This window comes from Paenibacillus sp. UNC217MF (assembly GCF_000686865.1).
Classification (GTDB): domain Bacteria; phylum Bacillota; class Bacilli; order Paenibacillales; family Paenibacillaceae; genus Paenibacillus_B; species Paenibacillus_B suaedae.
The window spans coordinates 230,687-346,029 of sequence record NZ_JMLT01000008.1 but is presented as its reverse complement, the minus strand read 5'-3'; the positions used below and the strand labels follow the sequence as shown (position 1 = coordinate 346,029).

Below are 115,343 nucleotides of genomic sequence, written 5' to 3'. Positions count from 1 at the left end.
TGCAGGTGGGAAGACGATGGAACGCTTGATTGAATCCCACTATTTCGATGGTGTTCTGGATTTGACAACAACAGAATGGTGCGACGAACTGGTCGGCGGAGTGCTGAATGCTGGGCCGCATCGGCTGGAGGCCGCAGTTCGGGCTCAAGTGCCTCAGGTTGTATCGACGGGGGCGCTGGATATGGTGAACTTCGGGCCATTCGACTCCGTGCCGGAGCAGTTCCAAAATCGTAATTTCTATAAGCATAATCCGACCGTAACGCTGATGCGAACCACGGTTGAAGAGAATATAGAGCTCGGTAAGATCATTGCCGATAAGCTGAATCAAGCAACTTCACCGACAGTGCTGATGCTGCCGTTGAACGGGGTATCCGCACTGGATGTAGAAGGACAGCCATTCTACGGGATGGAAGAGGATAAGGCTTTATTCGATACACTTCGTACGCGGATCAATAGGGAAGCTGTGGAGCTTATTGAAATGAATGCAGACATCAATGACGAACAGTTCGCAATCGCAGCAGCGCAGAAGCTCATCGAGCTGATGAAGCACAGCAGCAGCGAAACTTACATCAAGGAGGAAGTACAATGAAACAATCACGCCAAGATATCATCAATAAATTGAAGCAACAAGTTGCCAATGGTGAAATGATACTCGGAGCTGGGGCAGGTACGGGGATTTCCGCGAAGAGTGGAGAAGCGGGCGGCGTTGACTTAATCATCATTTATAACTCAGGCAGATATAGAATGGCGGGACGCGGCTCACTTGCAGGACTGCTCCCTTATGGCGATGCTAACCAAATCGTAGTCGATATGGGCGCTGAGGTGCTCCCTGTTGTGAAGAATACGCCGGTACTTGCGGGTGTGTGTGGGACGGATCCGTTTCGCATCATGGAAGTGTTCCTGAAGCAATTGAAGGAACAGGGCTTCGCGGGTGTGCAGAACTTCCCGACAGTTGGACTGATTGACGGGGTATTTAGATCGAACTTAGAGGAAACAGGCATGGGCTATGACCTAGAGGTGGATATGATTCGTCAAGCACATGAGCTCGGCATGCTGACGACGCCATACGTATTCGATGAAGAACAGGCGATTAAGATGGCGAAGGCAGGGGCTGATATTCTGGTTGCGCATATGGGCCTGACTACCAAGGGTACCATCGGAGCGAAGACAGCATTGACGCTTGATGATTGCGCGAAGAGAGTGCAGGCAATTGCCGACGCAGGTCGAACGGTTAATCCAGATATACTCGTTATCTGCCACGGAGGCCCGATCGCTGATCCGGAGGATGCGCAATATATCTTCGAACATACAACAGGCATCGATGGATTCTTCGGGGCGTCGAGTATCGAGCGTTTTGCTGCAGAAGTCGGAATCAGACAGCAAGCCGAAGCATTCAAGAATGTGAAGTTGAAGCAGCAATAGAACATTAGCATAGCGGGGGAGTGAGTGCTCTCATGCATCGTTCGTTGTAGTTTGCAGATTTCATTTTCGCATGAAGATGTTTGAATTTGAATATACAGCACATGTGCATCATTTTGCATATGCAAAGGGGCTTGCTGCGCTTATGCGGCAAGCCCCTTCGTTATGTGTTGGTATCTATCTTAGGCTTTGCGGCTTCCCAATACGCGGAATGTAATGACCGCTAGAATAGCGCCAACGAATGGTGCTGTTACGAACACCCACAGTTGGGACCATGCTTCGCCGCCGAGCAATACAGCAGGCCCGAAGCTGCGGGCAGGGTTAACGGATGTTCCTGTCAATCCAATACCAAGAATGTGAACGAACGCCAGTGTAAGACCAATCACGATTCCAGCTACACTGCCCTTGCTTTCATCCGAAGTTACACCGAGAATGGCGTAAATGAACACGAACGTCAATACGATTTCGACAACGAATGCCATGATTGGAGTAATGCCGATGCCGTAACCAGCCCCGAATCCGTTCTGGCCAAGGTTCGTTACCGCAGTGCCCGTGGAATCAATGATTGCATACAGCAATCCAGCACCTGCAACAGCCCCGATTGTTTGAGCGACAACATACCCGATGAAGTCTGTAACAGACATTTTTTTATTGAACAGCATGGCAAGTGAGACAGCTGGGTTGACGTGACATCCGCTGATTGGCCCGATCACATAGGCCAGCGCAACGATCGACAAGCCGAAGGCAAAGGCGATGCCGAGATTTCCGAGCTGTGCTCCTGCAGTTGCTGCGCTTCCGCAACCGAACAGAACGAGTACAAATGTACCGATAAGTTCGGAAAGATATTTTTTGATTGGTGAGTGCATGTAGTTCCTCCTTGTAATACTTACGAATTGTCAATGACAAATACCATATACACCTTTGAAAACCATAAAGAAACATCCAATATTTTCTGAAAAGTCATTAAAAATGTCCTTTCTCTGTTAAGACTATGCGTCATTCCAGCAAAAATATGTTGAATCCGATTCAGAAAAAGGGCATTTGTCTTAGCTTTGATGATATAACGCGAATAAAAGAGGAAAACGTAGGCTGATGGAGAAATTTATATCAGATCGAGGGGTGGGTAAGAATTCCAATTGGTAGGTAGCGAAATAGGAGAAAAGTTCCTTGAAAATGAAAGCGTCAGGACTTCAATTTCACTCAAGCAATATTATGGAACATGCACAATTACAAGAGGAGATTCAGTTAGAATTTAGAATTGCATTTCCATATACACGAAGAGAACCCGCTACTATCGACTATAAGATGATGAAGCGGGTTTTTATTTACCCATGGCACTTCATGTTGAAAAATTCATCTGAACAATCATGGGTTCACTTTATACAGAATAAAGGACATGACCGAAGGAGGTGATCCCTTTTAGCTAAATCCGAATCTAACCCAAAAGTTTGATCCGAAAGGAGAGATCAGGATGAAAAAAATGATGTTTGCGCTTTGCTTGATGCTGCTCATATTGATGTCTTTCAACTTTAGCAGCATGGACGCCAAGGCGGCAGAGGGGGCACAGATTACTCTTAGTAACCCTTCAAGCAGCGTACATGTTGGTGACACGTTCAAGTTGCAAGTGAGCGGTGAAAATTTCAATGATCTATTTGGTGTCGAGGTTTCGCTAACCTACGACATCAAGGCTTTGCAGGTGCTGGAGGTAAAGGCCGGTGACGGGTATGATGCTTTTGGCGCTTACAAGGATGATGCCAATGAAGGGAAGCTTTATATCCCCGTGATGAGAAAACAGCTGCAGGGAATTCCGCAGGCATCTGTTCGCCTAGCAGAAATTACGTTTAAGGCGCTGCAGGGAAAACAGGCCGTTGTCGAGATTCAGCATGTGAAAGCCGTAAGCAGCGAAAGAGTTGTTAATGAGCAAGGATACAAAGATTTGAAAGTGCTTACATTTGGTGTGGGTGAAGCAATAACATTTACAATTTCGAAGAAGGACGACCGAGATCCTTCTCCAGGATCGGGGTCAGGTTCAGGCTCAGGCACCACGAGCGGACAGTCGGGTTCAAGCAAGGAGCCGGTTTGGAATATGGATGCCATATTGAAGGAAAAGGATCCGGTACGTGCTGCGGAAATGCTGCAAACCTTACTGAACGGGCTGAAATTGGAACCGGCTTCAGTAGTCAAGGAGGTAATTCAGAAAGCTGCGTTATCCATCCTGGAGAAACTATCTTCCATTTCTATGAATAAAGAGGGCGTGGATACCTATGTGATTGCCCCAGAGGATCTGAGCAAGCGAAAAACACTTTTGGAGAACATGAAATTATCTCTGTCTCAATGGAAGATGAATACTGCGGAAATCAATAAAATCGAGCTCAATGCATTGTTGGAATATACGCTGGGCGGACGTGATGTCAATAAACTGGGCGTTTATCGTTATAACACGGCTACGGCTGCTTGGGAATATATCAGGGAAGCCCTCCATCAAGAGCAGGCTAGTAAATTCGGGCTGGTTGTAAAGCAGGCCGGGACATACCGTGTGATGGAATATACCAAGTCGTTTGAAGATATCTCCGGCATTTATCCGGAAGCCCGATATGCAATTGAGGCTCTGACTGCGAAGCATATCGTGCAAGGGACATCGGAGACGTTATTTTCGCCTAGAAAAGCAGTGACCCGCGCTGAGTTTTCTTCCATGATCGTGAAAGCGCTCTCCTTGGATCGGCTTATAACGGATCGTAAAGAAGAAGCCGCATATTCGGATGTTAGGAAAGGCGATTGGTATTACGAAGACGTGAAAATAATGCATCAGCTTCAAATAACCAAAGGTTACGACGATGGCACATTCAAGCCGAATGAACCGGTGACCCGTGAGCAGATGGTCGTCATGATGATGAATGCATTACAAATCCTCGGTCAGGTTCAGGGCGGCAATGCGCAGGCTTCAGGCAAGGTGTTTGCTGATCAAAATGCAATTAGTTCTTGGGCCCAATCGTCGGTAAATAAGGCAAAAGAAATGAAGATCATTTCAGGTACAGGGCAGAACCTATTTATGCCGAAGCAGTCTTCAAATCGTGCCGATACGGCCGTGTTGATTTGGAAAATGCATCAGCATGCGAAATAAGGGAGGGGAGTCGGTTATGTTGAACTCCGGATTGAAAAAAGTTTGGAGAATGGGGAGAATTGCCGCGTTGGTTTTTCTAATCGCCTTGCAGCCGTTAATGCTTGTTCCCGGAACCGCCGAGGCTTCTGGGGCACGTAAAGATGCGATATCAACGGAACAGGGCGGTGATCCAGTCGATCAGCCGATTGGTGAACCCGCTGATGGTGGGCCGACTGACGGATCTGGCATGGATAATGGTGAGCCTGGCGATGGTTCAGTTGATGTGCCATCCGATGGCAAAGATGGTGATCCGGCGGACGGTAAGGTTAAACAACCGCAGGAAGATCCGGTGGATGACTCCTTGATCCCGGAAGGAGAAGAGAAGGATCCGCTGCTTGAGCCTGTAGGGGCGGGCGAACTGGCTTCTCAAGAAATTCATGAAGTGAAACCACTCTTCAATAACGGGTTTGAAGAGGCGTTGAATGCGGATGGAACCATCCCAGGCTGGAGCATGTTTTTTGCTCCGAATGAGGGAACTTCCTATGAAATAACGCAGGATATGCGGTATTACGGCACTTCCAGCCTGAAGCTGGTAGATAAATCGAATACACTGCCGATTTATGTGCAGAGCGATCCGCGCCATGTAACGCCGGGCTATACGTATAACGGGTCGGCCATGATGTATATTGCCCCGAATGCAGGAAATGCGCCCGGAGCGAGCCTGGTGCTTCGTTTCTATGATGCAGCCGGGAAACAGGTCAATACGGATAAGGATGGCGAGAACATCGTTCATTTACGAACCGTCGGGTCGTGGACGCGGGTTACGGTAACGGGTATTGCTCCTTCCAATGCCGTAAATGCGAGATTAGCAGCTTCTATTTCTAACTACTTTACTGCGGAGTCAGGTGCTTTTTATGATGACTTCACTTTAACCTCACCGCAAGAAGAGAAAGCGCCAGGAACCTTGCATCTGCAAATGCCTACAGGCATTTCAGGCAGCCAGCAGCTTGAAGCCAAAATTATGCTGAGCCGAGGTCAGGACGTGCAGAAGGCATTTGGCAGCTTGCGTTATGATCCGACGGTGCTGGAGGTTGTGTATGCAGCCGTCGCAAGTGATTTTCATACAGGTGGGGAAGCAAAGCTGAATTGGAGTCATGAAGCGGGGGTTCTGAAATTCGAGGTATCCAAAACAGCGGGTTCTAGCGTCAGCGATGATAAACAGATCATAAATGTCACCTTTAAAGTTTTGGGTGAGCCAGATCGTGTTGATGTTACGCTTCTTACGGGCTCCGGGGTACAGGATTCAGAAGGTATCCAGAACAACAAGATTTATATCGGTACATCTGATGAACGAGCCAGCACCCAGATCCGAAGAGCAACTCTGGATGTGAACGGCGACGGGATGATTGATCTGTTTGATGTGATGGCTGTAGCCAAAATGGTCGGGCAAATGGCGACGGGGGACAACTGGAAATATGATATCAACAATGACGGCAGAATTGATCATGCGGATGTCGAGGCGCTGACCAACGCGATCCTGTCGAAGCTGCTGAATTTGGATGAAGGAGGACATGCTCTATGATACCACGCGGTATGAGAACCCGTTCAATTACTATGGCGCTTATCTTGGCACTGGGGCTAAGTACGCTATTGCCGATGGGGGCGCAGGCAGCCTCGGAGAAGGAGAGTAAATTGTCGAAATTAAAGTTTGGAACGCCCATAAATCTCGGTTATCCGATCCGTACCGTATCGATCAACGATGGCGTGATGGGAAAAGAAAATGGAAGGGATGTGCTGTACACAACAGCATCAACCACTCCTGCCGTATTTAACGTGATAGATGTCAAAAATAACGCGCTAATCCGTACTTTTGAGCTTGAAGGAGTCGCCCAATCGTGGAGACATGTCATTGCTCCCGACGGTACCGTTTATATTGGCACCAATACCGCATCAGGTACGGGGGAGCTGTGGAGCTACTCGCCGGCTACCAAGTCCGTTCAGAAGCTGAAGGTCATCGGGGGCGAGAAATCAGTATGGTCCATGACAACCGATCCAGAAGGAAATGTCTATATCGGCACCTATGATCATGGCAAGCTGTTCCGATATAATCCGAAGACCAAAGAATTAAAGGATTACGGGAGTTTACTTGCTAACCACAACTATATACGCTCCATGGCTTACGTTGATGGTTACCTTTATGCCGGCATGGCGCTTCCATTCGAAGTCGTGAAAGTGAACGTGAAGACGGGAGCTTCGGAAGTCATCTCCGACGCAGTACCGGGCATTCTTGGTGTAGAACATGAAAAACTGGAATTTGCCTATGATATGGCCGTAGTGGATAAATATCTGTTTGTCAAAGCAAGTGGAGAAGCAGGTTTAATGATGGTCTACTACAATCTGCAGGAACAGAAGTGGGAAGATAAATATATAGGTGTTGATCCAGTAAACGGTAAGGGAGTGATGAGCTATAACCAGATCCCTGTCGCGGAAGGCAAGGCTTATGTGCCAGCCCACGGAGGCATCTTGGAGGTTGATTTGTCGACGCTTGCGACGAGAAATACGGGAATTAGCTTTGCTACTTCCTTACGTGGGGCGGCATGGATCGATATGGGGGATCCTGAGCTAACCCCTGACCGCACGATCGTGACGATCCAGGCCAACGGCAAATTATCGGCGCTGGACGTGAAGAAAGGACTGCGCAAAGATCTGCCGGGCGTTGCCGCCAAAGGCGGACCGATTCCGATTCATAATATGGAGCGGGGAACGGATGGACGCCTGTATATGACCGCTTATCCCGGCGGGGTCGGAGGTGCGTTTGATCCGGTAACCCGTGAATCATCCAACTTCTTGATCGGACAAGCGGAAGGGATCGTATCTGCCGGAAATAAGGTATATTACGGGATATATCCTGGCGGGTACATTTATGAGACGGATATTTCCAATGGCAAAATGAGCGAGCCCAAGCAGCTGTTCCAGGTTGGATCAGGTCAAGATAGACCCTATAAGATGGAGTATGCGGACGGAAAGTTGCTGATCGGTACGATTCCGGACTATGGGCAATTGGGCGGAGCATTAACGATTTACGATTTGGCAAGCGGGGAAAAGCAGGTGTATCGCAATATCATCCAGGATCACAGCATTGTAGGTCTTGCCTATAAGGACGGTAAAATTTATGGTTCAACTACCAAATCTGGAGGATTAAACACAACGATGCCTGCGAATAACCCGGAAGTGTTTGTTTGGGATATCGCGAAAAAGGAAATAACGATGCATACACAGCTTACATCGTTGACTGGGCTTGGCAATCATCGGATGATCAGCGGGCTTACTATTGGACCGGACGGTTTGCTGTGGGGCGGCGTTGACGGCGTACTTTTTGCATTGAATCCGGACGATCTTTCGGTCGTTAAGCAAAAAAACATATATCCCGATGTGAAGGATTACGGAATGTGGCGTCCGTATTATTCCCGCTGGGGTGAGGATGGTCTTCTGTATATCAGTCTGGCGAACAGGATGACGGTTGTGGATCCGGCCACGATGGAGTATCGTTCGTTAACTCCAAGCAACTTTGAGATGAGCTTCATGACACTTGCTAAGGACGCGGACGGACATGAACAAATCTATTACACGGATAAAACGAAATTAATGATGATCCCGATTTCCGAATCTGACAGCGTAAAGACGGTTGTGAGGAACGGCTGTTTCGGGGAACCGCTAAATGCGGATGGAACCATCCCAGGCTGGAGCAGCGCGGAAGCAGGAACGGAAGTTGAGTATAGCCTTTCGCAGGAACAGAGCTTTTGTGGAGAACAAGGGCAAAGCTTGAAGATTATTGACAAGTCACAAAGCAATAAAGGAATCGGCAGCTATCTTAGCGATCCGATTCCAGTCGTCCGCGGCGGCGAATATACGGCTTCGGCGAAACTCTATATCGAGCAGGGACTGATTGAAGGCTTGAGAACGGATGACTCCGGCATCGTTTTATATTTCTATGATAAATCCGGTGCCCGGATCAGTACGGTAGCAGGCACGATAATTAAAGGCATGCCACAAAAAGAATGGATCGACATTTCAGCGACCGGCACTGCTCCAGAACAAGCGGTTTTCGCACGAATATCCCTATATTCTTCAGCGTGGAACATGATGGTCGGATATTATGACCAAGTGACCTTTGAAGGACAGTCTCCGGGCGGGCTGCAATTGAAGGCTGTGGGCGAAGTGTCCGTCGGAGATACGTTTGATGTGATCTTGCAGGCCAAGGACGTTACCGACCTGTATGCGGTGCAGGCAGCATTGGCATTTGACCCCGCCCTGTTCGAAGTGGTGGATGTTCGGATGGCAGACGGGTTCGGTTCCACATCTACCGCTTATCTGGGTTGGAACCAAGACGGTGCGAAGGGCAAAGTCAACATCATTGCTACTCAGTTAGGAGATCGAGCACTAGGCGGCAACGTGGATATTGCGCATATAACCATAAAGGCGAAGCAATTTGGCGATCCGGCGGAAGTGGTGCTTACCAAACAGTCGTTCTTTACCGACAAAAATGGAGATGTGACCAAACTGTCTTATATGCTCTCGGAAGATGAGAAGCTTGGCATCCGATTCGCTTACGATGTAGAAGATTTCAACAAAGACCATAGAGTAGACGCTCAGGATATCGCGCTCATTGCCAAGCAATTGGGCAAGAAGCTTGACGACAGCAACCGAATGATGGACTTGAACGGAGATGGAATCATTGATATCAGCGATATTGCACTGGTCGTATTGAAATCGCTAGAGTCCGTGAACTAGGGTTCTGCCATCTGAGCAGCCCTTTCTAAACAAGGCGCCCCTTCTTTCGGTTGAATGCCGGAAAAGGGGCGCTGTCTCATCTATGAGTACATCAATGAGATGTTTATAGTACGTTGTTACGACTAGTTTTGGGCGGGCGATAGATAAAAAGACCAAACGAACGAAATCATACGCTTGGCCCTTTTATTTTAATAGACTTGATTCAAACTAACCATCCCAAGACTACCGTAAGAACCTTCCCCTTTAAGGACATAAGATCCTGCACTAAGGTATCCAACTGAAATCTCGACAGGACTTGGGGAAGTGGGGCCAATATTCACGGTAAACTTGCCAGTCTAATACTCTATTTTTTCCACAGATTAGCAACATAATGAATACACTGTTACATACGAATCAAAATTTTTCAAAATTATGTTGGATAATATTTATAGACAAAAGATCTGGGTAACATCGAATAATTAATAGATCAATTGGAACGAAGTGGGATATGGATTTATAATTATGAAGGGGGGCAATCATTAACAGGATACTGATCTGACGCGATTGTCACTAATATCTGCCCTGTAGAGTGTGATCTTTCAGGAAGCTGGTTCGAAAAAATGCTTTTGAAGTTTTGACAGGATGAGGTGCCAATATGGAACAGGTCATTATTGATTCATATAACCCTGAATGGATAAGAAGGTATGAAGAAGAACGAAAAAAGATAATGGAAGCCGTCGCGGACATAGGTTTGGCGGTTGAGCATATCGGAAGCACGTCGGTGCCGGGGCTCAGTGCCAAGCCAGTCATTGATATGATGCTTGGTGTACGGGAATTAGAAGATATGAAGGCGAAGCACATCGAACGATTGCTGGAGATTGGTTATGAATATGTGCATAAGCCAGATTTCCCTGAACGATTGTTTTTTCGCAGGGGACAGTGGAGAGCGGGCACAGAACATCTGCATGTCTATCTGTATAATGGGGAGAATTGGAAGGACAATATCCGATTCCGCAATTATTTACAGATGCGCCGGGATGCAAGGGAGCAGTATATGCAGCTTAAGCATGCTTTAGCTGTACAATTTCCGCATGATCGCGTTCAATACACAGCGGGGAAGTCTGATTTCATACAAGGCATCATTAACATGGCGCGTAGGGAAAATGTGAATCTGGATTAAGGTTGGGTAAAGTTTTATTTATATTGTTCTTTCACAAGCAATCTCCCACTTTAAGCGGTATATTGAAGGTATATCGATGGACGGTAAATGGATGTGATTCTATTTGGCTTAACGAAGGAAGAATTTGTGCAGAATGAGCGGGAGTGTAATAGAAAGGAAAAATCAAAAAACAGGAATTGTTGCGTAGGGAAGAAAAGGTTATTCCTTTGTAAAATATCGTATAAAACCAATAGGGAGTAGGATATGTAGTGACCATTCGTTTAGCTGAAAAGTTGGAGTTACCACACATCATGAAGCTCTTCTCACAGTGCACAGCACATATGATTGCTCAAGGAATCGATCAATGGGATGAACATTATCCCAACGTGGAAGTGGTAGAACAAAGCATAGCCAGTGGGTCAATGTATGCCTATTTTAAGGATGATTTGATTTGTGGAGTCATTACCTTGCACAGCAGTCAGCCTACCGAGTATGAGACGATTCAATGGCAGTCTGGTCAGGATGCGAAGTGTCTTGTTGTTTATCGCCTTGGGGTTGATCCGGAATTGCAGGGACTAGGGATAGCAACGAAATTAATGGGCTTTGCAGAGTGGTATGCAGGCAACCATTCTCTATCTAGCATCCGATTAGATTGCTATTCCAAAAATGAAAGGGCTTTATCGTTCTATCAACATTTACAATATGAAATAAGAGGAACGGTTATTTTTCCACATTCGGATGTCCCGTTTTACTGCTTAGAGAAGAGAATTCGTTAACATCCCTATCAATAAAAACGAAAAGAGGGGGATACATACATATGATAATTGAACTTGAGCGCGAGCAATTTTATACATGTACGGATTTAGTGAATTGCACTACGATGCTGGAACCGAAGGCAATCGTTGCAGGCAACAACCCCGGCAGAATATTTGCCGATCACCCGGAATCGCCGCGATCCGCAATGGTGTGGCAGGGCAATTTAGACGGTTTTTTATTTGTTGGTGACGCTACTAATGCATCCTTCAATAGGGACATAAGAGTCTATATGGATGAAGTGTTACGTGAAGAAGCGCTGGGATTAGGATTGGAGTGGGCAGAATGCATCGGCACTCATCCAAGTTGGAATCAAGCGATTGAGCACATATTTGCCGATCGAGAGTTGTCCTCATGGACATCTTATGTATATTCGCTAATGTTGCCGGATTACAAGCAAGATGCAATCCAATTGCCTGACGGTGATTATACGGTGGTTCAAGTTACCGAGGAACTGCTGCAAAATAAGAGTATTCGGAATCATTCTTTTCTCGAATCAAGGGTTCTGGACTTTTGGGAATCGACGGAGCGGTTTCTAGAAGAAGGCGGTGGTTTTTGTGTGATGCACAATGAGACCGTCGCAAGCTTGTGCATGACCGGATTCCGATACCGTCATATTCATGCGCTAGGAATTGACACGATAGAGCAATTTCGTGGACGCAAGCTTGCACAGATTGCAGTTCGTGCTTATGTGGAGCATTTATTTTCTCAAGGCCAATCGATGTGTTGGGACTGTACAGCGTCGAATAAGCCGTCGAGTGCAATTGCAGAGCGAATAGGGTTCCAGAGAGAAATGAGCTACAAGGGATATCAATATAAGCTGCAGTAGGGAACGTACTTTCTATTATGTAAACCAGGAGGCTGATGATGAATGACGAAACAATTATCACATCGATTGCAACGTGAGATTACGAAGCAGGTACATATCAATTATCTATTATATTTGCCTGACAAGTATGGAAAGGATCCTACGGCGAAATGGCCATTGTTGCTCTTCCTGCATGGGGCTGGCGAGAGAGGGAACGACATCGAATTAGTGAAGCGGCATGGTCCGCCGAAGTTGGCTGAGAAGGGAGAGAAACTCCCTTTTGTTATCGTCTCTCCACAATGCCCGGAAGAATCATTATGGGAAATCGAACGCGATGCGCTTATTGCTTTGCTGGATGACGTATGCGAAACCTATCGTATTGATGAAAGAAAGATCTATGTAACTGGTCTGAGTATGGGGGGAGTTGGAACATGGTTCTTGGCCGCAAATTACCCCAATAAGTTCGCAGCGATTGCGCCGATCTGTGGCGGGGGAAACCCAAAACAGGCAGTACAGCTCACGCATACACCAATCTGGGCATTCCATGGTGCGAAAGATGCTATCATACCTGCTGAAAAATCGAACGAAATGGTGGATGCGGCGAACGCAGCAGGGGGCAATGCCAAGTTAACCATCTATCCGAATGCCAATCATGATGCATGGACGGAAACCTATCAAAATCCAGAGTTATATCAATGGCTCCTAAGCCATTCCAAGCCTGCTTCATCAAGCGAAGCGAATGAGAAATAAGTTATGTCGATGAACGAGCATCCATGATCTTTTCCGGCTGCCTATCCGGTTTATTCCAATAGATTATCTTCATTAGGAGGAACGAAGACATGTCAAAGGAAGTAAATCTGCATGACCTTGAACAGCGCATAACGGAGGTAGAGAAGCAGCTTGAGAGAAATCAGAGGTTTATTCGAGGGTTCAAGTATGTAATCATTGCAGTCATCGTTATTTTCCTTGTTACATTCGGAATCGGAGTCATTCAGTTCATTGGTGCAGGCTCTGCATAGATGAATGAATCATTTATTCACACAGTAGATCGTTAGAACAAGAATGATAGATATAGAAAATTACACGACAGAGAAGGTTGTTGAATCGAACATGGAATCATTATCTACATGGATTATCGAAGCAGATATATCAAGTATGCAGGCGGCAATGAATGCGGGAGAACTGACCGCGGAAGAGCTGGTTAACGTCTATTTGGAAAACGTATCCGTAAGGTTGATTCGGAGCTTCGTTCCATTTTAGAAGTAAATCCGGATGCGATTGCAATTGCACGTGAACTTGACAAGGAACGGCAAGAACGGGGATGTCGTGGGATGCTTCATGGCATCCCCATTGTACTGAAGGATAATATCGATACAAATGACAGGCTGCACACAAGTGCAGGTTCGATTGCATTGGCGGAATGGATCGCACCAGAAGATTCTTACATGGCAGCACGTCTGCGTGAGGCGGGCGCGATCATTCTTGGGAAGGCAAATATGACCGAATGGGCAAATTTTATGTCAAGCACAATGTGGGCGGGCTATAGTTCACGAGGTGGGCTAACGCTTAATCCATACGGGCCAGGCGAATTATTTGTTGGCGGGTCGAGCTCGGGTTCGGCTGTTGCGGTAGCGGCGAATTTAACAGCTGCTGCAATTGGAACGGAAACGTCAGGTTCGATTATTTCTCCATCCAGTCAAAATGGTATCGTGGGAATTAAGCCGACATTAGGTCTCATCAGCCGCAGCGGAATTATCCCGATTACAGTGAGTCAGGATACGGCTGGACCGATGGGGCGAACCGTAAGAGATGCAGCCATAGTGCTGGGTGCGATAACGGGGGTCGACGAGACAGATGCATGGACGCAGACGAGTAAGTCTCGATCATATCGCGACTATACACCATTTTTAGATGAGAGCTTCATCGGGCAGGCGCGAATAGGGATTCCAAGATTTTATTATCAGGACTTGGATGAAGCGAGGCTAGCAATTATGGAATCTGCCATCGAGGTGCTGAGAAGCAAGGGTGCAACCATCATTGATCCGGTGGAGCTGCCTTGTCAGCATGTGAAATGGGATTCCAATGTACTTCGATTTGAATTCAAAAAAGCGCTGAATGACTATCTAGCTCGATTGGACATTACGATGCCTGTCCATTCTCTTGCAGAGGTCATTGCGTACAATGAAGCGCACGCTGACATTGCCTTGAAATACGGTCAGAATGTGCTCCTATGGGCGGAAGAGACAAGTGGTACGCTAACGGAGCCAGAATATCATGCTAGTCTCACTCGCAATCAGGAGATGGCTCGCAAAGGCATCGACGAAGTCTTGAGTAAGCATGAATTGGATGCACTGTTCTTCCTAGGCAATGAGCATGGAGCTGATCTGGCTGCTCGAGCCGGGTATCCATCCATCACCATCCCGGCGGGATATGCCGAGTCTGGGATTATAGCACCTGGGGGCTATACGACGAAAGGCCCGCAAGGAGTTACCTTTGTCGGAAGGGCCTATGCGGAACCGACTTTGCTGAGACTGGCCTATGGTTATGAACAGGCGACGAAGCATCGGGTTGCTCCTCAGTTAGAATCATAATGGGGGTATCCCTTCTGTAGAGGACAGGGTGTTGTATATTTATTCATTGAAGGCGATAGAGAGTGATACGAATTGTATCCATGCGCCATGTATAATGAGCAATATAGCTGGAATATTGATCCTGCTCTACAGTCTCGAAACGGTGTGAATAGTATTACGATATACCTACTAGAGTTAGAGGTGGATTGGAAATGGAAGGCGGCATCGCATCCGAAGAGCTAATCAATGAGATCGAACAATCCGAAATCAATTACATGTGGGATCGCATGCTTGCGATTCAGCAGAAACCGGGCAATCCCGAGGATGTAGAACTGGAGCGAATTGGGGAAGCTGCGTGCTATTTTAGTGCTGGAATGCATTGGCCGACCTTCAACACGATAAAAGGATGCAGAGGAGCGGATATAGACCGAATCGAAGATATGATGAAGTTCTTCACGGATCGTGGAGGGAAGCCGCAGTTCGAAATTGTGCCCGGGATGGTGGACGCTCCATTTCTGAAGCGGTTGTCGGAGCGCGGTATGTATCCCTCTGGTTATCATACATCCATGTATTTCGGGATAGAGCAGAAAGCGTACGAAGAAGAGTGGGTGGATGATCAGCGCATTCGCGTAGTTGAGCTGCAAGAAGACGATTTCGAAATGTATGCCACGATTCATTGCAAGGGAACTGGATTACCGGACAGCGGAATCCCGCATGTCGCGATGAATAATCGAATTTTATATCATCGACCGGGCTGGAAGTTCTATGTCGCTTATGTTGATCAGCAGCCTGCCGCTGCAGGGGTCATGCATATGCAAAACAGGATTGCCTCCTTGACATTTGCGGCGACCTTACCGGAATATCGTAGGCTCGGATTGCAGAGCCGGCTGTTGAAACATAGAATCGCAGAAGCAGCAAAGCGTGGCTGCCGGTTGGCCGTTAGCCAGTGCGCATTTCTATCACCAAGCCATCGTAATATGGAGCGGGTAGGAATGAAGATGGGTTACGTACGAACAACATGGACGAGCAAATAGAAAGTAACTCAAATAAGGTGGGATTCGAAATGGAAGTCATGAGCGGGGAACTATTTACGATTGACACATTAACGAAAGATTTTGAGGCTCTGGGCGTGCAGTCGGGGATGAACCTTATTCTGCACTCCTCTATGAAATCATTAGGCAGCTGGGTTGCGGGCGGCGCATCAGCTGTCATACTGGCGCTCGAAGAGCAGCTAAGTGAGCAGGGAACTCTGGTCATGCCAACGCATACCGTGGATTTATCAGATCCATCGACATGGCAATGCCCTCCTGTTCCGGAATCGTGGTGGGAACAGATTCGGGAGCAGATGCCAGCATTTGATATTGCATTTACACCGTGCTTGGAAATGGGGATTATTCCAGAGCTTTTCCGTAAGCAGAGCGGGGTTGTGCGAAGCTATCACCCTCAGGTTTCCTTTGCTGCGTGGGGAGCGAACAAGGATCGGATCATTGCGAATCACAGTCTCGATTACAGTCAGGGTGAACAGTCTCCGATAGCGAAACTGTACGAGTTAAACGGTTGGATCTTGCTGCTGGGCGTTGGGCATAGCAATAATACGACTATACATTTGGCTGAGTATCGTGCTGAATATGCGAGCAAGCAGATGATGGTGTTGAAGTCTCCTATGATTGTAGACGGTGTAAAATCATGGGTAGCCTATCAAGATGTAGACTTCGATACCGATGACTTTGAGAAGCTGGGGGCTGACTTTGCCCGTGATACTGGTTATGTGCGCAGCGGGAAAATAGCAAATGCAGACGCATTGCTAATGCCTGTCCGAGAGCTTGTTGATTATGCTGTTCAGTGGATGGAGAGAAATCGACGCTGAACGCACGCAGCACCTCATTGTACCTATCGATGATGATAATGACGCAAGATGAATCTAGCTATAGAACGATACAGCAGCAAGGAAGCTGAATATCATGTGAATGGCGATATCTCTCATCGTCAAGCCCCTTCTTTCTTTGTCTATTTACCGAAGAAATAGATAAGATGCACTTGCAATGCCGGAGCCAAGCGCGCTAGCGGTAAACAACGCTTCGATTGCCACGATCATGCCAGAAATATAATGTCTGGCCATCATATCGCGAATCGCGTTCGTGATAGCGATGCCCGGTACGAGCGGAGCTACTGCCCCCATCATGATGAGATCAAGATGCACCCCTCTATAAGTAAAACCTATGTAGCCTGCCACGCCGCCAAGCAAGGCGGCGCCGTATTCAGGCAGGAAGGGCGCATGTAATGCTCGTGTCAGCCATGAATGCATGAAATAGGCAACGAGGCCTGCGAATATGGCTGCTGGCACATCCACGAATGATCCTCCAAATAGGAGAATGATGCTCCCACTCAAGCAGGCTGTGCATATGAACTTGTGCCACAGCTTCAGCTTGCACACATCCTTATCAATTACGAATAGACGATGCCGCATGTCTTGAAGACTAACGCGGCCAGCAGCAAAATCCCGAGATATCTGATTGATGCCGAATATTTTATTCAAGTCATACTGCCGCTTATCGATTCTCTGAAATTGAGAGCCGCCCGAATTCAGCTTCACGAAAATGCCATTGACGGTTACGTAGGTGTAATCGCTAGCTGGACGGGAATCTCCGATGGCGTGGTGAATCATCCGCTCCATCGTATCCTCAACCCGGCTTGTTTCCGCTCCGTTCTCCAGAAGCAACTTTCCTGCAAAGAGCACTGCCTCCAATAGGTAATCCTTATCACGCGCCAACGTGCCGATATTCATGTATGGGGAGCCACCTTTCTTTATAGATCGCTACTGAATGAAAAGAGCAGTTGCAAAACTATTTATGGATAATTATAATCCATAATAGATAAAAAAAGTAGATGAATAAATCGAAATTTTTATTACATCATGCGGAAGGGTGGTATCGGTATGTTGAAGCAGGAGTTGGAAACGCGTATTGCCAAATTGAAAGCAAAGATGGAAGTGAAGGGCTATGATGCATATGTCGTATCGTCACAGGAGGATATTTGGTACTACACGAATATTACGTACAGTCCCGAAGAACGGCCATTTTTTATTGTCATTTCACTTGATAGCAAGCCAACCTTGGTCGTGCCCAAATTGGAAGAGGCACATGTCCAAAAAGGGATATTGGACACAGATACTGTGTCTTATTGGGATTATCCATCACCTGCCGGTGAGAATTGGTTTGAACGGCTAAGCAGTGTATTACATAAATTCCAGCACATTGGTGTAGAGGCAAACATTCCGGCTGAGCATTATGTCCGCATTCAAGGGAGCCATGTAGAGCTATGTCACTTCGTCGCAGCCGCACGGCAGATCAAGAGCGATTACGAAATGGAGCGCATTCGCTTTTGTGCAAATATAGCGGATCGTACGATGCTCGACATTTTCAAGAAGGCGTCGAGAGAAACGATGGTACTGGAAATGTCCGCCCTGGCACAAATTCCGCAGGTAGAGTTGATTAAAACAAAACAATTGGATCCGCTTAACACGAACCTGTTAGCCGTCGTGTGGCCTGCTCCTGAAAGTGCCATGCCGCACGGGGTTCCAGACATATACAAAAAGGTTGGGGATGGCCCGAATGTGGCGATGACCTATTACCGAATTAATGGGTATGCCTCGGAATGCGAGCGCACCTTCTTCTTAGGAAATCCGACGAAAGAAGAAACGGAGTTGTTCCAACATATGATGAATGCCCGCAAAGCGGCGCTGAGCGTATTGAAGTCAGGCGTAAACGCGAAGGAAGTTGATTTGGCGGCGCGGAATTACTTGGCGCAATATGGACTTATCGGCAATTTGCTGCATCGAACGGGGCATGGAATTGGGTTAAGTAATCATGAGGCGCCATTTGTGGCGGAAGGCAGCGATGAGGTGCTTACAGAAAATATGGTGATTTCGATTGAACCGGGGATCTATGTGGAAGGCGTTGGAGGCTTCCGGCATTCTGATACGGTTCTCATAACGAAGGATGGTTATGAATTGCTGACGCGGGCTCCGATCGAATTGGATGAACTTATATTCTAAAATTGATAATTTCGGATAGAGGAATGCAAAGCATGGGTACACAGCAGGTATCCATGCTCTTTTTTATTTGTGTCGGATTGGAAAATATCTATAATGGAAGTAGAGACGCACATGGCTGGTGCAATTATATTTCGGAAACAGCAAGTAGAAGGAGATAAGGATGCAAATAAAAAGTGGGGTAGAGCAGGCGATTTGCATTTTGGTGATGCTGGCTACTCAGCATCATGGAGATGCAGTCACGAGCGATACGATCAGCGATCGACTGGATGTGTCGCCGTCTTTTTTGAAAAAGATTATGAGAATGCTGGTCGTGAAAAAACTGATTACATCGACCTCGGGAAAGAACGGTGGGTTTCAACTCGCGAAGGATGCGGATGACATTCGGCTGCTCGATGTGTTTGAGGCGATAGAGGGCACCAAGCCATTTTTGAAAACGACGAATTTGGTTCATCAGATCTTTTCGGACCAGCGTGCAGTTGCGATCGGTGAGACAATAATGACCCAAGCCTTCACCAATGCGGAACAGCGTTATCGAGAGGAATTAGGCCATTATTCGCTGGGCGTACTGCTAAGAGAAACGTTCCAAGTAGAAGACTTGCAGCAATTCGATTGGAATGCATATCGTAGGGCATAGCGTGGTTATCGGATAATACTCGATTTTGTAACTTCTAATATTGAAATTCGTATGTATAATAATGGAACAGCATTTACTCGTGATAAGCCCGATCCAGGATCATCCGTATCTCAGATCGGGTTGTGTTGTATGTGCAGAAATGATTTCGAACGAGTAACGGCTCGCGAATAGGAGTGATACGATGAGCAAGAAGACGACATTATATATTGTCCGCCACGGCCAAACCGAATGGAATGTGGAGCGGCGCATGCAGGGGCATATGGACTCCCCGTTGACGGCGCTTGGGGTTAGGCAGGCACAATGGTTGGGTGAAGCGATGAAGGATACAGCGATTGATTGCATCTATGCCAGCAGCAGCGGCAGAACGGATATGACGGCACGGCTCATTCGCGGGGAGCGTGATATCCCGATTATTAGTACGGATGCGTTGAAGGAAATTCATATGGGAGACTGGGAAGGACAGCTTGCAGATGAATTGCAGCGAGCCTATCCAGATCAGTTCGAGGCATTTTGGTATGAGCCGACCGAATATAAGGGCGTGAACGGAGAGACATTCGAAGAGCTTCGTCATCGAGTGCTGCCGTATGTACAGTCTATGATTGCGGACAACGAAGGCAAGTCGATTCTGATCGTGACACATACGGTTGTCGTGAAGACGCTGATGGCTTACTTTGAGCACAGACTTCCAGATCAACTCTGGGAGCCGCCAAACATTCAGCCAACTAGTCTCAGTCAGGTAGAGATTATTGCTGGTGAACCACAAGCTGTAATTGTTCAGCATGGAGATACAAGTCACTATCAGGCTTCTTTCCAAGAGTAAGGTCGAAATGAAGGCAAATAAGTGAAGCGGAGGACGTGCTGCTTATGACTGTTTTCCTCGCTGTTGTTATTATTGCAGGAGCTGTCAGCTTCTTCTTTCCTAAGTTCGGATGGGAGATGAAGCATGGGTGGGCCGTAGATGAAGACTCCGGGCCCAGTGATGACTACATCATGCTTACCAAGATCGGCGGGGCTATCATTATGGCCGTAGGCCTAGGATTATTTATCTACAGGATGATTGTCTGAGTGGCGCTTTCGAAGCTGGAAATGGGGGCGGAGATAGGTGCAAGTGAATGATGGACAGTTAGATGAGTTTCTGTTGATATCCAAACATCGACTGGTTTCCCACTATCAAGTAAAGCTGTTGTCATGTCTTCAATGCATTTCACCTGAAATGCTGTGGGATCAGGAGTCAGAGGGAGAAAATTGTATCATTCTGGGCAAGTCATAGACCGTGTACAGCGGAGAATAGGCACTGGTTTCAATTTGTGCAGCAAGGGCTGAATGAAAAGGCGCTGCGGCAAAGGGTCGAAAATGAACTGGAAGTTCGAAAAGCAAAGAACACGGCTACATTACTATTTTTCTTTTCCAAATATACTGAAGAGGGTGACGTAAAATGAGCAATTCACGCAAAGGGATAGCAGGAAAAAGAATATACTTACGTCCATTTACTGGTGACGACATAGATTGGTACTATGAGGCATTACTCCAACAGGAGTCTAACCGATTGACGGGTACGAAAAAGTTGTTTTCCAGAGAAGTACTTCGAAACTATTTGGATACAATTGCATCTGACCGTGAACGGGCACAGTTCGTTATCGCGCTGCAGGAGGATGAGCGGCCGATTGGAGAAATTGCGATTATGGATATGGATCCATCGAATCGGAGCGGTCATATTCGTATCGCGATATTCGCTGAAGAGGACTGCGGGCAAGGGTACGGTCCGGAAGCAATGATTCTTATGTTGGATTACGGCTTCGGTATGCTGAACCTCAATCGAATTGAATTGGTTGTATTTTCATACAATGCAAGGGCAGTCCGAGCCTACGAGAAGATTGGGTTTGTACAAGAGGGGATTCAGAGAGAAGCACTTTACTACAATCATGAATACCACGACTCTATTATGATGAGTATACTAGCGCGAGAATTTCGGGAGAGACATGGCGTTTCAGCAGGAGCGTCATCATCTGTCTGAAGTATCGTGATATAATTTACGAGAACAGTTATTTTGGCTATCGTAGGAGATGATAAGTTGGATACGAAGTGGGAATATCGTACGATCAAATATAAGACAGGAGGATTTCTGGGCGGCAAGGTCGATGAAGATGGCTTCGAGCAAATGCTGAATGAAGCCGGCTACGAAGGATGGGAGTTAGTGTCCTGCTTCGACACGAGCACCACCCATGGTCAGTCCAGAGATATCATTGCTGTATTCAAGCGCAAAGTCTATTTGTAAGGTACATATAAGGAATTTGATGAAAGTTGGCCCAGTCCTGGATTCTCATAAAACCGCGACTGGGCTTAGGGGCATCTCGCAACTATATTCTCATCGTACAGAACAATGCGCCTGCCTTGCATCTCTATCAGAAGCTTCAGTACAAAGAGGCATATCGCTATTGGTACCGTTTGCGTGGAACGCACTGATTGCAAGGGGGAGCTCTATGAAATGGTTAGCTAAACGAGAGTTCAACATTCCTCATACTGGCATCAATAAGATTGAGAAGGTTCAGATCGGTGGAATCGAACAATACATATTGGTCCAATCGATAAGAGAAGGTCTTCCTATCCTGCTTATGCTTCATGGTGGTCCTGGTCTGCCGTTGCCAGGTGTATCTTGTCGTGGCAGACATGATGTTCATGTGCATGGGCAGTTTGTAGAAACGTTTTGCGCGAAGTTGGAGGCCCCTGCTGGCAAACGGTTGATCTGGATGGATAAATCCGCTCATATGTTCCATCTTGATGATGCTCGTCGTATTGAACAGGAACTGATCGAAATCGCAATAAGGGCGTAGGTTCGTTATTGTATCCTAATGAAGCATTAAGGTGAGGCAGAGATGATACTAGAAACAGAGCGGCTGCAATTGCGGCAGATGAACCAGGCAGATTATCCAGATTTATGCGAGATTCTGCAGGATGAAGAGGTCATGTATGCCTATGATCGCAAGTTTGAGGATGCTGATGTACAAGCATGGTTGGATCGGCAGAACGCGCGCTATCAAGAGTATGGCTTTGGATTATGGGATCTAGGGATGGCTGTTATAAAAGAATTCGTCAAGCCATATCAGATCGGAGATATGCATCTTTATCTGTATGCCGTGGAGAAATAGCGATCTTTATCATAATAAATCTCAGTTGAAGATGAGGTGTTTGGTTGAACAAGTGCTCTTACCGTATACAGTCTGAACGGCTTGTGATTAGACCGCTTGAGGGAGAAGACTACTTCGCATGGCTAGCTGGATATGAAAATAGGATGCCTGCACAGCACAAATATGATGAAGGCACCGTTGAGATGAGCAGATACACCGAAGAATGGTTTCAACTGGAGATTGACAATCATCATAGATTGGCTGTCGAAGATAGACTATATTTTTGCGGCATCTTTCGAAAAGAAGACAACGCCCATGTAGGGGCCATCGACTTTTCTACGCTATTGCGGGATGATTTTCAATGGGCCAGATTAGGTTATATGATTCATAATCAATATTGGAGAAGGGGTTATGGAAAAGAGGCTGTAGCTGCAGCAATTACTTTTGCGTTTGATAAACTTAATTATCATCGCATTGAGGCGCATATTAACCTTGATAATACTCCTTCAATCAAATGTGCAGAAGGGGTTGGAATGAAGTTTGAGTGTATTCGAAAAGGATTTATATATGAAAATGACGCGTGGACAGATCATCTCATCTACTACATAAATGCAAAGTAGACCAGAACAGCCAGCTTATCTTAACGAAGGAAGCATGGCTTTTTTTTGTATGTACATCGGTTCTTGTTTTTAGGATAATGATTATGCCTAATTTTGGGATTAATATTCATATTCAGCATTCTGCCTAACAACACAGCGTTCATAAAGGAGATATGAAAGACATGGGATATATATCGGAATTGCGTAAAGTTGTAGGTACGAAGCCATTGCTTTTAGTAGGCGCCTGTGTACTCGTATTTAATGAAGCAGGCCACTTATTGCTTCAAAAGCGGGCGGATACTCTGGATTGGGGAACGATAGGCGGCGCAATGGAATTAGGGGAATCGATGGAGGAAGCGGCGCATCGCGAGCTTTATGAGGAAACGGGACTTCGTGCAGGAGGAATGAAATTTGTTACACTGTTGTCTGGATCGGATATGTACTTCCAATACCCGCACGGTGATGAAGTCTATAATGTAATTGCTGTGTATGAAGCTTTGGATGTAACGGGAACACCTGTCGTGAATGATCATGAGGGTTTGGAAGTGAAGTATTTCGCTCTTGATGAACCGATTCCAGAGTTGAATCCATTCAATGAGAAGTATTTGCGCAAGGCGGGATATATTCAGAAGTGGTAATTGAAGATGACAATCGAAAGCAAGGAGGTTGAGCATGATGCGTCATTCTAAAGCAGCATGGGGGATAGCGCTTATCTTGCTTATTACAAACTTGATCACGATAGGATGCCTTATGACAGAGAAAGAGAAAGAGAAAGAGAAAGAGAAAGGAAATGAGACAGTTGTGCAGCTTGCGTTGGATGTGTTCGAGTTAAGAGGGCAGTCAGAGCACTGGAAGCTTCGTCATTATCAGGTGATGCGAACATCGAATTCGATACGAAGAGGATCTGCATCATTGACTTACCTGGGTGACACCAAGGATATTAAGGATTCCTCATCGTTCTATATTGAATATTACGAGAAGCATGGGGAACGCGAAGAGGGAGTCCTTACGAGTGGAATGCTAGCTACGAACGGCAGTGTGCAACTATTATCGGAATTGGATCACTTGGGCTCCACTCAAAGCGAGCCTACGGAGTTCGAGCGGACCATGACGAAGGATGACTTCGCTGGCAGTTATGTCAAATTGCGTTGGTCAGATAGTTATGGTGAGGAGCATGTTGAACTAATCGAGTTGGAAGTGAACAATCATACCACATTCTCATGAGTGAGTGATAGTTGTTGTTTACAATGAAAGGTATACTGGTCGGGAGGTGTCGGTGTGAAGGCTGTTATCTTCGATTTGGATGGTACGCTATTGGATCGAGAGAGCTCATTGCTATCTTTTCTTGAGGATCAATATGTGAGATTCAGAGGCTTGCAGAAGATCGATAAGCAGGCCTTCGTGAATCGATTTGTCGAGCTGGATTGCCGGGGTTATGTATGGAAGGATGCAGTTTACCAGCAGATGATTCAGGAATGTGGGTTGGACATGTCGTGGGAGGAATTACTTGAGGATTATATCACGAATTTCCACCGACACTGCATAGGCTTTCCGAATTTGCTGGAGGTACTGGACCTCATCAAGCAGCAAGGCTTGAAGCTTGGGTTGCTATCGAATGGATATGGTCAATTTCAGTATGCGAATGTGCAGGGTCTTGGCATTGAAGCCTATTTTGACTGTATCTTGATTTCCGAGTGGGAAGGGCTACGCAAGCCAGATCCAGCTATCTTCCATCGTGCATTGTATAAACTGTCTGTTCGAGCAGAAGAAGCGATTTACGTCGGCGATCATCCGGACAATGACGTGAGGGCAAGCCGTGCAATTGGAATGACTGCAATCTGGAAGGAAGACAAGTATTATGAGATACCTGCAGAGGCGAATGCGATGATTCAAGATCTGTTGGATCTCAAATTATATTTATAGATTTATATTCATACGAAGACAACAAGAATATGTGAAGGAGATCAGCGATGCTATACCATTTTAGTGAAGATTCAACCATTTCCACATTTATACCGCGTCCAGCAAAACAATCGCATATTCCGCCGGCAGTATGGGCGATAAATGAGGAGAATGCGGTTCACTATTATTTGCCCCGAGATTGTCCAAGGGTCATTTATGCAAAATCGGACATGATGAGTACGGAAGATGAAGCGAGATTCTTTGGTCACACAGTGGCAAACAAAATAATAGTGGTTGAGAATGACTGGCTCGAGCAGATAAGCAATACAACGATCTATAAATATACATTTGAAGATTCTACTTTTCAGTTACTAGATGCGAATGCTGGATACTATATTTCGGAACAAACGGTGAAGCCCATTCAGATCGAGCCGATGACCGATCTCATTCAGCACATCGTACAAGCCGGTGTAGAATTGCGATTTACTCCGAACCTGCACCCTATTTGCGACGCAGTGCTCGGATCTACGATTGATGCTTTTTCGATTATTCGATTTCATCATGCCAAGCCATTAGCAGCTGAATAAAGTGCAGGATGTGGCACTGAGACATCAGTCATTTCAAGTAGGGAGAACTCGATCATCAACCTCTTGGACGGGATGTCTCAGAGGAGAGGGTTATTTACTAACGGGCGTACTGCTATCCTTTATCGCATGCCACTGTCGCTAATTAGCTTTATATTTGATACGATAACTGAAGTCATTATGAAACATCAGGAGAGACATCATATGCTAATCTACAATATCTGTTATATTCAACGCGGGAACGAGGTTCTGCTGCTTAATCGGGAGAAACCGAGCTGGATGGGGTGCTGGAATGGCATCGGCGGCAAGCTGGAAGCAGGGGAGTCTCCTCGTGAATCGATGGAACGTGAATTGAAAGAAGAAACGGGAATAACGCCCACGGATTTGACATTCAAGGGCATCGTCAGTTGGATGGTGGACGGGACGAGGTTTGGCGGCATGTATTTGTACGCAGCAAGTGTGGAGAAGAGCTTTACATACAATACGCCGATTAAGACAGACGAAGGAATTTTGGATTGGAAACGAGTAGACTGGATTATGGATATTCATAATCAAGGAGTCGCCTCTAATATGCCCCAAGTTCTTCAAGGCATGAGAAGCGATATGTACTGCTACGATTATCACTGCATATTTGAAAAAGGGAAGCTTTTGAGTATAACAGAAAAACGTATCGATATTGCGATTGAGTGGGATGCAGAGTTGAGGAAAGAATATTTTGAGAAGGTATTGATGAATAGAATCTAGTTAATATTTCTCACGTTGAAATTAATGATAAAAATTTTGTTTTACTGTGTATTTCTCGTGAAATGCTGAGTAATGGTCTACTTCATATTTTTTACTTATTAGTAGGACAGGAGAACTAGTTTTATTGTCGAATAAATAATATTAGAACTACAAAAAAGTGTATTCTGACTAAACATAATTTAAGTATAGGAGTGGAAATATGGATACTGGTAAAGCTAAGATAATTTCTTTTATTAACTTAAAAGGAGGTGTCGGAAAGACCTCAACTGCTATAAATATTGCAAATGCCTTCTCTAAAGATGGACACAAAGTATTAGTAATAGATATGGATCCTCAATTTAACGCTACACAAGCATTACTTAATCATCAATTTCGGCACCATAAAAAAGAAATTGAATCCAGCTTACTTGCTGATGCCCTTTCGGAATTTAATGAAAAATATGGAGAAAATATTTCTGCAGGAGATAACTCTGAAGAATACGATCAGAGTGATGATTACAGTCAAGATGAAAACTATAAGAAAGAAATATCTTCTCAGTTGATATATAATAGATTAAAATCAAGAGGAACAACAGTGCGGACGTTATTTACTCAAGAAGGAGTAGTAAATCACTTAGAAAACCCATCATTAGTATATAACATAAAGGAAAATTTAGATTTAATTCCTGGTGATTTAGATTTATTTGAATCTTTGTATGGAGACACGAGTGGAAAACATAACGTTTTAGAAGATCATTTTGAAGCATTTGAGTTCAGAAATACCTACGATTATATTTTTATTGATTGTCCTCCAAATTGGACGATTCTGACTCAGGCTGGTTTATTTGCTTCAGATTATTACATAATCCCAAGTAAAGTGGACTTATTCTCAAGTGTGGGAATTGGATTGCTAGAGAGCTTAGTGAAATCAACATTCTATGAGAATAAGTCAGGTATTTTAAAAATGTATTCCATGTATAGGAGAGAATTAAGACGTCAAAACATTAGATCACTGGGAGTTTTATTTACTTTAACACACGATATGCCTATCGCTAGTAAGTTGAAAGAAAGACTGCAAAGAACTATACAACAGTCATTTTTTGAGACAGAGGTTCCATATCATTCATCTGTACCATTAAAATTCTCACTATATGATGAAAGTGGAGCTAGGCATGAGGCTTTAAAAAACTCCATTAGCCGAGTTGTTACAGAAATAAATGGTAGGATTCAATCATTGGAGGAGAATTATGAAAAAAGATGCGAATAAAAGGGATTTTATTAGTGAGTTGAGTGTAATAAACAAAAATAAGTTTTCTATTCAACAAACTAAAAATTTATATATGGGAATTCTATATGAATTGATACTGAACAGAGTAATATTTGTTAGAAACAATGATCTAAATGATTTTTTAAAAAAGGTTTTCGAGAAGGAGTATAATGATTATTTGTTTAAATCTAGACCATACCTTGCTTCGAGATTACTAAAATATGTATCTGAAGAGTATGATTCTTTGAAGATATCTGCATCCATAAAACTTATAATTTCATTTTTACATGAAAATGATTTACAGAGTGGTTCAGATAATAGAGAAAAGAAGCCAACTAATAAAATTGAGGAAGATGTTATAGGATGGTATAACTCTGTTAGTAAAGGAAGTAATGGAGATTGATAAGAATAAATGAGAGCTTTCAAAATGAATTTAATAAATTAAAAAAATTAGAAGGAATTAAACAAGAATTTTTTGAGATTAATGAAAGTTCAATCAAAAAGATATTTGGATATATATTCCTGTTGAACTACTTTAAAAATAAGGCGGAAACTAAAAGATACTTTAGTACAAATTTTAATATGACTTTTTCATTGCTTCTCGAATCAAATTATGCACTTATTACTGGACAATGTAGGGCTTCTCTGCTCTTACTAAGGTCAGCACAAGAAGCGAATTATAAATTTGTACTGGAAAGAGAAAGACAATTTATGTTAGAAAATGATAATTCATTGTCGTTTTCTCCTTTAGATTACCGGTTTATTGAAACTAAAAACAAGTTTATCAATGATTTGAAAAATTGCTTAGATATAAATGAATATAAGGAATACTATGATTCAGTAGAACGTAATCTAACTTTGTATAAAAAATTGAGTGGAATAGTTCACTCAGGTTCTAACTCTTTGCCTGTATTAAGTGTTGATTATTTTTCTCGTTTATATGAAAATACAATTATTGATACCGATAAATTCTTTGATTTGATTAATGCAGTTTTAAATGAAATATTTATTCTAAATTACTTTTTAATACGAGAGAGTTTATTCAATTGGGATTACTATGTGCTTTATGATATATTACGATTACTATATGGAGATAAGCGAACAAAGACACTAATTAAAATTGTTAAAAGGGCTAATTAAAAAACTCATGCTTTAGCATGAGTTTTTTTCGTAGTGACGGGTTGTCAAGCCAAGTACGATTGTTTATTCATAAATGACTCGAAAGCAATTTTCAGCCTAGACATTTCCTTGGTCGGATATTATTAAGTTGTTAGCGTATGAAAGCTCTTCCTTTGAAACGGTAGCATAATCATGACTTTTGGGAAACTTACGTAGAGGGCCATTCACATTTTTCGTTTGTACCACGTTGCCAAGAAGAGTAAGGGGCAGAAAAATTAGCTTGAATGCCATCAAGCTACACATGGCAAGAATATTTATTTCTCTGTTTGCAGTAGTTTGGAAAGTTGCCTTTGGATAGACTTTAACTACTGTTGGCTGAATGCTGCTTTCATGTATCCAGATGTACGGTTACCACTGCGGTTAGTGTGTCGTTGGCTTTATTTGTTTTCTTTAGCATCGATGTTACGAACTTGATTTCCACGCAGTCAGGTTTCCATGATCAATATCGCTAAGAAAGGCAAGCAGTTCTTTCCAAAACATCTCGGATGCACTCGCATCTGCAACGGTGTTGCCCCCATAAGCAATGTTCTTGCTTTGCCGGGCCATTGTAGGGAAGAAAGGCGGCATAATATGGTGCCCTGCTTCTGGCAAGAGCACATGGCGATACGGATATTGGAACCCATAGTTCTGCAAGCGCTGCGTGATTTGCTCATTCATGTAAGTGGCTGGCCACACTGCAACATCGGTACCTGAAGTCAGCAAGATAGGGCCGCGAATCTTCTCAACGGGAATGATGGCCGGGTGATCGGGCTTTATGCGGTGTAGCGACTTCTCATATATTGAGAGGAAAGAAGGAAGCTGTCCTGTATGCTTCGGCTTCAGCAGCAACCACCATGATTTTGGATGTGAAAAAGAAAAGGGTGTGAAGGGAACCGGTATTCTATGCTCCATGAAGATGTCGGACGCCTTCCGATGCCTTGAAAGACAACACCACCGCCTACATGAGAGATGGCAAAATGAATGTCAGAAAACTGAGAGGCAAGCAGGAGCGCCATCTCGCCACCCTTGGAACGCCGAATACACCGATCTTCTCGGTATGTACATTCGGTTGTTGCTTCAACCACGTTAGGGCATGACTGAAGTATTCCAATGGAATGTTAATCAGCTTGTCCGGTAAATGCTTATGTCGGAAAAAGGCCACAACGAGTACCGCATATCCATAATGAGCCAAAAGACAGGCCAAGGATTCATCCAAGCTTCCGTCCGATCCTCCGAGTACAAGAACAGCGGGAACCTTCCATGCTCCATTCGGACAGAAATACGTTCCGATGAACTCATCCTCGTTTTCGATCCTTCCTATACCGTCAGATAATAATGTTCGTTCAATCTGCTGACGATGTATAACTGTGCCTTGACTGCTTACACATAACGTAAATAGACAAGACTGCACCGTTCCTTTGGAAAAAGAGGAGGTAGAACTTCTTGCCGTCATCGACCAGAATAATCCCATGGGATGAGCTTCCTCGTATGTTCCACGAATAGGCTTAGCATTAGCCAAATCAATGATTCCTGACTCATCAGCCTCAAACACAGCAGAGGATTCCCATATCACGTCCTGCTCATCTGTAGACTGAGGCGATAGCTCAATTGGTTCTCCAGGTGCGGCTCCTTCAATGCGAATCGGGATTACTTCGTCCAAATGCGAGCGAGAAGGGAACGGATAGGTTAATGGACGGCACCGTATACAATAGATTCACTTCCTTAGGCATTCAATCTTGATGTTAATAGTGATACGCATTCCATAATGAACGATTCCTCGGTGCTCGGGTACAGTTGCTCAAATAAGGGATGTGTTCGGTACAAAATATATTGATTGAGCATGCTGAAAAATAAGGTGCTGAGTATGGTATAGTCAGCAGGAATTATTTGCTGCTTCTGTTGCAATTCAGCGAAATATTGCACCATAAATGCATTTAACCTACGAGGAATTTCTCCAATTAATTCAGCCGCCTCGGCATGATCTCTGCTCTCTTGTAGTGAAGTAAGGAACAATTCGCCCTTATCCGAATTTTCGCGCAGGTAAGCACTGGCGATGAAAGTCAAATCCGATTCCAGCTTTCCTGTTAATTTTGCTTGGATGCAGGTAATGAAATCTCCTGATGTTAAATGATCTACAACACTAATTCGATATAAATTTTCTTTGTTCGTAAAGTGACGAAACAGAGTTAAATGATTGACACCAGCAAGCTCGGCAATTTCTCTCGTAGAGGCAGCTGTGTATCCCTTTTGTTTAAATAGAAGGCGTGCCGCCTCGATAATTCGTGTTCTCGTTTCGAGTTTTGTCATCCGATAACTCCTTTGTCTCTGGGAATACATCTATGTAATCAATTGGTTACAACTATATGCGCCATGGATATAAATTTTCGTGCCTTAAAAGAATATTGCCATACCTATACATGATGCTTGGTATGTGTATGACAGCAGTCGTGAATATTAGTAGGATAGTGACGAGACAAATGGTTAAAGGAGATGAACTTGCGTGAACGTATCAAATATCAATCCGTTTCTGATGTTTTTCGGCAATGCAGAAGAGGCAATCAAGCGCTATACTTCCGTATTTCAACCTTCTGAGGTGATAAGCCTTGTACGACATGGAGATGCAATGCCTAATCTGGACGAAGGCGATAAGGATAAGGTGCTGCACGCCGTGTTCTCGTTGAAAGGACAGGTGTTCATGTGCATTGATAACTTGGACAAGCAGCATCGCCATGAGTTCACGCCGGCTATATCCTTATTCGTGACATGCGATTCGGAAGAAGAAATCGATCGAGTATTTCGGGAGCTGTCTGAGGAAGGACAAGTGCTGATGCCGCTTGAAGCCTCGTCTTGGAGCGCCAAATTTGCTTGGGTACAGGACAAGTTCGGTGTATCGTGGCAATTGAATCTGGCGAATACATAATTTGCATTTGCATGAGAAAGGAAGAGGAGCGGGATCTTTAATGGTCAGTAATTGACCTTAAGGAGAGCCGCTCCTTTTTCGATTCGTAGAGGCTCTTGGTTCAGGCTATCCTTTGTTGAACTGAATAGTGCTCACTATCTCTATGAGCTGACGCAGCCCAAGCTCGATGCGATCCTCAGGCACATTCGTCACATTGATTTTCAACAAATTGCTTGCCGGGAACGAAGCTAAGTAATGCTTGTCGATCGATTCGAGATGAATCGATTTTTTTTGTGCATCCGAAATAAGCCGCTGTACAGGCAGTCTGTCATGCAGCTCCAGATGGGTATGCACCGTTAGATGGGATGAAGCGCTTGGGATTGCGAAATGTTCATGCTGCTGAAGGGAGATATCACGCAATACTGCCTGCATGAGCTGTGACCTTCTAGCATACGAGGTGCGTATTTTCTCGCGATGATGCTCGAACATGCCGCTCTTCAAGTAGATTTCGAGCGCTCCCTGCGATAGCATGGAACTGTCAATATCCTGTGTTCGTTTATACCGATTGAACGTCTGGATTAGTGCATCTGGAATCACTGCCACCCCAATGCGGAGCCCTGGAAAAATAATCTTCGAGTAGCTCTTCAAGTAAATGACATGCCCAGATTGATCGTACGCATATAGTGGATCGGACTTCGGATTGTGTTCCAAATCGGCCAAATAATCATCCTCGACGATATAGACGTCGTATTTGCGTGCGAGGGCAGCGATTCGCTTCCTTTCTTCGGTACGGTAGGAAGAGCCAAGCGGATTATGGAATCTGGGTATCGTATAAAAAAACGTAATGTCCTCCGTACGGAATATTCGTTCTAGTTCGTCCATATCGATGCCTTGCTCCGTTCGGCGAATGCCCATTACAGGAAGTTGATGCGTTTGCAGATGTTCGACCAGCAGATGATAACAAGGCTGTTCAATAAGAATCATCCTTTTTCGGTTCGGAAAAGGCATGGTACAAAGTATGGAGAGGGCTTGCTGCACCCCTGATACAATGAAGATGTTGGACAACTGTGTAAACACCTGATAATTGGCGAGATGCCGCTGCATGAGTGCAAGTAGAGATGGCAGCCCTTGAGAGGTCCCATAGATGAATAGATCATTTTTGTAGGTATCGATCGCTTTGTTGATACAGTGCTGGAAATCCAAGTATGGGAACACGCCAGGGTCAGGCGCGGCGGAGACAAAATCGATAATTTCCTGCTTCTTGAAATCTACTTGATTTCGTGCCCGAACAACGTAATAGCCGCTCTTCGCCACCGAATAGATGAGATGTCTTTCTTCCAAATCATGCAGTGCCCGAATGATCGTGCTCTTGTTGACCCCATATTGAATGGCAAGCTCTCGAATGGAAGGAAGTTTATCCCCGTCGTTCAAGGTGTGCTTCTTCAGATTGCGCTCCAAATTCTGAATGACCTGCTCGAATTTATACATCGATCTCCATTCACCTCGAATCTGTACCGGTACAGATGCTAATTTTCTTGATTGTAGCATAGTGCTGCAGCAATTAACATGGTTGTAGGGCCTTCAGTAATCAATTGCTTGCAAGCAAGGAAGAGAGGAATCGATCATGAATCATTCAGCTGTAAAAAAAGCGTATATCGCCGCTATCCTAAATACACTGATTATTGGATTTTCCTTTGTTTTTGTAAAAATAGCGCTGCAAAGCGTAAACTCGCTAGACATGCTTGCCTATCGATTTACGGCATCCTTTGTGGCTATCATGATCTTGATTCTGTTCGGAAGGGTAAAGCTGAACCTGCGGTGGAAGGATGTTGCGACGATTATCCCGCTGGCGGTTCTCTATCCCGGATTGTTTTTTGCCTTTCAAACATTCGGTCTCGTCACCGTATCTGCTTCGGAAGCCGGGATTATTCAGGCGGCTGTACCGATATTCACGATGATATTCGCATCATATTGGTTGAAGGAACATTCCACATGGCAGCAAAAATTTGGTCTACTTCTGTCGGTCTCAGGACTTATTTATATCTTTGCGATGAAAGGCGTTAACGTTGGAAATACAAGTTTATTAGGTATCTTGCTTGTCTTCCTGTCTGTTCTCTCCTTAGCGGGATACAACGTTGCGGCACGCAAGAGAACACGCAAATATGGAGTGATGGATGTAACCTTTATTATGACCTGCTTCGGATTCGTGCTCTTTAATGCGATGGCGATCTTCCAGCATATTGCCCAAGGAACGACATGGAAAGTGATGCAGCCGCTGTTCGATCCGATGTTCGTAGTCTCCATTCTCTACTTGGGCGTGTTGTCTTCTCTGATGACCGCATACTTGACGAACTATGCATTATCGAAGCTAGAGGCAGTGAAGGTAAGCGTATTTACGCAATTAGGGACGGTTGTGACGATGGGAGCAGGTGTCATGATCTTGAACGAAAGCTTGCAATACTATCATATCGTTGGAGCCGTGCTCATTATAATCGGCGTGTTGGGCGTCAATATCCCGCTTCGTCAACGTCAACGTACCAGCAACATGAAGAAGCAGGCGTGAGATAGTGAATTTGTGAAGTGTGTAAGAAAAGCCAAAAGCACCGAACCTCGGTGCTTTTTTTTACCTGCTATAGATAGGTGCTATCTGATAGTGAAGTTGACTCCGTATATCGGCAAATTAGCTTTTGCGGCGACACGCTGTGAAGAGAAGTTGTCACAGAACGTGCTGTATAACGGGATGGCTCCGATCCTGCGGACCGCTTGAGCCCAGCTTGCAACTACGTGAGCTGCGTACCCTCTACCACGAAATTCGTGAAGTGTTTCTAGCCCAGCCTCATGAGCGTGACAAGAAATACGAACACTCCGGCATAGCGATACAATCTGCTCATGGTGAACGATTGCGACACAAGGCTGTGCATACTCGATTTCTGAGGCCAGCCACTCGAATCCACTGTAATCCCATTTTGTTATATTTTCTTTCGTGATCGTTACTGGCTTCTCCGAACCCGCATCCGCCAAGCTGGTATCAGGTACATAGTAACAAGGCCCCATTGTGAAATGTTCAGCATGCAGGAGGCTCATATAGGATTCATAGTGCTTCGGTGTTGCATGAATATCACGAATTGCGGGTTCAACCTTGATTAATGACTCCAGTTGTTCGACTACCGAGCTTGGAACATCATGGCGAAATCTACATATCGTCTTGCCATCCATGGTTCGTCCTAAGAAAAAGCGAGGAGCTGGACGCTCACCAGGCCACGGCTCGTTAATCGAGCGAAGCCGCATCTTGTCATCATGTGTAAACAGGGCTTCAGCGTGCATGTTCATAAGCTTATAAGAAGACATCAGATTTGTTTCTGGATTTTCTTTTTTCGTTTGAATGAGTAGCACCCCCAAGTTGTTATTGATTTGCATCGTACCCTAATTCTTTATCTACGTGTACCTCTGCTTCCTGTTTCATCGTGATTCTAAGGAAAAGTCTTGCGTTATGCGAATGCAGTATGCAGCCATCGCAGTGTTGCACCCTAGTGTGACGTTTCCAAAGAGTGGATAAGGCACTCTGTATACAGGTGGTCGAAGTAAAGAATAGCTTGTAATGAAAATTAGCTTGATGGATTAGGTCTTGATTGTTATGATAGCAAAAATAAATGGTAGGAAATAGCTAATAATTTCAAGAGAGGACGGTGCTGATGATGCCATATTTACATGGAAACCGCATCACATTACGCGAATATCGCAGAGAAGATTTGGGGTGGATTCGGAAATGGGCAAATGATGAGGAGATAACGAATACACTGAGTGATATTTTTTTGTATCCGCATGCGGAACAAGATACGGAAGCCTTTCTAGAAATGATGATTGACAGTTCGTCTAAATCGAAAGGCTTCGTCATCGCTGATCGGCAATCGTTGGATTATATCGGTCAAATTGATTTGCATCAGATTGACTGGAAAAATCGCTCCGCCGTACTTGGCATCGTGATCGGCCGCAAAGATATGCTTGGTGCCGGTTATGGCAGGGAAGCGATTCGACTGATGCAGAAGTTTGTATTCCACTCCTTGAATTTGAACCGGCTGGAGCTGGAAGTGTATGCATTCAATGAGCGGGCGCATCGTTGTTATATCAGCTGTGGCTTCAAGGAGGAAGGGAGACTCCGCCAGAAGATGTTCAAGGACGGAAAGTACACGGATGTTATCGTGATGAGCGTGTTGAAGGACGAATATGAGCAGATACAGCATGATGGGAACTGACCTAAAACAGCTGAAAGGTGATGCATATGGCAATGATCCCACCATGGGAGCCTGAGCAGCAGCGCTATGCGTTAGCGGAACGGGTATACCTGCTGAAGGCGGATAAGATCGAATGGGGAATATACTGCTCTGTTTATTATAATTCAGAATATAACGGTTTTTTCAAGGATCAAAGATATGAATTTGAAGGATGGCGAGATCCCTTCTGGATTTATGAAGGCGAAGCTCGCATCGGCGGGGTAGTGATAGCGCCCAATGTCATGTTTACACTCTTCTTCATCCCGCCATTCAGAGATGAACGGCGCATCGTGCTGTTATTGAAGGAAGCGCTAATCAGCTGGTCTGATCTAAGCAAGGATATTATCATATTCGAGGTACTGCCAGATCAAGTTGAGCTGCTAGGCAGGGCTGGCTTCTGGCCATCAGCATTCAGATGCCGCTGGATGCAGCGGCCAACCGAAGCTTTTGAAGTAAAGTGGGAAGATTGCTTTGTTGTGGAGACGCCAGAAATGATCCAGCAGGATGGCATCAATCAACTGCGGAACGAGAATGACATTGCGAGGCTCTTATATCGAAGTTTTGCCGGTGCAGGTTCGATAGATGCCATTCGCAGACAGCAGACGGATATGCAATTCTATCAAGAGGATATCCGCGAATATGTGTCTTACACGAATGACTTGGTAAGGAACGCCTCGACGATCGTTGTCGATAGTCATACGAATGAAGTGGTAGGCGCATGTCTCGTGTCCATGCAAGGAAGTTACCCAGCTATTTATAATATTGCCGTGCATCCTTCCTATTCGGGGCAGGGGATTGCTACAAGAATGCTTCAAACGGCATTATCTAATTTGAAAGGGCACTATCCTGTTCTAAGACTGTATGTGATGCAGGGGAATACAGCGGAATCGGTATACTACAATCTTGGTTTTATGCCTGGGCCAATAGAGGTTCAGCGCATGTATATTCCAGCACAAACTGATCGATTAGATAGCAATCGTACATAACTGTCAGCAACTCCTAACAGGGTAGGCGAATCGCTAGATTCGCCTCCTGTGCATTTTTGCATGATCACACATTTCCGGGATGAACGATGAATACTTACAAAGGTGGCGAGAAATAGACATGAAGGTGCAGGGATTGAACCATCTATGCTTCTCTGTTTCTGATTTGGAGCGCTCGATTTCATTTTATGAGCATATTCTTGAGGCGAAATTAGTCGTGAAGGGGCGCAAGCTGGCATACTTCGATTTACATGGATTATGGATTTCGTTAAATGAAGAGCAAGACGTACCACGCGATGAGATTCACCCTACCTATACCCACATTGCTTTTACTGTAAGCGAACATGATATTGATGAGATAAAGACGAAGCTTGTCCAATACGGTGCTCGAATACTGCCTGGAAGAGAGCGCGATGAGCGGGATAAGCGGTCGATCTATTTCACAGACCCAGACGGACACCGATTTGAATTCCACTCCGGTCAATTGGCGGATCGCTTGGACTATTACAAGGACACGATGCCGCATATGACTTTTTTGGAATGAATGAATCCATATTCAACTAATACTATTTAGAGAGATTATTTCGGTTGATCGCTAAAAGAGAAGGATGACGCCTATATTGAGAATGTTCATAAAGGAAATAAGCGCTGCATCAAGACTAGTCAGAAGAGGTAATGATCATTATCTGATTAGATAGGGAGTGTTTTTTACCCATGCGAACGCTGAAGAGCTTTATGAAGATGGTGCTTGAATTGATGTTGGGGTTATTTTATGGCATATTTCGCCGAGGAGAGCACTACGACAAGGAGACGGAACATCTACGTGGTGTCCGCTATGGTGTATTTATTGCTAGTTTGCTTATCGTATTGGTTATCATCGCGATGATTGTGTATCCGAGCAGTTTGTAACATACAAGGGAGCGTACAGCATTGGTGAATATACAACCTAAGATTGAAACTATTCTGAATCGATATATCAAGCTAATTGACGAATATAAGCAGGATTGGCTGGAGGGATTGTATCTCTATGGCTCAATTGCGTTAGGGGATTATTCGTTATCATTAAGCGATATTGACTTCATTGCGATCACTCGTGAACGACTGAATGCAGATGAGATCAGACAAATGGCTATTATTCATGCGAAAGTAAGGCGTTTTGCTCCAAAGCCTAATATGAACGGGATCTACTTGACTTGGGAGGATATAGGCAAGTTGCCTCATGAAATTGCGTCGTTTCCCTATTATTGTGATGGGAAGATGAACCGAGCAGGTTATTTCGAGCTCAATCCTGTGACCTGGTATGAAATGAAGTATCACGGCCTAGCAATCGTTGGGCCGCCTGTGGCTGAATTGGATATTCCCTTAGATATGAACTTGTTCTTGTCTGACATGCATGAGAATTTGAACACCTATTGGGCGAATTGGATACAGAGATCAACACCGTTCTTGTCGATTCATTCCTTCCTGCTGCTCAATCGTGCTCAAATTGCGTGGGGGGTACTTGGTGTAACCAGACAGTGGTATACGTTCCGTGAAAGAGCGATTGTGAGTAAGGCTGGAGCGGGGGAATATGCATTGGGAGTAGTCCCAGGGCGTTGGCATAAGATTCTGCAAGAATCGATCAACGAAAGACGAGGCATCGAGAAGTCTCTATATGCTTCGAAGTGGGAGAGGAAGCGGGATGCCTTGGCGTATATGACTTATTTGCTGAATGAGTGCAACCATTTGTTCGATAATGAGCCTAGCAGTGTAAATTGATTGGTAACGCAATTATAATATCGATGTATTTCTGAAGATTCGGGATCGCGGAGGAGTGAACTCGAGTCTTTTTTATTTTTCTCTATGATAATCATTATCAATGCTATATAATGACATAGATTGTTGATTATGATTATACTGACATAGAGAAATGAGGGAATCGATTGCTGCGAAGGTTTTTCTCCTATTATCGTCCTTACATGGGGCTGTTCTTCTTAGACTTTACCTGTGCGGTATTCGTCGCATTACTTGAGCTCGGGTTCCCGCTGGCAGTGAACCAGGTTGTGGACAAGCTGCTGCCAACGGGGAACTGGACGTGGATCGTATGGGCTTGCATTGGCCTGCTCGTGATCTATTTGATTAATATGGTGCTGCATTTTGTCGTCACGTACTGGGGGCATATGCTCGGCATTAACATTGAGACAGATATGCGCAAGAAAATGTTCGAGCACCTGCAGAAGCTGTCATTTCGTTTCTTCGATAACAATAAGACAGGGCAGCTGATGTCCCGCATGTCAAATGACCTCCTTGAAATCGGAGAGGTAGCCCACCATGGGCCGGAAGATTTATTCATTGCGGTGATGACACTGCTCGGCGCATTTGGTCTTATGCTAGGGTTGAACTGGAAGCTGGCCGTGTTGACGTTCGTCGTTGTTCCGTTACTATGTTCCATCACGATCTATTTCAATAAGAAGATGATGGGGACATTTCGGAGAATGATGACAGACCTTGCTGATTTCAATGCTCGCGTAGAAGACAGCATTGGCGGCATCCGCGTTGTTCAAGCCTTTGCTAACGAGACACATGAGAAGGAGTTGTTCGCAGAGAACAACGGCCGCTTCCGCAAGACGAAGCTGTTATCTTATCGCATCATGGCGTGGAATACGTCAATCAGTTATATTTTGATGCGTATTGTAACCGTATTTGTACTGCTGTGCGGTACATGGTTTGTCATTCAGAAGGAATTATCTTACGGAGAGTTTTTGGCGTTTATTTTGTTGACGAACGTATTCCTCGGCCCGATCCAGAAGATTAATACCGTAATCGAGAGTTATCCGAAAGGAATCGCTGGATTCAAGCGCTATGTAGAGATTATCGACACCGAGCCTGACGTGAAGGATAAGCCGGATGCAGTGGATGTGGGCACGCTGCGCGGCAATATTCGGTTCCAAGATGTTACGTTCGGTTACGAACAGGATCGTCCTGTTCTGCGCGGCATTAACGTTGCCATCAACGCCGGCGAGACGGTTGCCTTCGTAGGGCCGTCGGGCTCTGGCAAGACGACGCTCTGCAGTTTACTGCCGAGATTCTACGATGTACTTGAAGGCAGTATTACGGTAGACGGCGTTGATATTCGCGATTTGAAGCTGCAATCGCTGCGCAAGCAGATTGGCATCGTGCAGCAGGACGTCTTCTTGTTCGCTGGAACCATTCGTGAGAATATCTCATATGGGCGTCTTGGAGCCTCCGATAAGGATATTTGGGAAGCAGCACGGCGCGCGCGGCTGGATGACTTCATTCGTGATCAGCCGGACGGCATGAACACAGTAATTGGCGAGCGTGGGGTGAAGCTGTCGGGAGGTCAGAAGCAGCGCCTTGCCATTGCGCGTATGTTCTTGAAGAATCCGCCAATCCTTATCTTGGACGAAGCAACATCTGCACTTGATACGGAGACGGAAGCAGCTATCCAGCAGTCTCTAGCGGAATTGTCGGAGGGACGGACAACGCTAGTTATCGCTCATCGCTTGGCAACGATTAAGAATGCCGATCGTATCGTAGTTGTAACCGATAAGGGGATTGTAGAACAGGGTGGTCATGACGAACTGCTTGCCGTAGGCGGCGTGTATAGCCGACTGCACAAGGCGCAATTCAGAGAATAGCATCTAATTTTATGTGCTGACCATACTTGTATATTTGTATGATAAAACGAATTAGATTTTGAAGCCTGATTCACGCATGATTGCGTTTCGAATCAGGCTTTTTGTTTTGTTCAATTAGGGTACTTGGAGCACTTCCAGCAGGTGGTTGTGTGAGGATGATTTGCAATGATCATAATAATACCTTGACTGTCATAGTACTATGATCTATATTGTTATTGAGGAGGTGATCCTTGCATGAATGCGAAGCTGTCTTCCGATTTGCTGCGCGGCCATACGGATACAATTATTTTGAAGCTGCTGATGAGCGGAGATAAATACGGTTATGAAATATGCAAGCTGGTGCACAGTGGATCAGGCGGGCAATACGAGCTGAAGGAAGCCACAATGTATTCCAGTCTGAAGCGGCTGGAGTCAGAAGGAAACATTACTTCCTATTGGGGCGACGAGACGCATGGCGGTAGACGGAAGTATTACCGCATTACGGACAAAGGGCGCGTCACGTATGCAGACAATAAGCAGAATTGGGAATATGCGAAGAAAATATTAGATATTTTGATATAAGAAAGGTGGAATATGCGATGAATGAGCGACTAAGACGATACTTGGACAGCGTCTTTTCCCCATATGAAGATTTGAAGCAGATCCAGGAACTGAAGGAAGAACTGCTGTATGATTTACAGGAGAAGCTGAGCGATTTGAAGAAGGAGGGTTATGATGATGAGGCAGCCTATCTTCTAACGATTGAATCGATTGGTGAGATTTCTGAACTCATTGAGAGTATTAATTCGCAAACGGTTCAGCTGCAGCAGAAGGTGGGGATGGACTTTTCGAAAAGCAATTTGGAAAACTCTGATTTCAAATCGACTTCTGTGCATGATGGACAGTTCAATTACAGCAATTTGAAAGGATCGGATTTCAGCTATTCGGATTTAACGAACAGTTCTTTCAAGTGCAGCAGCTTGGATCAGGTCAACTTTACAGGGGCAAATTTGTCAGGTGCGCAAATAGTGAAGTCAAGCGCGAGAAAAGCGATTTTCACAGATTGTATTTTCGAGAATACCACGTTCAAGTCCTCTGATTTCTCTGGCGTCAGCTTCGACAACTTAACATTCAATGGGGTTGTGTTTGATTATGCTGGATTGCGAAAGACAACATTCCGCAATGCAGTATTCAACAATGTGTCCTTTAAGACAGATGTGAAGAAGACGATTTTCGACGGGGCGACGATGGATAAGCTGACTTATGCGCTGCTGAAGAGCTATAAGGCTGATTTGTCCAATGTAACGGTGCGCTAAGAAGCTTGGTGCGTCTGCGTAAAGGATGAAGAATTCATAATGTGAACTTACCTGCGGGCCATTAGGCAGCGGGTAAGTTTTTGTTATAGCCCGAAGTCTCGTAATGGAAGGAAGGAGGGGCATTCTTGAAAAAGTGGCTTACCACTGACTATTTGCTCTATGGCAGTGCAGATCAAGTCGATGTGTATCATTTGCTTCAAGAGCATCGGATTATGGAGATTCTAGAGCCGTACACACCAGTACTTATCGGTACGCTGCCCATCTCCATCCATATTCCTGGAAGTGATTTGGACATTGCTTGCGAGGTACATGATTTCACTGCATTTGAGCGGCTTGTACGTGAGCATTTTGGCCATTACGATGAATTTGATCTCGTACGTCGAACGGCTGATGGGATAGAGCGAATAAAGGTAAATTTTCGCTGTGGGAAATGGCCTGTTGAAATCTTCGGTCAGCCTATCGCTTCGGTATCTCAGAATGGATTTCGGCATATGGAAATTGAAGATTGTCTGCTTCGCAAATATGGCGAATCGTTCCGCAAGGAAGTGATCAGCTTGAAACAGCGGGGTATGAAGACCGAGCCTGCCTTCGCACTGCTTCTTCAGCTTGATGGCGATCCCTATGAACAACTACTTCGAATCGATTGTGATTAATTTCATAGACAATCATGCTGCTGATTGCTAGAAATGATACATATGTAACATTTGGCAAAGATAATAGGGGGGGCAAGTCACAGCATGAGTGGGAAATCAGTTGCATCAGTCAGTCAAGATTATATCATCGAGCAGGTCAAAGAGAAGTATAGCTGTACCGTCTTGAAATGCGAAGGACGTCCTGTGCTTGAATTCAAATCCGAACAGGAACTTCATGAAATTACGGAGTATGTGCAGCACAACTTCGAAATGGAATTAATGGATGTATTTTTTACGGCCATTGAGAGTTTGCAGCCAGAAGAGTAGGAAGCTCATATGGGGAGGATTATCTACCAACCCTCCCATGTTGTATAAGGCTAAGAAATGCGATTTTACAGCATGTTACAGTGGGGTGGAAAGAGCGTGAAAAGACACAAATTGATGCCAAAATGAATTTTTTTGTGATAAATGACCGGGTAGCAATGTGTTTTGGTGTACAATAAGATATATTACGTCATTACGCAGCTATTGAGGTGTAGAAATATGATTATTTTGAAAAGTCAGCAAGAAATCGATGCAATGCGCGAATCGGGGAGACTGCTTGCGCAGGTGCATCAAGAGCTCGCAGGTATGATTAAGCCTGGCGTGACCACACATGAGATCGATCAGTTCGTGGAGCGCTATTTGCATAAGCATGGTGCAACGCCTGAACAGAAGGGATATCACGGCTTTCCGTTTGCGACATGCGCATCTGTGAATGATGTGATCTGTCACGGGTTCCCGAACAAAGAGCCATTGAAGGATGGCGATATCGTAACCATTGATATGGTCGTAAATTTGAATGGCGCTCTGTCTGATTCAGCGTGGAGCTACCGTGTCGGTGAAGTATCGGAGCAGGCAGACAAATTGCTCACCGTTACGGAGAAATGCTTGTATCTCGGCATCGAGCAGGCGGTTCCAGGCAATCGACTCGGAGATGTCGGACATGCGATTCAATCCTATGCAGAAGCGAATGGATTCTCGGTAGTAAGAGACTTCATCGGCCATGGTATAGGCAAGGATATGCATGAGGAGCCGCAAGTACCGCACTATGGTTCTCCAAATCGCGGCATTCGCTTGAAGGAAGGCATGGTCATTACGATCGAACCGATGCTGAATACGGGCCGCTACCATGTGAAGCTCGACAGCGACGGTTGGACTGCACGTACAGCTGACGGCGGTTTGTCGGCGCAATATGAGCATACGATTGCGATTACGAAGGATGGTCCAGTTATTTTGACAGCCTTATAAGTGGAAACAGCTGCGAGCAGTTGTTACACGCGTCATGTATGTGAGCATGTGCAAGCGCCCTCTGGTGGAGATCATCCCATTTAGAGGGCGCTTTCTCTTTTTGTATCCCGTTTAATTTATATGTTGAAGGATTTGTCAGAGTGATTATAGAATGGATATATCTGTCTATCGCGAAAAGGGGGATCAATCAATGATACATATACAGACAGTTGCACGAACTCAACTTGATGAGTTGGCGGAGCTATATACGGAGCTCGATGACAGTGAGACGAACATTGAAAGGCTAAGAGAAAGATTTACTGCGCTGCAATCTAACCCAGACTATACATTCATAGGTGCAGTAGATGATTCCGGCAAGCTTGTCGGCTCCGTAATGGGGATTCGCTGCTATGACTTAACAGGTCAATGTCGCCCGTTCATGGTGCTGGAAAATATGATCGTAAGCAAAAGCTATCATCGAAAAGGCATTGGACAACTCCTCGTAGATGCGATTGAGAAAATTGCCATAGAAAGCGACTGTCAGAGTGTCGTTCTTTTATCAAGTGCGTGGAGAACGGATGCGCATCAATTTTATGAGAAGCTTGGATTTACGAAGGATGCGGCATATGGCTTTATTAAGCCATTGAATTAAGCAATGACGCAAGAGAAGGAAGAGATCTTGCAATGACTTCGCAATTAAAGGGGGATGTCGATGAAATCGTATCGGACGAACAGCAGCGATGGCGTAGGCATACATGTTCTAGATACTTTGGATGAAGCAGATCCATCTATTACCCCATTGCTTATTTGCCCGGGATTGTCCGAGACCGCGGAGGAATTTGAAGCACTTATGGAATTCTTGCTTCCGCGAAGATGTGTGGCATTGTCATTCCGTGGACGAGGACATAGTGACACACCGCTCACTGGATATGGCTTGGAGGAGCATGTGGCCGATATCGAGAAGGTTGTACAGACCGCTGGATTGATTCAATATCACATGTACAGCCACTCAAGAGGAGTATCCTATGCGTTGGGGTATGCGAGAGCAGGAAATCCGCATATACGTAGTCTGCTGCTTGATGATTATCCGCCTGAGCATCGCGCCATGAGCGAAGCGTGGGCCGAAGAATACTTACATGAATACATCATTCCGCACGAACGCTTACCGCACATTCGGCAGGAAGCGATTATCGGAATTCATCGTGATTCTGAATATGCTGCTCTTGAAATCATGCTTCCACAGCCTGTTCTAGTTATGCATGGTATGCTGGATGATTCAATGATTACGGAAGAAGATCTGAATCGTTACAAGTTGATGTGCGAGGATCTGACGGTGCGGCCCTTCGCTCACTCTGGGCATGGAATTAGAATGACGGAAGAACAAGGATTGTATGAGACGATTCGAGACTTTTTGAATCAGTGTGACAAGTGAGCAAGGGCAGGGCTCGGGAACTTTTACAACTTGTATAATCGGATCTGAGGTCGAGCTAAAAAGGTGAAAATTAAAGATGATGCAGGGAGAAGGAGTGCACTGTTCCTTCTCTTTTTCATATTGGGAATAAGTCTACAATTGTTGGGAAGGTGGCTAATAAAGTTCACCGATTAGGCATAATTGAGGTGTTGATCTGCATAACAAATAAATGGTACAATATGGCATATATTATAAATCTCTGGTGGTGTACGGATGTCAAACTTTTGGAATGCGGTCATCTCCGGCTCCAAGCAGCAGAAGATTATGCTTGGTGTTTTTGTATGCCTATTCGTCGTCACGCTCCTCGAACTTGAACTCATTGATATGATGACCATTCATTATCATTCAACGGGCAGAACATCAGGCAATGGCAACATAGGATTGATTGCAATCCTCCTATTTCTTCCGTTCTACCTCTTGTTGCTGTCCCTCATTGGTACTGCATCAGGATTCGTTTATATGAATCGGTTGAGTAATAAGAAGTCCAACAGCGGGTTTCTCATTTTCCTCATTGGAATATCGATTGGATTAGGACTGGTACAGCGCTTTGTGTTTATGAGAGAGGGCGTACCTGATGATGTTTCGGACAATTCCTTATTGGATTATTTGCTCACTCCGTATATGAATTCTGCTTTTTTCAATCTATTCACGTATTTATTAGGGATTATTTTCACGATTGTGTTCAGTTACTTCATTGCACTTCTCATTCATTCCCTCCGTAACAAGCAGGAAGTAGCGGAACATGGTTCTCAATAGAAGAATAACTTGTCTTTGTTGCCCTATAATGCGCTCTACAGGCAAGCAAAGGTGAAGAAGCACACCTCAGACTTCCACAACAAACAACTCGTTCTTTCTTTACACACGAAATGATATTTTGCCCACAACATGTGATTTTTCCATTTTTATATGTGCATGACAGTGCTCCAACTATTCTTGATCTTCCAAGTTCATCGGATGTCTTCGATGGATTGATTCATCTTGCAGGTAATAGTTATTCCTCGTTTTGTGAGTTGGAGGTATGAATTTCAGGATGAGGATCATATGGATGACTGTATTGTGTTTCTGTGTCATGTTGTCCACAATCGGCTGCTCGTCAACAGAATGGCAGCAGTACACGAAGTTGGCCGAAGCATTTAAGCAAGCACAATACGATATACCCGATTATACGCAAATTACAGGACATGTGGATCAGCTCCTCGGGAGATACGAGAGGATTAAGCCTTTCCTGACCCGAGAGACATATAACCAACTGTATCGAAACCGAACTCTGGCCATTGCGTTAGGTACAGCCAAGAAACAGCAATGCAATATCGAAGTGACTTCATTTCAGCTAGAAGAACAATCTGAGACTGAGGCTGAACCTAAGACGGTGAAGTCAATGTCATTTACGTATTCCATGACCATGCAGCTGCGTGATGCACAGGGACAGCTGATTGAAGTGATCGAAGTGCCGGCAGGTCAGATGGATTTTGCAATCCAGGATGGGGGATTGTTCATATTGAGTGATCGGGATGGAGAGCCATTAATGAGCAAGTACAACTAGGAGGTTGATTGTCATGATTATTAAAATGCAAACGGACGTATATCGTTCGATTGCACAAGACTCGCTGGGCTGGAAGATGATTGAGCCTATAATTGAGCGAATCAAGGGCAAGGATCCTATTGAGAAGTCACAGGTGTATGCTAAGTTGACCGAGGGTCAAAAGGCGCTGTTTATGTTTTTTGTGTTTCATAAGCATACTGAATCTATCGATGAGTTTTATTGGTTTTCCTCTTATTTTGTAGGTGATCTACGGGCGTGGCAGGCCTTGAAGAAGGGCATGCGGCAATTTGAGGATGAAGGCATGCTGCGCTTGTATGACCAAGTAGAAGCGTTAGTGGAGTCATACAATCGCAAGCCAGACCGATCTTGGCGCGAAGCGATCGTTGCTGATTTGGAACAAAATGAGGAACTCTACGGCAAGGTATCTCACCTTTATGAAGCGTACAAGAAGCAAGCACCAGCAACGCTTGAACACATCCATCATTATATTCAGCATAACGTAGAAGAATTTGTTGAGCTTGTAACGTAATTATCAAAAATTATTAGCGCATATGCACACTCTCTTACTTTTAAATAGTTATTTTTTACAACATTTCCGTTATAATAATTTATGGAGTATCTAATAGAGAGGGTGCATATGAGATGAAATTTAGCGATTACACATATGTCCGACCTGATGCGAAGTTAATTGAGCAGCAAATTAAACAACTGATCAGTTCCTTTGAAGCTGCGGAAAGCTTCGAACAGCAAGATCGCATCATGTCAGACATCAACAAGCTCCGCAGTGAATTCGATACGCAAGCGCAGTTGGTATCCATTCGCCATTCGATCGATACAAATGACGAATTTTACAAAGCAGAACAAGAGTACATGGATGAAGTAGGTCCCGTTATCCAAGAATACATAACTGACTATTACCGGGCGCTAGTGAATTCGAAGTATAGAGCGGAGCTCGAGGCGAAGTGGGGCGTTCAACTATTCCAGTTGGCAGAGAAGATGCTCAAGACATTCAGCCCTGAGATCATTGAAGACTTGCAGCTGGAGAACAAGCTGTCGACAGAATATTCCCAATTGATTGCTTCTGCGAAAGTTCTATTCGAAGGGGAAGAGCGCACGCTGGCACAGCTGACACCGTTCGAGTTGTCCACAGATCGCGATATGCGCAAGCGTGCTTCTGAAGCGAAGTTCGGCTTTATGTCCGAGAACGAAGCGAAGTTCGACCGCATTTATGATGATCTGGTTAAGGTGCGTACGAAGATTGCGAAGAAACTGGGCTACGAGAATTATGTTCAGCTTGGATACGACCGTATGTGCCGTACCGATTACAATGCGGAAATGGTAGCGAACTTCAGATCGCAGGTGTTGGAACATATCGTGCCAGCAGCTACGAAGCTGAAGGAGCGTCAAGGCAACCGGATCGGCGTTGATCAAATGTACTACTATGATGAGTCGTTTAACTTCAAGACAGGGAATGCAACGCCGAAGGGTGATCCAGATTGGATTGTACAGAACGGTGCTAAAATGTATGAAGAATTGTCGCCAGAGATGAATGAGTTCTTTACGTTTATGCGTGAGAACGAGCTGATGGATCTTGTCAGTAAGAAAGGCAAGCAAAGCGGCGGGTACTGTACATTCTTGAGTGAATATGGCGCACCGTTTATTTTTTCCAACTTCAATGGTACATCCGGCGATATCGATGTTTTGACACATGAAGCGGGCCATGCGTTCCAAGTGTACGAGAGCCGTCACTTCGAAGTGCCAGAATACAATTGGCCAACGTATGAAGCTGCCGAAATTCACTCGATGAGCATGGAGTTCTTCACATGGCCATGGATGGAGCTGTTCTTCCAGGAAGACACGGAGAAGTATAAGTTTGCTCATTTGGCTGACGCGCTGTTGTTCATCCCATACGGAGTAACGGTGGATGAATTCCAGCACTTTGTATACAGCAATCCGGAAGCAACACCTGCGGAGCGCAAGGCTGCTTGGCGCGACATCGAGAAGAAGTACTTGCCACACAGAGATTACGAAGGCAATGATTACTTGGAGCGCGGCGGATTCTGGCAGAAGCAAGGCCATATCTATCAGTCGCCATTCTACTATATCGATTACACATTGGCACAATTGTGTGCATTCCAATTCTGGAAGCGCATGAATGAAGATTGGAAGTCCGCTTGGGCAGACTATCTGAAGCTGTGCCGTGCAGGTGGAAGTCAATCCTTCACAGGTTTGGTACAAGTAGCGGGACTGATCTCACCATTCGAAGATGGCTGTATTGCTTCGGTGATCGGGGACATTGAGAACTGGTTGAATAGTGTCGATGATGCGGCATTGTAAGCAATCGTTGTAAGCAATCAGCATTAAATCGTAACTGATAAGAACAATTAGACCACAAGCACGAGTCGTGCTTGTGGTCTTTGCATAAGGTCGAATTTTAGCTGTCCTCTCTTTATTGCAAATTGATGTACTGGTAATATTAGGGGAGAGGGGTTCGTAGATAGTATTTTTTACTTCTTCCATGTACGGCTATGAAAGGGCGGGTAGAATAAAGCTAAAGTGTTTCGGAACTTCATGTGGTGCAGCCAGCTTCTATTTTCTACAATATTCCCCACCAAAATAATCTATGGATTATCTAATAGAGAGGATGCATAAGAAGATGAAGTTTAGTGAATACGCATATATCCGACCGGATGCGAAACAAATTGAACAGCAAATGAAACGACTGATCAGTTCCTTTGAAGCTGCAGACAGCTTCGAGCAGCAGGATGACATCATGTCTGACATTAACAAGCTTCGCAATGAATTCGATACACAGGTGCAATTGGTATCTATTCGCCATTCGATCGATACGAATGATGAATTCTACAAAGCCGAGCAGGAATACATGGACGAGGTAGTTCCAGTAATCCAAGAATACATAACAGACTACTATCGGGCGCTTGTGAATTCGAAGTTCAGATCAGAACTTGAACAGAAATGGGGCATTCAGCTGTTCCAGTTGGCTGAGAAAATGCTCAAGACGTTCAGCCCTGAAATAATTGAAGACTTGCAGCTGGAGAACAAGCTGTCAACCGAACATTCTCAATTGATCGCTTCTGCCAAAATCCCATTCGAAGGGGAAGAGCGTACACTGGCACAATTGACACCATTCGAGCTGTCTACAGATCGTGACATGCGTAAGCGTGCATCTGAGGCGAGGTTCGGATTCATGGCGGAAAACGAAGCGAAGTTCGATCGCATTTATGATGATCTGGTGAAAGTACGTACGAAAATTGCAAAGAAGCTTGGCTACGAGAATTTTGTTCAGCTTGGATATGACCGGATGTGCCGTACGGATTATGATGCGAACATGGTCGCGAATTTCAGAGCACAGGTGCTGGAACATATTGTGCTAGCTGCAATGAAGCTGATAGAGCGCCAACGCAAGCGGATCGGCGTTGATCAAATGTACTACTATGACGAATCCTTCAAATTCAAGACAGGCAATGCAGCACCGAAGGGCGATCCAGAATGGATCGTTGAGAACGGAGCGAAGATGTATCAAGAACTGTCTCCGGAGATGAACGAGTTCTTCACTTTAATGTGTGAGAACGAGCTGATGGATCTTGTGAGCAAGAAGGGTAAGCAAAGCGGTGGTTATTGCACATTCTTAAGTGAGTTTGGCGCGCCGTTTATCTTCTCCAACTTCAATGGGACGTCTCATGATATCGACGTATTGACACACGAAGCGGGCCATGCGTTCCAAGTGTACGAGAGTCGTCATTTCGAGGTTCCGGAATATAACTGGCCAACTTATGAAGCGGGAGAAATTCATTCGATGAGCATGGAATTCTTCACATGGCCTTGGATGGAGCTGTTCTTCCAAGAAGATACAGAGAAGTATAAGTTCGCTCATTTGGCGGGCGGATTGCAGTTCATTCCACACGGTGTATCTGGAGATGAGTTCCAGCATTTCGTATACAGCAATCCGGAAGCAACACCTGCGGAGCGCAAGGCTGCTTGGCGCGGCATCGAGAAGAAGTACTTGCCGCACAGAGACTATGAAGGCAATGATTACTTGGAGCGCGGCGGATTCTGGCAGAAGCAAGGACATATTTATCAATCGCCATTCTACTATATCGATTACACCTTGGCGCAATTGTGCGCATTCCAATTCTGGAAGCGTATGAATGAAGATTTTACATCCGCTTGGGCAGATTACTTGAAGTTGTGCCGTGCTGGTGGAAGTCAATCCTTTACAGGTTTGGTACAAGTAGCGGGACTGATCTCACCATTCGAAGATGGCTGTATTGCTTCAGTGATCGGGGACATTGAGAACTGGTTGAACAAGGTTGACGATACTGCCTTGTAAGCCTTCAATTGAAGTAGTAATGAAGGCCACAAGCGAAATAGTACTTGTGGTCTTTGCATTCGAAGCAGATGGAGTAACAGTGGAAGAGGATTGGGAATTACAGGGTTCGTAATCGTGTGCGGTCGTGTATAATATAGCTGTGAAAGTTATTGAGCGATGATTGGTTGAGGAAGGAGGGATAGCATGAAGATGAAGTGGCTAGGCATCGCGTGTGGGAGCTGTCTGCTCCTAACACTTATTTTAATAAGTGTAGCTAGCCTAACCACAGCTGGCAAATGGCTAGGCCTCTCAGCTGCAATCCTGATTGGAATAGGCGCCTTATTATTTGGCGTGTTTGCCGATCCGAATCAGGCACGATATATCCACCATACGAGCAGTAAGGACGAGCGGCAGAACCGTGAACGGTGGGGAACCTTGTTTCTAATCATGTCCACCCCATTTATTGTGCTATCTCTGATTTTATTAGCAATTAGCCAATAGCTTGGGTACGAACTTTCGGTATCAGAAATCATGGATTAACTAGTCAACAGGAGATTCATTCATGCACTTTGTATTGTTACTTGTAGCAGGGCTTTTTGCCATTTTTTTAGTGTCTAGCATCATTCGGCATGATTATCGCAATATCGTATTTCAATCTATTGTTCTCTCGGTAATGCTTCTGCTGTATATCGTATTCCGCAAGGATCAGAAGCGGAGTAATGAATTCGTGATTTGGTTGTACTTGAATCGTGAGCAGCTTCGACAAGAAGGAACCAACTATGAACAATGTCTAATTGATCACGAATCCGAATTCGTGCAGTATGAGGTCTGTCTATCCTTCGGGATATTCAGCTATCGAACGAAAACAGGCTATTATGTGAAGGGTTATCATCTGACACCGCTTCTGAATATGGCATTCAGTCTGTATACCTTCGTATTTGGCTGGTGGGCGCTCCCATCTGGGCCTATCAATACGGTGCGTGCACTAGGTTTTAATCTGTTAGCCAAGCCGAAGAAGCTGGAAGAAGTACTGACCGAGATTGAGGTAGAAGTGAACGATGCGCTGCGTAAGGAAGAACAGAAGAGAATGAAAAAGCAGTCTCGCATGTCGAAGGAAGAACGTGTGTTTGACAACCAACAATAACGACAACAATTCTGTGCATGTTGCTGTGGCATCTGCATGGTAGAAGGAGCGGATTCGAATGATTAAAGCAGTTATTTTTGATTTTGATGGCTTGATTGTCGATACGGAAACAGCATGGTATGAGTCGTATAAACAGGTAAGTGCTGCATACGGAGTTGACATGAAAATAGAAGTATGGGGACAGTGTGTCGGTGCTTCTTTCGAGCACTTTGATCCTTTGGATTATATCGTAGAACATGCTAATCGTCCGATAGATCGAGACGAGTTCAAGCGGGATGCGGATGCGCAGTTCGCGATTGTCATGGAAGGGAAGGGCTTGAGACCTGGAGTTGAGATGTATCTAACCGAAGCGAAGCGTACTGGATTACGTATCGGACTTGCATCTAGCTCGAACCGTGTGTGGGTTGAATCCTATTTGAATAAGTTCAATATTCGCTCTTACTTTGAAGTTGTGAACACGTCGGATGATGTGGAACGCATCAAGCCTGCTCCGGATTTATATGAGAAGACGCTGCGTGAACTTGAAGTTAGCGGCACGGAAGCGGTTGCGTTCGAAGATTCGATGCACGGCATGATCGCAGCCAAAGCAGCGGGAGCTTACTGTGTGGTCGTACCGAACAATGTTACCTCGCATATGGAATTCACAGGCAGTGATGGACGATTAGACTCGATGGCGGAGAAGGAATTGAATGCTGTACTCGCAAGCGTCGCACCGAGCTCTCAAGTTGAATCTGTGTAATCTTCCTAGAATCGAGAAACTGGAACGTCAGGTGAATGAACTACAAGGTCTTCCCGCCAATAAACAACGATACTAACGATCGGAACTTTAATGATCTGTTCTACATGAAAGTTGGGGGATAGAAATGACTGCATCGAATGAAATTACATATGGTATGTATACGATGTGTATGGTACAGGATGGAGACCAGGTTCTCTTGATCAATCGTCCCGACAGTAAGGGCTTTCCTGGGTATTTGGCTCCGGGAGGCAAGATCGAATTTCCAGAAAGTCTGACAGAGGGCGCAATTCGAGAAGTCTTTGAGGAGACAGGTCTGCGAGTGAGTGGACTGATCTATAAGGGCTTGGACGAATATGTCGTTCCTTCTACGAATTATCGGTACATGGTATTCAATTATTTGGCTACCTCCTATGAGGGAGAATTGTTGAAGAATCCTCCTGAAGGGGAACTGGAATGGGTGCCAATTAAGGAAGCGTTGGAATTGCCAATGCAGTCCTGGTTCAAACGAAAGTTTTCTTTGTTTTTCAAGGAAGGGACATTTGAGATATCCGTAGTATGGAATGAAGAGGAGAAGCAAGCGATAGAAGAGAAGATTGTCTTGCTTGTATGAGGAAGAGGACAACCGATCGAGTAGGAATGTGAACCCGTATTATGTTGCCTTCGCAGAAAACGCCGAGATTGCCTGGCGTTTTTTTTGTGTGTTTATATCGAAATCATGTCATGCATGCCCTCTGCATGATCCGACATTCTTGTTGAAGAGGGAACGCAGCACTCATTGTATCTTAATGAGAATTATAAAGATTGCACATTAGTAATTGGTGTGGTTAAATATGGTATTAAAGATAGGGTTGCAGGTTACTATCGCGATCATTTAGGGGGATCGATATCGTGTCTTTGCTTACAATTCTAGCGGAATTAGGGCTGCGTATCCTTTTCAGAACGACAGCGCCTCTAAGCTGCACAGAAGATGAAGAGAGGGGATACAAGCGGGCATATCAGGAAGCGCTTGATGGAGATGGCATCGTACGGCTTGCTCCTTCTTTGTCAAAAGAACGATTTGTACGTTACATCGTCACTGCGGAGAACGTGCTGGTTCATGGGTCGAATCATCAAGAAATCAATGAGTTGCTTACGAAGCAGCAAACGTTGTACAACGGGATCATGACCGAGGCGGTTTTTGCGACTAGTGATGGAATTTGGGCCATGTTCTATGCCGTGCTCGACCGAGCGAAGCTGAAGATCAATTTTCGCAATGGATGTGTAATTAGCTTACGGAATAAGAGATTTTATTTTTTCTCTTTAACAAGAGAAACGTTTGAAGACACCAACTACCCGTGGAGGAGTGGGACGATTTATTTGCTGTCCAAGGATACGTTCAACGGCCCCGAACAGAAAGTTGCCGCGTTCGATGAATGGACCAGTTGCACTTCAGTAAAGCCGCTCGCTCGCATTCATGTCGAGCCGTCAGACTTTATATTCTTAGATCATGTAGCCACGCATAAGAGCACAGAATCTGCCGTATGGACCTGGTTGTTATACAAATGGAGATCGCGCGCTCGTAAGCGAATGCAATCGACGCCCCAAGTATAAATATAGTGTTTGGAGGAGAAAGAAAATGAACAAGAAAGAAATATTGCTCGATCAATTTCTCGTCTGCACCTCAGAAAAAGGCTGGTTCGCTCCATTATTCGCATCGTTGGAAGGCTTGTCCGCATCACAGGCGCTATGGAAACCAAATGATCAGGTTCACTCGATATGGGAGATTGCCGAACATTTGCTTTTTTGGCAAGAACGCTACTTGCTTCGCTTTCAGCAAAAACAAGTCCCTGTTCTGACAATAGAAAATGAAGAAACCTTTAGATTGGGTAAGTCTGACAGAACCGAGGAGGATTGGTCAGAGCTGCTGCAACGGTTCGCTTCTGTTCTTGATCAGTGGAAGCAGGAATTGACTTCGTCCAGCGAGCGCAAAATGGAAGAGTCTGTACGACCTGGTTCCGATGAACCTTGGGAATCAACGCTCATCAATATGAATGCTCATATTGCCTATCACGCCGGACAGATTGTTTATTTGCGCAAGCTGCAAGGAGTATGGGACTCACAATTAGGGGCTTAATCATACTTCATGGTTTGGGATAAAGAGGAGGGGTTAAGATGCAGCAAGAAATCGTTGATTATTACACAAGATTTGACGAGTGGGGAAGATTGGAGCGGGAGAGCTTAGAATTTCGTATCAATTGGCATTACATGAAACGGTATCTTCCATCACAAGGGGAGGTTCTGGATAATGGTGCCGGACCTGGGAGGTACGCGATGGAATTGGCTCGCTCTGGTTATCAGGTCACCTTAACTGATCTAACACCTGCCTCCGTTGATTTTGCAGAGAATAAGGCTGCTGAGCTTAATCTCGCTGCACAATTTCGCGGATTCTATGCCGCAGACGCTAGGAATCTGCATATGCTACCGAATGAACAGTATGATGCAGCTCTCATGTTAGGGCCATTGTATCATTTGCAGGAGGAAGAGGAGCGGGCAGCCGCCGCAGAAGAATTATACCGTGTAACGAAACCGGGTGGTATCGTCTTTGTTGCATTCAGACCACGCCTTGTACACACCCTTCTCTCTCTTAAATTTCCACAGAATTGGAAGCCGCTCGACAATGTAGAGGCTTTACAAGATTTTTTACATACCGGAATATTTAATCATGCAGATAAAGGCAGATTTACGGGCGCATATTTTTACAAGGTGGAAGAGATTATGCCATTCATGCGTGAACATGGATTTGAAGGAATCCAGTTGATCAGCTCCTCTGGGCTAGGAGGAAATTTGACACCGGAGCAGTGGCAATATTGGTCGAGCCGTGGCGAACAAGAGCTCGAGGGACTCTATCAGTTGCTATATGATACTGCTGCCGATCCTTCGCTGTTAGGAACAGGAACCCATTTGTTATACATCGGCAAGAAAGTCCGATAGCGAACATTCTACAATTTGCTCGACAATTCGATGACTCAGTATCGAGGCGAACGCCGCGAAACTGGGTCTTTTTTGGTATATAGACATGACGAAATGACCACATTTTTCTGGGGATGCAACAATTTGCAACAAATTTTGCATTGATACAAAACTATTGTAAGAGGGAAACAAATATGATAGATTACAAGATGTCCCAAAAAAAAGAGGAAGTTGAACCGACATGCTAGATTGAGAGATAACGAGGAGGAACTGATTTTGCAGGTGAAATCATGGTTGAAAAGTTGGATTGCATCATTACTCGTATGTATTCTAGTCCTTACATCGCCGGCGTTTACGTATGCCGCAGTTGGTACATCAGTTGATTCATCCGCGTCTACTGTACGGTCTAATGCTGCGATGGCGTACGATGAGAAAGTTATGGATTCGAAGCCATCGTACGGTGGTCACCAAGTTATCGATCCCAAGCTGTTGCAAGCTTTTCAGTCTGACGGGGTTGAGACGTACATCATCAAGTTAAAGGAACAGCCGGATATGAAAGCCATCTCACAGCATGCGCTGCAATGGTCTAAGCAGAAGGGAGAATCATCAGCGAAGCAGACACGCACGGTGCGCAACTTCATTGTGAACTCGCTAATGAGCACAGCAGACCAGTCGCAATCAGGCATTATTCAGCAGCTCCGTCAAATGGAGTTCGCTGGGGATGTGCGTGAATTCCATCCGTATTACATTGTGAATGCGATTGCGGTAACCAGTACGAAGGCGGCCATGGAGAAGCTCGCAGCCCGTGATGAAATCGAGAAGATTCTGCCTAACCATACATATACGCTTCAATCTGAAATCGTGTCGAAGTCGAAGCTACCGGGAGCACAATCTGCTGCTGGCAATCAAGAAGTTCCGTGGAACTTGCGCAATATTAACGCAGCTCAGGCGTGGGAGCTTGGCTTCGATGGAACAGGCGTTGTGGTTGCCAACATGGACTCCGGTGTAGATGGAACCCATCCGGCACTGCAGCATAAATGGAGAGGTCTGAATCAAAATGGTGACATCGTGGACCCAGAGCTAAGCTGGTTCGACGCCACAATCGAGAGGAAGAAGCTGCCTACGGATGGAAGCGGTCATGGTACGCACGTTATGGGCACAATGGTAGGCTCTGAGAAGGATGGCAGCAACAAGATTGGGGTAGCCCCCAATGCGAAGTGGATAGCGGCTCGTGTGTTCGATTCGCATGGACAAACGACAGATGCGGATCTCATTAAGGCGGGGGAGTGGATTCTTGCACCTACGGACAAGCACGGAGTGAAGCATCCCGAACTTGCGCCCGATGTCGTGAATAATTCATGGGGGAACGTACCTGCTGGCAAGAATGAGTTCTTCCAAGATATCGTGAAGGCATGGATCGCAGCCGATATCTTCCCGGCATTCTCAGCAGGGAATACGCATCCCCCGGAGAACAATGGTGGACCAGGCTCTATTGCAGCACCAGGCAATTACCCTGAATCATTCGCCACAGGTGCGGTTGACATGAACAACAAGCTGGCAGATTTCTCGCTGCAAGGGCCGACGCCATATGGACAAATGAAGCCGGAAGTATCTGCTCCAGGTGTACATATTCGTTCAGCGGTACCAGGCGGACAATATGCGCTCATGAACGGCACCTCGATGGCAAGTCCGCATACAGCAGGCGTGGCTGCACTGATTAAGCAGGCAAATCGCAGCTTAAAGGTGAAGGATATAGGGGACATATTGACGTCCACTACAGATGCATTAACCGACGATGAATTCCCACAAACGCCGAATAATGGCTATGGCTCAGGCCTTATTAATGCACTCAACGCCGTGTCAACCCAGAACAAAGGGCTGGGCAAGGTTGTTGGTCAGGTGACGATCGATGGGTTGAATGCGGGAACTCCGACGATTGAACATGAGCCTATTGTATTGACGTTCAATATATTGGACAAGGACATATTTGCACGTGTGAAGGACGATGTGAGTGTTACGGATGTGAACCTTTATGTCCGTGAGAAGGGGACTACCGGCTGGAGTAAGCACGCGCTGCTTCGAACTTCCGGAAGTCATATGAATGGTTTATATGAGGGAGCTATCCCTGTTCAAGAGCTGTCATTGAATGGTATTGAATATTATATAGAAGCAGTAAATTTCGCAGGCAGCTCGTCCAAGACAGACATCTATCCCGTAACGGTATCGAAGGGAGTCAAGGTTGGCTATACGCAAGATTTCGAAACCTCGATAGAAGGATTTGGATTCGGAGATGCATCAGGCGTATGGCAATGGGGCGTTCCAACAAGCGGACCGAAAAAAGCATTCTCTGGCACTAAAGTAATGGCAACCGTTCTGGATGGCAATTACCCGAATGGAACTAACAGCTATGTTGAAATGCCTGTGATTGACTTGACGGATACGAAACACGCTGTTTTATCCTTTGCTCATTGGTATAAGCTTGGCGATTGGTGGAGCGCTTCCTTTGATCGGGCAGAAGTGTTTATCGGCAGCAAGAAATCGAACTTTACGTTCGAACGGGTAAAAACCTTTACGATGCGCAACACCACGTGGACAACCGAATATATCGACTTGTCCCCATATGCAGGGGATCAAATCTACGTTGTATTCAATTTACGAGGAGACTTTGGCAGTGACGAGGGCTGGTACATCGATGATATTAAAATCCAAGCCCCTGATTCGACAATTCCGCTTCCCCCTAAAATAAAGACTAGGAGCAACGCACCAGGCAAAGTCATTCTTGATTTTGACAAGGCGCCTTCGGGGACATTGAAGGAATATGTCATTTATCGTACGAAGGATTTGAGTGGGAATTGGGACGAGATTGGCACAAGCTCTGGCTATAACTTTGCCGATCTGCCTACCCCTCAGAAGGGGACGTATTATTACAAGGTAAAGGCGCGAACTGTCAGTCATACGATGAGTTCAGATTCGGATATCGTATCTTGGACATTTACGGGTGGCAGTGAAATCTTCAGTGATGATTTCGAGGGCGTTAATAAGGGCTGGACTGTTGAAGGGAAAGGAAACGAATGGGAGCATGGTGTTCCACATCCGACTCGTGGGCCGCAGAAAGCAGTGTCTGGCAAGAATGTATGGGGCACGAACTTGAATGGTCCTTATGGCGGCGATGTGAATGAGAGCCTGGTATCACCTGAAATCGATTTGACTCAGGTGAAGCATGCGACGTTGTATTTCCAACAATGGTACGATATTGATGATGGAGATAAGGCAACAGTTGAGATAAGCAAGGATCAGGGAGCCACATGGAAGCCGCTCGCTGAATATCCGAAGCAGGGCTATGATACGAATCATCCTCGCAGGTTCTGGTATTTGGAAGAGCTTGGACTTGATACTTACATGGGAGAGAAGATCAAATTACGCTTCCGATTCGAGAGCAAGCAGCCATCGATCCAGTTCGGTTGGTACATTGATGATGTGGAGGTTAGGGAGACCCCTCCGGTGATGACAAGACCGAAGACATCTTCTACTCAGTCGGCTGCCGGACAAGCAGGGAAAGCAAATGATGATACGCAGGGAGCAAGGAATGCACGCTTTACCTTAGAAATGTTGAAATCAGCGAAGCGTGATCATGCCGCGAAGTCGGATGAGCAACTGCAGACCGTGATGCAGCAGTCAAATAAGGGCCGGATGCCGATAATGGCGGACATCAGCGTCTTGCAATCGCAGCGGGCAACACGCTCTGATGCAGGAACCGGAGGCTATACACTGAAGCATCCGCCTGGTGCATATACGCTGCAAGTGGAGGCTTATGGTTATAAGACAGAGCAGCGACCGATTGTCATCGAGCAAAATCAAGATACGGTGATGGATGTTCATTTACAGCCATTGGCGAAAGGCAAGGTTACCGGTAAGATAACGGATCGTGCAACAGGGTTGCCGGTGAAGCATGCGACAATCAGATTATTAAATGATGTTCGTGTTGAACCAGTTGAAACAAATGAAGAGGGACAATTTGAACTCGAAGCCTACGAAGGCGACTATCAACTATCGGTATCCGCATTGAACTACTTATCGGTTCAAGACAACATTAAGATCACAGGTAACGATACAACTCACGTTTCATATACGCTTCATACCTTCCAAGGATCAGCAGATGAAATCTATTACGATGATGGCGTGGCTGATAATGCCAAGGCATTCTTTGTATCTGGAAATGGGTTTGCAGTTCGTATGACAACGGACGGCCCCGTACAAGTAACAGGTGCAAGATTCTTCTTCTGGGATCAAGGTTGGCCGAATCCTGGCGGGGAGAAATTCAAGTATGCCATCTATGATGCCAGCGGCCCTGATGGCCTTCCAGGCAAGATGATGGCCGGTCCGTATGAAGGTAAGGCAATGCTGGATGGTTCGTGGACAGATGTAACGATACCGAATCCGATTATTGTTAACGGTGATTTCTATGTAGCCTACATTCAGGATGGTGTCATGCCGAATGTACCAGGATTGTCGATGACGAAGCTTGGCAATTTTTCAGGGCGTTCATGGAGGCTGGATCGCGGTTCGTGGAAGAAGATAGGGAACAGCGATGGCAATTACATGATTCGAGCCAAGGTTACAAAGATTGTGGAAGAACCGGTAATTACAGAACCTGTGTCAGGCAGCACAGTTACAGATGCTCATATTGTTGTGAAAGGAATATATCCAACCGATGGAACGACGATTCACTTATATCGTCAAGAAGTTCGTGTCGGAACTGGAACGGTGCAGCAAGGGCAATTTGCGATATCAGCCGAATTGGAGCGTGGAGCGAACAAGTTGTATGCAGTCGCGGAAACGAATGGACAAGCGACAAGCAAGTCGGCCACGATTACGATCAACTATCAGGCACCTGCACAAAATGGGGATATTACATCGATCGCTCTACATCCGCGAGATGTGTCCCTGAAGGCGGGGGAACAGTCGACGCTGACTGTAACAGCGGCCGTATACGAGAATGGCAACCTCCTACCGATGCCAATAACAGAAGGATTGATATTTACTTCGTCAGACAGTCGAATTGCCGAGGTAGATCAAGCTGGTCGTGTTACAGGCGTAAGTGAAGGGGTGTCGGTCGTTCAGGTAACCTACCAACAGTGGAGTGATCAAGCAACGATAACCGTGCATCGCGGGGACGATGGAAGGGAGCCTGAACTCCAAGGCATTACAGTGTACCCTGATAAGCTTGCAATACATGTGGGAGATTCAGCACCACTGTCTGTTGCAGCGATCGTATATGAAGCTGGAGAAGTTAAATTATCGCCAATTACAGAGCCGTTGCAGTTCCATTCCTCAGATGAGCAAGTTGCCAAGGTAGATGATAAGGGGCGGGTAACGGGTTGGAACGAAGGCACGGCAACAATTACAGTTGGATATAAAGATAAACAAGCAGAAGCAACCGTTACGGTGCGTAAGAAAAATGTTAATCCATATGAGCCTCCTATTTCTTCAGGCGGGGGATCATCCAGTTCGCCCGTAACAATTCCTGAGAAGGATAAGCGGATACCGGTTATTGCTAATAACCGAACGATTGGGTATCTGGTAGAGCAGCCAGCTTCTGCGACAGGTTCTAAATCTGCTAAAGTATCCCTCTTGGAACAATGGCTGAGTGAGCAGCTTACGCGTAAAGCTAGTACAGCAGTTGAGATGGATCTTACTAATGTACGTTTCGAGGATTATACTCACGTATCGATCACTTTCCATGCAGTGATGATGAAGCAGCTTCTAGCTTCTGGGAAAGAACTGCATATTCGTTCAGCAGTATATGAATTAAAGATACCAACGGCCTCCTTGGCGGATTATGCTGCGGAAGATCAGTTTAAGCTGCTTGTATCCGTCAAGAAGGGTTCGGAGCGTCAGGCAGGAACAGGGGAAGGCGCTAGTGGCGACCAGGGAAATCTCGTATCCAGCCTTGTTGCCATTCATAACGAGAGCGGCAAATTGACTCACCCAGTTATCCTCTTGCTTCGAGGGGACGCTTCGAAAGTGAGGGATTTGCGCAAGACAGTTATGTATCGGATAAACGCACAGGGGACATGGAGTGTTGCAGGAATGGCAACTCATAATGCAGAAGGACTTGCTTTGACTGTTGAACAGACGGGAACGTATGCGTTGTATGAGAACGCTCCAAGCTTTGCGGATTTGGCAAATCACTGGGGCAAAGATGCAATTGAAGTACTGGCAGCACAGCAAATTGTAAATGGAACGGGTAAGGGACTCTACACGCCGAATGCAATTATCTCTCGGTCACATTTCCTCATGATGCTCGATCGGTTGCCACATCATGCAGGCACAGAAGCTTCCATGAAGAAGAATGAAAGATTCGTGAATGAGGTTATGGACGGTGTTGGTAAGTCGGCAGTTAAGGCAGATAAAGAGCCGTTTACACGTGCTGAAATGGTAGCTTTGCTTGCTCAGAAGTCTGCGAAAGTAATGCCAACTACCGCGAAGTCCCATTTTACAGATACGGATCATCTAGATCAGGCGAAGCAAGCTGCTATTTCTTTTACGGTAGAGCAGGGCTGGATTCAAGGGATCGGTAAGGGACGCTTTGGAAGCGATCAGACTCCGACTCGTGCGCAAGCAGCAATGCTCATCTATCGATATTTGAAGACTATGAACCAATTATAGGTGCACGGCAATACGAATTGATGTTTAATTACATGTAAGAATTCGAGCAAATCCGTCCGCAACAATGGGGCGGATTTTGCTCTGTTTATCGAATTGGAATAGTTAGAATTAATTGTAAATGTGTACATGATCATTCGTTACTGTGATATATTGTACATTGACATCAAGATTGGGCTCATGTGACAATAGAAAACAACTTGAAGAAAGAAAACTTCTACGAAGAGAACGAGTAAGCTATGAATGCCGATCTGCAGAGAGTTGGTGAAGTGCTGCAAGCCAACGTTCGGCGCATACCTGAACATCATCTCTGAGAAGCGTGGCTGAACGAGAATGAGTAAGCTGCGCCGGAATATCCACCGTTATTCGGATATCGCTGCGACAGTCGCTGCGAAGAGAGCTGCATGAAGCAGGAGGGATAGATGCATTGTCAATTGTGAATGTCTATCATCATGCTGCATGAATATGGGTGGTAACGCGGATAGAATCCGTCCCTTTCGAGGGACGGTTTTTTTGTTGTATGGGGATGCTGCTGTAGAAATGTACTAGATGTCTAGGGGGAACAGAAAGATGAAGTCATTGCCGAGAAGCCACGTGTTTTTCGTGGGACTTATGCTATTTTCGCTATTTTTCGGAGCGGGGAATCTAATATTCCCGCCAATTTTAGGACAACAGGCGGGAGACAGCTTCATATATGCCATATCAGGATTTATCCTGACTGGTGTTGGGCTGCCATTGTTAACGGTAATTGCGATTGCACTATCCGGACGAGATATGCAGCACTTAGCAAGTCGAGTACATCCTAAGTTTGGGATCTTGTTTGCGGTTGTTGTCTACTTGTCCATTGGGCCATCCATGGGAATACCGCGGGTTGCTAACGTTGCATTTGAAATGGGGGTACGCTCTTTTGTACCTGAGTCACTGCAATCAAGCAGTTGGGTTTTGTTCGTGTACACACTCGTCTTTTTCTGTGTTGTTTATTGGTTATGTCTAAATCCGTCCAAGCTCGTAGTGCGGGTTGGCAATATCCTAACACCATTGCTGCTGATTTCGATTACGATATTATTCATTGCTGCCATGATGGGGCCGCTCGGCGAAGCACAGCCTGCTATCAAGGAATATGCGGTTTCACCAGGATTCAAAGGGTTTATGGAAGGCTACCTAACAATGGATACGATAGCAGCATTGGCCTTCGGCATTATTGTTATTAATGCCATTCGTGATCAAGGAGTCCAAGACAAGCGAACGATTACAAGAGCGGCTATACAAGCAGCCATCATCGCAGGTGTTGGACTGTCCTTGGTTTATGCAGCACTCGGGTTTTTGGGAGTTACAAGTGTGACTGGACTCGGTTATGCGGCAAATGGAGGACAGCTGCTAACGCAAATCGTACAGCAGTTGTTCGGGGAAGCTGGATTAATATTGCTGGCTGCCATTGTCACGCTTGCTTGTCTTACGACCTGCATCGGATTGGTGTCCGCATGCAGTCAGTATTTCTCAACACTACTTGGCCGATTTACTTACAACCAAATTGCATTTATCATTTGCGTGCTGGGGTTATTGGTGGCGAATCTAGGCTTGAATAAGATCATTTCGATTTCAATCCCAATTTTGCTTATCATTTATCCCGTATCCATTGTATTGATCATTTTATCACTGTCACATCGCTTGTTCGGCGGTCGTCAATCGGTATATGTCGGTGCACTGGTCGGTACGTTCATCATCAGTATATTCGACGGATTGAAGCAAGCTGATATTCAGTTCGACACGATTTTGTCGTGGTTGAAGATGCTCCCGCTGTACAATCAAGGAATTGGCTGGTTGGTTCCGGCCATTGTCGGAGGGGTTATTGGTTATTTACTTGGTCTTATCTGGCCGGAAAGCAAACGGTTTTTTTACAAAGTAACAAGAAAATTCAAGACTTATTTCAAAAAGAAGTAAAATGAATGAGAAGCTAAGCGGCTGGCATTACGTGGAAATCGCTTCTTTACAGCAACATCCTTATATGAAATAATTGGTGAAAACATAGATGAATGATATCTAGGAGATGATACGTTGAACATTCAAGAAGTGATGGATATATTGCCGCATCGTTACCCGTTTCTCATGATTGATCGCGTCACTCAGATTGAACCGGGTACGTCCGCGAACGGATATAAACTCATTTCTCACAATGAATGGTTTATGTCGGGTGCGTCAACTTTCATGCCGGATTCGCTTATTATTGAAGCACTTGCCCAGCTAGGAGCTTTTACAGCTGTCCAGAGTCAGCAGGGTGGTCTTGGCTTCTTATCTTCATTGAAAGGTGTGGAATCAATGGAGAGAGCATATGCAGGGGACAAGCTAGAGCTCAGCTATGAAGTACTGCGGAGCAAAAAAGGATTCACAATTGGCAAAGGCGAGGCTTCTGTGGACGGACGTATCATTCTAAGAGCAGATGAGATCATGATTTATACCGCTTGATGAGATGAAGGATTATTATCTAAATCGCAATCAATAAAGAAGAGTCGTCCGGGGAATTACATGGACGACTCTTCTTGTTATTTGGAAGGGGGGGAATATCTTATATCTTATTTAACAGCCCATAATGCTGGAACGTTAGTAGGCTCCCAGCCAGCTAATGACGTGTGCGGCTGGAGGCACTCGTATACCGTGCCATTGTAAGTAACTTTGTCGCCCACTGCATAGGATTTATTTTCTACCCAAGCAGCTACTGCAGGTGCATCAGCAGTTGTAGCGGATACTGCATTGCTGTCTGCAGAGACATTCCCAGCAGCGTCAAATGCACGGACAGTAAATGTGTACGCTGTCTTCGGGCTGAGGCCAGTAACCACATAGTCTGTTGTTGTGCCGGATACAGTTGCAACTAATGTCGCTCCACGATAAACGCGGTAGCCAGCAACGCCAACATTATCAGTGGAAGGGCTCCACATCAGGGATACCGACGTAGATGTCGGTGTACCCATTACATGCAAGCCAGTTGGTGCAGTTGGAGCGTCATTATCAACAGGTACTGTAGGTGTGGTAACGCTTACTACATTGCTAGCAGCTGATTGATTGCCAGCAGCATCTACCGCTTTCACACTAAATGTATATGCAGTATTGGATGTGAGACCGCTTACAGTATACGTAAGTGTGGATCCCGATACGTTGCCAACAAGGGAGTTGCCATTGTACACGTTGTAACCGGTTACACCAACGTTATCACTAGAAGCATCCCATTTCAAGGACACGCTTGTTGCTGTTGTTGCAGTCACTGCCAGGTTAGCAGGTGCAGTAGGAGCTTGGTTGTCGCCAGGGTTCGTTCCGCTAAAGTTCACATCGAGTACATTGTAGAATGCGTTTGGAGTATCTGCAATTTCCCACACTGCAAGGATAACATGATAGCCAGTGCGAGCTGGTACATTACAAGTATCCGAATACGTCGATGGAGGACGTACGCCACCATAATTAACGGAGCAGAATGGTGTTAGATCGAAGGAGTCGCGTGTCAGCTTTGCATTAGGATTCCAATTTTCTTTTGTAATATAGTATTTCCAGCTTGATGTTGCATGAGCTGCAGTTAGTTTCCAATTGAACGTGTTTTGTCCAGCATTGATGTTGACTTTAGTCCAGCGAGTTGCGGATTGCTCATCCAGTTCAGGGAAGGCTCCGTTAGCGCTTGCAATTTTGCCGTCAGCAGGTCCAGCATTAGGAAACCCCTTCGGTGCTTCCAAGCTTTGTGGTTCGTACTGAATCGCTCCGCAGTTTGTATTCTGACCGGATTTACACAATGCAGCTCTGCTGGCAGGGCCTTCGATATAACCATGTCCAAACGCTTTATCAGCAAAGAGCACCATACAGATAACCGTTACGAGCATTGCACCAAAACCGACAAGCAACTTCGTTGTTATTGGGTTGGAAAGACGCAGTTGATTCACACTATCAACCTCCTAAGAATAATGGGATGTCATGAAACAATTCAAATGAAATGTTAAACCCTTTAAACTTAAAGTCGGCCTCCTTTCCATATGAAGTTGTCAAAATAAAAGAGTGGAGCTCCTAGATGACGCTATGGATACAGCTTCTAGCAACTCTATTATATAAACTCGGAAGAGTTCATATACAAAGCAACATACTTAGTCCCAAAATGAAGGAATCGTGGACATTGTCCAGCAAGCGAGTGGATTCATGAACAGGTATTGGTGGTCGAATTATAGAAGAAAATGCTGTTGAAATGTTATAGTTGTTGTTTGCTTCTATCATACTTGAAAGTGTGACCAACGTGTGAACGAAATAATTTAATTAGATTGCGCATGCCATTATAAAAATTAATTAAACCGCATTAACTTTCAGGTTGTACTTTGGAACGGGATAAGGTCATTATGGTTCATAAATAAGGAAGAAGGATGCAGCCATCCTTCGTAATCGAAGTGGCGTACATCCCTTTATCATGTAGTGTTTGTTGGTTGTATTTAACTTGAAAAGTCGCCATTATCGTGATTGATTTGCCATTGAATACCGAATTTATCCGTCAAGTTACCGTAGGCTTTGCTCCAAAACGTTTCTTGGAGCTCCATGCCAACTTGTCCACCTTCCTTGAGTTTGTTGAAGATGGATGTCAATTTATCGACATCTGTGTCAACAATAGAAAGAGTGATATTAGTGCCTGCTTGGTATGGCATGCCCGGAAATACATCAGAAAACATCACGATCGTTCCTTGAATGTTCAGTCTTGCGTGCATGACCAAATGTTTGGCCTCCTCGGGAAGAGGATGGGATGGATCTGACGGTGTGTCCCCAAATGTCATAATATGAGGCTTGTCTAGCCCGAACACTTCGGCGTAGTACTCGACTACCTCACGGCAGTTGCCGTTGAAGTTGAGATATGGATGGATGGACATAGTTGGCTTCACTCCTTAGTAGTTGTTGGTTCTGAAGACTAACGGTTCCTTTGCATATTAGCATTATTGTCGTTTCACGATTCATTATACATGGGAGTGAAATTCAATCATATTAAATTTTATCTATATTTTTTACTGTTCATAGAGTTATAGAGTAGGCATGTTATTGCAGGAGATTGTTTGCAAGAGAAAGAGAAAGAGAAAGAATGTGGATGATCCCAGAGGATTTGAGTCACGGCTTAGTGCGAACAATCGAATGTTGACTGGTATAGGGTTGGATCGGATCGCGCTAAGATGAAGTACTGGAAGGGTTCTATGAGGGATGAAATGGGGAAGATATATGAAGCGGGTATCTAACACGGGAATAAGAAAGGATGGATTCCACAATGACAGAACCGATTGCAATCCCTGATCTTTCATTAAGATCTTATCAGCTCACAGTGGAACGAGAGATGGAGACTCCTCCAGCCGTTCTATACAAAGCATGGACACGATGGTTCGATCGCTGGTTCGCGGAACCGGGAACCGTAATGATGATGGGTGAGGTGAATACGGTTTTTTATTTTGAAACGGTATACCGCCCTAACACGAAGCACGAGGCCCAGCGGCATCCGCATTACGGTAGATTTCTCCGCCTCGAACAGGATAGGCTAGTTGAACTGACATGGGTGACAGGAAGTGGGGGGACAAAGGGAGCTGAGACTGTCGTTACCGTAACATTGCTTCCCTCAGCAGAAGGAACGAAGCTCCGCCTAACGCATGCTGGATTTCCAGATGAGGCATCCAAGAATCAGCATGAGCAGGCATGGCCAATGGTGCTGGAACAGCTTGATAACCGGATGAAGAACATGGAATGAAAGAGTTGAAAGTCATATAGAGATCGCCACATTCCAGAGATTGGATCGATTCTCCATTCGGCGGAAGAACGTCGAACAGAATTCATAGATGTCGGTCGCGATGGATATACCATGACGATCAATTCTCATATGGGAATTTTGGAGAGTCTGGATCCAGCCTAAAATTTGAAGACAGCAATTCAGAGCATGTTGGGATCAGCATGTATTCTTTTGGCCCACGGCGAGAGATTGCTTAAAGATGCTGGATACATACACAAGCCGTGAGCCTTCTGAGGCGTTGTCTTACAACGTGATGCGTATTCTTTGAATTATGAATTGAGGGATGTGTGCATAACGTGTCCAAGCATTTACGTTTGATTTATATAGAAGAGATTCAAGCATTTCCAAGTTGCTGGAGTAAGCTGACTCAGCCATTCATGAGTCTGAAGTGACAGTACTGGGAAGTAGTATACGACCTAGAAAATTAAGAATGAGGGGATTTACCAAGCTTCCATTTTAAATAAATTTGTGCCATGCTGAACAGTGCATTTTGGGTAATTAGCAGGTAAAAAGCAAAAACCGATCACAGAACCCGTTACTGCAAAATCATATATCATACGAATAAACAAACCAATACAGAATAGATCCAGGCAATCTTGATTGCCCGCAAACTAATGCTGAATTCCATTTCATCCATCGGACGAAAAAAGTTCTTCATCCTTGTAAACCTCCTTATGTCAAAAGAATTTTACATCGATAGTGTATATGTTAAACGTAAACATGTAAAGAGTTCTTTACATCTAGAGGCGACTTGGATCTGTGTTTGCATCGCAGGCCGCTTTCTTATGAATATAAAAGCGCTATAAGATTGACATGATCTGGATTGCATACTAGTATGAAGAAAGACTACTATATTTGTTTAACTTCATTAATACTTCCCTGCATATCTACGACTATCAAATTCAACAAGACATACTCTCCATTTGTTTGCTTTTCTTATCGAACAACACCTATGATGCGACACAAAAGTTAACAATCAACTATCTGACGCGTGGGAGGAAACAACATGGAAAAAGTAACAATTCCGGATTTCTTAGCAAGCAATCAGCAGCAATGGGACGAGGAATACAAGTCGAACGCGTGGGATTATTTGTCGGATATTACGGAATATGCTCGATATTCGGTGGTGTATGGTTACATTCGGAAATTTATTGGAACAGAAGGGATTCTGGATATGGGCTGCGGGACAGGCATCTTGTTCGATATGCTTCTCGACAGCGAGAAACAAGGGTATACAGGGATTGATCTGTCACAAGAAGCCATTAAAGTCGCATCGGCCAAATCCTCATTGAATCAGTTCCACTGTGGTGACATTAATCATTATGTACCTGCAAAGAAATATGATGTGATCGTATTTAATGAATCGCTGCATTATGTGCCCAATACGCCGCAGAAGCTGCTGGACTACTCGAATTATCTAACCCCACATGGTGTCATTATCTCATCTCTGTATTCACATAAAAACAAAGAAGATCTCGCCTATATGATGATCGAGAATAAAGTAACGGAAATGGATCAATGCAAGGATTTTGAGGTGATGGACAAGGTCAGTGTGTTCAATCATCATGCAGAGTTGAAATGGTATGTCCATTTGTTAAAGCGGAAGCTTATAGATTCATAAACAAGGAACTAAGGAAAATCGTATACAGATATATATAATGGAGGAACCGTTTTGCGTCCATAATCTGGGCTGCCGCAAACGGTTCTTTTTTATTGGGTGATGAAAGAGTGATTTTGTCGTTATTTCACCTTATTTGTCGGCACCATTTGTCGATGGGGGAATTGTGGATCACCTTTACATAGCACAGCAATTTACGTCTTGACAACAGGCTTGGATAAGGATAAAAATGTTAGTATTAGTTAATGCTGTTACTCGATCGGAAGTAGATAATAGAAGGAGGATTTTTGGTTAATTTTATATTGCTTGTACAATTTCATAGCAACCAATTGAGGAAAAGGGGTAGAACATGGATACGCTTCAACAGAAACTATTTTCCAAGTTCCTTCTAGTCTGGTTCGGCCAGCTCATATCGAATATTGGCAGCGGTCTGACTGCCTTTACGCTCGGCATCCTAGTATTACAGCAAACACAAAGCCCGACCAGCTATGCCATGGTCATATTTTGTTCGTTTATGCCATCTCTGTTGCTAAAGCCGGTCGGGGGTGTCCTCGCCGATCGCTTCGATCGCAGATTGATGATGATCTTAGGTGATGCAGGCTCTGCCTTTGGTCTCATATTCATTTTGGCCTTCGTGCTGATGGGCAGCTTGGAGGTATGGCACATATACGTAGGGGCATCCATTAGTTCGATATTCGGTGCCTTGCATAATCCCGCCTACAAAGCTTCTGTTACCGACTTCGTCAGTGAAGAAAAATACACCCAAGCAAGCGGCTTGATGCAGCTTGCCTCCACTTCTCAGTTTCTAGTCTCCCCAGTTCTAGCTGGTATCTTGATTACGATTATGGACATCAAGTACATATTAGTCATTGATATTTTGTCATTTTTCATCGCGGCGCTATTGGTTGTATGGGTTAGAAGCAATCGGGTAGTTGCTGAGCAAGCTAAGCTCCAGAATCATCATGTTGAAGAGCAGGTCAAGCTAAGTTTTTGGCATGAGCTGAAAGAAGGAATGCGGACAATCAACGCCAATAAAGGGATTGTCGTACTCATTACACTTACTTCTGTATTGTGCTTCTATATTGGATTTTTACAGACATTGCTTGCTCCGATGATGTTGAACTTTACAGATCCGAAGACGTACGGAATCTCTCTATCCGTGTGTGCGTCGGGCTTGCTAGTCAGCAGTTTGCTGATCAGTATTTTTGGAGGAATTAAGAAGCATGTCGCTACAATGACGGTATGTCTTGTCTTTGTTGGGCTCTTTTATTCGCTTATCGGCGTTTCGACGAATGTATATGTGATTGTCGTATCAGGATTTCTCTTTTTCTTTGCTCTAGCATTTGTGCAGACGAGTTTGGAAGTATTGATTCGGCAAAATATTGACAATACTGTGCAAGGGCGGGTATGGTCCCTCATATCGGTGGCTACGCAGCTCGGATATCCGATTGCCTATGTTCTTTCTGGTGTATTGGCCGAGCATGTATTCAATCCGCTCTTGGTGGAGGGCGGTTTGCTCGCTACATCAGTTGGCAGCATTATTGGCATTGGACCGGGTCGTGGCATTGGCTTTATGTTTATTGTGTTTGGAATTCTCATCGCATTCTTATCGTTTGTTACAGGTCGAACCAAAGTGATTAAAGAATTGGAAAGCAATGCAGTAGACGAGAAATAAAAAAAGAGATGAATAACATTAATACAATATAATGACAACAAAATATAAGCGCTCTTTCTTTATCCAAACACGGCTGTGATTTGTCGTGTTTCGATAGGCAAGAAGGGGTGCTTTTTTTATGTTCTTCGTAGGGGAATACACGTGTAAATCGCACTATATCAAGGATTTGGGAGATAAGGTCAGCATTAATAGACCGAATTGAGGAACAACTCTGGTTCGTCAAAATGATCAGAATTAGTGAGAAGTCAATAGATAGAAAAGAAACAAAATTTCAGGAATATTGGATTAAATCCATTTGGGATAATTGATGACAGATATTGTTTAGTATAAAAATAATATTATTGACAGAATTAACCTTTCAACTTTATTATCTTTGGTAACAAATCTATCAATTGAGAGGAGCTTGTAACTATGTGGTTTCTGTTGTTATGGGGATTGGGAATTGTCTCAGCGGTAGTACAGCTTTGGATCAACGGTTTTTCAGCTGATACGAGCGAAATTGCGAATGTGCTGTTGCTGCATCAGTTTGTTGTGACATTTGGCTTAGTGGGTGTCATTGGATTTATTTACAACATTGCGATTGCTGACAGAACCGCAACTCAATTGGGCTGGCCAGGCGGGCCGTTTCAAGTCAAGTACGGGTTTTCCCAAGTTGGTCTTGGGGTGATGGGAATTATGGCGATTTGGTTTCACGGAAACTTCTGGGTAGGCGTACTTGTCACAATGTACATATACGGGTTAAGCGGTTTGTGGTCTCATACATACGTCATGATTAAGAACAAGAAAGCAGATGCAGACAGTATTGGAAATCTGATCATGGATGTCGTGTACCAAACGTTCATTACGGTTCTGTCGATCATGGCAGGCGGTATCTGGGTCTTCAACTAAGGAGGTCTAGCTTATGGTAACGCGCAGACTAGAATTAACAGAAGTCCAGAAGGGAATATTCTTCGATTGCCAAATTGACGACCCGCTCTCTTATAACATCACAGCTTCCATCATGCTTGAAGGAGTGGACGAGGCTCGGTTAGAGCAAGCTCTGAATCTAGTCATTGAGGAGCAGGAAGCCTTGCGATGCAGTCTTGATGTCAGTGATGAAATGCCTCTCCTCGTAGTCCACGACCGAATCAATGTTCAACTAACAAAGTTAGATTTCTCTGCAGAAACTGAACTTCAGGAAGAACGGGTAAAGCTTCAGGTTGAGCAAGAGTTATTAAGCCGAGTATTTGACCTCACAGCAGCTCCGCTATTTCACGCAAGCTTGATTAAGCTATCTGACAAGAAGCATATTTTTCTCATTAGCATTCACCATATCATCTCCGACGGATTATCACTCGAAGTGTTGAAGCAAAAGCTCTTGGAATACGATCATAAGCTCGCACGAAAAGAGCCAATTGAAATAAAGCCGAATACGGGATTTACCGACTTCATGAGCCAAGAAAATACAAAACTTGCTCAGGGAGGGTACGACAAAGAAAGAGAATATTGGGCGAATAAGATGATAGGTGCAGAGCCTCTTGCCTTGCCGAACGACTTTATTCGACATCAAGTTCATGGCATCGGCAAGGAAAAACGAATCGAGATCTCATCTGATCTATTGCAACAGATTCATGCACAGGCGAGGGAACAGGAAGTTACGACCTTTATGTTTGTATTGGCCGCATTCGGTGTACTGTTGAATCGTTATACGCAGCAAGAGGATGTTGTGTTCTCCTCACCATTTTCATATCGTCCTGATATGGATTTCGAGGAATCGATAGGCTGCTTTGTGTATATGCTGCCAATGCGTCTGCTGCTGAAGGATGAACAGAGCTTCTCCGAAGCACTGCAGCAAGTGTCGAAGGAGCTTATCGAAGTCTACAAGCATATCGGTTATCCGAACAATCTGATTATGCGAGATAATCAATTGCTCCCATTGCCGGGAACTCCATCTATCTTCGATGTTAGCTTCGTATATGATATCGTAGAAGACAGCGATCAGTACGAACTTAAGGCAGAAATCCTCGATCAAGATCGCGTAACATTTCCCGGCAGCCTAATGGTTATCCTGCAACATACCCCTCACAAAGATTTGATTAAACTTCAATACAAGCCAGAACTTTTTGCAGATGAAACGATTGATTTATTAGGTCTTCGCTTCATGAAACTGCTGGAACTGGTAAGCGGACAGGCAGACATCAAGATCGGAGAAGCGGAGTTGCTGTTGGAGCAAGAACGAAGCCTTATCCTGCAACAATTTAATCAAACTTCCTATTTTACATACGAACCTCGTACCATCATTGAACGATTCCACTCCAAGGTCGCTAAGCATCCGGAACGAAAGGCATTGATCGACCAAGACCAAGTTGAGACATATGCTAGTGTTCATGCAAAAGCTAATCAATTGGCTCGCAATATCCTTCAGAAAACGCAAGGAACTCCATCCTGTATCGGCATTCAGCTGGAACGATCAGCTAACTTAGTCATTAGTTTATTAGCGGTTCTTAAGGCGGGATGTGTATACGTGCCTCTAGATCCAACGTATCCGTCAGCTAGAAAACAATTTATTTTTGAAGATGCGAATGTGTCCTATCTCATCACTACGTCAGATCTTCCATTCGAAGAAGAATGGGAAGTAGGTCTCATTGACCTGAGTGATCCGAACATTTTCAGCGGGGATGACTCGATGCCCGGAGTACAGCTGGATCCATACAGCTTGGCCTACATTATGTACACTTCGGGTTCAACCGGCAAGCCGAAGGGCGTCATGATCGAGAATCATAGTGTCGTGAATACATTGATTGATCTAGAAAGACGTTTTCCGGTGGAAGAACATGATCTGTACCTACTCAAAACACCGCATACGTTCGATGTTTCCGGAACGGAATTGTTTGGCTGGTTTATGGGAGAAGGCAGCTTGCTCGTATTGGAGCCAGACGGAGAGAAAAACCCACAAATCATTTTGGAGGAGATACACAAGCATAAGGTTACTCATATCAATTTTGTCCCTACGATGTTCCGTGCCTTTTTGGAACTGCTGGATAATGCGGACAATCTGTCAAAGCTAGCCTCCTTGAAGTGGATATGTATTGGAGGGGAGGCCGTAACGCCGGATATTTTGCATAAATTCAATTCGCTGCATACGGATATTAAGCTTGAAAATGTATATGGTCCAACGGAATGCACGATATGGGCTTCCCATTATTCGATTAGGGGCGACGATACAACACGCTCGATTCCAATTGGTGAGCCGCTCAATGAGACGCGCTGGTACATCGTAGGCAAGCAAGATCAATTACAGCCGATTGGGATAGCAGGTGAATTATGTCTTAGTGGTGTCGGGTTGGCAAGGGGATATTTGAATCGGGATGAGCTGACGAAGGAGAAGTTTGTCGCGAATCCGTTCTATCAAGAAGGGAGCGACCCGGATTACTTCCACAATATGTACCGCACGGGGGATCTGGCCCGCTGGCTTCCAAGCGGAACGATTGAGTTTCTCGGACGAATTGACTTTCAGGAAAAGGTGCGCGGTGTCCGGCTCGAGACAGGAGAAATCGAGAATGTGCTGTCGAAGATGGAAGGAATTACGCAGGCTATCGTTGTTGTGAAGAAGGAGACAGGCAAGTCAGCTGCGTTGTGCGCCTATTATCTCTCTGACGATGAGATTCCAGTGGCTCAATTGAAGGAGCACCTATCCAAGGAATTGCCAGCGTACATGATTCCTTCCTTCTTTGTACATAAAAGAGAGCTTCCTCTCAATACGAGCGGGAAGGTGAATCGGAATGCGCTGATCGCGGACAAAGACTATTTAGATGCAGCTTCATCAAGCGACACAGCACCGAATACCGATTTAGAGGTTCTTATTGCCTCTGTGTGGCAAGAGGTACTTGGAATTACCCATGTCGGTGTGGATGATAGTTTTTTTGAAATCGGCGGTCACTCCATAGCCTTAATCCAAATGCACAACAAGCTGAAAAAAGCATTGACGCAGGATTTCCCAATCACGCTGCTGTTCCAATATCCAACTGTACGATTGCTGGCTGATCATTTCAATCAAGCTGAGGAAGAGACGATTACCGATCGGAAATCATTTTTCCAACGGGACAGAAAAGTCGTACGATCGGATATCGCGATCATCGGCATGTCCATTCACGCGCCCGGTGCTTCCAATATTCATGATTTCTGGAATAACCTAAAAGGCGGCGTAGAGAGCATCCATTTCTATAAGGATGAAGAATTGCTCGAATTAGGCATTCAGCCCAACATGCTGAAATCGCCGAATTATGTGAAGGCAAAAGGACGCATTGATGGCATTGAGGAGTTCGATCCAAACTTCTTCGAATATACACCAGGTGAAGTGCAGATGATGTCGCCACAGCTTCGTCTTCTCTATCAAGGGACATGGGAAGCATTAGAGGATGCCGGATATTATCCCGGATCTGACACCTCGAAGATTGGGTTGTTTCTTGGCGGGTCTGATGATTTTGAATGGTATCAGAAGGTTCTGTTCGGCGAAAGTGGATTTAGTGACAAGTATCAAGCTTTTACACTGAGCACGAATCACTTCTTGGCGACTCGGATCGCTTATAAGCTGGATATTAAAGGGCCAGTTTATTCAGCGCTTACAGGCTGCTCGACAACGCTGGTTACCCCTCACTTATCGTGTCAGTCATTAATTCTTGGCGAATGCGATATTGCTGTGGCTGGTGGGATCACGATCGAACTGCCGAATGAGGGGGGCTATTATTACGAGGAAGGCATGATGTTTTCTCCGGATGGACACTGCCGGCCATTTGATGCCAAGGCGAAGGGAACCATGTTCTCGAACGGTATGGGATTAGTCGTGCTGAAGAGATTGGACGATGCCATTGAGGATGGCGATCATATCTATGCGGTCATTAAAGGTTCCGCGATTAATAATGATGGAAGACAGAAGATTGGTTTTGTGGCGCCAAGTGTGGAAGGACAAGCTGAGGTTATCCAGGAGGCGTATCGTGTTGCAGGCATTGATCCAGAAACGATAACCTATGTTGAGGCTCATGGAACAGGCACTGCGCTCGGCGATCCGATCGAGGTGGAATCTTTAACGAAGGCGTTCGCATCTGAAAAGAAGCAATTTTGTACGTTAGGCTCGGTGAAAGGCAACGTAGGGCATACCGATACAGCTGCTGGAGTGGTCGGCTTGGCGAAGGTCGCACTTAGCTTGAAGCACAAATATATCCCGCCAACGGTTAACTATAGGGAACCGAATCCCAAAATTGATTTTGCGAGTACGCCATTTACCGTGCAGGCACAAGGAATGGAGTGGATGACCATCGGTACAGGCAGCAAGCGCCGAGCAGGCATCAACTCGTTCGGGGTTGGCGGTACGAACGCCCATATGGTATTGGAGGAAGCTCCGAGCATGATGGACAGCAGCGATCCGGAGCAGGTGAATTTGCTTGTGTTCTCCGCCAAGAGCAAGGAGGCGCTTGTCAACACCTCGTACAATGTTGTACAGCACTTGATAGACTACCCAAGCATTAACGTTACCGATGCGGCATGGACATTACAGATAGGAAGGAAGCCATTTGCCTACCGTAAGGCGCTCGTCGTGAATAACCGCTACGCCGATGATCCACAGCTTCTGCTGAAACAGCTGCAAGACGCTGCTGTTCATGAGGTGCAGCCAGTCAAGCGGCAGGTATACTTCCTGTTTCCAGGACAAGGGAGCCAGTACCAAGGAATGGGTCGTTCCTTGTACCGTTCCGCTGAACAAAGCGCAGTATCCCGCATATTCAAGCGGCATATGGATCATGTGCTGTCATGCCTGACTGAAGACGAACGGCTGATGTTCGAGGATATGATATACGGCGTTGGCGATAGCTCACGAATCAATCAGACGGAGAACAGTCAATTTGCACTGTTTGCCACAAGCTACTCATTGGCGCTTACGATGCTGGAGCTTGGCGTGAAGCCAGCAGGAATGATTGGACACAGTATTGGAGAACTTGCCGCAGCTACGGTCGCAGGTGTATTCGAACTGAAGGACGCGGTGGAGATTGTTCGCTTGCGCGGACGTCTGATGCAGCAGCAGGAGCCAGGAGTAATGCTTGCCGTTATGGCGGCAGCAAGCATGGCAGAGCCGGAACTGATTCCGAATGTGTGGATTGCGCTGGAAAATACGACAAATAGCTGCGTCGTTGGTGGGCGGGAAGAAGCGATTGCACAATTCGAAGCGAAGTGCGAGAAGCTCGGCTGGAAGGCAGTTCGGGTGAAAACATCCCATGCCTTCCATACGCCGATGATGGAGGAGGCTGCGCGTGAATTTGAGAAGCGACTCTCCGCCTATCGGTTCAACGAGCCTCGTATTCCGATCGTCTCGAATGTGAGCGGAGAATGGGTGTCGCCGAGCGAAATGAATCGGCCGTCCTACTGGGCAGCGCATATTTTGCGACCAGTGAACTTCGCCAAATGCCTGACACAAATCTTAAAGTCGGAGCACGATGTATTCATCGAAGTCGGGGCGGGTCGTACCTTAAGTACATTTGCGAGACAACATGAATCCAAGGCTGCCGGTCAACATTTCATGAACTTAATACGCCATCCGCAAGAGGCGCTGGATGATGTGGAATATATTCATCATAAGCTAGGACTCCTATGGGGAGCAGGTGTCGATCTCGATTGGAAAGCCATGCGAGGCAATACTGTTCGCAAGCGTGTGTCGCTGCCAACCTATGTGTTTGACAAAGGACATTTCCCAATAGGTATTGCACATAGCGCTCCACAAGCATCATTACCACGATCAAATGCTGCTGTGCATCAAACGCCTTATTCTCAGCATTCGCAGAATCATGTGGATCGTCTCACAGTGGCAGCGACACTTCGTAACCAGAGTGAACTAGAGCAGGCGGTATTGGATGCATATAAATCTGTATTCGGTTTCGACACGATTGCAAGCGATCAAGACTTCTTCTCGCTCGGCGGCGACTCCTTGAAGGCGGTTAGCTTGGCTCATGCGATTCAGCAGCATGCAGGTATCAAGGTGGAGATTTTTGATTTATTCACCTATTCATCGCCGAGCGCATTGGTCGCTCATTTGCATGAGAATTCAGCACACTTTTATCAGCAAGTGCAAATCACACCTGCGGCACAAAGAGATTATTATCCATTGTCATCTGCTCAAAATCGGATGTATGCACTGCATCTGCTTGATCCAAGCAGCGTTGCTTATAACCTTCCATCTGCTACGAAGATTAGAGGGCTGCTGGACAGAACCCGAGTAGAACAAACACTGGAAAAGCTCATGTTGCGCCACGAATCTTTGCGGACTTCCTTTGACATTATCGGCGATCAAGCCGTTCAAATCATTCATGATTCCGTAGATATTCCTTTTACGTATCGGGAAATAGACCGTTTCAATGACGAGGATATCATGCCATTGATTCGTTCGTTTATTAAGCCATTCTCTTTAGGAAGTGCGCCATTGTTCCGAGTCGAACTCATCCGCATAGGCTCGGACGAGCAGCTGTTGTTGTTCGACATGCACCACAGCATTGCGGATGGCACATCCATGGAGATTATTACGAGGGACTTCAATGCGTTGTATTTCGGGGAGCTGACGCAGCCGGTTCTTCAGTACAAAGATTATGCAGTCTGGCAAGCGGAGCAGCAGTCTGCGGGACAAGAAATTCACGATCAGCGGGCATACTGGCTCCAGCAGCTTGACGGTGAACTGCCTGTGCTGGAATTGCCGACAGATTATGAACGACCGTCTGTCAAGGACTTCCATGGTGACCGGATTTATTTCCACATTGAAGAAGATTGCGCGGCGAAGCTCATTCAACTGGCTCAAGAAACGGGAACGACGCTGTATATGATGATGTTGAGTGCATGGTATGTCCTGCTAGCCCGTTATTCTGGACAAGAGGATATTATCGTCGGTACGCCTGTAGCGGGAAGAACGCAAGAAGAGACGAAAGATACCGTCGGCATGTTTGTGAATATGCTTGCGATGCGGAACCGTCCGTTGAGCCAGAAGTCGTTTTCGGAGTTTCTGCATGAAGTGAAGGAGAACGCACTGAAGGCATTTTCGAACCAAGACTGCCAATTTGACGAACTCGTTGACCGTCTGCACTTGCAACGAGAATTCAACCGCAATCCACTGTTTGATGTCTGCTTCGACTTTCAAAATATGGAGTTTCATGATCTTGAAATCGATGGCATCTCGTTTGCACCATATGCTTTCCCGACAACAACGTCCGCTTATGATCTGGTATTAACCTGTCAGGAAAACAAAAAGGAGAAGACAGTAGAAGGATTTCTTGAATATGCGACGGGACTATTCCGCAAGGAAACTGTGCAGCGAATGATCGGACACTTTCAGGCCATTTTGCAGCGCATCACAACGGATATCAATACCAGTCTGGGTCAGATCGATTTCTTGACGCCAGAAGAAAAGTTATGGATTGTGACTGATGTGAATCATACAGCGCTGCCATATGACGAGAACCTAGTAATTGTAGAGCTGTTCGAACAGCATGCACGAACACAACCAGACAAACCGGCGCTTATCGTATCCGATGGACGACAGCTTACGTACCGCGAAGTGAATGAACAAGCCAATGCGATCGCGCACCACTTGATTGAACAAGGTGTTACAGCGGATACGCTGGTTGGCGTGATGCCAAGACGGGATGAGTACTTAATCGTGTCACTCCTGGCGGTGCTGAAGGCAGGCGGAGCATATGTTCCGATCGATCCAGCATTCCCGAAGGAACGAATCACGTACATGCTCACAGAGAGCAATGTGAATATTCTATTATGTCCACAAGAGTATCAAGCGGGCATTGAGTTTGCAGGGGAAATGGTAGATTGCAGAGAGATCATAAACTCTATCAGAAATCACAATACAGAAGACTGCAGCAATCCTGTATCACGAACTCATCAAAACAACTTAGCTTGTGTCATCTTTACTTCAGGTTCAACAGGCAAGCCGAAAGGAGTCATGATCAATCAAGGCTCTATCCTCAATTTCATTCAAGATATTCAACAGAGAGGTGTGTTCCAGCACGAAGAGGATCGTGTCATTTGTGTAACGACGTTATCCTTTGATATTTTTGCATTCGAGTCGATTGTTCCACTGTGCACGGGCCATTCCGTATATATTGCCAATGAGAATGAGCAGCTGGATCCAATGCTGGCGAATGAGAAAATTGTTCAGCACAAGGTCACGCATTTGTTAAGCACGGTTTCGAGAATTAAGGCGTTTGTTGAGAATCCAGATTTTGCACCTGCGCTGAAGCAGCTTGCCTGTATTTTGAGCGGGGGGGAGAATTATCCTGACGCCTTGTTGAAAGACTTGCAAACCCGTTCCAAAGCAAGGCTGTTCAATATGTACGGCCCGACAGAAACAACGATCTGGTCGGTTGTGAAGGAATTGACGGCTTCCAAGTCGGTTACGATTGGACAGCCGATTGCGAACACACAGGCGTATATCATCAGCGATTCTGGACTGCTGCAGCCGGTAGGGGTATACGGCGAATTATGCTTGGCGGGACATGGACTTGCACGCGGATATTTGAACAATCCGGAGGAAACGAAGCGCAAATTTTTCGAAACGGAACAGCTTCCGGGCTGCCGCCTCTATCGCACAGGGGATCGTGGACGATTGCTTGCCAATGGCGAAATCGAACTGATGGGGCGGTTGGATTCGCAGATCAAAGTACGCGGATATCGGGTGGAGCTTGATGAGATCGAGAAGGTAGTTCAGAAGCATGAACATATTAGACAGGCTGTGGCTGCTGCTTACGACGATAAGCGCGGGAACAAACAGCTTGGATTATATTGCACGGTAAAAAAAGAAGCGGATGTTGACGGAGAACCGCATATATGGCTCAAGCCGTGGTTGCGAGAGAAGCTGCCTCATTATATGATTCCTGGCTTTATTCGTCAGCTAGAAGAGATGCCGACGCTTCCAAATGGAAAGATTGACAAAAAAGCACTGCCGCTCCCACAAGAGTCATCGGAAATGACGGGACAAACGAAATTGCCTTCAACAGGATTGGAGAAGGCGATATTGGATATTTGGAAGGATGTGCTCGGAACCGAGCGCATTAGCGTGCGGGATAATTTCTTCGACGTTGGCGGGAACTCATTGGGACTAATCCTGATCAATAATCGGATCAATTCCCTGATCGGGCGCTCCATTCCGTTAATGCAGCTGTTCCAATATCCAACGGTTGAATCATTAGTCAAGAGTATCGGCATTCCTTCAGAATTGCAGGACATTGGTCTTGCAATGCCAGTTGCTCCAGTTGCTGCTAAAAGTCATGAGATAGCAGATATCGCAGTGATAGGGATGGCGGGACGATTCCCAGGAGCGCCTACGATTGATGCATTTTGGGATAATATCGTATCTGGCGTAGAGTCAGTTGTGGAGTTCTCAGACGAAGAACTGCTGCAAGCTGGTGTGGATGCTGACTTGCTGTCTCATCCGAAATATGTGAAAGCAAAAGGTTATCTTGATGGCATCGAGTATTTTGACTCCGCATTTTTCGATTATCCCTATCAGGAAGCCAACATGATGGATCCGCAAATTCGGCTGCTTCATGAATGCGTATGGGAAGTGCTGGAGAATGGGGGATACAATCCTTCCGCATACAAGGGGTTAATTGGCCTGTTTGCCGGAAGTGGCTCCAATCTTCCTTGGATGATTCAATTCTTAGGTCATCAACAAGATCTGCTTCGTGCATTCGAAGCGATTACCTTGAATGAAAAAGATTTTCTGACGACCCGTGTGTCATACAAGCTCAATTTGAAAGGGCCTAGCTTCAATGTGCAAACCGCTTGCTCAACTTCATTAGTAGCGATTCATCAAGCGGTACAGTCACTGCAGCGTGGTGAGTCGCATATGGCGATTGCCGGCGGAGTGTCCATCTCCTATCCGCGCAAGGAAGGCTACTTATGGCATGAAGGCATGATCTTCTCCCAAGACGGGCACTGCAAGCCGTTCGCAGAGGATTCATCGGGAACCGTATCTGGCAATGGATGTGGGGTTGTACTCCTCAAGCCTCTAGCCGCAGCCCTTAGAGATGGCGATCATATCTACGGTGTCATAAAGGGATCGGCAATGAATAATGATGGCCTTGAGAAAATCGGGTACACGGCTCCTAGTGTGAGCGGTCAAGCCCAGGTCATTCAATCTGCTCTTAGACAGGCTGGCGTATCGGCTGAGGATATCCACTATGTTGAGGCACACGGGACAGGAACGAAATTGGGAGACCCGATCGAGATCGAAGCCCTGAAGCAAGCATGGGATACGAAGAAGACAGGCTATTGCGCCATCGGTTCTGTAAAGGCGAATATCGGGCATCTCGATTCTGCGGCAGGGGTGGCAGGCTTCATCAAGACCGTTCTGTCCCTGTACCATCGAACGATTCCGCCTTTACTTCATTTTACGAAGCCGAATCCTGCAATTGATTTCGCGAACAGTCCATTTTATGTGAATACACAGGCTGAATATCGGACGGATCGGAGTCAAATCTTGCGGGCTGGTGTAAGCTCCTTCGGCATCGGTGGAACGAATGTGCACGTCGTGCTGGAGCAGCCGCCAGAAATAAGCCGAGTCCAGACATCGGAACCTGTCAATTTGCTCTTGTTCTCGGCTAGGAGTCAATCGGCACTGACCCATACTAGTGAGGCTGTGTTGGAGTACTTGCACAGCCATCCAGAAGTCCATATCTCGGATGCCGCTTGGACATTGCAAATGGGGCGCAAGCCGTTCGAATACCGCAAGGCGCTCCTCTTAGATGGAGGTTTACCATATGAGACGAAGGAAATGCAGCAATTCCTTCAACAATCTGGATTGCGTATTCAGGACGGCAGACCGACCGCTCACTTTTATATTGCAGCGGAAGCGGGGGCTTATCGCGAATTAGGTCGCGATTGGCATACATCTAAGGAGCGAAATCTACATCCGCTAGCGGCAACATTCAACCGCCATGTGGAACATGTGATTGCATGCACGAAACTCGATAAGAGGGATGCCTTCCATCAGTTGCAAGATGACCCTGCATTGGAATGGTTTACTGTCAGTTACGGGATAGCAATGAGTTTGATCGATGTTGGTGTCCTGCCAGATGGACTATTCGGTCAAGGCATTGGTGAGGTGTGTGCCTTAACGGTTGCTGGTGTATTGGCCTTGGAGCACGCGGTTGAATGGGTACAAACAAGCGGGAAATGGCTGCAAGGTTTGGAAAAAGGGGCGCTAGAGGCTGTAGTGAATGGTGCCGGGTCAGAGGCGGTAAGAAAGAAACTGTTGCATTATCCACTCCATACATCCCGACTTCCGCTCATTGATGTCAGCCACAATAGCAGCACTATTGAAGAAATCAGTGTAAGTGTCGTTGCGATCGGTTGCGAATGTTCGGATTACGCGTCTGCCGCATCCCAACATTCACATCGAACGGAGGCGCAGGATTCGCCGCCGGTTCATAGGCTGCAAGCTGGTGGGAATGGAGCATCTAGCTGGATAGAATTCCAACACTTGCTTGCCCAGCTGTGGTGTGAAGGCTTCGAGATCGATTGGTCGATGCTGCATCCGGAGAGCAGAAGACAGCGTATCCCGCTGCCGACCTATGTGTTCGATGCGACGTATCATGAGCATGATGTGATTCTTAATGCATTTGAGCTGAAGCGTAAGGAAGAAGGTTCATGTGTCCAAACCCTGTCGCAAGCTCAGCAGATCGAGATTGGTCAGTCATCCAGTATTAGGAGTCGGGATACCATCAGTGAGCAATTAGCAGAATTATGGCAGGAGCTTCTCGGCTGCGGCGAGGTAAAGGCTGAGGATGATTTCTTCGTCATCGGCGGTCATTCGTTGAAGGCCATTTCCTTGTCCGCCAACATGCAACAAGCATTTAAGCTGGATATGTCATTGACGGAAATATTCGATAATGCCGTATTTGACCAGATGGTGGATTGGATATGGACAAACCGCGCTGACGAGCAGGAATTCATGGCGATTCAGTCTGTTGCGAACAAGCCTTATTATGAAGTCTCATCTGCGCAGAAGCGCATGTATGCCGTACATGAGCTGGTTGGCGATGCGGTTCCTTACAATTTGGCCTCCGTATATGTGGTGGAAGGGCAGCTTGACAAGGTAAGATGCAAGTCAATCATTGATGAAATTGTGCAAAGACATGAATCGCTGCGCACTCGGTTCCAGATCGTGAATGGAGAAGTAGTCCAAATCATTGAGGACGAGGTGCCTTCCGTCGTTGAATTCAACACTACAACAGAGGAAGACGTGGAAGCTGAAATCAAGTCTTTCATTCGGCCGTTTGATTTGGCGCAAGCGCCGCTGCTCCGCGTAAGATGGACGACCATACACGAAGAGAAGCACATTCTGCTCATCGATATGCACCATATTATATCGGATCAGTATTCGATAGCGATTTTACTAGAAGAGATGCAAGCACTGTATGCCGGCAAGACACTAACGCCACTGTCCCTGCAATATAAGGATTTTGCTGCTTGGCAAAATGAATTCTTCAAGAGCGAAGCATTTGGTACACAGCTTCAATATTGGAAAGAAGAATTTGCAGGCGAGATTCCGACGCTCAATATGATGACAGATTACATAAGACCGCCTGTGCTTACCTTCTCGGGCGATGAAGTGGAATTCGAATTTGGTGAAGCACTCAGTGGGCGGCTGGAACAGTTGGCATCTGAGCGAGGATTGACCCCGTATATGATTCTCATGGCTGTCTTGAAGCTTTCGCTATGGAAGCTTACGGGCCAACAGGATCTTATTGTGGGTACAGGAATTGCAGGTAGACGCCATGCCGATCTCGAGCCGATCGTAGGAATGTTCGTCAATACATTGGCAATCCGTTCACAAATTGATGAAAGCCTGAGCGTGGACGAGTACCTGCAATACATGAAAGAGAAGATGCTGAAGGCCTATGAAAATCAAGATTGCCAGTTCGAGATGCTACTTGAGGAGCTTCATATCGAGAAGAACATCGCAAGAAATCCGCTGTTTGATGTCGTTATCAATTACATTACGATGGGCACGGAGGAATTGGAACTAGACGGATTATTACTAACTCCTAGGCCAATGATGAACAAGGATTCGAAGTTCGACCTCACTTGGACAATCGAGAAACGGAACAATCGCTATGTGGCTTCCTTGGAATACAATACGAGTTTGTTCACCAGACATCGAATCGAATCTTATGGAACGCGATTGCTCCACATGCTTACGCAACTGACTGAAGATACAACTCGTAGGCTGAGTGAGCTTACGCTTGTAACACCACAGGAGAGAGAGTGGCTTCTGCACGAGTTGAATCCAGCAGTTACGCTGGAAGCAGACCATCCAACGCTTGCACAGTTGTTTGAAGAACAGGTGGAGCTGTATGGGCAGCGCCCTGCAATTGTGTGGAATGATGAAGAACTGACATATGCAGAGTTGAATAGCCGAGCGAACAGGCTCGCCACACGCCTCGCAGACGAGCATGTTCAACAGGGAGATCATATAGCAATATTGCTCGATCGAGGGCCGCTGCAGATTGTGAGCATTCTAGCTATTTTGAAGCTGGGCTGCGCCTATGTGCCGATCGACCCAGATTATCCGCAGTCTCGGATCGCCTTCATGCTGGAGGATAGCGGTGCTTCTCTCATCCTCACAGATTCAGCGCTGCAATCCATCCTTGACGAGTCACTCCCTCGACTGTTGCTGGATCGTGAGGAAGATCGGTCAGCGGAAAATGACGATGCATCTCACGAGTCACCATCATGGACAACCTATATCGGTTCTAATATCGGAGATGCAGACGATACAGCATATATCATGTATACGTCAGGATCGACTGGGACACCGAAAGGAGTACTTGTTAGTCACCGTAATGTAGCCCGTGTTGTGAAGAACACGAATTACGTGACGATACTGCACAGTGACAGAATGCTTCAAATGTCCAATTACGCATTTGACGGTTCGGTATTCGATATTTTTGGAGCGATTCTGAATGGTGCTTGTTTAGTCATCATCTCGAAGGACTCGGCAATCGAAATTGCGCAGTTGGCCAAGTTCATTGAGCAGGAGCGAATCACGGCCTTCTTCATCACGTCAGCATTGTTCAATATGCTGGTGGATTGGGATGTAACCGCACTGAAGCATGTCCGGAAATTGCTGATTGGCGGGGAAGCCATTTCGATACCGCATGCACGCAAAGCGGTAGAGTACCTAGGGCCGGATACATTGATCAATGGGTACGGGCCAACGGAGACGACGGTATTTGCTGCCTACTATCCAATCGGACATACGGACGAGCACGTGCACAGCATTCCAATCGGATATCCGCTCTCCCAGACCAAGCTGTACATCTTGGATCAGCAAGGGCAATTAGTGCCTCCATATGTACCTGGCGAGCTGTATATCGGCGGAGCGGGCGTAAGCAAAGGATACTTAAACCGGGATGAACTGACCGCACAGCGATTCGTGAACGATCCATTCGACAAAACGGGCAAGCTGTACCGAACTGGGGACTTGGTATGGAGGCTTCCTACAGGGGAGATTGGCTTCATTGGTCGACTTGATTTCCAAGTCAAAATCAGAGGCTTCCGGATTGAGCTTGGAGAGGTCGAAAATCATATTAAGCTCATCAGCGGCGTGAAGGAGGCAGTTGTATTACCGAGAACAGATCGAACCGGCAGCATGTACATGGTCGCTTATTATACCGTTGAGCAGGCAGACCGTGCGGATGGACAGGGATGGAATCAAGAGCAGATGAAAGCACTGCTGCGCGAACAGCTTCCAGCCTATATGATTCCTGCTCGTCTGATCAAGCTTGAAAGAATGCCTCTCAATATAAATGGAAAGATCGATCGTCAGGCCCTGAAGAACATCAGTGAGAATGAGCAGGGTCAGTCGACATATGCGGCTCCGAGAACCGAGGTCGAACGGACGATTCTGCGCTGCATGCAAGAAGTGCTGGATCAGGAGAGACTCGGTATTACAGACGATTTCTTCGAGCATGGGGGGCATTCCATTAAGGCTATCGCACTTGTTCAGGCTCTGCTGCAAGCTGGGCTTCAATTGAAGGTGAATGAGATCTTCATGTATCCGACAGTCGAGCAGTTGGCTGCGCTTCCTGGATTGAGCAGCTCTCGTTCGGCCTCACTTCTCCATAAGCACGACGACCCATGGAGAGAGGGAGCAGCGGCCGAGCTTTCTGAGCAGCAGATCCTGTTGCTTGTGCAGCATGTACGTGCCTCATGCTCTCTCATTTCCACAATGATGGCTTCAGCGGATCGAGTTGGCCGTTTCCCATTGTCGCCTGTCCAACTCGCACACGGAGCATTCGGGGCTCAAGTCAGCGGATTTGTTACTTCTATTCACGATGTGGACGAGAAGTTCCTTCGCAACTTGCTAGTCACAATTATTCAGCGCAATCAGCTGCTTCATAGCGTAATGGAAGGGGAGGATGAGCCTGCTTGGAGTGAGTATGATAGTACCGCTCTCTCTGCATTCATCGCTCAGCACATTCCGTATATCGATCTGCGGACGTATCGCGAGACGACAAAACAACGTCTTGTGGACGGCTTTACTGGCGTTATTTTGTCAGAACCCTATATAGCGGGACATTTGCCTTGGAGATTGTGCTGTCTGCGCGTATCAGATAATACCCATCAGATTCTATGGGGATTCGACCATATTGCTTTTGATGGAATGAGTGCAGAAGTTGTGCGTCGTCAATTTGAACAGGGGATAGCAGGCAGGGACGACGAGCCTATTCAGCCGTATGCAGATTATGTAACACTGCTGTCCAAGGGGCCAGTAGGTATCACGGAACAGGATATCATCGAATACCATGAGCTGCGAGTATGGAAAGAGCAGAACAGCTCTATCATGGACAGTCTGCTCTACGTTCCGAACCGAGATGTTACGGAGCTTGAGCTGTCCATCCCGATTGCATTGACGAACATAGCAGACCCATGGCAGTATTCGTTTGACTTGGTTGGCGCCTTACTGCGTTCCTATACAGGAATAACCGACGTTCCGCTCGCGATGATCCATTATGGAAGAAGCTATCAGAATCAGGATTTCTACAACAGCGTAGGAGAATTTCTAGATATTATCCCCGTGCTTTTGCACGAAGGACAACCGGCAGCTAGTTTACAAGATGTGATGCAGCATTGCAGACGACATTCGATTAACTTCTTGTCACTGCTGTACCATAAGCAGCTATCAGGGGAATATGTCGAACTTGCGAGTCTGCTGGATGCATCTTATCGCAGCGGCGGGCAGCCACAAGCTCTTGTACTCTATAATTTCCAAGGCTATGCATCACAAGAGGAGATTGATGCTTTCCGGAACTCATCCAGTGAACAGGAAGCCAGTGCTCCAGCTCAGCTAACCATTTCCGTCAACTACGATAAAGAACAACTGCGTATTCACTTGGAAAGCCCGCTAGGTCTCAACGCAGACATTATTCATGCATTTATTCGTTCATATCTTCATGGTCAATACACCCTCGTGCACTAACTTGGCTTCTGAATTCAATCACGGCAACTCTTCTTGGTGATGGCTTGCTGAATGCTGTACATCCTGTTCAGCAAGCCACTACTTCTTGCGTCATCCATATAAGGAGGTTCAACATGTCTAAGAAGGCAATTCTACATGGCAAATCTCTTACACTCCCAGCAGGTTATAACACTTTAGCCGAAATGATTCAGTATGTCGCAAATCAATATCCGCAGAAGGGCCTCACCTTCGTAGACGCTTCTGGAAATGAGGAATTTCTCCGTTATCCGGAACTCGTGAAGAATGCCCGGCAATACTTGAGCATGCTGTACCGAAAAGGGATACGGCCAGGCGAAGTAATCATTTTGGAAATTGATCAGTCTAAAGATTTCTACTGTACATTCTGGGCATGTATTTTGGGCGGCATAGTTGCAGCCCCGGTCAGTCAGCCTACCTCATGGAAGCCGCTGTCTGCCGGATTGCTTAAGCTGACGAGAATTTGGGAGGTGCTCCAAAAGCCAATCATTATTATGGAGGAGCACAATCGCAAGTATTATGAATCGCTTCAACAGAGTTCCTACTATGAGGAAATCTGCTTTTTCTCCACGCAGGAACTGGAAACCGAAGGCGTAGGGGAGCCATATGATGCACAGCCGGATGAGCTAGCGTTTCTCCAATTTTCTTCGGGCAGTACAGGTATTCCGAAGGGAGTGAAGCTGAGCAGCCGCAACATTTTGATTAATGCGCTCGCCATGGCAGAACGATTCGAGACGAAAGAGTCGGATACCGTATTTACGTGGCTGCCGCATACGCATGATATGGGTCTGTTCGTTCAGCATATTACTCCTATTGTGAGCGGAAGCAATATTGTCATTTTCTCACCGTATACGTTTGTCCGATCACCCTACCTGTTCTTGCGCAAAATGTCTGAGCATCGGGCTACCTGGTTCGGTTCAACAAACTTCGGATTTGATTGGATGGTACAGAAGGTTGCGGACGAGAAGCTTGCCTCACTTGATTTGTCTTCTTTGCGGTTTGCACTGAATGGAGCTGAGCCCATATCAATCCATGTGGTAAACAGCTTTGCTAAGAAATTTGAACCATGTGGGTACAAGCCTGAAATGATGCTGCCTGCTTACGGCATGGCAGAAGCAACAGTTGGCGTCAGCATTTGGCGAATGGATGAAGTTCCGAAGGTAGAATACATATCCCGATCTAAATTGATACATGCACAGCTTGCTGTTCCTGTTCACGAAACCGATGAACGAGATCGCCTTCCATTCGTTCATGAGGGAACTCCACTCCCTGAGATCAGTATCCGAATTGCGGATGAGCACGGGAGTACAGTTGACGAGTATGTTGTAGGAGAAATTCAGATTCAAGGTGGTTCCGTCACCTCCGGTTATTACAATCGTGACGACTTAACCGAGAGTTTGTTCGTTGACGGATGGCTGCATACCGGCGATTTAGGCTTCATAGCGGAAGGCTCGCTTGTGGTAAGCGGGAGAATGAAGGACATTATTTTCATCCGCGGGCAAAATTACTTCGCTCATGATTTGGAGGAAGTGTTGTATGAGCAAGGTGCGATTCCGCGCGGCAACATCGCGTTCGTAGGTTTGTTTAACGGCGCTGCACAGCAGGAAGAACTGCTTGCCTTCGTGAAGCACAAATCGGGTGTAGAGAAGCTGCTCGATCTTCGCCACCAAATCATCACTCATATGCGAGAATCTCTCGGCATTGAGGTTACTCACGTCATTCCGGTTCGTACGATTCCGAAGACAACGAGCGGCAAACTCCAACGCTTCGAGCTGCGCAAGAACTATGAAGCTGGGGAGTATGACGAGGCGCTTCAAGAAATTCATGCGGGATTAGAACAGCGTCATATTCAGGAGCGGGTGATTCACTCTCCTCAAAATGAACTTGAATCCTTCCTTCGCCGGAGCTGGGCAGAAGTACTGGGCATCCAGGAAACACGTATATCTACAGATGATTCTTTCCTGGCATTGGGCGGAAGCTCGATTCAACGTTTTCAGTTCTTAGACCGCATCGAGAAGCACTTTGGCATAGAAATTGGATTTGAGCTATTTGTCATCTGTAAGACCATTAAGCAAATGGCAGATTATTTGCAAACGATGCCTCAAGCACGTGAGATTCCTGCATCGGCATGGGATGCTGACAACAAATTAGACTTACATAATGCTGTTGCCATTACTGGAATTGCGCTGCGTGTGCCGGGCGCAAGTACGCCTCAGCAATACTGGGAGAATCTATGCGCGAAGAAAGACAGCATTGCCAAGGTAAGTGAGAAACGCAGGCAATTGGCGGGAAAACCAGAGTGGGATGACTGGCTTGGTGAAATTGCGAATATCGACTGTTTTGACAATGACTTTTTCGAGATTTCCGATGAGGAAGCTGCATTCATGGATCCGCAGCAGCGGCTGATGCTGGAGATTGCCTATGAGGCACTTGAAGATGCCGGTGCGCTGCCGGGGCTGGATGAGAAACGCAACATCGGTGTATATACCGGCATTAACATCAATACGTACTACCAGCTTGTTATGAATTATATGGACAAGCATGGCGTTGATCGTATCCATCCAAATACGATGGTAGGGAATATGCACAATATGGTATCGGCTCTGATTGCACATAAGCTCAACTTTACAGGGCCGGCGCTTGTAATCGATACGGCATGTTCATCCTTCCTAGTGGCGCTTCATCAAGCAGTTGCAGCGATTAGACAGAACAGCATATCAGGAGCGATTGTAGGCGCCGCTAATCTATTGGCTACGCCAATCGTCCATCAATTGTCGCGAAAGGCGGGAATTGTCTCCTCGACTCGTTGTACAAAGACGTTCGATATTGAAGCTGATGGTTCCGTGTTAGGCGAAGGGGTAGTAGTAGTGTACTTGGAGCCTCTTACCCAAGCAGTTCAGGACAACAAGCAGATATATGGCATTATCCGCGGGAGCGCCGTCAATAACGATGGATATTCGCTTGGCATCATGGCGCCAAATCCGGGCGGGCAATATCAAGTTCTGTCCGAAGCGTACATTGATGCGAATCTGTCACCGGGTGAAGTCGGCTATGTGGAAGCACACGGTTCAGGCACGAGAATCGGCGATCCGATTGAGGTGAACGCGCTAACCAAGCTCTTTACGGAAGGAAAGAGACGAACTGATGGCAAGATTGGATTGGGCTCTGTAAAGACCAATATCGGACATTTGCTGCCTGCTGCAGGCGGGGCCGGACTTGTGAAAGTGCTGTTGTCTCTCTATCACAAAAAGCTGGTTCCAAGTCTGCATATGGGCACACGCAATCCAGCTCTTGAAATGGAGAAATCACCGTTCTTCATTGTACAGGATGTTGAAGAATGGTCAGTTGATGAGAATAACACCCGTAAGGCAGGGATAAGCTCGTTCGGATTAGGGGGAACGAATGTGCATGTGGTGCTCGAAGAATGGAATGGGGGAGAGGCACTCTCCACTGCGAGCGAAGCTACCAAGGCAGCCGTGACATCCAAGACATCCGAAACGTCCGAAATGTCCGAAGCATCTGAGGTGACTGCAGCATCCGCAGCAACCACAAGATCCGCGGTTCGTCCGCGTAAACATTTGCTCACCCTGTCAGCTAAATCTGAGCAAGCACTGGAGCGGGTTATTCGTCAGACACAGGAATTTCTGGAACTCAACCCATCCATAAATATCAATCATCTATGCTTTACACGGAATCGTTATCGCAAGCATTACAGCTATCGAGCTGCTTGCATCCTTTCCAATTCATTGAAGGCAGAGGTATTACAAACGGCAAATAGAGGTCGTTTCTTAAAAAACCGCGCCGCAAAAGTAGCGTTAGTTATCGGTGATATTGCGAGCCAACCGCTGGCGGATAATCTCTTAACTCAAGATGCTGCCTTTGAACAATTCACAATCGACCATTTGGATGTACTCGAATGTGGTGCGAGCCAATATGGGGTTTCTGAGCCGGAAATGAAGGAGCGCGTACAGTTAACGGTATTCTTTTATTGGTACTCGCTTGTACAGCGAATCCTCCAAAGCGGAGTTTCGATAATCGAAATAAGAGGGCTCGGTTCTGGCCAGATCCTTGCTGATCTGCTGCAAGAACGAATGGATATCAAAACAGCCTTAGACACATTCATGAGCGAATCGAAGAGCATTCGTGAAGAAGGCGAGGATAAGAAGTGCCGTTCTCATGAGGATGCGGGTCTGCTGCAATCGAGAGCGGATATCCTGCTCGGCGTGTGCATGACTAAGGAAGAAGCAGACAAGGTGCTGTCGCATAAGCAGAACAGCAAAGCTGAGCACATTCTGATCGAGTCGAGCGCCTCTGATTCGCTTGAAGATACAGTGCTTCATACTGTGGGGCAACTGTACGTATCAGGTGCTGATATAGACTGGTCGTCATTGCATCCCGACGGATCTGGCATGCTCGTTCCTTTGCCTGCATATCCCTTCGAGCAGACTTCCCATTGGATTCGAGAATAGTAGAGAGGAGAAGTGAAGATGAACAAGGAAGAAATCGTGGGCTTTATGAAAGCAGAAATTGCAACGATTCTTAATGAGGAACCAGAAGAGATTGATGAGGATATGAACTTCATGAAGATCGGCGTGTCCTCCGTTCAAGCTCTCAAAATTGTGAACCGACTCCGCAGAAAACTGGAAATCAATATTAATCCGGTGGCATTGTTTGAATTCAAGACAATTTCGGAATTCGCTGGGCATTTGAGTGAATGCGTAGAAGAAAAGGTGTCGCTATGAAGAACATTCAAGAAATGGAACCAACACAGGCGAATTCACAGGCAGCGATTGTGGAAGAGGCTCGTACATTTGTTGACAAAGAAGTGCGTCCACTTGTGCGAAAAATGGAAGATGAGGGTACAATGCCGCGTGAGCTGATTGACAAAATGGCGCAGAAAGGCTATCTGGCGGCATCTTTACCTGTCTCCTATGGCGGGCTTGGCCTCGATCCGATCCATTATGGCATGTTTACAGAAGCGTTCGGGAAGGCTTCTGTAGCAGCGCGCAGCTTGATAACCGTTCATACCTCACTAGTGTCAGAGACATTGCTTCGCTTCGGGACGAAGGAGCAGAAAGAAACCTGGCTGCCACGGCTGGCACGAGGAGAACAGATTGCATGCTTCGGATTAACCGAACCAGACGTTGGGTCAGATGCCAAGAATATTAAGACATCATGGCATGAGGAAGACGATTATTACGTGATTAATGGTGTGAAAAAGTGGATTACGTTTGGAGATATCGCGGATGTATTCTTTATTGTTGCAGCGAATCAGGGGAAGAGCTCCGTATTTCTCGTGGAGAGAGCTTATGAGGGTGTTGAAACAAAAGCAATTGAAGGACTAATGGCATCACGTTCAACCCATCTGGCTGAGATTCATCTGCGAGATGTTAAGGTGCCGAAATCACATGTAATAGGGAAGCTTAACTTCGGCTTCGAATATGTGGTCTCGACGGCACTGGATAACGGCCGATACAGCATCGCGTGGGCTGGTGTTGGCATTGCGCAAGAAGGCGTGGATGCAATGGTGTCCTATTCCCGAACCCGCTCGCAGTTCGATCAGAAGCTGAGCAGCTTCCAACTAATTCGCGGGATGATCGCAGATGCGGTAACGAAGGTACACGCTGCAAGAGCGTTATGTTTGCGAGCAGGAGAAATGCGGCTTGCGAAGGAAGACGAGGCTACGATTGAAACGACAATTGCAAAGTATTTTGCATCCAAGGTAGCGGTGGAGGTCGCAAGCGATGCTCTGCAAGTACATGGGGCCAACGGCTTCAGTAATCAATATCCGGTAGAGAGGTTGTACCGGGAAGCGAAGGTGTTGGAGATTATCGAGGGATCCTCCCAGATGCAGCAAGAAATGATTTCGTATTACGGTCTACGGCATTATTTCAAGCGAGGTTACTCGATATGAAGCTTGCCGCAGCATTTCCTGGACAAGGCAGTCAATACAGCGGGATGTGCCGATCATTGATGGAGGAGTTCCCGATCGTGCAGGAGGTATTTGAAGAGGCGAGTGATGTATTGAACTTGGATTTACAAGACCTTCTGTTGAATGGAAGCTTGGAAGAGCTGTCACTTTCCGAAATTGCACAGCCCACTGTCGTGACCGCAAGTTATGCACTGTATCGAGTGTGGGAGAAACAGATCGGACTTGTACCATTCGGAGCTGTAGGGCATAGTCTTGGAGAGCTTTCGGCGCTCATTGCGGCAGGAGCCTTACCCTTCTCGGACGGTGTCCGTTTGGCAAGAGAAAGAGGAAGACTGATGCATCGCGCGCTGCAAGAGAAGAAGGGGAGAGCGGGAATCGTTGTAGATATAGATGTAGACACGCTTACAGATATCATCGAGAGCGTTCGTTCACATGATTATGTCACAATTTCCGGTTACAATTCTCCCAGTCAGTTCATCATTGCAGGGCATCAGACGGCACTTCTGAAGGTAGAGGATGATGTGGTCGAGGCGGGGGGAGAATTTATTCCATTCCGCATGATGCCTATGAAGGCAGATGCGCCCTACCATAGTGCATTAATGGACTATTTGAAGCCTGAATTCGAAGCTTGTTTGCAGCGCGTGTCATTCAGCCCTACCAAATTCAATGTATGGTCGACAGTGACAGGTAAACCTATCGGGCCCGCAGACAACTTAGCGTCGATTCTTGCCCATCAGTTGGTTACACCGGTGTATTGGAATCAAGTGCTCGAAGCGCTGCATGAAGCAGGAGCTGGCTTATTTGTGGATATTGGACCGAATCAAATCACCCGTAATTTGATTCGGGAAAATACGAGGCTTCCTCAATCTTTATCATTTGATGATCAGGCGGATCGGGAACAACTGTCTCAACTACTTATTCACGCTTGACCGGATATTGATATCGTATTGCAGCGATCCTATCTGATACAAGATGCCAAGAAGGAATCTACTGGATGATGGGTGTTGGTAGCTTCGTTGGATAGTAGAGTCAATAAAGGAGGGATAGCGCAATTGATTACGCGACAGAACACAATGGAGCTTTACAACCGGAGAGTGAAAGAACTGCTGCCCGGAGGCGTGCATTATAATTTCCATCTTCCGTGGGAGGAAACCCCAATTCACTTCGTCAAAGCCGAAGGCAGTCGGGTATGGGATATGAACGGCAACGAGTATCTTGATCTATATGCTAGATTCGGTGCGCTGATCGTTGGCCATGGGAATCGAGAATACAATGAGAGCCTGAAGGAGACAATCGATCGGGTTCTCTCGGTTAGCCACTGTGATATGGATGCAGAAGCTCTTGAGTTGATTGCGAAGTATATCCCTTCGGCTGAGATGATCCGTTTTGGCTTGTCAGGTACGGAAATCGTACAGAATGCATTACGGCTAGCTAGGGCATGGACAGGCAAAAACCGCTTCGTCCGATTTGAAGGCCATTATCATGGCAATGCAGACAACATTATGGGTGGGAGAGCGCCGCGCAGCGGGGAGCCAATCCCTTCCGATTTCAGAGGAGACCTCAAAGGAACAGCAGGCCGCGCAGCGAACTCGCTTGAGAGCCAATCCTACTTGCTGCCATGGAATGATGAAGCGGCACTAGAAGAACTGCTGCGGAAGAAAGGACATGAAATTGCTGCTGTCATCACGGAGCCGGTATGCGTGAATGGGGGAAGCGTCATGCCCGCACAGGGTTATCTGAAGAAAATGCGGGCATTATGTGATGAATATGAGGTTGTACTTATTTTCGATGAGATAATAACCGGACTTCGTATGGGATTAGGCGGCGCTCAGGAGCAATTCGATGTACGTCCTGACCTGACAACACTTGGCAAGGCAATTGCGGGAGGCGGCGTACCTGTATCTGCACTAGTTGGCAAGAAGGAGATTATGCAGCTTCTGGTCGACAAAAAAGTAATTCATGCTGGAACTTTCAACGGGTACCCGCTTGGAACGGCAGCTGTCAAAACAACACTGGAAATATTGAGTCGCAATCAAGGACTGGCAATGACGGAAATGAATGAAAAGATGTGTGAGATGCAGCAGATTATCCAGCAGGAAGCGGATGCTATAGGGCTTCCACTCGTCATTCAAGGTCCGCCAGCATGTTCAGCCTATCATTGCTGCTCTTCGGTACTAACAAGTCCTTCGGACTATGATTTTGAGATTATGTCGATGGACATTATTTTGAACCATAATCTTTCGAAGAATGGCATACTCGTTTCGACGATGTCGAGACTGTATCCGAACATATCCCTGACAGCAGAGGATGTGGAATGGTTCCGGACCAAGGTAGGCAAGGCTTTAGCGGAAACGAAGGAAACATACGAAGAAATCTACTAATCATTTGCTCTTCTTGTATTGGTCTAGCTCCGGCTAGCAGATTGTAAGCGCGGTATTAGTGAGCACATGAAGTGTCTGCATAGCATGATAGAGGAGGGATGGGATACTCTTAAAGGATATTTCATCTGATGTACTGTACCGGGCGAAGCATGTAATCAAACAAGAGAATCGAGCTGCCGGCATGATTCGCAACGAATATTTGTCCTTTGATCTCAACACAATCTATCAACGAATTATTGACGACTTGCCTGGATTCGTCTCGAATCGCTTATCCCATCTGTTCATGAATGAAGCGGCCTATCTCGTACAGGATGGAATAGCGACGGCGAAGCAAGTGAATCAAATTATGAAGCAAGGCTTCCATCATAAGATGGGGCCGCTGGAAACGGCTGATTTAATAGGCTTGGATACGGTTGTTCATTCGCTAGAGGTCCTGTATGACAGCTATCAAGATCCCAAGTATAGATGCTGCCCATTGTTGAAGAAGATGGTTGATGCAGGCCTGTGGGGACGCAAAAGTGGATGAGGGTTCTATGACTATTCCGATGGAGGATACGTATGAGCGAAAAAAAAGAGTATAAATGCGTCGTGTGGGATTTGGACAATACACTATGGGATGGGGTACTGGTGGAGTCATCCAGCGTCCAACTTAAGGAGGGCATTCGGGAGATTATCCAGACACTTGATAGCCGCGGAATTCTTCAATCGATTGCCAGCAAGAACGACTATGACTTGGCCATGTCCAAGCTGAAAGAGTTCGGATTGGATGATTACTTCCTGTATCCTGAAATTCATTGGAACGCCAAATCATATTCACTCGCAGAAATTCAGAAAAATATCAATATCGGTATGGACACGATTCTGTTTGTTGACGATCAACCCTTCGAATTGGAAGAAGTACAGAACGTCCATGAGAGTGTTCACTGCATCAATGCGGATCAATATCTCACCCTGTTATCACATCCATCACTGAATCCTCGTTTCATAACAGTTGATTCTGCACGAAGACGCAAATTGTATCAGGCTGATTATCAGCGGAAGCTGGCAGAAAGTGAATATCAAGGGCCCTCGGAGGCGTTTCTTGCAACGCTGTCTATGAAGTTTACGATCTATCCCGCACAGGAAGAGGATTTGCAGCGAGCTGAGGAACTGACGGTTCGAACGAATCAATTGAATGCTACGGGAAGAACGTTCAGCTATGAAGAATTGGACGAGTTGCGGCAATCTCCGCACCATCGGCTGTTAGTCTGCCAATTAGAAGACAAGTATGGAGATTACGGTAAGATTGGGCTAGCCTTAATCCATACCCAAGAAACTCATTGGAAGCTGGAGATGCTGCTCATGTCCTGTCGAGTCGTATCGCGAGGCGTAGGGACGGTGCTGCTCAGTTACATTTTACAAGAGGCTCGCAAACAGAACACCCCGCTGCTGGCCGATTTTCGCGAAACAGGACGCAACAGGATGATGTATGTCAGTTATCGCTTTGCAGGATTTCGTGAGAAATCATCGGATGGGCAGGGCAACTATGTGTTGGAACATGATTTAGACAATATTCAAGACTTCCCACCTTATATTGAAGTCCAATTGCCAAATGTTGAAGGAGGATACTATGAACTATCAAAATGAAATCAGAAACTTCATTCATCAAAATTTGTCCATTAGCGAAGATAACATTGAATTCTCGGATGACGACAATTTCTTCAAATTGGGTTTCGTCAACTCGCTGTTCGCGATGAAGCTTGTGAATTTTGTCGAGCAGAGGTTCGGAATCGAAGTCGAAAATGAGGATATGGATTTGAAAAATTTCAGCACGGTCAATAACCTACTGGCTTTGATCCATAAGAAAGTGAATGTGTAAGTAAGATCCAGCACCAAACTAATACGATAGGGAGGTTGAAAAGATGAGCAATCATAACAAATATCTGTATTTGTATTTGGCCATCTCGTTTGGCGCTTGTTGGGGGATTGGGCTTGCCTATATGCTGTTTGGGGACATTCTGGTTCCGATTACAGGACCTCTGACGCTTATGCATCCGCTGACCATCATTGCGCTGTACTCGCCATCGTTCGCTGGATTGATTGCGTATTATGCAATGGGCGGTTCAAAGGCAGTGAAGGGCGTGTTCTCCAAACTGATTCCTAGAAAACAAGACTTGTTCTGGTTCCCTGTATTGTTAGTAGTCGTCATTTTGTTCGTAGCGACAATGCACTATGGCTCAAAGCTCTTCGGTATTCCTCTTCCGCAAATGACATACAGCATTTCTGACATGTTCCTAATTGGACTGTGGAATCTGATTGAGGAGACAGGGCTTATCGGTGGAATCTTTGGCTGGATTGGCTTTTTGCTTCCTTTTCTTCAGGGCAAATTCAAAAACAATGTTACCAGTTCTCTGCTCACTGGACTCATATTCGGACTTTGGGTGCTGCCAGGCTACGTGATCTCTTCCTATGAAACTAGCACCTCCTATTTTCTCTACGTTATTCAGCTTATGTTCTTCATATGGTTCCAAAGCTACGTGTTCAATGCAACAAGAGGCACTCTGCTGTTCTATCTCTTCACGTTCTGGCTGACTGCAACAGGAAGCCGGCTTCAGTTCTATTACTTCAATGCGCAAGTACAGATTTTGCAAGTCAGCTTCTTCTTAATCGCTGCAATCATTATGCACTTCATCTATAACAAGCAGAAAGAAAAGAACAACTATGAATTGCAAAAGTCTCCCCAATTCATTCAAGCATAACGGTCTATTCATCGTTTCCTAATAATCAAGGATGCTCATTCGTCTTCCAACATGAAGGTATTTACAGCATGTTGACTAATGGGCATCTTTTGCTTGGAGCATGTGCTATTCATGCTTGACTCATGCTCGACGGTAATCTTGTTGGCGAATACCAATTGGGCAAATATAATAGAGACAAGGATGACATAAAAGCGCGGGAAGAGCATCTGGCTAGCTGGTTATTGAAGATGGGCTTCTAAATGTCGTTCAATAGGTCGGTCAAAAGGTGATGAACATAACGAAAATCGCAGCATTTCACTTACCGGAACACATTTCGTCTGCGGAGTATGATGATTTCATGAGCAAGGTTGCACCGCAGCGAAGAGATCGAGTTAGCAAATTTAAGTTTGTTGAAGATGCATATCGCTCTCTGTTTGGAGAAGCTTTGGTCAGAGCAGTGTTGTGTAAGGATTACGGATATACGAATGCAGACATACATTTTGAACACAATGAGTACGGCAAGCCACGTGTCGCAGGAGACAGCGACTTTTCCTTCAACATTTCGCATTCAGGCTGCTGGGTGATGATGATATGGGGGCAAGGAGTGCTTGGCATTGATGTGGAGCAAATAAAGCCGATTGACTTGTCGATTGCGCGCCGTTTTTTCTCGATGGAAGAAACGGATGCTCTAATGCAAAAAGCCGACGGGGAGAAGTTAGACTACTTCTATACACTTTGGACATTGAAAGAAAGCTATATCAAAGCAGCCGGAAAGGGCTTATCTATTCCGCTGGATTCCTTCTCCATCGTTGACAATGGGGCAGGGACATTCGAATTGAAGCCGGATAAGGAATCGGTACGCTTCTATACGTTCGAGCTGGAACATGGTTATAAAGCGGCAGCCTGTACAGAAGGACATGAGCAGCATGAACGATCGCCCTCTATCTCATATGTAACGATGGATGATTTGCAGCAGTGGATTCGATGAGTAATTGGAAGAGAGGAAGGGTTGAAAAGCCGTCCCCAAGTTCGCAGGAGAACGTGGAGTGACGGCTTTTTGTTATGGTTTATCGTTTATAGATTTGGCGATAGCGAGCAGGTGTAAGTTGCTCAAATTTCTTAAATGACTTAATGAAGTAGCTCGGTTCACTGAAGCCAAGCTCATTGCTAATTTCCGAAATAGACAGATCGGTAGTCTCCAAGATTTGTTTGGCCCACTCGATTTTGAGATGCGGAATGAACACCGAGAAGTTTTCTCCTGTTTCTTTCGTAAAAATACGACTGAAGTAGCTGGGACTGACATGGCAGAGTGCAGCCATATCCGTCAGCTTTATGTTCTCGCTCTTGTGTGTATAAATATAATCGAATGCAGGCTGAAGCATCGAGTTGGAGGCAAGCATTTGCTGATTTTTCATCTTGCTAATTTGATTGTCGATCAGCGTGTTATCCAGTTCTGCCTTGAATGTTTGAATGCTGCGATAGCTATGGTCTGCTAAAAACTCGGAGGCAGTCTTCTCACTATGAAGCGCCTGCCGATACATTTCAATGGTTGTATTTTTGGAAATGGCTTCCTCTACAATATAATTACATAGATGATAGAGCATTTCAGAAATGGTGACAACCTCATCATAAGACAGTTCCGGCAAGGAGCTGTATTCCGGCTCGAGATTCTTGAACTTCCGATTCGCATCCGCATTAGCAGGTCGGGTAACAATTTGTTCGAGCTCCATCGGATTGTCACGCAGCTTGACTTGTCCGGCCATCACTGCTCCCATGTATTGATTATTCACGATAATCGGAATAGCAATATCGACAATATTGAAGTGGCACAAATAGATATACGGCTTATTCAGCCTAACAGCCTCCAGACCGCCGCGTGCATCGCACTTCTGGCAGTATTGCGACAACGATTCATCTTGCCGTATGGCCTGGCAGAAGCTTTGGCAATGACTATGCGCTGTTACTGGGATGCCCTTATAGTCAGTCGTAATCACGGCCATCTTCGTCACTAAGGATAGCGAGTCTTGCAGCTGCTGCCATTTTTCCATATCGATGATGCTCTCTAAGCTAAAACGGGAACTCACGATGACTCATTCTCCTTTTGTTTGCATGGCTAAATTATAGCATAATTTTCTGGTTGGATGACAAGATAATACCATTCGGCGTACAAATGATAAGAAAATCCGATAAGATAGCGCTTTATTTCGCAATAATAGTTCAATGATCTAGTTCATTGACGGTTCTATAATAAACATATAAATAGCACAGAGGAGGCATTTAATCATGAGAAAAGCGTTTATCAGCCCAGCCAAATATGTACAAGGTGAAGATGAACTGTATAACTTGGGTTATTTCATTCGAACATTCGGAGATTCTGCTCTTCTGATCGCTCATCCAGATGATGTGCAGCGTGTAAAGCATAAGCTTGAACATACAATGAATAAATACAAAGTTACGTTAGTTGAGAGCGGTTTCACTGGAGAATGCTCTCGTCAAGAAGTAAAACGATTACAACAGCTTGCTATTGAGCATAATTGCTCATGTACAATTGGACTTGGCGGTGGCAAAGCGATTGATACAGCCAAATGTGTGGCAGAAGGGGAAGCGCTCATTATCGTTCCAACTATTGCAGCAACTGATGCGCCAACTAGCCATTCCGCGGTCATGTACACGCCTGAAGGGGAATTTGACGATTATGCTTATTTCAAGCAAAGTCCTAGTGTGGTCATGATTGATACGACTGTCATTGCGAATGCGCCAACGCGCTTCCTCGTAGCAGGCATGGGAGATGCGCTCTCCACTTACTTCGAAGCACGTGCAACAGCAAGCTCTTATTCGAATGTAAATGCAGGACTGCCTTGTGGTGCAATGGGAGGAGTAGCACCTGCCAAAGGTACGAAAGCAGCACTCGCACTTGCGAAGTTGTGCTACGAAACATTGCTTGAAGACGGTGCGAAGGCGAAGATGGCTTGCGATGCGAACTTGGTAACGCCTGCACTAGAGAACATTGTGGAAACGAATATTCTGTTGTCTGGATTAGGGTTTGAGAGCGGCGGATTGGCGGCAGCTCATGCCATCCACAATGGATTAACTTCACTTGAAGGCACTCACTCTTATATGCATGGCGAGAAGGTAGCCTTTACAACATTGGTGCAGCTTGTCCTTGAGAATGCAAGCGCAGCAGAAATGAACGAGGTATTGGAATTCTGCGTAAGCATTGGTCTTCCGGTATGCTTGGCTGATCTCGGTGTAACAAGTGTTACGAACGAGGAATTACAGGCAGTAGCACAGAAGGCGTGCATCCCTGAAGAATCTATCCACTCCATGCCGTTCCCAGTCACAGAAGAGATGGTCGTATCGGCGATTCGAGTGGCTGATATGATGGGTCAACAATTCAAAGACCAGAAGGACGTGTAAGGAATGAAAAAAATATTGAATCAACCGGAAACATTGGTTCGGGAAATGTGTAACGGTATGGTGCTTGCACATCCGGAACTGGAGTTCATCAGCAAATACAAGATTGTCAAGAAAAAAATCGTGAATGAGAACAAGGTTACGTTGATCAGTGGCGGAGGAAGCGGTCATGAACCAGCTCACGCTGGATTTGTTGGACAAGGCATGCTCGATGTAGCTGTATGCGGTGATGTATTTGCATCCCCCTCACAAATTCAAATTTATCAAGCGTTAAAGGCCTCTGCAAGCAAGAAGGGAACGCTGCTCATAATTAAGAACTACAGTGGCGACATTATGAACTTCAAAAATGCGTCGCATCTGGCCAAAGAAGACGGAATTCAGGTCGATTATGTCAAAGTGGACGACGATATAGCTGTAGAGGACAGTCTATACACGGTTGGCCGCAGAGGTGTTGCAGGCACAGTGCTCGTTCATAAAATTGCAGGTGCGGCCGCTGAAGAGGGCTTGGAGCTTGCAGAAGTGAAGGCGATTGCTCAGCACGCGATCGACAACACAAGAAGTATTGGATTCGCGCTTACCTCATGCACAGTTCCAGCAAAAGGAACACCAACGTTCCAGTTGAATGACGATGAGATCGAGTACGGCGTAGGAATTCATGGGGAGCCTGGCATTCGTCGAGAGAAGATCGCTTCTGCTAACGAACTGGCGAAGAAAATGGTTGCGGATTTGTTCCGTGACATGAAGATTACAGCAGGCTCTAAGCAGGAGCTAGCCGTGTTGATTAACGGATTTGGCGGATCTCCGCTGCAAGAATTGTACTTGCTGGCGAACGCTGTAGTTCGGGAGATTCATGCACAACAAATTACTCTTGTCAAAGTATTCGTAGGCAACTACATGACAAGTATCGATATGGCTGGCGCGTCGGTGTCGATTATCCGCTTGGATGAACAGCTTAAGCATTATCTTGAAGCAAGCTGCAATACGCCAGCGCTGCAGGTGAGTGGTTCATTTGAACCAATCCATCCTGAGGAGATGTCCGAAGCAGGAACTGCGAGCAACGAGGTATCCTTCACAGTAGAGACGGACGAGGCCTTCTCGAAGGTCGAACATAATGTGTTCACGGTTAATAACCTGATCTATCTAACAGACAAGATGAGCGAAATCATCATTGAAAATGAGGTTCCATTCTGCGAGTTGGATTCACATGCAGGTGATGGCGACTTCGGTATGAGTGTGGCGAAGGGCTTCAAGCAATTGAAGAGAGAATGGCATGACATCATTGAACATCATTCAGACAACATGGGCAGCTTCCTCCATGCTTGCTCGTTAGTTATTATGGAGCATTGCGGCGGCGCTTCCGGCCCAATCTGGGGTTCAGCATTCCGTGCTGCCAGCAAGTTCGCGGGCGAACGCGTAGAATTGACCGTTTCTGAATTTGCACAAATGATGCAAGCAGTTGTTAAAGGCATTCAAGACACGGGCGAGCGCTCATTCGGAAGAGGAGCTGTAGTTGGGGATAAGACACTTGTCGATGCGTTGGCTCCATTTGCAGATGCGTGGGTACAGAGTGCGTCTGAGGGCGATGACGTGAAGACTGCTTCTGTGAAAGCGGCAGAGGCTGCTGTTCAAGGTGCAAAGTATACAGAGACAATAGTAGCTCGTATGGGAAGAGCGGGTACGGTTGGCGAACGGAGTCTTGGCTATCCTGATGCTGGTGCCTATGCGCTTGGCGTGATTTTCACAGCGTTGTCCCAAGTGATCAAGTAAGAAGCGAGCGGATTAGGATTAGATCAATTTCCGACCAAATGGAATACTAGAAAAGTAGAACCGGAGTGCAGTCTAGCATACTCCGGTTCTTTTCGTTTGGAAGATATTATAATTAATTACAATATATTTGAAATGATCTCCTGTATTATCCGTGTTAGGATCGGAAACGTACCACAAAACAAGCCGAAGCTCATCAGAGCGCGGGGGAACCGATTCATTGGGGTGAAGTCGTATAGCGACAGGGGAGTCCACTTTAACCCGAACCCGACAGCTAACCTCGCAGGCTGCAAAGGGAGAGATGTACAGGATGAAGAAGACATTTAAGAAAGTTGTAATTACAAGTGCGATTGCATTGGCACCGGTTATGGCGGTGAACTCTGCTATGGCAGCACCCGTTAGCCCAGTGCAACAGCCGAATCCAATGATGAACTCGAATTGTTCAAACCTGGGTATGAATATGGACTTTGATAAAGTATTCCAAGATAACTCGGAATTGAAGCAAATCTTGTCCAAATGGATGGAAGCCATTCAAAAAGAGATTGGGAATAAGCCAATCGTTCCGCCTCCCGTTCAAAAGCCAGAGGTGGACAAGCCGGAAGTAAATAAACCAGAAGTTGAAAAGCCAGAAGCAAACAAACCTGAGGTAGAGAAGCCAGAAATCGAGAAACCTGAAGTTGAAAAGCCTGAGGTTAACAAACCAGAAGTAAACAAGCCAGAAGCTGAAAAACCGGTAACACCTGGTGACAATAAACCAACTGCGCCGCAAGACAACAACAATGCGAACAGTGACTTCGCTAGCCAAGTTATCGATTTGGTGAACCAAGAACGTGCTAATGCTGGTTTGCAGCCATTGAAATCCGATGCACAATTGAACAAAGTTGCGATGATCAAGGCGAAAGACATGAACGATAACAACTACTTTGACCATCAATCTCCAACACTTGGCTCCCCATTTGATCTGATGAGAGCACAAGGTGTCAATTTCAATACTGCTGGCGAGAACATTGCCAAAGGCCAACGTAATCCGCAAGAAGTAATGAACGCATGGATGAACAGCGATGGACACCGTAAGAACATCCTGAACTCCAGCTTCACCTCCATCGGTGTTGCATACTACAATGGCGTGTGGGTACAATCATTTACAGGCTAACGAGTTAAGTATGTAGATATCACATCAAGAACCTGCAGGTAAGTGCAGGTTCTTTTTTTTGTATTTAATCAGGCGCTCTACAAGAGAATAACGAGGAAATTAACAGAAATGAAGTTGATCTTATATGTCTCTGTTGAAGACCGGATTCAGTTTCTTTTCAATGTTATACCAATTGTGCCATTCTGTTGTTGGATCGATGAATTCTCTCATTGCTGCACGCAACCATACAGATCGAGCAAAATTTTTAACATTTATGCGTCTACAGCGATAAATCACTTTGTCTTCATTGGGCAGCTCAGCCTGCATAAGCCACGCGCAATAGGACGTGAACGACAACTTATTAAGCTCAAGCATTGACACGACGGCTGTCGCCATGCGTTCATCTTCCTCTGTTCGCAAGATATGATTCGCATGAAGAAGCATGTGCTCAATGGCACTGAGAAGCTTCTTGCATTCCTCTGGGCCAATGTGTGGACTGCGTACACAAGCAGCCATGACATCTGCGATGTGAGCTGGAGAATGAGCCCATCCTTTAACTTCTACATAATCGCGATAATCGTTCTCCTGCATGCAATAATCAACAACTCGCTTCGCAATGTGTTCATATAAAGGCTTGCTTATATAAGGCTGTTGTTCATCACGCTTCAGAAGCAGTGCGAGTAAGAGGGCGGAGAATGTACGTTGGAAGACCGAATCGTTCTCAGCAGTCCCAATTCCTTTGAAAAGCATTTGGTCTGATAACGTCTGATGAAGAAGCTCTGTTAGTTGTCCAGCGGTCAGGATTTTTTGTGTAATAAGCCATTCATACAATATCCCATATGCAAGATCATCCCTCAATTCAGGATCTGTAGAGCCAAGTAGGCTGACTACTTGTTGTACGGCTTCATATTGTTCGATTTCTGTTGGTGGTTTATATTGATGCTCCACGATCGAGTGCAGCTGCTGCTTGTCCATGAAATGAATCCCCCCCATTAAAGGTTTGTTTAGGTATTTGTATTCGCTAATGAATAATCATAAAAAGAATGAGATGATCATTTTAACATGATAGGAAAGAAATGTATATGTAGACGAATGGTAGTGACGAACGAAATCATGGTTTCTAGCAATACGGTATAGTTAGCAAGTAAGGAGGGAATGAATAAGAAACCCCCTGAACATAATCGTTAAGGGGGCGGGCGATAAATTTATACCCAGCCGAAGGCTCTTGCGAGCTGAGCCGTGGCGAAGGTGACAGCTATAGCAATTCCGAGTGGGATAACGGCAGACAATACTGTCCATTTTGCACTCTTCGTTTCTTTATAAATGTTGAATAGTGTCGTTCCGCAAGGGTAGTGGAGCAAGGAGAACAGCATCATATTCAATGCAGTCAACCATGTCCATCCATGCTGCAGGAAGATTTCCTTGATGTTCTCCATTCCATCTGCATCAACCATTGCCCCAGAGGACAAGTAGCCCATTAGCAAGATAGGAAGGACAACCTCGTTCGCAGGCAAGCCGAGCAGGAATGCCATAACGATGAATCCATCTAAGCCAATAGCGTGAGCGAATGGGTCGAAGAATGAAGCCATATGATTCAATATGCTGTCGCCACCGACAAATACGTTGCCAAGAATCCAAGTCAGAACGCCGGCTGGTGCCGCAATAACGACAGCGCGAGTCAATACGTTAAGCGATTTATCACGCGATGACAATAAAATCGTCTTCCAGACTTGCGGTCTGCGGTACGGTGGAAGTTCAAGCGTATAATGTGTGGGCACACCGCGCAGTGCTGTTTTGGACATGACCCAAGATACGGTCAAGGTGACAACAATCCCAATCATAACCATACCCATCACGATAGCTGCCGTTACGATCGTCTGCATCCCGCTTGCTACACCTGCTGCCATGAACAGAGATGACAACAGAATCAGGGTTGGCCATCTGCCGTTACATGGTACGAAGTTATTCGTTAATATCGCAAGCATGCGTTCTCGTGGCGATTCGATAATCCGTGTAGACAAGATCGCTGCTGCATTGCATCCGAAGCCCATTGACATCGTCAAGGCTTGTTTTCCGTGTCCGCCGGACTTTTTGAATAGACGATCCATGTTGAATGCAACTCGAGGCAGATACCCGAAATTCTCAAGTAACGCGAAAATAGGGAAGAAAATAGCCATTGGCGGCAGCATGACACTGATTACCCATGATGTACCGCGATATAAGCCGAGTACAAGAATGCCATGCAGCCAAGCAGGAGCATTCATCGCTTCAAATGCAGTGTTTAAGTACCCTTCAATCACTTCGAAGAAGGAAAATATCATTTCCGACGGAACATTCGCTCCAGCAATCGTCAACCAAAATACAACACCCAAGATGGCGAGCATGATCGGAAAGCCCCAGATCGGAGAGGTTAGAATCTTGTCTAACCGGTATGTGCTTTTTAATTTCTTCTTGTCTTCATAGACAACGGCTGCACTGCATATATCACGCGTCGTACGATAAATATCCGTTACAATTCCGTCCCGAATTGCTTCTCCGCTTGCAAGAGTGCGTGCTCTGGACAATAAGGAGTCCAATGATTCTGAATTAGTGGCAAGCGGTGTGGCCATACGAAACAACTCCCTTCACGGTATCTGCGACCGGCGAGTTCCATCTGGATCTCATCGAATTGATCAAGCTCTCATCACCGTCAAGCAGACGAAGTGCAATCCATCTTGTTGGAAATGTTGTGCCAAGCTTCTCCAGAATGATCGGTTCTAGTGCTGCGATTTTCTCTTCTATATCCTCGCTATATTGCACGAGCAGCGGGGCAGGTACAATCTTGCCGGAAGCTACGCCCCTAATTTTCTCCATCATTTGATCAATCCCTGTACGGTGTCGTGCAGAGATCGCAACTGCGGGTACACCAAGCTTCTTCTCGATCGCATTAATGTCGATCTTGACACCGAGCCGCTTCGCCTCATCCATCAAGTTAATGCAGACAACAACGCGGTTGGTCATTTCCATCACTTGCAGTGCCAAGTTCAAATTCCGCTCCAGTGATGTCGCGTCCAGCACGACGAGTGTCACATCGGGTTTCTCAAAAATAATATAATCCCGAGCGGCTTCCTCGTCGGCGGAATTGGAATAGAGCGAATACGTACCTGGCAGGTCGACCATTTTATAGGAAGTACCTTCATGATTGAAGTGGCCTTCTGCTGTTAGGACGGTTTTTCCCGCCCAGTTTCCCGTATGCTGTCGCATTCCTGTAAGGGAATTGAACAAGGTACTTTTACCGGTATTTGGATTGCCGGCTAAGGCAACCGTATATTGTTCTGTCATTGATCATCACTCCCAACTATTTCGCCATACATGAGTGTGCTTTCTTCCTTGCGAAGCGCTATCGTTGTATTATTGACTCGAAATGCGATCGGATCGCCGAGCGGGCTGCGCTGCAGCACTTCGATCACATTGCCTGGAACAAAGCCGAGATCAAGTAATCTTCTCCGTAGTACTCCTTGAACTTCGATTCGATTCAACCGTACATGCTGGCCTGTGCCAGCACTGTATAGCGTTACGACATTTGAATGCATTTGATTCACTCTCCTGATTTCACCATGTCCTAAAAAGTTTGCCCAGTGCAAGATTTGTCCCAAAAAAAAGCGGGATTTTTCCGTTCATGCTACTTCATTAGTATAGGTCAACTATGTTTGTTGAGCAACAAAAACTTTCCCCGATGCAAAAATATTTATATTTATCATATGCGTGAAGGGTGGAAACGTTGCCATCTTCTCCGTGAAAATTATCATTCTAGTTGGATTGATCATTATCGCATTCTAAATATCGTGGATTCGCTTCTCGACAGTGATGATGGTAAACGGATTACGCTTATCCCACCAGCAATTCTAAACCCTGCTATGATTCATAGACATTGTACGCACGATGACACTGATGGGAAACACATTATGTCAATGCATCAATTATGCACGGAGTCAGAACAAGTGAAAATGGTCATTATACAGGAAATTCCATCTCTTTCGTCGAAGGATAACAGTGTGGGACAAGGCTTCTCTTAAATGTGCGAAATTAGCATGATCGATTTTCGAATCCTTGGTGCAGAAGGGAAGATTGAATCGTGAGTGATAGATTGAATAAGTCTAATACGATAATCCATCGAATTGGCATCCAATACCCGATTATTCAAGCAGGGATGGCAGGGGGAGCAACCACACCTGAACTTGTAGCGGCTGTATCGAGCGCTGGAGGGCTCGGGACGCTGGGAGCGGGATACATGCAGCCTGAACAGATGAGAAAAGCAATTCGGGCAATTAAGCAGCTTACGAGCAAGCCCTTTGCAGTAAATCTATTCATACCAGAACCAGCCGGGATTGATCAGCACATATCGGATGCAGTGATGGAAGATTTGCAGAATATCGATAGACAACTGAATGAGCAAGGTCAAGAAATCAGCGAGGATAGAAGTAAAGATAGAAGTAAAGATAGAAGCAAAGATGGAAGCAAAGATAGAAGCAAAGATGGAAGCAAAGATAGAAGCAAAGAGACATACTGCTTTGATGAGTCAGCTTATCGGCTAACTTTTCATAACCAGATTCAAGTCATTCTTGAAGAGAACGTTCCGGTTCTCAGCTTTACATTCGGAATTCTCGATGAGAACTATATTCGTCAATTGAGAGAAGCTGGCATCCTCTTAATAGGAACAGCAACACATGTTGCCGAGGCGATAGAGCTTGAAGCTGCAGGTATCGATATGATCGTGGCTCAAGGCAGTGAGGCAGGCGGGCATCGCGGAACATTTGCAGGAGACCCCTATTCAGCTCTAATCGGCACATTGGCGTTAGTTCCTCTTATTGCTGATCAGGTATCGGTTCCCGTCATTGCTGCCGGTGGTATAATGGATGGACGCGGGATAGCGGCGGTCATGGCACTTGGAGCACAAGCAGCACAGTTAGGGAGTGCTTTCCTGCTGTGCAAGGAGAGCGGGGCACATCCCGCTTATCAAGCGACCATTCGCGCATCTGGCGAATGCAGTACGGTCATTACGAGGACAATCTCAGGCAAGCCTGCAAGAGGAATACGGAATGATCTCATTCGCAGGCTGGAGACTTATCACGATTCCATACCTGCTTATCCAATTATGAATGAACTTACGAGAGGCGTTAGACAGTCGGCTGCTCGAACCAATAATCCTCAATACATGTCATTATGGGTAGGGCAAGCAGCACGAATGGGGGAAGTTCAAGGGGCACATGACAAGATTGAGCAGTTGATCAAGCAATGGAGAGATGTAGTGAAGACGTTGCAAATGTAAAATTGAAAGCGACCGATGGTGATACAATGATGATTAAACAATGACGAACGATGATGAAACGATGTCAAATCAATGATTCAGCAACGACTAGACAACGAATAAATCACGATAAATTGATGACGAAATGTTGATGAATCGTTAATGAAAATGATGGAAGAAAATAATCTGAAAAATTAGCGAAAATGAGCCAGATTAAGCTATGTAGGCGATAGTTTAAGGAATTGGCAAATAGCTGCACAATGTTTCGTTAATGCAAGTTTTGCAAAAAATCATAATTTGCTTCATAATGTCTTAGGAGAGCTCGACGTTCAGCGTTGGGCTTCCAAGCATGAATCGCGGAGGAGCAAGACATATGAGTGCTTACATTGGGGAACGTTATCAATTATGCAAGGTAATTTTGCATTTGGCAGATGGAGTTTTATATGAAGCCATAGATTTGTCACTTAAGAGAGATGTATTTATATATTTGGTAGAGAATAAGGGACTGGATAAGGCTGAGCAATGCAAGAAAGCGTTTGGTCAAATCTCGCATTTTTCAAATAATCGATTCTTCCATATGCTGAATGCAGGGACGTCCGGCAGTGATTTCTTCGTGGTGTTCACCTCCTATAACGGAATGCCGCTGGCGAAGTACATACAGCATCACGCGCTGAGTGCCAACAAGACGCTGTCCTTGTTATATGAAGTTGGTAAGGCGATTCAAGATGCGCTGGAATCGAATATTACGAACTTCTCCGTATCTGTCGACAACTTGTGGATTACGGAGGATCATCAAGTTCTTGTGATGAACTATTGGTCAGAGGCACCGACCGAGCGCTGCGGTACATTGGGACTGTGCTACTTGCTGTATCAGCTGAGCACACTGCATTTGAATGTGCCTCAATATTATGAAATGTATGAGTCGCGCTTGGCCGGTGCATTGAAGGAACTGTCTCCAGGTCAGAAGGAAGCGCTGTTGTCTCTCGTACAGAGTGTCTATTTAGGAGAAATCTCGCAGTTTTCCTTCATGCTGACGCTCCGCGAGATTATGGATTCGCCGAACATCCCTGTGAAGACAATTGGGGGCATTTATACGCCGCCCGTTCCGAAAGTGGATCCAGAGCTGCTCATCACTGCTGAGGAAGAGGCGGAGGAAGAAGAAGCCGCACCTTATGAAGCGGATAACGCGGAGAATGTGGGCCGCAAGAAAATGATACTCATTCTTGCATGTGCTGCCGTATTTATTTGCGTATTGGGCGGAGCAGTCATGTTGGCAAACTCCTTGTCGAAGGCAAATGATGCAGCGATATCTACTGATGCTCCAGAGTCTAACGATCAGGTTGCAACAGAGAATCCAGCAACAGAGCCGGGAACGGATTCAGATGCAAGCCAACAGGACTCTGGCTCTTCTACAAACGTAACAGAGCCGCCAGTGACAGATAACAATAATAATTCATCCAATGACAATTCCTCTCAAGAACGCGAGACGGAGAAGAAATCGGATGATGCGGATCGGAAGTCGACAGAGCGTGACCGTGACCGTGACCATAACCGGGATTCCAACTCGAACAATACGAGTGTAACTCCACCTACGACGCCAGAGAAGAAACCTGACGATCATACAACAGATTCTGGTACGACGAATAACGGTGCTCATGATGGTCAGACAGGGACAACGCCAGACACGACAACGCCACCAGACGGTCAGCAGCCTGATGGCCAGCAGCCAGATCCGAACACGAATACAACGACGGAACCGCCGAAGTCTGGTGAGATTGCTGTTCCTAACTTGGTGGGCTTGTCGAAGGAAGAAGCGGAGAAGCAGATTCTTGCAAGCGGCTTGAAATATGAGTATGTTCTCGAGAACTCGGATGAACAGGAAGCAGGGAAAGTATTTAAGCAAGAGGTTCCTGCTGGTGGAGCTGCGAAGAAGGGTGACAAGATTAAATTCTATGTTAGCCGAGCGAAGAAATAATTATAGCAATCTAAAGTTGTAATACTGAAGGACTGAAGGTAAGTTACATTTCGTCCAATAATGAAATGCCCCGAGTGCCGTAACCGAATTGTCGGTAGGCGCTCGGGGCATTTTGCATGTTGCTGCTTATTACATTAATTACAAGCACAGTTCAATACAGGCTTCCGTGCGGCCTGGGTTTCATCCAATCGCTTCACATCCGTATAATGCGGTGCATTCAGCAGCAGTTCAGGCTGTTCCTTCGCTTCCTGTGCGATCTGGATCATCACATCTATGAAGCGATCCAGCGTCTGCTTGCTCTCTGTTTCCGTAGGCTCGATCATCATACATTCCTCGACATTAAGCGGGAAGTAGATGGTTGGCGGATGGAAGCCGAAGTCAAGAAGGCGTTTGGCAACATCCAGCGTCCGCACGCCGTACTGCTTCAACCCTTTGCCTGACATCACAAACTCATGCTTGCATACGCCTGGATATGGAATATCGTAATAAGGCGCCAGACGGTGCATCATGTAGTTGGCATTCAGTACCGCGCATTCAGATACACGGCGCAGCCCTTCTGGACCGTAAGTGCGAATATATACATAGGCGCGCAAGAGGATACCGAAGTTACCGTTATAGGCCTTGACTCGTCCAATGGACAGCGGAGAGCCTTGATCGAATTCATATGAACCATCCTCATGCTTCATCACCGTAGGGGAAGGGAGGAATGGAATCAGCTTGCTCTTCACGCCAACAGGGCCAGCACCAGGGCCGCCGCCGCCATGAGGCGTACTCATCGTCTTGTGCAAATTCAAATGGACAACATCAAAGCCCATATCCCCTGGACGCGTAATACCCATAATGGCATTGGAGTTAGCGCCATCATAATAGAGCAATCCGCCAGCTTCATGAACAATGCTCGCGATCTCGACAATATGCTCTTCGAACAATCCGAGCGTGCTCGGGTTCGTGAGCATCAATGCTGCCGTATCAGATCCAACAGCGGCTCTGAGTGCTTCCAGATCAACGAATCCTTGTTCGTTAGACGGTATTGTAATCGTATCTAAGCCAGCTACAGTTGCACTAGCGGGGTTCGTACCATGAGAGGAATCAGGAACGATTACTTTCGTCCGCTGCTCGCCGCGGCTCTCATGGTAAGCCCGGATCATCATCAACCCCGTCCATTCTCCATGCGCGCCTGCCGCAGGCTGAAGCGTGACTTTATCCATACCAGTCAAGGCAGCTAGATCCTCTTGCAGCGTGTACAGCAGCTCTAGAGCCCCTTGCACCGTGCTTGTAGGTTGATAAGGATGGATTGCTGCGAGACCTGTCAGCCTTGCTGCATCCTCGTTAATTTTCGGATTATATTTCATCGTACAAGAGCCGAGTGGGTAGAAGCCATTGTCTACGCCGAAGTTGCGGCGTGATAAGGCGGTATAATGTCGAATCACATCAACCTCATACACTTCAGGCAGTTCGGCCTCTTGACTGCGCAGCATCGAAGTTGGGATAAGCTCTTGAATTTCGATTTCTGGAACATCACATTCTGGTAAGGAATAGGCAATCCGCCCAGGATGACTCAATTCAAATATTAGTGCTTGTTCCGGTTTCATACGCAGCTCACCTCCAGCAAGTCAATAAATTGTTCGATG

At 45.9% G+C, this 115,343-nt stretch carries 93 protein-coding genes, 4 pseudogenes, 1 riboswitch and 1 other annotated feature (2 of these 99 running past the window's edge); of the genes and pseudogenes, 81 read left to right on the top strand and 16 right to left on the bottom strand.

What is annotated here, in order from left to right; genetic code table 11:
- Both BP95_RS29590 and BP95_RS0105045 read left to right on the top strand, forming a co-directional pair.
- Positions 1 to 589 carry the end of a Tm-1-like ATP-binding domain-containing protein gene (locus BP95_RS29590; RefSeq protein WP_036666684.1) on the top strand. Its footprint begins 656 nt before the window's first position, so the window shows 589 of its 1,245 coding nt (coding positions 657-1,245); its start codon lies off the left edge, out of view; it ends in the stop codon at positions 587 to 589.
- On the top strand, positions 586 to 1,422 hold the full coding sequence (locus BP95_RS0105045) for a phosphoenolpyruvate hydrolase family protein (RefSeq protein WP_028531564.1): 837 nt from the start codon (positions 586 to 588) through the stop codon (positions 1,420 to 1,422). The genes BP95_RS29590 and BP95_RS0105045 overlap by 4 nt, the downstream gene beginning before the upstream one ends.
- A gap of 179 nt (positions 1,423 to 1,601) precedes the next feature.
- Here the strand turns inward: BP95_RS0105045 and BP95_RS0105040 are convergent, their stop codons facing one another.
- Positions 1,602 to 2,285: an MIP/aquaporin family protein gene (locus BP95_RS0105040; protein WP_036666682.1), complete on the bottom strand. Its 684-nt coding sequence runs from the start codon at positions 2,283 to 2,285 to the stop codon at positions 1,602 to 1,604.
- Positions 2,286 to 2,890: 605 nt separating this feature from the next.
- On the opposite strand from BP95_RS0105040, the gene BP95_RS0105030 reads away from it, so the two are divergent.
- The 11 genes and pseudogenes from BP95_RS0105030 to BP95_RS0104980 all read left to right on the top strand — a co-directional run bounded on the left by BP95_RS0105030 (position 2,891) and on the right by BP95_RS0104980 (position 16,506).
- On the top strand, positions 2,891 to 4,540 hold the full coding sequence (locus BP95_RS0105030) for an S-layer homology domain-containing protein (RefSeq protein ID WP_028531561.1): 1,650 nt from the start codon (positions 2,891 to 2,893) through the stop codon (positions 4,538 to 4,540).
- Positions 4,541 to 4,556: 16 nt separating this feature from the next.
- On the top strand, positions 4,557 to 6,101 hold the full coding sequence (locus BP95_RS0105025) for a dockerin type I domain-containing protein (RefSeq protein ID WP_028531560.1): 1,545 nt from the start codon (positions 4,557 to 4,559) through the stop codon (positions 6,099 to 6,101).
- Positions 6,098 to 9,310 (top strand): cohesin domain-containing protein, encoded by a 3,213-nt coding sequence (locus BP95_RS31770; RefSeq protein WP_051613995.1) that lies wholly within the window; start codon positions 6,098 to 6,100, stop codon positions 9,308 to 9,310. Before BP95_RS0105025 ends, BP95_RS31770 begins: the two co-directional genes overlap by 4 nt.
- A gap of 634 nt (positions 9,311 to 9,944) precedes the next feature.
- On the top strand, positions 9,945 to 10,469 hold the full coding sequence (locus BP95_RS0105015) for a GrpB family protein (protein WP_021255125.1): 525 nt from the start codon (positions 9,945 to 9,947) through the stop codon (positions 10,467 to 10,469).
- Between the two features lie 248 nt (positions 10,470 to 10,717).
- Positions 10,718 to 11,224: a GNAT family N-acetyltransferase gene (locus tag BP95_RS0105010; protein ID WP_028531559.1), complete on the top strand. Its 507-nt coding sequence runs from the start codon at positions 10,718 to 10,720 to the stop codon at positions 11,222 to 11,224.
- A gap of 41 nt (positions 11,225 to 11,265) precedes the next feature.
- On the top strand, positions 11,266 to 12,090 hold the full coding sequence (locus tag BP95_RS0105005) for a GNAT family N-acetyltransferase (RefSeq protein WP_028531558.1): 825 nt from the start codon (positions 11,266 to 11,268) through the stop codon (positions 12,088 to 12,090).
- Between the two features lie 42 nt (positions 12,091 to 12,132).
- Positions 12,133 to 12,819, top strand: a complete 687-nt coding sequence (locus BP95_RS0105000; RefSeq protein WP_028531557.1) for a carboxylesterase family protein — start codon at positions 12,133 to 12,135, stop codon at positions 12,817 to 12,819.
- Between the two features lie 89 nt (positions 12,820 to 12,908).
- Positions 12,909 to 13,088, top strand: a complete 180-nt coding sequence (locus tag BP95_RS0104995) for a hypothetical protein (RefSeq protein WP_028531556.1) — start codon at positions 12,909 to 12,911, stop codon at positions 13,086 to 13,088.
- Between the two features lie 91 nt (positions 13,089 to 13,179).
- Positions 13,180 to 14,660, top strand: a pseudogene (locus tag BP95_RS29580) (amidase family protein).
- Positions 14,661 to 14,851: 191 nt separating this feature from the next.
- Positions 14,852 to 15,673 (top strand): GNAT family N-acetyltransferase, encoded by an 822-nt coding sequence (locus BP95_RS0104985; protein WP_021255120.1) that lies wholly within the window; start codon positions 14,852 to 14,854, stop codon positions 15,671 to 15,673.
- 29 nt (positions 15,674 to 15,702) lie between these two features.
- The gene (locus BP95_RS0104980; protein WP_028531555.1) at positions 15,703 to 16,506 is read left to right on the top strand and encodes an AAC(3) family N-acetyltransferase; all 804 of its coding nucleotides are present in this window, start codon (positions 15,703 to 15,705) and stop codon (positions 16,504 to 16,506) included.
- 144 nt (positions 16,507 to 16,650) lie between these two features.
- On the opposite strand, the gene BP95_RS29575 is transcribed toward BP95_RS0104980, so the two are convergent.
- On the bottom strand, positions 16,651 to 17,424 hold the full coding sequence (locus BP95_RS29575; RefSeq protein ID WP_021255118.1) for a threonine/serine exporter family protein: 774 nt from the start codon (positions 17,422 to 17,424) through the stop codon (positions 16,651 to 16,653).
- Positions 17,425 to 17,574: 150 nt separating this feature from the next.
- Between BP95_RS29575 and BP95_RS0104970 the strand changes: the two genes are divergently transcribed.
- The 17 genes from BP95_RS0104970 (at position 17,575) to BP95_RS0104885 (ending at position 28,667) form a co-directional block, all read left to right on the top strand.
- The gene (locus BP95_RS0104970; protein ID WP_175460826.1) at positions 17,575 to 18,693 is read left to right on the top strand and encodes a M24 family metallopeptidase; all 1,119 of its coding nucleotides are present in this window, start codon (positions 17,575 to 17,577) and stop codon (positions 18,691 to 18,693) included.
- 160 nt (positions 18,694 to 18,853) lie between these two features.
- A complete protein-coding gene (locus tag BP95_RS0104965) occupies positions 18,854 to 19,327 on the top strand; it encodes an Rrf2 family transcriptional regulator (protein ID WP_021255117.1) in 474 nt (157 codons plus the stop codon).
- Positions 19,328 to 19,508: 181 nt separating this feature from the next.
- Entirely contained in the window at positions 19,509 to 20,147 is a 639-nt protein-coding gene (locus BP95_RS0104960) for a histidine phosphatase family protein (RefSeq protein ID WP_021255116.1), read from the top strand.
- 44 nt (positions 20,148 to 20,191) lie between these two features.
- Positions 20,192 to 20,392 carry a DUF6199 family natural product biosynthesis protein gene (locus BP95_RS0104955; protein WP_021255115.1) on the top strand — a complete coding sequence of 67 codons (201 nt, stop codon included), beginning with the start codon at positions 20,192 to 20,194 and terminating at the stop codon, positions 20,390 to 20,392.
- A gap of 370 nt (positions 20,393 to 20,762) precedes the next feature.
- Positions 20,763 to 21,341 carry a GNAT family N-acetyltransferase gene (locus BP95_RS0104945; protein WP_028531553.1) on the top strand — a complete coding sequence of 193 codons (579 nt, stop codon included), beginning with the start codon at positions 20,763 to 20,765 and terminating at the stop codon, positions 21,339 to 21,341.
- A gap of 57 nt (positions 21,342 to 21,398) precedes the next feature.
- The gene (locus BP95_RS0104940) at positions 21,399 to 21,602 is read left to right on the top strand and encodes a DUF4177 domain-containing protein (protein WP_028531552.1); all 204 of its coding nucleotides are present in this window, start codon (positions 21,399 to 21,401) and stop codon (positions 21,600 to 21,602) included.
- A gap of 205 nt (positions 21,603 to 21,807) precedes the next feature.
- Entirely contained in the window at positions 21,808 to 22,158 is a 351-nt protein-coding gene (locus tag BP95_RS0104935; RefSeq protein ID WP_028531551.1) for a hypothetical protein, read from the top strand.
- A gap of 42 nt (positions 22,159 to 22,200) precedes the next feature.
- Positions 22,201 to 22,473, top strand: a complete 273-nt coding sequence (locus BP95_RS29570) for a GNAT family N-acetyltransferase (protein ID WP_028531550.1) — start codon at positions 22,201 to 22,203, stop codon at positions 22,471 to 22,473.
- A gap of 143 nt (positions 22,474 to 22,616) precedes the next feature.
- A complete protein-coding gene (locus BP95_RS0104925; RefSeq protein WP_442952323.1) occupies positions 22,617 to 23,072 on the top strand; it encodes a GNAT family N-acetyltransferase in 456 nt (151 codons plus the stop codon).
- A gap of 161 nt (positions 23,073 to 23,233) precedes the next feature.
- Positions 23,234 to 23,689: an NUDIX hydrolase gene (locus BP95_RS0104920; protein ID WP_028531548.1), complete on the top strand. Its 456-nt coding sequence runs from the start codon at positions 23,234 to 23,236 to the stop codon at positions 23,687 to 23,689.
- Positions 23,690 to 23,723: 34 nt separating this feature from the next.
- Positions 23,724 to 24,275 (top strand): hypothetical protein, encoded by a 552-nt coding sequence (locus BP95_RS0104915; protein WP_028531547.1) that lies wholly within the window; start codon positions 23,724 to 23,726, stop codon positions 24,273 to 24,275.
- A 54-nt stretch (positions 24,276 to 24,329) separates the two neighbouring features.
- Entirely contained in the window at positions 24,330 to 24,974 is a 645-nt protein-coding gene (locus BP95_RS0104910; RefSeq protein ID WP_021255105.1) for an HAD family hydrolase, read from the top strand.
- Positions 24,975 to 25,021: 47 nt separating this feature from the next.
- Positions 25,022 to 25,540, top strand: coding sequence for a DUF6886 family protein (locus tag BP95_RS0104905; protein ID WP_021255104.1), 519 nt, complete (start codon positions 25,022 to 25,024; stop codon positions 25,538 to 25,540).
- A gap of 201 nt (positions 25,541 to 25,741) precedes the next feature.
- Positions 25,742 to 26,281 (top strand): NUDIX hydrolase, encoded by a 540-nt coding sequence (locus tag BP95_RS0104900; RefSeq protein ID WP_036666678.1) that lies wholly within the window; start codon positions 25,742 to 25,744, stop codon positions 26,279 to 26,281.
- Positions 26,282 to 26,480: 199 nt separating this feature from the next.
- Positions 26,481 to 27,527, top strand: coding sequence for a ParA family protein (locus BP95_RS0104895; RefSeq protein ID WP_028531545.1), 1,047 nt, complete (start codon positions 26,481 to 26,483; stop codon positions 27,525 to 27,527).
- Entirely contained in the window at positions 27,508 to 27,930 is a 423-nt protein-coding gene (locus tag BP95_RS31765) for a hypothetical protein (RefSeq protein WP_051613993.1), read from the top strand. The genes BP95_RS0104895 and BP95_RS31765 overlap by 20 nt, the downstream gene beginning before the upstream one ends.
- A complete protein-coding gene (locus tag BP95_RS0104885) occupies positions 27,927 to 28,667 on the top strand; it encodes a hypothetical protein (protein WP_028531544.1) in 741 nt (246 codons plus the stop codon). The genes BP95_RS31765 and BP95_RS0104885 overlap by 4 nt, the downstream gene beginning before the upstream one ends.
- A gap of 441 nt (positions 28,668 to 29,108) precedes the next feature.
- Here the strand turns inward: BP95_RS0104885 and BP95_RS34185 are convergent, their stop codons facing one another.
- The 3 genes from BP95_RS34185 to BP95_RS0104875 form a co-directional block, all read right to left on the bottom strand.
- Positions 29,109 to 29,597, bottom strand: coding sequence for an acyl-CoA thioester hydrolase/BAAT C-terminal domain-containing protein (locus tag BP95_RS34185; protein WP_081819809.1), 489 nt, complete (start codon positions 29,595 to 29,597; stop codon positions 29,109 to 29,111).
- A 46-nt stretch (positions 29,598 to 29,643) separates the two neighbouring features.
- Positions 29,644 to 30,345 (bottom strand): acyl-CoA thioesterase/BAAT N-terminal domain-containing protein, encoded by a 702-nt coding sequence (locus BP95_RS34180; protein ID WP_155987191.1) that lies wholly within the window; start codon positions 30,343 to 30,345, stop codon positions 29,644 to 29,646.
- A gap of 62 nt (positions 30,346 to 30,407) precedes the next feature.
- Entirely contained in the window at positions 30,408 to 30,992 is a 585-nt protein-coding gene (locus BP95_RS0104875) for a TetR/AcrR family transcriptional regulator (RefSeq protein ID WP_028531543.1), read from the bottom strand.
- Between the two features lie 193 nt (positions 30,993 to 31,185).
- Here BP95_RS0104875 and BP95_RS0104870 point away from each other — a divergent pair, with 193 nt between their 5' ends.
- Complete coding sequence (locus BP95_RS0104870; protein WP_028531542.1) at positions 31,186 to 31,605, top strand: VOC family protein; 420 nt, start codon at positions 31,186 to 31,188, stop codon at positions 31,603 to 31,605.
- 105 nt (positions 31,606 to 31,710) lie between these two features.
- On the opposite strand, the gene BP95_RS0104865 is transcribed toward BP95_RS0104870, so the two are convergent.
- Positions 31,711 to 33,072 (bottom strand): aminotransferase-like domain-containing protein, encoded by a 1,362-nt coding sequence (locus BP95_RS0104865; protein ID WP_021255101.1) that lies wholly within the window; start codon positions 33,070 to 33,072, stop codon positions 31,711 to 31,713.
- Positions 33,073 to 33,208: 136 nt separating this feature from the next.
- Between BP95_RS0104865 and BP95_RS0104860 the strand changes: the two genes are divergently transcribed.
- A complete protein-coding gene (locus tag BP95_RS0104860) occupies positions 33,209 to 34,147 on the top strand; it encodes a DMT family transporter (RefSeq protein ID WP_036666675.1) in 939 nt (312 codons plus the stop codon).
- A gap of 80 nt (positions 34,148 to 34,227) precedes the next feature.
- Here BP95_RS0104860 and aac(2')-IIb read toward each other — a convergent pair whose 3' ends face one another.
- On the bottom strand, positions 34,228 to 35,001 hold the full coding sequence (gene aac(2')-IIb / locus BP95_RS0104855) for a kasugamycin N-acetyltransferase AAC(2')-IIb (protein WP_231515040.1): 774 nt from the start codon (positions 34,999 to 35,001) through the stop codon (positions 34,228 to 34,230).
- A gap of 278 nt (positions 35,002 to 35,279) precedes the next feature.
- On the opposite strand from aac(2')-IIb, the gene BP95_RS0104850 reads away from it, so the two are divergent.
- From BP95_RS0104850 to BP95_RS0104715, 28 genes and pseudogenes are all read left to right on the top strand, one after another.
- The gene (locus BP95_RS0104850; protein ID WP_028531539.1) at positions 35,280 to 35,837 is read left to right on the top strand and encodes a GNAT family N-acetyltransferase; all 558 of its coding nucleotides are present in this window, start codon (positions 35,280 to 35,282) and stop codon (positions 35,835 to 35,837) included.
- Positions 35,838 to 35,869: 32 nt separating this feature from the next.
- A complete protein-coding gene (locus BP95_RS29555; RefSeq protein ID WP_021255097.1) occupies positions 35,870 to 36,841 on the top strand; it encodes a GNAT family N-acetyltransferase in 972 nt (323 codons plus the stop codon).
- 118 nt (positions 36,842 to 36,959) lie between these two features.
- Positions 36,960 to 37,382, top strand: a complete 423-nt coding sequence (gene fosB / locus BP95_RS0104840) for a metallothiol transferase FosB (RefSeq protein ID WP_021255096.1) — start codon at positions 36,960 to 36,962, stop codon at positions 37,380 to 37,382.
- 170 nt (positions 37,383 to 37,552) lie between these two features.
- A complete protein-coding gene (locus tag BP95_RS0104835; RefSeq protein ID WP_021255095.1) occupies positions 37,553 to 37,747 on the top strand; it encodes a hypothetical protein in 195 nt (64 codons plus the stop codon).
- Between the two features lie 24 nt (positions 37,748 to 37,771).
- A complete protein-coding gene (locus tag BP95_RS0104830) occupies positions 37,772 to 38,596 on the top strand; it encodes a nucleotidyltransferase domain-containing protein (protein ID WP_028531538.1) in 825 nt (274 codons plus the stop codon).
- 164 nt (positions 38,597 to 38,760) lie between these two features.
- The gene (locus BP95_RS0104825; protein ID WP_028531537.1) at positions 38,761 to 40,476 is read left to right on the top strand and encodes an ABC transporter ATP-binding protein; all 1,716 of its coding nucleotides are present in this window, start codon (positions 38,761 to 38,763) and stop codon (positions 40,474 to 40,476) included.
- 234 nt (positions 40,477 to 40,710) lie between these two features.
- Positions 40,711 to 41,037 carry a PadR family transcriptional regulator gene (locus BP95_RS0104820; protein WP_021255092.1) on the top strand — a complete coding sequence of 109 codons (327 nt, stop codon included), beginning with the start codon at positions 40,711 to 40,713 and terminating at the stop codon, positions 41,035 to 41,037.
- A gap of 17 nt (positions 41,038 to 41,054) precedes the next feature.
- The gene (locus BP95_RS0104815; protein ID WP_021255091.1) at positions 41,055 to 41,771 is read left to right on the top strand and encodes a pentapeptide repeat-containing protein; all 717 of its coding nucleotides are present in this window, start codon (positions 41,055 to 41,057) and stop codon (positions 41,769 to 41,771) included.
- Between the two features lie 125 nt (positions 41,772 to 41,896).
- Positions 41,897 to 42,424 (top strand): DUF4269 domain-containing protein, encoded by a 528-nt coding sequence (locus tag BP95_RS0104810; protein ID WP_021255090.1) that lies wholly within the window; start codon positions 41,897 to 41,899, stop codon positions 42,422 to 42,424.
- 84 nt (positions 42,425 to 42,508) lie between these two features.
- Positions 42,509 to 42,730, top strand: coding sequence for a hypothetical protein (locus BP95_RS0104805; RefSeq protein ID WP_021255089.1), 222 nt, complete (start codon positions 42,509 to 42,511; stop codon positions 42,728 to 42,730).
- Between the two features lie 216 nt (positions 42,731 to 42,946).
- Positions 42,947 to 43,693: a type I methionyl aminopeptidase gene (map, locus tag BP95_RS0104800; protein WP_021255088.1), complete on the top strand. Its 747-nt coding sequence runs from the start codon at positions 42,947 to 42,949 to the stop codon at positions 43,691 to 43,693.
- Positions 43,694 to 43,883: 190 nt separating this feature from the next.
- Positions 43,884 to 44,324 (top strand): GNAT family N-acetyltransferase, encoded by a 441-nt coding sequence (locus BP95_RS0104795; RefSeq protein ID WP_028531536.1) that lies wholly within the window; start codon positions 43,884 to 43,886, stop codon positions 44,322 to 44,324.
- Positions 44,325 to 44,384: 60 nt separating this feature from the next.
- Positions 44,385 to 45,104, top strand: a complete 720-nt coding sequence (locus tag BP95_RS31750) for an alpha/beta fold hydrolase (RefSeq protein WP_051613990.1) — start codon at positions 44,385 to 44,387, stop codon at positions 45,102 to 45,104.
- 252 nt (positions 45,105 to 45,356) lie between these two features.
- Entirely contained in the window at positions 45,357 to 45,899 is a 543-nt protein-coding gene (locus tag BP95_RS0104785; RefSeq protein ID WP_028531535.1) for a hypothetical protein, read from the top strand.
- A 289-nt stretch (positions 45,900 to 46,188) separates the two neighbouring features.
- The gene (locus tag BP95_RS0104780; RefSeq protein WP_021255084.1) at positions 46,189 to 46,686 is read left to right on the top strand and encodes a Tim44 domain-containing protein; all 498 of its coding nucleotides are present in this window, start codon (positions 46,189 to 46,191) and stop codon (positions 46,684 to 46,686) included.
- A 13-nt stretch (positions 46,687 to 46,699) separates the two neighbouring features.
- Complete coding sequence (locus tag BP95_RS0104775; protein ID WP_028531534.1) at positions 46,700 to 47,215, top strand: hypothetical protein; 516 nt, start codon at positions 46,700 to 46,702, stop codon at positions 47,213 to 47,215.
- A gap of 113 nt (positions 47,216 to 47,328) precedes the next feature.
- Positions 47,329 to 49,023 (top strand): M3 family oligoendopeptidase, encoded by a 1,695-nt coding sequence (locus tag BP95_RS0104770; protein WP_028531533.1) that lies wholly within the window; start codon positions 47,329 to 47,331, stop codon positions 49,021 to 49,023.
- A gap of 319 nt (positions 49,024 to 49,342) precedes the next feature.
- Positions 49,343 to 51,037, top strand: a complete 1,695-nt coding sequence (locus BP95_RS0104765; RefSeq protein ID WP_028531532.1) for a M3 family oligoendopeptidase — start codon at positions 49,343 to 49,345, stop codon at positions 51,035 to 51,037.
- A 183-nt stretch (positions 51,038 to 51,220) separates the two neighbouring features.
- Positions 51,221 to 51,517 carry a DUF5316 family protein gene (locus BP95_RS0104760; protein ID WP_028531531.1) on the top strand — a complete coding sequence of 99 codons (297 nt, stop codon included), beginning with the start codon at positions 51,221 to 51,223 and terminating at the stop codon, positions 51,515 to 51,517.
- A gap of 61 nt (positions 51,518 to 51,578) precedes the next feature.
- Entirely contained in the window at positions 51,579 to 52,160 is a 582-nt protein-coding gene (locus BP95_RS0104755; protein ID WP_231515039.1) for a hypothetical protein, read from the top strand.
- A 58-nt stretch (positions 52,161 to 52,218) separates the two neighbouring features.
- On the top strand, positions 52,219 to 52,899 hold the full coding sequence (locus BP95_RS0104750) for an HAD family hydrolase (RefSeq protein ID WP_028531529.1): 681 nt from the start codon (positions 52,219 to 52,221) through the stop codon (positions 52,897 to 52,899).
- A gap of 124 nt (positions 52,900 to 53,023) precedes the next feature.
- Positions 53,024 to 53,509, top strand: coding sequence for an 8-oxo-dGTP diphosphatase (locus BP95_RS0104745; RefSeq protein WP_028531528.1), 486 nt, complete (start codon positions 53,024 to 53,026; stop codon positions 53,507 to 53,509).
- Positions 53,510 to 53,787: 278 nt separating this feature from the next.
- Entirely contained in the window at positions 53,788 to 54,489 is a 702-nt protein-coding gene (locus tag BP95_RS29545; protein ID WP_051613989.1) for a hypothetical protein, read from the top strand.
- Positions 54,490 to 54,514: 25 nt separating this feature from the next.
- A complete protein-coding gene (locus tag BP95_RS0104735; protein ID WP_028531527.1) occupies positions 54,515 to 55,012 on the top strand; it encodes a DinB family protein in 498 nt (165 codons plus the stop codon).
- A gap of 38 nt (positions 55,013 to 55,050) precedes the next feature.
- Positions 55,051 to 55,869 (top strand): class I SAM-dependent methyltransferase, encoded by an 819-nt coding sequence (locus BP95_RS0104730; RefSeq protein ID WP_021255074.1) that lies wholly within the window; start codon positions 55,051 to 55,053, stop codon positions 55,867 to 55,869.
- Between the two features lie 261 nt (positions 55,870 to 56,130).
- On the top strand, positions 56,131 to 62,517 hold the full coding sequence (locus BP95_RS0104725; RefSeq protein WP_231515049.1) for a S8 family serine peptidase: 6,387 nt from the start codon (positions 56,131 to 56,133) through the stop codon (positions 62,515 to 62,517).
- 207 nt (positions 62,518 to 62,724) lie between these two features.
- Positions 62,725 to 63,013 (top strand) — a binding site (T-box leader).
- A 71-nt stretch (positions 63,014 to 63,084) separates the two neighbouring features.
- A pseudogene (brnQ, locus tag BP95_RS0104720) lies at positions 63,085 to 64,377 on the top strand (branched-chain amino acid transport system II carrier protein); the annotation flags it as partial.
- A 210-nt stretch (positions 64,378 to 64,587) separates the two neighbouring features.
- Positions 64,588 to 64,977 (top strand): 3-hydroxyacyl-ACP dehydratase FabZ family protein, encoded by a 390-nt coding sequence (locus BP95_RS0104715; RefSeq protein WP_036666737.1) that lies wholly within the window; start codon positions 64,588 to 64,590, stop codon positions 64,975 to 64,977.
- Positions 64,978 to 65,084: 107 nt separating this feature from the next.
- Here the strand turns inward: BP95_RS0104715 and BP95_RS0104710 are convergent, their stop codons facing one another.
- Both BP95_RS0104710 and BP95_RS0104705 read right to left on the bottom strand, forming a co-directional pair.
- Positions 65,085 to 66,434: a lytic polysaccharide monooxygenase gene (locus tag BP95_RS0104710; RefSeq protein ID WP_028531524.1), complete on the bottom strand. Its 1,350-nt coding sequence runs from the start codon at positions 66,432 to 66,434 to the stop codon at positions 65,085 to 65,087.
- A 534-nt stretch (positions 66,435 to 66,968) separates the two neighbouring features.
- Positions 66,969 to 67,397, bottom strand: a complete 429-nt coding sequence (locus BP95_RS0104705) for a VOC family protein (protein ID WP_021255069.1) — start codon at positions 67,395 to 67,397, stop codon at positions 66,969 to 66,971.
- Between the two features lie 386 nt (positions 67,398 to 67,783).
- Here BP95_RS0104705 and BP95_RS0104700 point away from each other — a divergent pair, with 386 nt between their 5' ends.
- The 16 genes and pseudogenes from BP95_RS0104700 to BP95_RS0104620 all read left to right on the top strand — a co-directional run bounded on the left by BP95_RS0104700 (position 67,784) and on the right by BP95_RS0104620 (position 101,128).
- Positions 67,784 to 68,254 carry an SRPBCC family protein gene (locus tag BP95_RS0104700; protein ID WP_028531523.1) on the top strand — a complete coding sequence of 157 codons (471 nt, stop codon included), beginning with the start codon at positions 67,784 to 67,786 and terminating at the stop codon, positions 68,252 to 68,254.
- Positions 68,255 to 68,438: 184 nt separating this feature from the next.
- Positions 68,439 to 68,561: pseudogene (locus tag BP95_RS34470) on the top strand (DUF7002 family protein); the annotation flags it as partial.
- Positions 68,562 to 69,299: 738 nt separating this feature from the next.
- Positions 69,300 to 69,914: a class I SAM-dependent methyltransferase gene (locus tag BP95_RS0104690; protein ID WP_021255068.1), complete on the top strand. Its 615-nt coding sequence runs from the start codon at positions 69,300 to 69,302 to the stop codon at positions 69,912 to 69,914.
- A 346-nt stretch (positions 69,915 to 70,260) separates the two neighbouring features.
- Complete coding sequence (locus BP95_RS0104685) at positions 70,261 to 71,586, top strand: MFS transporter (RefSeq protein WP_021255067.1); 1,326 nt, start codon at positions 70,261 to 70,263, stop codon at positions 71,584 to 71,586.
- Between the two features lie 411 nt (positions 71,587 to 71,997).
- Complete coding sequence (locus tag BP95_RS0104680; RefSeq protein WP_021255066.1) at positions 71,998 to 72,474, top strand: DUF6790 family protein; 477 nt, start codon at positions 71,998 to 72,000, stop codon at positions 72,472 to 72,474.
- A gap of 13 nt (positions 72,475 to 72,487) precedes the next feature.
- A complete protein-coding gene (locus BP95_RS0104675; RefSeq protein WP_028531522.1) occupies positions 72,488 to 89,095 on the top strand; it encodes a hybrid non-ribosomal peptide synthetase/type I polyketide synthase in 16,608 nt (5,535 codons plus the stop codon).
- 113 nt (positions 89,096 to 89,208) lie between these two features.
- Positions 89,209 to 93,579, top strand: a complete 4,371-nt coding sequence (locus BP95_RS0104670; protein ID WP_028531521.1) for a beta-ketoacyl synthase N-terminal-like domain-containing protein — start codon at positions 89,209 to 89,211, stop codon at positions 93,577 to 93,579.
- 18 nt (positions 93,580 to 93,597) lie between these two features.
- A complete protein-coding gene (locus BP95_RS0104665; RefSeq protein WP_028531520.1) occupies positions 93,598 to 93,852 on the top strand; it encodes an acyl carrier protein in 255 nt (84 codons plus the stop codon).
- On the top strand, positions 93,849 to 95,024 hold the full coding sequence (locus BP95_RS0104660) for an acyl-CoA dehydrogenase family protein (protein ID WP_231515038.1): 1,176 nt from the start codon (positions 93,849 to 93,851) through the stop codon (positions 95,022 to 95,024). Before BP95_RS0104665 ends, BP95_RS0104660 begins: the two co-directional genes overlap by 4 nt.
- Entirely contained in the window at positions 95,021 to 95,971 is a 951-nt protein-coding gene (locus BP95_RS0104655; protein WP_021255061.1) for an ACP S-malonyltransferase, read from the top strand. The genes BP95_RS0104660 and BP95_RS0104655 overlap by 4 nt, the downstream gene beginning before the upstream one ends.
- Before the next feature lie 123 nt (positions 95,972 to 96,094).
- The gene (locus tag BP95_RS0104650; RefSeq protein ID WP_028531518.1) at positions 96,095 to 97,423 is read left to right on the top strand and encodes an aspartate aminotransferase family protein; all 1,329 of its coding nucleotides are present in this window, start codon (positions 96,095 to 96,097) and stop codon (positions 97,421 to 97,423) included.
- Between the two features lie 241 nt (positions 97,424 to 97,664).
- Positions 97,665 to 97,949, top strand: a pseudogene (locus BP95_RS29540) (3-hydroxyacyl-CoA dehydrogenase family protein); the annotation flags it as partial.
- 32 nt (positions 97,950 to 97,981) lie between these two features.
- Entirely contained in the window at positions 97,982 to 99,049 is a 1,068-nt protein-coding gene (locus BP95_RS0104640) for an HAD-IIIC family phosphatase (RefSeq protein ID WP_021255058.1), read from the top strand.
- Entirely contained in the window at positions 99,033 to 99,281 is a 249-nt protein-coding gene (locus BP95_RS0104635; protein ID WP_021255057.1) for an acyl carrier protein, read from the top strand. Before BP95_RS0104640 ends, BP95_RS0104635 begins: the two co-directional genes overlap by 17 nt.
- A gap of 43 nt (positions 99,282 to 99,324) precedes the next feature.
- The gene (locus BP95_RS33495; protein WP_021255056.1) at positions 99,325 to 100,161 is read left to right on the top strand and encodes a hypothetical protein; all 837 of its coding nucleotides are present in this window, start codon (positions 99,325 to 99,327) and stop codon (positions 100,159 to 100,161) included.
- 268 nt (positions 100,162 to 100,429) lie between these two features.
- Positions 100,430 to 101,128, top strand: a complete 699-nt coding sequence (locus BP95_RS0104620) for a 4'-phosphopantetheinyl transferase family protein (RefSeq protein ID WP_021255055.1) — start codon at positions 100,430 to 100,432, stop codon at positions 101,126 to 101,128.
- Between the two features lie 79 nt (positions 101,129 to 101,207).
- On the opposite strand, the gene BP95_RS0104615 is transcribed toward BP95_RS0104620, so the two are convergent.
- On the bottom strand, positions 101,208 to 102,224 hold the full coding sequence (locus BP95_RS0104615; protein ID WP_021255054.1) for a PocR ligand-binding domain-containing protein: 1,017 nt from the start codon (positions 102,222 to 102,224) through the stop codon (positions 101,208 to 101,210).
- Between the two features lie 199 nt (positions 102,225 to 102,423).
- On the opposite strand from BP95_RS0104615, the gene BP95_RS0104610 reads away from it, so the two are divergent.
- From BP95_RS0104610 to BP95_RS0104600, 3 genes are all read left to right on the top strand, one after another.
- Positions 102,424 to 103,557: a glycerol dehydrogenase gene (locus BP95_RS0104610; RefSeq protein ID WP_021255053.1), complete on the top strand. Its 1,134-nt coding sequence runs from the start codon at positions 102,424 to 102,426 to the stop codon at positions 103,555 to 103,557.
- 3 nt (positions 103,558 to 103,560) lie between these two features.
- A complete protein-coding gene (gene dhaK, locus BP95_RS32225; RefSeq protein ID WP_021255052.1) occupies positions 103,561 to 105,321 on the top strand; it encodes a dihydroxyacetone kinase subunit DhaK in 1,761 nt (586 codons plus the stop codon).
- 171 nt (positions 105,322 to 105,492) lie between these two features.
- Positions 105,493 to 105,622, top strand: a riboswitch (cyclic di-AMP (ydaO/yuaA leader).
- A 6-nt stretch (positions 105,623 to 105,628) separates the two neighbouring features.
- On the top strand, positions 105,629 to 106,471 hold the full coding sequence (locus BP95_RS0104600) for a CAP domain-containing protein (RefSeq protein WP_021255051.1): 843 nt from the start codon (positions 105,629 to 105,631) through the stop codon (positions 106,469 to 106,471).
- 120 nt (positions 106,472 to 106,591) lie between these two features.
- On the opposite strand, the gene BP95_RS0104595 is transcribed toward BP95_RS0104600, so the two are convergent.
- From BP95_RS0104595 to BP95_RS0104580, 4 genes are all read right to left on the bottom strand, one after another.
- Complete coding sequence (locus BP95_RS0104595) at positions 106,592 to 107,425, bottom strand: DUF2785 domain-containing protein (protein WP_028531515.1); 834 nt, start codon at positions 107,423 to 107,425, stop codon at positions 106,592 to 106,594.
- Positions 107,426 to 107,655: 230 nt separating this feature from the next.
- Positions 107,656 to 109,059, bottom strand: a complete 1,404-nt coding sequence (locus tag BP95_RS0104590) for a nucleoside recognition domain-containing protein (RefSeq protein WP_021255049.1) — start codon at positions 109,057 to 109,059, stop codon at positions 107,656 to 107,658.
- Entirely contained in the window at positions 109,037 to 109,771 is a 735-nt protein-coding gene (locus BP95_RS0104585) for a FeoB small GTPase domain-containing protein (RefSeq protein ID WP_028531514.1), read from the bottom strand. Before BP95_RS0104585 ends, BP95_RS0104590 begins: the two co-directional genes overlap by 23 nt.
- The gene (locus BP95_RS0104580) at positions 109,768 to 110,022 is read right to left on the bottom strand and encodes a FeoA family protein (RefSeq protein ID WP_021255047.1); all 255 of its coding nucleotides are present in this window, start codon (positions 110,020 to 110,022) and stop codon (positions 109,768 to 109,770) included. Before BP95_RS0104580 ends, BP95_RS0104585 begins: the two co-directional genes overlap by 4 nt.
- 542 nt (positions 110,023 to 110,564) lie before the next feature.
- Here BP95_RS0104580 and BP95_RS0104575 point away from each other — a divergent pair.
- A complete protein-coding gene (locus BP95_RS0104575; protein ID WP_269321432.1) occupies positions 110,565 to 111,758 on the top strand; it encodes an NAD(P)H-dependent flavin oxidoreductase in 1,194 nt (397 codons plus the stop codon).
- A gap of 352 nt (positions 111,759 to 112,110) precedes the next feature.
- A complete protein-coding gene (locus BP95_RS0104570) occupies positions 112,111 to 113,712 on the top strand; it encodes a PASTA domain-containing protein (RefSeq protein WP_028531512.1) in 1,602 nt (533 codons plus the stop codon).
- 134 nt (positions 113,713 to 113,846) lie between these two features.
- Here the strand turns inward: BP95_RS0104570 and gcvPB are convergent, their stop codons facing one another.
- Positions 113,847 to 115,304: an aminomethyl-transferring glycine dehydrogenase subunit GcvPB gene (gene gcvPB, locus BP95_RS0104565; RefSeq protein ID WP_021255044.1), complete on the bottom strand. Its 1,458-nt coding sequence runs from the start codon at positions 115,302 to 115,304 to the stop codon at positions 113,847 to 113,849.
- Positions 115,301 to 115,343: the end of an aminomethyl-transferring glycine dehydrogenase subunit GcvPA gene (gene gcvPA / locus BP95_RS0104560; protein ID WP_021255043.1), read on the bottom strand. 1,313 nt of this gene lie beyond the right edge of the window; the window shows 43 of its 1,356 coding nt (coding positions 1,314-1,356); its start codon lies off the right edge, out of view; it ends in the stop codon at positions 115,301 to 115,303. Before gcvPA ends, gcvPB begins: the two co-directional genes overlap by 4 nt.

Bases quoted from the DNA above. Each gene is read 5' to 3' on its own strand.
- BP95_RS0105045 (WP_028531564.1), top strand. From the start codon at position 586: ATGAAACAATCACGCCAAGATATCATCAATAAATTGAAGCAACAAGTT.
- BP95_RS0105040 (WP_036666682.1), bottom strand. From the start codon at position 2,285: ATGCACTCACCAATCAAAAAATATCTTTCCGAACTTATCGGTACATTT.
- BP95_RS0105030 (WP_028531561.1), top strand. From the start codon at position 2,891: ATGAAAAAAATGATGTTTGCGCTTTGCTTGATGCTGCTCATATTGATG.
- BP95_RS0105025 (WP_028531560.1), top strand. From the start codon at position 4,557: ATGTTGAACTCCGGATTGAAAAAAGTTTGGAGAATGGGGAGAATTGCC.
- BP95_RS31770 (WP_051613995.1), top strand. From the start codon at position 6,098: ATGATACCACGCGGTATGAGAACCCGTTCAATTACTATGGCGCTTATC.
- BP95_RS0105015 (WP_021255125.1), top strand. From the start codon at position 9,945: ATGGAACAGGTCATTATTGATTCATATAACCCTGAATGGATAAGAAGG.
- BP95_RS0105005 (WP_028531558.1), top strand. From the start codon at position 11,266: ATGATAATTGAACTTGAGCGCGAGCAATTTTATACATGTACGGATTTA.
- BP95_RS0105000 (WP_028531557.1), top strand. From the start codon at position 12,133: ATGACGAAACAATTATCACATCGATTGCAACGTGAGATTACGAAGCAG.
- BP95_RS0104995 (WP_028531556.1), top strand. From the start codon at position 12,909: ATGTCAAAGGAAGTAAATCTGCATGACCTTGAACAGCGCATAACGGAG.
- BP95_RS0104985 (WP_021255120.1), top strand. From the start codon at position 14,852: ATGGAAGGCGGCATCGCATCCGAAGAGCTAATCAATGAGATCGAACAA.
- BP95_RS0104980 (WP_028531555.1), top strand. From the start codon at position 15,703: ATGGAAGTCATGAGCGGGGAACTATTTACGATTGACACATTAACGAAA.
- BP95_RS29575 (WP_021255118.1), bottom strand. From the start codon at position 17,424: ATGAATATCGGCACGTTGGCGCGTGATAAGGATTACCTATTGGAGGCA.
- BP95_RS0104970 (WP_175460826.1), top strand. From the start codon at position 17,575: ATGTTGAAGCAGGAGTTGGAAACGCGTATTGCCAAATTGAAAGCAAAG.
- BP95_RS0104965 (WP_021255117.1), top strand. From the start codon at position 18,854: ATGCAAATAAAAAGTGGGGTAGAGCAGGCGATTTGCATTTTGGTGATG.
- BP95_RS0104960 (WP_021255116.1), top strand. From the start codon at position 19,509: ATGAGCAAGAAGACGACATTATATATTGTCCGCCACGGCCAAACCGAA.
- BP95_RS0104955 (WP_021255115.1), top strand. From the start codon at position 20,192: ATGACTGTTTTCCTCGCTGTTGTTATTATTGCAGGAGCTGTCAGCTTC.
- BP95_RS0104945 (WP_028531553.1), top strand. From the start codon at position 20,763: ATGAGCAATTCACGCAAAGGGATAGCAGGAAAAAGAATATACTTACGT.
- BP95_RS0104935 (WP_028531551.1), top strand. From the start codon at position 21,808: ATGAAATGGTTAGCTAAACGAGAGTTCAACATTCCTCATACTGGCATC.
- BP95_RS29570 (WP_028531550.1), top strand. From the start codon at position 22,201: ATGATACTAGAAACAGAGCGGCTGCAATTGCGGCAGATGAACCAGGCA.
- BP95_RS0104925 (WP_442952323.1), top strand. From the start codon at position 22,617: ATGCCTGCACAGCACAAATATGATGAAGGCACCGTTGAGATGAGCAGA.
- BP95_RS0104920 (WP_028531548.1), top strand. From the start codon at position 23,234: ATGGGATATATATCGGAATTGCGTAAAGTTGTAGGTACGAAGCCATTG.
- BP95_RS0104915 (WP_028531547.1), top strand. From the start codon at position 23,724: ATGATGCGTCATTCTAAAGCAGCATGGGGGATAGCGCTTATCTTGCTT.
- BP95_RS0104905 (WP_021255104.1), top strand. From the start codon at position 25,022: ATGCTATACCATTTTAGTGAAGATTCAACCATTTCCACATTTATACCG.
- BP95_RS0104900 (WP_036666678.1), top strand. From the start codon at position 25,742: ATGCTAATCTACAATATCTGTTATATTCAACGCGGGAACGAGGTTCTG.
- BP95_RS0104895 (WP_028531545.1), top strand. From the start codon at position 26,481: ATGGATACTGGTAAAGCTAAGATAATTTCTTTTATTAACTTAAAAGGA.
- BP95_RS31765 (WP_051613993.1), top strand. From the start codon at position 27,508: ATGAAAAAAGATGCGAATAAAAGGGATTTTATTAGTGAGTTGAGTGTA.
- BP95_RS34185 (WP_081819809.1), bottom strand. From the start codon at position 29,597: ATGGAGCATAGAATACCGGTTCCCTTCACACCCTTTTCTTTTTCACAT.
- BP95_RS0104875 (WP_028531543.1), bottom strand. From the start codon at position 30,992: ATGACAAAACTCGAAACGAGAACACGAATTATCGAGGCGGCACGCCTT.
- BP95_RS0104865 (WP_021255101.1), bottom strand. From the start codon at position 33,072: ATGTATAAATTCGAGCAGGTCATTCAGAATTTGGAGCGCAATCTGAAG.
- BP95_RS0104860 (WP_036666675.1), top strand. From the start codon at position 33,209: ATGAATCATTCAGCTGTAAAAAAAGCGTATATCGCCGCTATCCTAAAT.
- BP95_RS0104850 (WP_028531539.1), top strand. From the start codon at position 35,280: ATGCCATATTTACATGGAAACCGCATCACATTACGCGAATATCGCAGA.
- BP95_RS29555 (WP_021255097.1), top strand. From the start codon at position 35,870: ATGATCCCACCATGGGAGCCTGAGCAGCAGCGCTATGCGTTAGCGGAA.
- fosB (WP_021255096.1), top strand. From the start codon at position 36,960: ATGAAGGTGCAGGGATTGAACCATCTATGCTTCTCTGTTTCTGATTTG.
- BP95_RS0104835 (WP_021255095.1), top strand. From the start codon at position 37,553: ATGCGAACGCTGAAGAGCTTTATGAAGATGGTGCTTGAATTGATGTTG.
- BP95_RS0104820 (WP_021255092.1), top strand. From the start codon at position 40,711: ATGAATGCGAAGCTGTCTTCCGATTTGCTGCGCGGCCATACGGATACA.
- BP95_RS0104815 (WP_021255091.1), top strand. From the start codon at position 41,055: ATGAATGAGCGACTAAGACGATACTTGGACAGCGTCTTTTCCCCATAT.
- BP95_RS0104805 (WP_021255089.1), top strand. From the start codon at position 42,509: ATGAGTGGGAAATCAGTTGCATCAGTCAGTCAAGATTATATCATCGAG.
- map (WP_021255088.1), top strand. From the start codon at position 42,947: ATGATTATTTTGAAAAGTCAGCAAGAAATCGATGCAATGCGCGAATCG.
- BP95_RS0104795 (WP_028531536.1), top strand. From the start codon at position 43,884: ATGATACATATACAGACAGTTGCACGAACTCAACTTGATGAGTTGGCG.
- BP95_RS31750 (WP_051613990.1), top strand. From the start codon at position 44,385: ATGAAATCGTATCGGACGAACAGCAGCGATGGCGTAGGCATACATGTT.
- BP95_RS0104785 (WP_028531535.1), top strand. From the start codon at position 45,357: ATGTCAAACTTTTGGAATGCGGTCATCTCCGGCTCCAAGCAGCAGAAG.
- BP95_RS0104780 (WP_021255084.1), top strand. From the start codon at position 46,189: ATGACTGTATTGTGTTTCTGTGTCATGTTGTCCACAATCGGCTGCTCG.
- BP95_RS0104775 (WP_028531534.1), top strand. From the start codon at position 46,700: ATGATTATTAAAATGCAAACGGACGTATATCGTTCGATTGCACAAGAC.
- BP95_RS0104770 (WP_028531533.1), top strand. From the start codon at position 47,329: ATGAAATTTAGCGATTACACATATGTCCGACCTGATGCGAAGTTAATT.
- BP95_RS0104765 (WP_028531532.1), top strand. From the start codon at position 49,343: ATGAAGTTTAGTGAATACGCATATATCCGACCGGATGCGAAACAAATT.
- BP95_RS0104760 (WP_028531531.1), top strand. From the start codon at position 51,221: ATGAAGATGAAGTGGCTAGGCATCGCGTGTGGGAGCTGTCTGCTCCTA.
- BP95_RS0104755 (WP_231515039.1), top strand. From the start codon at position 51,579: ATGCACTTTGTATTGTTACTTGTAGCAGGGCTTTTTGCCATTTTTTTA.
- BP95_RS0104750 (WP_028531529.1), top strand. From the start codon at position 52,219: ATGATTAAAGCAGTTATTTTTGATTTTGATGGCTTGATTGTCGATACG.
- BP95_RS0104745 (WP_028531528.1), top strand. From the start codon at position 53,024: ATGACTGCATCGAATGAAATTACATATGGTATGTATACGATGTGTATG.
- BP95_RS0104735 (WP_028531527.1), top strand. From the start codon at position 54,515: ATGAACAAGAAAGAAATATTGCTCGATCAATTTCTCGTCTGCACCTCA.
- BP95_RS0104730 (WP_021255074.1), top strand. From the start codon at position 55,051: ATGCAGCAAGAAATCGTTGATTATTACACAAGATTTGACGAGTGGGGA.
- BP95_RS0104715 (WP_036666737.1), top strand. From the start codon at position 64,588: ATGGATATATTGCCGCATCGTTACCCGTTTCTCATGATTGATCGCGTC.
- BP95_RS0104705 (WP_021255069.1), bottom strand. From the start codon at position 67,397: ATGTCCATCCATCCATATCTCAACTTCAACGGCAACTGCCGTGAGGTA.
- BP95_RS0104700 (WP_028531523.1), top strand. From the start codon at position 67,784: ATGACAGAACCGATTGCAATCCCTGATCTTTCATTAAGATCTTATCAG.
- BP95_RS0104690 (WP_021255068.1), top strand. From the start codon at position 69,300: ATGGAAAAAGTAACAATTCCGGATTTCTTAGCAAGCAATCAGCAGCAA.
- BP95_RS0104685 (WP_021255067.1), top strand. From the start codon at position 70,261: ATGGATACGCTTCAACAGAAACTATTTTCCAAGTTCCTTCTAGTCTGG.
- BP95_RS0104680 (WP_021255066.1), top strand. From the start codon at position 71,998: ATGTGGTTTCTGTTGTTATGGGGATTGGGAATTGTCTCAGCGGTAGTA.
- BP95_RS0104675 (WP_028531522.1), top strand. From the start codon at position 72,488: ATGGTAACGCGCAGACTAGAATTAACAGAAGTCCAGAAGGGAATATTC.
- BP95_RS0104670 (WP_028531521.1), top strand. From the start codon at position 89,209: ATGTCTAAGAAGGCAATTCTACATGGCAAATCTCTTACACTCCCAGCA.
- BP95_RS0104665 (WP_028531520.1), top strand. From the start codon at position 93,598: ATGAACAAGGAAGAAATCGTGGGCTTTATGAAAGCAGAAATTGCAACG.
- BP95_RS0104660 (WP_231515038.1), top strand. From the start codon at position 93,849: ATGAAGAACATTCAAGAAATGGAACCAACACAGGCGAATTCACAGGCA.
- BP95_RS0104655 (WP_021255061.1), top strand. From the start codon at position 95,021: ATGAAGCTTGCCGCAGCATTTCCTGGACAAGGCAGTCAATACAGCGGG.
- BP95_RS0104640 (WP_021255058.1), top strand. From the start codon at position 97,982: ATGAGCGAAAAAAAAGAGTATAAATGCGTCGTGTGGGATTTGGACAAT.
- BP95_RS0104635 (WP_021255057.1), top strand. From the start codon at position 99,033: ATGAACTATCAAAATGAAATCAGAAACTTCATTCATCAAAATTTGTCC.
- BP95_RS33495 (WP_021255056.1), top strand. From the start codon at position 99,325: ATGAGCAATCATAACAAATATCTGTATTTGTATTTGGCCATCTCGTTT.
- BP95_RS0104620 (WP_021255055.1), top strand. From the start codon at position 100,430: ATGAACATAACGAAAATCGCAGCATTTCACTTACCGGAACACATTTCG.
- BP95_RS0104610 (WP_021255053.1), top strand. From the start codon at position 102,424: ATGAGAAAAGCGTTTATCAGCCCAGCCAAATATGTACAAGGTGAAGAT.
- dhaK (WP_021255052.1), top strand. From the start codon at position 103,561: ATGAAAAAAATATTGAATCAACCGGAAACATTGGTTCGGGAAATGTGT.
- BP95_RS0104600 (WP_021255051.1), top strand. From the start codon at position 105,629: ATGAAGAAGACATTTAAGAAAGTTGTAATTACAAGTGCGATTGCATTG.
- BP95_RS0104595 (WP_028531515.1), bottom strand. From the start codon at position 107,425: ATGGACAAGCAGCAGCTGCACTCGATCGTGGAGCATCAATATAAACCA.
- BP95_RS0104590 (WP_021255049.1), bottom strand. From the start codon at position 109,059: ATGGCCACACCGCTTGCCACTAATTCAGAATCATTGGACTCCTTATTG.
- BP95_RS0104585 (WP_028531514.1), bottom strand. From the start codon at position 109,771: ATGACAGAACAATATACGGTTGCCTTAGCCGGCAATCCAAATACCGGT.
- BP95_RS0104580 (WP_021255047.1), bottom strand. From the start codon at position 110,022: ATGCATTCAAATGTCGTAACGCTATACAGTGCTGGCACAGGCCAGCAT.
- BP95_RS0104570 (WP_028531512.1), top strand. From the start codon at position 112,111: ATGAGTGCTTACATTGGGGAACGTTATCAATTATGCAAGGTAATTTTG.
- gcvPB (WP_021255044.1), bottom strand. From the start codon at position 115,304: ATGAAACCGGAACAAGCACTAATATTTGAATTGAGTCATCCTGGGCGG.